111 protein-coding genes and 2 tRNA genes (2 of these 113 only partly in view) are annotated in these 112,825 nt (G+C 71.1%); 34 read left to right on the forward strand and 79 right to left on the reverse strand.

What is annotated here, in order from left to right; all coding sequences use genetic code 11:
• Positions 1-1,363, reverse strand: partial view of a DNA primase gene (gene dnaG, locus ACPPVT_RS14475; RefSeq protein ID WP_426561399.1) — the 5' portion only. It extends 554 nt beyond the left edge of the window; the window shows 1,363 of its 1,917 coding nt (coding positions 1-1,363); it begins with the start codon at positions 1,361-1,363; the stop codon falls past the left edge of the window.
• Between the two features lie 24 nt (positions 1,364-1,387).
• A complete protein-coding gene (locus ACPPVT_RS14480) occupies positions 1,388-2,182 on the reverse strand; it encodes a TetR/AcrR family transcriptional regulator (RefSeq protein WP_426561401.1) in 795 nt (264 codons plus the stop codon).
• 113 nt (positions 2,183-2,295) lie between these two features.
• Between ACPPVT_RS14480 and ACPPVT_RS14485 the strand changes: the two genes are divergently transcribed.
• On the forward strand, positions 2,296-3,279 hold the full coding sequence (locus ACPPVT_RS14485) for an ATP-binding cassette domain-containing protein (protein ID WP_426561403.1): 984 nt from the start codon (positions 2,296-2,298) through the stop codon (positions 3,277-3,279).
• Positions 3,276-4,082, forward strand: a complete 807-nt coding sequence (locus ACPPVT_RS14490; protein ID WP_426561405.1) for an ABC transporter permease — start codon at positions 3,276-3,278, stop codon at positions 4,080-4,082. The genes ACPPVT_RS14485 and ACPPVT_RS14490 overlap by 4 nt, the downstream gene beginning before the upstream one ends.
• A 7-nt stretch (positions 4,083-4,089) precedes the next feature.
• On the opposite strand, the gene ACPPVT_RS14495 is transcribed toward ACPPVT_RS14490, so the two are convergent.
• The gene (locus ACPPVT_RS14495; protein WP_426561407.1) at positions 4,090-4,563 is read right to left on the reverse strand and encodes a GbsR/MarR family transcriptional regulator; all 474 of its coding nucleotides are present in this window, start codon (positions 4,561-4,563) and stop codon (positions 4,090-4,092) included.
• Between the two features lie 57 nt (positions 4,564-4,620).
• On the opposite strand from ACPPVT_RS14495, the gene ACPPVT_RS14500 reads away from it, so the two are divergent.
• The 4 genes from ACPPVT_RS14500 to ACPPVT_RS14515 all read left to right on the forward strand — a co-directional run bounded on the left by ACPPVT_RS14500 (position 4,621) and on the right by ACPPVT_RS14515 (position 8,573).
• Positions 4,621-5,544: an ATP-binding cassette domain-containing protein gene (locus ACPPVT_RS14500; protein ID WP_426561409.1), complete on the forward strand. Its 924-nt coding sequence runs from the start codon at positions 4,621-4,623 to the stop codon at positions 5,542-5,544.
• 95 nt (positions 5,545-5,639) lie between these two features.
• Positions 5,640-7,157, forward strand: a complete 1,518-nt coding sequence (locus tag ACPPVT_RS14505) for an ABC transporter permease (protein ID WP_426561411.1) — start codon at positions 5,640-5,642, stop codon at positions 7,155-7,157.
• 47 nt (positions 7,158-7,204) lie between these two features.
• Positions 7,205-7,780 (forward strand): dihydrofolate reductase family protein, encoded by a 576-nt coding sequence (locus tag ACPPVT_RS14510; RefSeq protein ID WP_426561413.1) that lies wholly within the window; start codon positions 7,205-7,207, stop codon positions 7,778-7,780.
• A gap of 139 nt (positions 7,781-7,919) precedes the next feature.
• Positions 7,920-8,573, forward strand: a complete 654-nt coding sequence (locus tag ACPPVT_RS14515; protein WP_426561414.1) for a hypothetical protein — start codon at positions 7,920-7,922, stop codon at positions 8,571-8,573.
• Between the two features lie 58 nt (positions 8,574-8,631).
• Here ACPPVT_RS14515 and ACPPVT_RS14520 read toward each other — a convergent pair whose 3' ends face one another.
• The 3 genes from ACPPVT_RS14520 to dusB all read right to left on the reverse strand — a co-directional run bounded on the left by ACPPVT_RS14520 (position 8,632) and on the right by dusB (position 11,685).
• Complete coding sequence (locus tag ACPPVT_RS14520) at positions 8,632-9,795, reverse strand: HD domain-containing protein (RefSeq protein ID WP_426561416.1); 1,164 nt, start codon at positions 9,793-9,795, stop codon at positions 8,632-8,634.
• Positions 9,792-10,376: a YdcF family protein gene (locus tag ACPPVT_RS14525; protein WP_426561418.1), complete on the reverse strand. Its 585-nt coding sequence runs from the start codon at positions 10,374-10,376 to the stop codon at positions 9,792-9,794. Before ACPPVT_RS14525 ends, ACPPVT_RS14520 begins: the two co-directional genes overlap by 4 nt.
• 79 nt (positions 10,377-10,455) lie before the next feature.
• Positions 10,456-11,685, reverse strand: a complete 1,230-nt coding sequence (dusB, locus tag ACPPVT_RS14530) for a tRNA dihydrouridine synthase DusB (RefSeq protein ID WP_426561420.1) — start codon at positions 11,683-11,685, stop codon at positions 10,456-10,458.
• A 193-nt stretch (positions 11,686-11,878) separates the two neighbouring features.
• Here dusB and ACPPVT_RS14535 point away from each other — a divergent pair, with 193 nt between their 5' ends.
• Positions 11,879-12,859 (forward strand): hypothetical protein, encoded by a 981-nt coding sequence (locus ACPPVT_RS14535; RefSeq protein WP_426561422.1) that lies wholly within the window; start codon positions 11,879-11,881, stop codon positions 12,857-12,859.
• A gap of 122 nt (positions 12,860-12,981) precedes the next feature.
• Here ACPPVT_RS14535 and ACPPVT_RS14540 read toward each other — a convergent pair whose 3' ends face one another.
• From ACPPVT_RS14540 to ACPPVT_RS14590, 11 genes are all read right to left on the reverse strand, one after another.
• Positions 12,982-13,299 carry a DUF2469 domain-containing protein gene (locus tag ACPPVT_RS14540; protein ID WP_426561423.1) on the reverse strand — a complete coding sequence of 106 codons (318 nt, stop codon included), beginning with the start codon at positions 13,297-13,299 and terminating at the stop codon, positions 12,982-12,984.
• A complete protein-coding gene (locus tag ACPPVT_RS14545; protein ID WP_426561424.1) occupies positions 13,296-14,051 on the reverse strand; it encodes a ribonuclease HII in 756 nt (251 codons plus the stop codon). Before ACPPVT_RS14545 ends, ACPPVT_RS14540 begins: the two co-directional genes overlap by 4 nt.
• A gap of 180 nt (positions 14,052-14,231) precedes the next feature.
• Entirely contained in the window at positions 14,232-15,047 is an 816-nt protein-coding gene (gene lepB / locus ACPPVT_RS14550) for a signal peptidase I (protein WP_426561426.1), read from the reverse strand.
• A complete protein-coding gene (lepB, locus tag ACPPVT_RS14555) occupies positions 15,044-15,823 on the reverse strand; it encodes a signal peptidase I (protein WP_426561428.1) in 780 nt (259 codons plus the stop codon). The genes lepB (ACPPVT_RS14550) and lepB (ACPPVT_RS14555) overlap by 4 nt, the downstream gene beginning before the upstream one ends.
• A gap of 153 nt (positions 15,824-15,976) precedes the next feature.
• A complete protein-coding gene (rplS, locus tag ACPPVT_RS14560; protein WP_426561430.1) occupies positions 15,977-16,336 on the reverse strand; it encodes a 50S ribosomal protein L19 in 360 nt (119 codons plus the stop codon).
• Between the two features lie 120 nt (positions 16,337-16,456).
• Positions 16,457-17,281: a tRNA (guanosine(37)-N1)-methyltransferase TrmD gene (gene trmD / locus ACPPVT_RS14565; RefSeq protein ID WP_426561432.1), complete on the reverse strand. Its 825-nt coding sequence runs from the start codon at positions 17,279-17,281 to the stop codon at positions 16,457-16,459.
• Positions 17,281-17,802 (reverse strand): ribosome maturation factor RimM, encoded by a 522-nt coding sequence (gene rimM, locus ACPPVT_RS14570; RefSeq protein ID WP_426561434.1) that lies wholly within the window; start codon positions 17,800-17,802, stop codon positions 17,281-17,283. The genes trmD and rimM overlap by 1 nt, the downstream gene beginning before the upstream one ends.
• Positions 17,803-17,910: 108 nt before the next feature.
• Positions 17,911-18,153, reverse strand: a complete 243-nt coding sequence (locus ACPPVT_RS14575) for an RNA-binding protein (RefSeq protein ID WP_426561436.1) — start codon at positions 18,151-18,153, stop codon at positions 17,911-17,913.
• 2 nt (positions 18,154-18,155) lie between these two features.
• Positions 18,156-18,680, reverse strand: coding sequence for a 30S ribosomal protein S16 (rpsP, locus tag ACPPVT_RS14580; protein ID WP_426567165.1), 525 nt, complete (start codon positions 18,678-18,680; stop codon positions 18,156-18,158).
• Positions 18,681-18,988: 308 nt separating this feature from the next.
• A complete protein-coding gene (locus tag ACPPVT_RS14585) occupies positions 18,989-20,119 on the reverse strand; it encodes a GNAT family N-acetyltransferase (RefSeq protein WP_426561438.1) in 1,131 nt (376 codons plus the stop codon).
• Positions 20,113-21,201, reverse strand: a complete 1,089-nt coding sequence (locus ACPPVT_RS14590; RefSeq protein ID WP_426561440.1) for an amidohydrolase family protein — start codon at positions 21,199-21,201, stop codon at positions 20,113-20,115. Before ACPPVT_RS14590 ends, ACPPVT_RS14585 begins: the two co-directional genes overlap by 7 nt.
• 68 nt (positions 21,202-21,269) lie before the next feature.
• Here ACPPVT_RS14590 and ACPPVT_RS14595 point away from each other — a divergent pair, with 68 nt between their 5' ends.
• Positions 21,270-22,499 (forward strand): glycoside hydrolase family 3 N-terminal domain-containing protein, encoded by a 1,230-nt coding sequence (locus tag ACPPVT_RS14595; protein ID WP_426561442.1) that lies wholly within the window; start codon positions 21,270-21,272, stop codon positions 22,497-22,499.
• A gap of 115 nt (positions 22,500-22,614) precedes the next feature.
• Here ACPPVT_RS14595 and ffh read toward each other — a convergent pair whose 3' ends face one another.
• From ffh to ACPPVT_RS14635, 8 genes are all read right to left on the reverse strand, one after another.
• Complete coding sequence (gene ffh, locus ACPPVT_RS14600; RefSeq protein WP_426561444.1) at positions 22,615-24,195, reverse strand: signal recognition particle protein; 1,581 nt, start codon at positions 24,193-24,195, stop codon at positions 22,615-22,617.
• A gap of 73 nt (positions 24,196-24,268) precedes the next feature.
• A complete protein-coding gene (locus ACPPVT_RS14605) occupies positions 24,269-26,617 on the reverse strand; it encodes a [protein-PII] uridylyltransferase (protein ID WP_426561446.1) in 2,349 nt (782 codons plus the stop codon).
• Between the two features lie 28 nt (positions 26,618-26,645).
• Positions 26,646-26,984 carry a P-II family nitrogen regulator gene (locus ACPPVT_RS14610; protein ID WP_426561448.1) on the reverse strand — a complete coding sequence of 113 codons (339 nt, stop codon included), beginning with the start codon at positions 26,982-26,984 and terminating at the stop codon, positions 26,646-26,648.
• Positions 26,981-28,333: an ammonium transporter gene (locus ACPPVT_RS14615; protein WP_426561450.1), complete on the reverse strand. Its 1,353-nt coding sequence runs from the start codon at positions 28,331-28,333 to the stop codon at positions 26,981-26,983. The genes ACPPVT_RS14610 and ACPPVT_RS14615 overlap by 4 nt, the downstream gene beginning before the upstream one ends.
• A 226-nt stretch (positions 28,334-28,559) precedes the next feature.
• Entirely contained in the window at positions 28,560-29,759 is a 1,200-nt protein-coding gene (ftsY, locus tag ACPPVT_RS14620; RefSeq protein ID WP_426561452.1) for a signal recognition particle-docking protein FtsY, read from the reverse strand.
• Between the two features lie 48 nt (positions 29,760-29,807).
• Entirely contained in the window at positions 29,808-30,125 is a 318-nt protein-coding gene (locus ACPPVT_RS14625) for a hypothetical protein (protein WP_426561454.1), read from the reverse strand.
• Positions 30,126-30,212: 87 nt separating this feature from the next.
• Complete coding sequence (smc, locus tag ACPPVT_RS14630; protein WP_426561456.1) at positions 30,213-33,791, reverse strand: chromosome segregation protein SMC; 3,579 nt, start codon at positions 33,789-33,791, stop codon at positions 30,213-30,215.
• A 70-nt stretch (positions 33,792-33,861) separates the two neighbouring features.
• Complete coding sequence (locus tag ACPPVT_RS14635; protein ID WP_426561458.1) at positions 33,862-34,158, reverse strand: acylphosphatase; 297 nt, start codon at positions 34,156-34,158, stop codon at positions 33,862-33,864.
• 102 nt (positions 34,159-34,260) lie between these two features.
• Between ACPPVT_RS14635 and ACPPVT_RS14640 the strand changes: the two genes are divergently transcribed.
• Positions 34,261-34,461: a hypothetical protein gene (locus ACPPVT_RS14640; protein WP_426561460.1), complete on the forward strand. Its 201-nt coding sequence runs from the start codon at positions 34,261-34,263 to the stop codon at positions 34,459-34,461.
• Here ACPPVT_RS14640 and ACPPVT_RS14645 read toward each other — a convergent pair.
• The 3 genes from ACPPVT_RS14645 to ACPPVT_RS14655 are packed head-to-tail and all read right to left on the reverse strand — an operon-like array spanning position 34,436 to position 36,412.
• A complete protein-coding gene (locus ACPPVT_RS14645) occupies positions 34,436-34,777 on the reverse strand; it encodes a hypothetical protein (RefSeq protein ID WP_426561462.1) in 342 nt (113 codons plus the stop codon). The two genes, ACPPVT_RS14640 and ACPPVT_RS14645, sit on opposite strands and share 26 nt — an antisense overlap.
• The gene (locus ACPPVT_RS14650; protein ID WP_426561464.1) at positions 34,774-36,141 is read right to left on the reverse strand and encodes a DUF4331 domain-containing protein; all 1,368 of its coding nucleotides are present in this window, start codon (positions 36,139-36,141) and stop codon (positions 34,774-34,776) included. The genes ACPPVT_RS14645 and ACPPVT_RS14650 overlap by 4 nt, the downstream gene beginning before the upstream one ends.
• 1 nt (position 36,142) lies before the next feature.
• Entirely contained in the window at positions 36,143-36,412 is a 270-nt protein-coding gene (locus ACPPVT_RS14655) for a hypothetical protein (RefSeq protein WP_426561466.1), read from the reverse strand.
• Positions 36,413-36,593: 181 nt separating this feature from the next.
• Here ACPPVT_RS14655 and ACPPVT_RS14660 point away from each other — a divergent pair, with 181 nt between their 5' ends.
• Positions 36,594-37,076 carry an META domain-containing protein gene (locus ACPPVT_RS14660; RefSeq protein ID WP_426561468.1) on the forward strand — a complete coding sequence of 161 codons (483 nt, stop codon included), beginning with the start codon at positions 36,594-36,596 and terminating at the stop codon, positions 37,074-37,076.
• A 49-nt stretch (positions 37,077-37,125) separates the two neighbouring features.
• On the forward strand, positions 37,126-37,995 hold the full coding sequence (locus ACPPVT_RS14665; RefSeq protein WP_426561470.1) for a GNAT family N-acetyltransferase: 870 nt from the start codon (positions 37,126-37,128) through the stop codon (positions 37,993-37,995).
• Positions 37,996-38,020: 25 nt separating this feature from the next.
• Here ACPPVT_RS14665 and ACPPVT_RS14670 read toward each other — a convergent pair whose 3' ends face one another.
• The 10 genes from ACPPVT_RS14670 to ACPPVT_RS14715 all read right to left on the reverse strand — a co-directional run bounded on the left by ACPPVT_RS14670 (position 38,021) and on the right by ACPPVT_RS14715 (position 46,294).
• Positions 38,021-38,269 carry a hypothetical protein gene (locus tag ACPPVT_RS14670; protein WP_426561472.1) on the reverse strand — a complete coding sequence of 83 codons (249 nt, stop codon included), beginning with the start codon at positions 38,267-38,269 and terminating at the stop codon, positions 38,021-38,023.
• Positions 38,270-38,351: 82 nt separating this feature from the next.
• The gene (gene mutM / locus ACPPVT_RS14675; protein WP_426561474.1) at positions 38,352-39,242 is read right to left on the reverse strand and encodes a bifunctional DNA-formamidopyrimidine glycosylase/DNA-(apurinic or apyrimidinic site) lyase; all 891 of its coding nucleotides are present in this window, start codon (positions 39,240-39,242) and stop codon (positions 38,352-38,354) included.
• Between the two features lie 18 nt (positions 39,243-39,260).
• Positions 39,261-39,998, reverse strand: coding sequence for a ribonuclease III (gene rnc / locus ACPPVT_RS14680; protein ID WP_426567166.1), 738 nt, complete (start codon positions 39,996-39,998; stop codon positions 39,261-39,263).
• Positions 39,982-40,176, reverse strand: a complete 195-nt coding sequence (gene rpmF / locus ACPPVT_RS14685; protein ID WP_345714635.1) for a 50S ribosomal protein L32 — start codon at positions 40,174-40,176, stop codon at positions 39,982-39,984. The genes rnc and rpmF overlap by 17 nt, the downstream gene beginning before the upstream one ends.
• A 1-nt stretch (position 40,177) precedes the next feature.
• Positions 40,178-40,759: a YceD family protein gene (locus tag ACPPVT_RS14690; RefSeq protein WP_426567167.1), complete on the reverse strand. Its 582-nt coding sequence runs from the start codon at positions 40,757-40,759 to the stop codon at positions 40,178-40,180.
• Between the two features lie 55 nt (positions 40,760-40,814).
• A complete protein-coding gene (locus ACPPVT_RS14695) occupies positions 40,815-41,390 on the reverse strand; it encodes a hypothetical protein (RefSeq protein ID WP_426561477.1) in 576 nt (191 codons plus the stop codon).
• A gap of 25 nt (positions 41,391-41,415) precedes the next feature.
• Positions 41,416-41,919 (reverse strand): pantetheine-phosphate adenylyltransferase, encoded by a 504-nt coding sequence (gene coaD / locus ACPPVT_RS14700; RefSeq protein WP_426561479.1) that lies wholly within the window; start codon positions 41,917-41,919, stop codon positions 41,416-41,418.
• A gap of 21 nt (positions 41,920-41,940) precedes the next feature.
• Positions 41,941-42,498, reverse strand: a complete 558-nt coding sequence (gene rsmD / locus ACPPVT_RS14705) for a 16S rRNA (guanine(966)-N(2))-methyltransferase RsmD (RefSeq protein WP_426561483.1) — start codon at positions 42,496-42,498, stop codon at positions 41,941-41,943.
• Positions 42,498-44,690 (reverse strand): ATP-dependent DNA helicase RecG, encoded by a 2,193-nt coding sequence (gene recG, locus ACPPVT_RS14710; protein WP_426561485.1) that lies wholly within the window; start codon positions 44,688-44,690, stop codon positions 42,498-42,500. The genes rsmD and recG overlap by 1 nt, the downstream gene beginning before the upstream one ends.
• A complete protein-coding gene (locus ACPPVT_RS14715; RefSeq protein ID WP_426561487.1) occupies positions 44,687-46,294 on the reverse strand; it encodes a DAK2 domain-containing protein in 1,608 nt (535 codons plus the stop codon). The genes recG and ACPPVT_RS14715 overlap by 4 nt, the downstream gene beginning before the upstream one ends.
• Positions 46,295-46,472: 178 nt before the next feature.
• On the opposite strand from ACPPVT_RS14715, the gene rpmB reads away from it, so the two are divergent.
• Positions 46,473-46,667, forward strand: a complete 195-nt coding sequence (gene rpmB / locus ACPPVT_RS14720) for a 50S ribosomal protein L28 (protein WP_345714641.1) — start codon at positions 46,473-46,475, stop codon at positions 46,665-46,667.
• A 136-nt stretch (positions 46,668-46,803) separates the two neighbouring features.
• Here the strand turns inward: rpmB and ACPPVT_RS14725 are convergent, their stop codons facing one another.
• The gene (locus tag ACPPVT_RS14725; protein ID WP_426561490.1) at positions 46,804-47,790 is read right to left on the reverse strand and encodes a thiamine-phosphate kinase; all 987 of its coding nucleotides are present in this window, start codon (positions 47,788-47,790) and stop codon (positions 46,804-46,806) included.
• 69 nt (positions 47,791-47,859) lie between these two features.
• Here ACPPVT_RS14725 and ACPPVT_RS14730 point away from each other — a divergent pair, with 69 nt between their 5' ends.
• Both ACPPVT_RS14730 and ACPPVT_RS14735 read left to right on the forward strand, forming a co-directional pair.
• Positions 47,860-48,093: an Lrp/AsnC ligand binding domain-containing protein gene (locus tag ACPPVT_RS14730; RefSeq protein WP_345714643.1), complete on the forward strand. Its 234-nt coding sequence runs from the start codon at positions 47,860-47,862 to the stop codon at positions 48,091-48,093.
• Positions 48,072-48,542: a DUF3515 domain-containing protein gene (locus tag ACPPVT_RS14735; RefSeq protein ID WP_426561492.1), complete on the forward strand. Its 471-nt coding sequence runs from the start codon at positions 48,072-48,074 to the stop codon at positions 48,540-48,542. The genes ACPPVT_RS14730 and ACPPVT_RS14735 overlap by 22 nt, the downstream gene beginning before the upstream one ends.
• Before the next feature lie 3 nt (positions 48,543-48,545).
• Here ACPPVT_RS14735 and ACPPVT_RS14740 read toward each other — a convergent pair whose 3' ends face one another.
• A complete protein-coding gene (locus ACPPVT_RS14740; RefSeq protein WP_426561494.1) occupies positions 48,546-49,700 on the reverse strand; it encodes a D-alanine--D-alanine ligase family protein in 1,155 nt (384 codons plus the stop codon).
• Positions 49,701-49,744: 44 nt separating this feature from the next.
• On the opposite strand from ACPPVT_RS14740, the gene ACPPVT_RS14745 reads away from it, so the two are divergent.
• Entirely contained in the window at positions 49,745-50,884 is a 1,140-nt protein-coding gene (locus tag ACPPVT_RS14745) for a trans-sulfuration enzyme family protein (RefSeq protein WP_426561496.1), read from the forward strand.
• 117 nt (positions 50,885-51,001) lie between these two features.
• On the opposite strand, the gene ACPPVT_RS14750 is transcribed toward ACPPVT_RS14745, so the two are convergent.
• Complete coding sequence (locus ACPPVT_RS14750; protein ID WP_426561498.1) at positions 51,002-52,003, reverse strand: NAD(P)H-dependent glycerol-3-phosphate dehydrogenase; 1,002 nt, start codon at positions 52,001-52,003, stop codon at positions 51,002-51,004.
• Positions 52,000-52,767, reverse strand: a complete 768-nt coding sequence (locus ACPPVT_RS14755) for a lysophospholipid acyltransferase family protein (RefSeq protein ID WP_426561500.1) — start codon at positions 52,765-52,767, stop codon at positions 52,000-52,002. The genes ACPPVT_RS14750 and ACPPVT_RS14755 overlap by 4 nt, the downstream gene beginning before the upstream one ends.
• Positions 52,768-52,873: 106 nt before the next feature.
• Between ACPPVT_RS14755 and cofC the strand changes: the two genes are divergently transcribed.
• Positions 52,874-53,536: a 2-phospho-L-lactate guanylyltransferase gene (gene cofC, locus ACPPVT_RS14760; protein ID WP_426561502.1), complete on the forward strand. Its 663-nt coding sequence runs from the start codon at positions 52,874-52,876 to the stop codon at positions 53,534-53,536.
• A gap of 10 nt (positions 53,537-53,546) precedes the next feature.
• Complete coding sequence (locus tag ACPPVT_RS14765) at positions 53,547-53,750, forward strand: cold-shock protein (protein WP_426561504.1); 204 nt, start codon at positions 53,547-53,549, stop codon at positions 53,748-53,750.
• A gap of 18 nt (positions 53,751-53,768) precedes the next feature.
• On the opposite strand, the gene murA is transcribed toward ACPPVT_RS14765, so the two are convergent.
• The 4 genes from murA to leuC form a co-directional block, all read right to left on the reverse strand.
• A complete protein-coding gene (gene murA, locus ACPPVT_RS14770) occupies positions 53,769-55,085 on the reverse strand; it encodes a UDP-N-acetylglucosamine 1-carboxyvinyltransferase (RefSeq protein ID WP_426561506.1) in 1,317 nt (438 codons plus the stop codon).
• Positions 55,086-55,164: 79 nt separating this feature from the next.
• Positions 55,165-55,929 carry an HU family DNA-binding protein gene (locus tag ACPPVT_RS14775; protein ID WP_426561508.1) on the reverse strand — a complete coding sequence of 255 codons (765 nt, stop codon included), beginning with the start codon at positions 55,927-55,929 and terminating at the stop codon, positions 55,165-55,167.
• Positions 55,930-56,272: 343 nt separating this feature from the next.
• The gene (leuD, locus tag ACPPVT_RS14780) at positions 56,273-56,866 is read right to left on the reverse strand and encodes a 3-isopropylmalate dehydratase small subunit (RefSeq protein WP_426561510.1); all 594 of its coding nucleotides are present in this window, start codon (positions 56,864-56,866) and stop codon (positions 56,273-56,275) included.
• A gap of 13 nt (positions 56,867-56,879) precedes the next feature.
• Positions 56,880-58,274 carry a 3-isopropylmalate dehydratase large subunit gene (gene leuC / locus ACPPVT_RS14785; RefSeq protein ID WP_426561512.1) on the reverse strand — a complete coding sequence of 465 codons (1,395 nt, stop codon included), beginning with the start codon at positions 58,272-58,274 and terminating at the stop codon, positions 56,880-56,882.
• 95 nt (positions 58,275-58,369) lie between these two features.
• Here leuC and ACPPVT_RS14790 point away from each other — a divergent pair, with 95 nt between their 5' ends.
• A complete protein-coding gene (locus tag ACPPVT_RS14790) occupies positions 58,370-59,086 on the forward strand; it encodes an IclR family transcriptional regulator (RefSeq protein ID WP_426561514.1) in 717 nt (238 codons plus the stop codon).
• A 72-nt stretch (positions 59,087-59,158) separates the two neighbouring features.
• On the opposite strand, the gene ACPPVT_RS14795 is transcribed toward ACPPVT_RS14790, so the two are convergent.
• Positions 59,159-59,650: a DUF4188 domain-containing protein gene (locus ACPPVT_RS14795; protein WP_426561516.1), complete on the reverse strand. Its 492-nt coding sequence runs from the start codon at positions 59,648-59,650 to the stop codon at positions 59,159-59,161.
• Between the two features lie 91 nt (positions 59,651-59,741).
• Here ACPPVT_RS14795 and ACPPVT_RS14800 point away from each other — a divergent pair, with 91 nt between their 5' ends.
• The gene (locus ACPPVT_RS14800; protein WP_426561518.1) at positions 59,742-60,407 is read left to right on the forward strand and encodes a MerR family transcriptional regulator; all 666 of its coding nucleotides are present in this window, start codon (positions 59,742-59,744) and stop codon (positions 60,405-60,407) included.
• On the opposite strand, the gene ACPPVT_RS14805 is transcribed toward ACPPVT_RS14800, so the two are convergent.
• From ACPPVT_RS14805 to gltX, 5 genes are all read right to left on the reverse strand, one after another.
• Entirely contained in the window at positions 60,404-61,624 is a 1,221-nt protein-coding gene (locus tag ACPPVT_RS14805) for an MFS transporter (RefSeq protein WP_426561520.1), read from the reverse strand. The two genes, ACPPVT_RS14800 and ACPPVT_RS14805, sit on opposite strands and share 4 nt — an antisense overlap.
• A gap of 109 nt (positions 61,625-61,733) precedes the next feature.
• Positions 61,734-61,806 (reverse strand) — tRNA-Glu (locus tag ACPPVT_RS14810).
• Between the two features lie 54 nt (positions 61,807-61,860).
• Positions 61,861-61,932: transfer RNA gene (locus tag ACPPVT_RS14815), tRNA-Gln, on the reverse strand.
• 60 nt (positions 61,933-61,992) lie between these two features.
• On the reverse strand, positions 61,993-62,787 hold the full coding sequence (locus ACPPVT_RS14820) for an HAD family hydrolase (RefSeq protein ID WP_426561522.1): 795 nt from the start codon (positions 62,785-62,787) through the stop codon (positions 61,993-61,995).
• Positions 62,784-64,256, reverse strand: coding sequence for a glutamate--tRNA ligase (gene gltX, locus ACPPVT_RS14825; protein ID WP_426561525.1), 1,473 nt, complete (start codon positions 64,254-64,256; stop codon positions 62,784-62,786). Before gltX ends, ACPPVT_RS14820 begins: the two co-directional genes overlap by 4 nt.
• A 132-nt stretch (positions 64,257-64,388) precedes the next feature.
• On the opposite strand from gltX, the gene ACPPVT_RS14830 reads away from it, so the two are divergent.
• Entirely contained in the window at positions 64,389-66,929 is a 2,541-nt protein-coding gene (locus ACPPVT_RS14830) for a glycosyl hydrolase (protein ID WP_426561527.1), read from the forward strand.
• Positions 66,930-66,935: 6 nt separating this feature from the next.
• Here ACPPVT_RS14830 and ACPPVT_RS14835 read toward each other — a convergent pair whose 3' ends face one another.
• Positions 66,936-67,715, reverse strand: coding sequence for a fumarylacetoacetate hydrolase family protein (locus tag ACPPVT_RS14835; protein WP_426561529.1), 780 nt, complete (start codon positions 67,713-67,715; stop codon positions 66,936-66,938).
• A gap of 37 nt (positions 67,716-67,752) precedes the next feature.
• On the opposite strand from ACPPVT_RS14835, the gene ACPPVT_RS14840 reads away from it, so the two are divergent.
• On the forward strand, positions 67,753-68,661 hold the full coding sequence (locus ACPPVT_RS14840; RefSeq protein ID WP_426561531.1) for a 3-methyladenine DNA glycosylase: 909 nt from the start codon (positions 67,753-67,755) through the stop codon (positions 68,659-68,661).
• Positions 68,662-68,716: 55 nt separating this feature from the next.
• Here the strand turns inward: ACPPVT_RS14840 and ACPPVT_RS14845 are convergent, their stop codons facing one another.
• Entirely contained in the window at positions 68,717-69,391 is a 675-nt protein-coding gene (locus ACPPVT_RS14845) for a response regulator (RefSeq protein WP_426561533.1), read from the reverse strand.
• Entirely contained in the window at positions 69,388-70,623 is a 1,236-nt protein-coding gene (locus tag ACPPVT_RS14850) for a sensor histidine kinase (protein ID WP_426561535.1), read from the reverse strand. Before ACPPVT_RS14850 ends, ACPPVT_RS14845 begins: the two co-directional genes overlap by 4 nt.
• Positions 70,624-70,795: 172 nt before the next feature.
• Here ACPPVT_RS14850 and ACPPVT_RS14855 point away from each other — a divergent pair, with 172 nt between their 5' ends.
• The gene (locus ACPPVT_RS14855; RefSeq protein ID WP_426561537.1) at positions 70,796-71,482 is read left to right on the forward strand and encodes a hypothetical protein; all 687 of its coding nucleotides are present in this window, start codon (positions 70,796-70,798) and stop codon (positions 71,480-71,482) included.
• Positions 71,483-72,209: 727 nt separating this feature from the next.
• Here the strand turns inward: ACPPVT_RS14855 and ACPPVT_RS14860 are convergent.
• Positions 72,210-72,590 carry a VOC family protein gene (locus tag ACPPVT_RS14860; protein WP_426561539.1) on the reverse strand — a complete coding sequence of 127 codons (381 nt, stop codon included), beginning with the start codon at positions 72,588-72,590 and terminating at the stop codon, positions 72,210-72,212.
• Positions 72,591-72,671: 81 nt separating this feature from the next.
• Between ACPPVT_RS14860 and aroQ the strand changes: the two genes are divergently transcribed.
• Together aroQ and ACPPVT_RS14870 are read left to right on the forward strand one after the other, a co-directional pair.
• Complete coding sequence (gene aroQ, locus ACPPVT_RS14865; protein ID WP_426561541.1) at positions 72,672-73,100, forward strand: type II 3-dehydroquinate dehydratase; 429 nt, start codon at positions 72,672-72,674, stop codon at positions 73,098-73,100.
• A 108-nt stretch (positions 73,101-73,208) separates the two neighbouring features.
• Positions 73,209-75,242, forward strand: coding sequence for a PKD domain-containing protein (locus ACPPVT_RS14870; protein ID WP_426561543.1), 2,034 nt, complete (start codon positions 73,209-73,211; stop codon positions 75,240-75,242).
• A gap of 4 nt (positions 75,243-75,246) precedes the next feature.
• Here ACPPVT_RS14870 and cimA read toward each other — a convergent pair whose 3' ends face one another.
• Positions 75,247-76,836, reverse strand: a complete 1,590-nt coding sequence (gene cimA, locus ACPPVT_RS14875) for a citramalate synthase (RefSeq protein WP_426561544.1) — start codon at positions 76,834-76,836, stop codon at positions 75,247-75,249.
• A 244-nt stretch (positions 76,837-77,080) separates the two neighbouring features.
• Complete coding sequence (locus tag ACPPVT_RS14880; protein ID WP_426561546.1) at positions 77,081-78,136, reverse strand: LuxR C-terminal-related transcriptional regulator; 1,056 nt, start codon at positions 78,134-78,136, stop codon at positions 77,081-77,083.
• A gap of 87 nt (positions 78,137-78,223) precedes the next feature.
• On the opposite strand from ACPPVT_RS14880, the gene ACPPVT_RS14885 reads away from it, so the two are divergent.
• The 4 genes from ACPPVT_RS14885 (at position 78,224) to ACPPVT_RS14900 (ending at position 81,613) form a co-directional block, all read left to right on the forward strand.
• Positions 78,224-78,640, forward strand: coding sequence for an ester cyclase (locus tag ACPPVT_RS14885; RefSeq protein WP_426561548.1), 417 nt, complete (start codon positions 78,224-78,226; stop codon positions 78,638-78,640).
• Positions 78,641-78,749: 109 nt separating this feature from the next.
• Entirely contained in the window at positions 78,750-79,502 is a 753-nt protein-coding gene (locus ACPPVT_RS14890) for a hypothetical protein (protein ID WP_426561550.1), read from the forward strand.
• A gap of 46 nt (positions 79,503-79,548) precedes the next feature.
• A complete protein-coding gene (locus ACPPVT_RS14895; RefSeq protein ID WP_426561552.1) occupies positions 79,549-80,232 on the forward strand; it encodes a response regulator transcription factor in 684 nt (227 codons plus the stop codon).
• Complete coding sequence (locus ACPPVT_RS14900; RefSeq protein WP_426561554.1) at positions 80,213-81,613, forward strand: sensor histidine kinase; 1,401 nt, start codon at positions 80,213-80,215, stop codon at positions 81,611-81,613. Before ACPPVT_RS14895 ends, ACPPVT_RS14900 begins: the two co-directional genes overlap by 20 nt.
• On the opposite strand, the gene ACPPVT_RS14905 is transcribed toward ACPPVT_RS14900, so the two are convergent.
• The 14 genes from ACPPVT_RS14905 to ACPPVT_RS14970 all read right to left on the reverse strand — a co-directional run bounded on the left by ACPPVT_RS14905 (position 81,610) and on the right by ACPPVT_RS14970 (position 101,540).
• Entirely contained in the window at positions 81,610-82,326 is a 717-nt protein-coding gene (locus ACPPVT_RS14905) for a gamma-glutamyl-gamma-aminobutyrate hydrolase family protein (protein ID WP_426561556.1), read from the reverse strand. The genes ACPPVT_RS14900 and ACPPVT_RS14905 overlap by 4 nt on opposite strands.
• Positions 82,327-82,336: 10 nt before the next feature.
• Positions 82,337-83,104 (reverse strand): 3-oxoacyl-ACP reductase, encoded by a 768-nt coding sequence (locus tag ACPPVT_RS14910; RefSeq protein ID WP_426561558.1) that lies wholly within the window; start codon positions 83,102-83,104, stop codon positions 82,337-82,339.
• Between the two features lie 21 nt (positions 83,105-83,125).
• Positions 83,126-84,517 (reverse strand): aldehyde dehydrogenase family protein, encoded by a 1,392-nt coding sequence (locus ACPPVT_RS14915; RefSeq protein WP_426561560.1) that lies wholly within the window; start codon positions 84,515-84,517, stop codon positions 83,126-83,128.
• Positions 84,518-84,519: 2 nt separating this feature from the next.
• The gene (locus ACPPVT_RS14920; RefSeq protein ID WP_426561562.1) at positions 84,520-85,872 is read right to left on the reverse strand and encodes a glutamine synthetase family protein; all 1,353 of its coding nucleotides are present in this window, start codon (positions 85,870-85,872) and stop codon (positions 84,520-84,522) included.
• A gap of 22 nt (positions 85,873-85,894) precedes the next feature.
• The gene (locus ACPPVT_RS14925; protein WP_426561564.1) at positions 85,895-86,623 is read right to left on the reverse strand and encodes a FadR/GntR family transcriptional regulator; all 729 of its coding nucleotides are present in this window, start codon (positions 86,621-86,623) and stop codon (positions 85,895-85,897) included.
• A 32-nt stretch (positions 86,624-86,655) separates the two neighbouring features.
• The gene (locus ACPPVT_RS14930) at positions 86,656-88,176 is read right to left on the reverse strand and encodes an amino acid permease (RefSeq protein WP_426561566.1); all 1,521 of its coding nucleotides are present in this window, start codon (positions 88,174-88,176) and stop codon (positions 86,656-86,658) included.
• Between the two features lie 132 nt (positions 88,177-88,308).
• On the reverse strand, positions 88,309-89,397 hold the full coding sequence (locus ACPPVT_RS14935; RefSeq protein ID WP_426561568.1) for a branched-chain amino acid aminotransferase: 1,089 nt from the start codon (positions 89,395-89,397) through the stop codon (positions 88,309-88,311).
• Between the two features lie 109 nt (positions 89,398-89,506).
• The gene (locus ACPPVT_RS14940) at positions 89,507-90,553 is read right to left on the reverse strand and encodes a 3-isopropylmalate dehydrogenase (protein ID WP_426561570.1); all 1,047 of its coding nucleotides are present in this window, start codon (positions 90,551-90,553) and stop codon (positions 89,507-89,509) included.
• Positions 90,554-90,630: 77 nt separating this feature from the next.
• Positions 90,631-94,674, reverse strand: coding sequence for a S8 family serine peptidase (locus ACPPVT_RS14945; protein ID WP_426561571.1), 4,044 nt, complete (start codon positions 94,672-94,674; stop codon positions 90,631-90,633).
• A gap of 509 nt (positions 94,675-95,183) precedes the next feature.
• Positions 95,184-96,212: a ketol-acid reductoisomerase gene (gene ilvC / locus ACPPVT_RS14950; RefSeq protein WP_426561573.1), complete on the reverse strand. Its 1,029-nt coding sequence runs from the start codon at positions 96,210-96,212 to the stop codon at positions 95,184-95,186.
• A gap of 65 nt (positions 96,213-96,277) precedes the next feature.
• Complete coding sequence (ilvN, locus tag ACPPVT_RS14955) at positions 96,278-96,790, reverse strand: acetolactate synthase small subunit (RefSeq protein ID WP_426561575.1); 513 nt, start codon at positions 96,788-96,790, stop codon at positions 96,278-96,280.
• Between the two features lies 1 nt (position 96,791).
• On the reverse strand, positions 96,792-98,531 hold the full coding sequence (locus ACPPVT_RS14960) for an acetolactate synthase large subunit (protein ID WP_426567168.1): 1,740 nt from the start codon (positions 98,529-98,531) through the stop codon (positions 96,792-96,794).
• 387 nt (positions 98,532-98,918) lie between these two features.
• Positions 98,919-100,613, reverse strand: coding sequence for a dihydroxy-acid dehydratase (gene ilvD / locus ACPPVT_RS14965; RefSeq protein ID WP_426561577.1), 1,695 nt, complete (start codon positions 100,611-100,613; stop codon positions 98,919-98,921).
• Positions 100,614-100,682: 69 nt separating this feature from the next.
• On the reverse strand, positions 100,683-101,540 hold the full coding sequence (locus ACPPVT_RS14970; protein WP_426561579.1) for a MarR family winged helix-turn-helix transcriptional regulator: 858 nt from the start codon (positions 101,538-101,540) through the stop codon (positions 100,683-100,685).
• 182 nt (positions 101,541-101,722) lie between these two features.
• On the opposite strand from ACPPVT_RS14970, the gene ACPPVT_RS14975 reads away from it, so the two are divergent.
• The 4 genes from ACPPVT_RS14975 (at position 101,723) to ACPPVT_RS14990 (ending at position 106,058) form a co-directional block, all read left to right on the forward strand.
• Complete coding sequence (locus ACPPVT_RS14975; RefSeq protein ID WP_426561581.1) at positions 101,723-103,870, forward strand: MMPL family transporter; 2,148 nt, start codon at positions 101,723-101,725, stop codon at positions 103,868-103,870.
• An 89-nt stretch (positions 103,871-103,959) separates the two neighbouring features.
• Positions 103,960-104,145, forward strand: a complete 186-nt coding sequence (locus ACPPVT_RS14980; protein ID WP_426561583.1) for a hypothetical protein — start codon at positions 103,960-103,962, stop codon at positions 104,143-104,145.
• 29 nt (positions 104,146-104,174) lie between these two features.
• Positions 104,175-105,290 (forward strand): DNA glycosylase AlkZ-like family protein, encoded by a 1,116-nt coding sequence (locus tag ACPPVT_RS14985; RefSeq protein WP_426561585.1) that lies wholly within the window; start codon positions 104,175-104,177, stop codon positions 105,288-105,290.
• A 72-nt stretch (positions 105,291-105,362) separates the two neighbouring features.
• Positions 105,363-106,058, forward strand: a complete 696-nt coding sequence (locus tag ACPPVT_RS14990; RefSeq protein ID WP_426561587.1) for a DinB family protein — start codon at positions 105,363-105,365, stop codon at positions 106,056-106,058.
• A gap of 27 nt (positions 106,059-106,085) precedes the next feature.
• Here ACPPVT_RS14990 and ACPPVT_RS14995 read toward each other — a convergent pair whose 3' ends face one another.
• The 4 genes from ACPPVT_RS14995 to ACPPVT_RS15010 form a co-directional block, all read right to left on the reverse strand.
• A complete protein-coding gene (locus ACPPVT_RS14995; protein WP_426561589.1) occupies positions 106,086-106,580 on the reverse strand; it encodes a pyridoxamine 5'-phosphate oxidase family protein in 495 nt (164 codons plus the stop codon).
• Positions 106,577-107,269: a Type 1 glutamine amidotransferase-like domain-containing protein gene (locus tag ACPPVT_RS15000; protein ID WP_426561591.1), complete on the reverse strand. Its 693-nt coding sequence runs from the start codon at positions 107,267-107,269 to the stop codon at positions 106,577-106,579. Before ACPPVT_RS15000 ends, ACPPVT_RS14995 begins: the two co-directional genes overlap by 4 nt.
• A 152-nt stretch (positions 107,270-107,421) precedes the next feature.
• Positions 107,422-107,685, reverse strand: coding sequence for a type II toxin-antitoxin system Phd/YefM family antitoxin (locus tag ACPPVT_RS15005; protein ID WP_426561593.1), 264 nt, complete (start codon positions 107,683-107,685; stop codon positions 107,422-107,424).
• Positions 107,686-107,776: 91 nt separating this feature from the next.
• Positions 107,777-108,631 (reverse strand): phosphotransferase family protein, encoded by an 855-nt coding sequence (locus ACPPVT_RS15010; RefSeq protein ID WP_426561595.1) that lies wholly within the window; start codon positions 108,629-108,631, stop codon positions 107,777-107,779.
• A 175-nt stretch (positions 108,632-108,806) separates the two neighbouring features.
• Between ACPPVT_RS15010 and ACPPVT_RS15015 the strand changes: the two genes are divergently transcribed.
• Complete coding sequence (locus tag ACPPVT_RS15015; protein WP_426561597.1) at positions 108,807-109,199, forward strand: hypothetical protein; 393 nt, start codon at positions 108,807-108,809, stop codon at positions 109,197-109,199.
• A 28-nt stretch (positions 109,200-109,227) separates the two neighbouring features.
• On the opposite strand, the gene ACPPVT_RS15020 is transcribed toward ACPPVT_RS15015, so the two are convergent.
• From ACPPVT_RS15020 to ACPPVT_RS15030, 3 genes are all read right to left on the reverse strand, one after another.
• On the reverse strand, positions 109,228-110,064 hold the full coding sequence (locus tag ACPPVT_RS15020) for a DUF6159 family protein (protein WP_426561599.1): 837 nt from the start codon (positions 110,062-110,064) through the stop codon (positions 109,228-109,230).
• A gap of 104 nt (positions 110,065-110,168) precedes the next feature.
• Positions 110,169-111,113: an SPFH domain-containing protein gene (locus tag ACPPVT_RS15025; protein WP_426561601.1), complete on the reverse strand. Its 945-nt coding sequence runs from the start codon at positions 111,111-111,113 to the stop codon at positions 110,169-110,171.
• Between the two features lie 426 nt (positions 111,114-111,539).
• Positions 111,540-112,121 (reverse strand): DUF1990 family protein, encoded by a 582-nt coding sequence (locus tag ACPPVT_RS15030; RefSeq protein WP_426561603.1) that lies wholly within the window; start codon positions 112,119-112,121, stop codon positions 111,540-111,542.
• Positions 112,122-112,749: 628 nt separating this feature from the next.
• Here ACPPVT_RS15030 and ACPPVT_RS15035 point away from each other — a divergent pair.
• A protein-coding gene (locus ACPPVT_RS15035; protein WP_426561605.1) for a hypothetical protein crosses the window boundary here: on the forward strand, positions 112,750-112,825 show its beginning. 572 nt of this gene lie beyond the right edge of the window; the window shows 76 of its 648 coding nt (coding positions 1-76); its start codon is at positions 112,750-112,752; its stop codon lies beyond the right edge, outside the window.

Genomic DNA, 112,825 nt, shown 5'->3' on the forward strand with positions numbered 1-112,825 from the left:
CGGCACGGTTGCCACTCTGCTCGGCAGCTCGGCCCGCGGCGGCCACGGCCCGGCGCGCCTCCTCGACGTCGATTCCGACGTGGCCGGCCAACCGGCGGGCGTACTCCGGGCGCAGCGACCGGTCCTTGATCTGCGCGACCACCGGCGCCGCCGCGCGTAGCGCCTGCACCCGACCGACCGCGGTGTTCAGGTCGAAGCGCGCGATCGTGGTGGCGATCGCGAACTCGAACAGCGGCACCTTGCTCGCGACGAGCTGACGCACCGCCTCGTCGCCGTGCTGCTGGCGCAGCTCGCACGGGTCAAGCCCGTTCGGCTCCACGGCGACGTAGGTCTGCGAGACGAAGCGCTGGTCCTCGCCGAATGCGCGCAGCGCCGCCTTCTGCCCCGCCGCGTCGCCGTCGAAGGTGAACACGACCTCGGCCGGATAGACGTCGTCGTCGTCGCGCATCAACCGGCGGACCACTTTGATGTGGTCCGTGCCGAAAGCCGTCCCGCAGGTGGCGACCGCAGTGTCGACGCCGGCCAGGTGGCAGGCCATCACGTCGGTGTAGCCCTCCACGACCACGGCCTGGCGCTGGCCGGCCACGGCCCTTTTCGCCAGGTCGAGCCCGTAGAGCACCTGTGACTTCTTGAACAGCGGCGTCTCGGAGGTGTTGAGGTACTTCGCCTCGATCCGGTCGTCGTCGAAGATCCGGCGGGCACCGAAGCCTACGCAGTCCCCGGTCACGTCGTGGATCGGCCACATCAGCCGGCCGCGGAACCGGTCGTACAGCCCGCGCGAGCCGCGCGCGGCCAGCCCGGCAGTGACGATCTCGTCGTCGGTGAAACCCTTGTCTCGCAGGTGCTTGGTCAGCGCCTCGCCCGAGCGCGGCGCGAAGCCGACGGTGAAGCGTGCGGCGGCCTCGCGGTCGAACCCACGCTCGGACAGGAACCGGCGTCCGGGCACCGCCTCGGGGCTGCTGGCTAGCTGCTCGGCGTACCACTGCTCGGCGACCCGCCCGGCCTCGACCAGCCTGGTGCGGCGCCCGACGTCCTCGCGGCGTCGCGGGGCCCCGCCCTCCTCGTACTCGACCGGGATGCCCGCGCGGTCGGCCAGCCGCTCCACGGCCTCGCTGAACGTGAGGTGGTCGACCTTCTGCACGAACGAGATGACGTCGCCGCCCTCGCCGCAGCCGAAGCAGTGCCAGACGCCGAGCTGCGGGCGCACGTTGAACGACGGGGACTTCTCGTCGTGGAACGGGCAGAGCCCCTTCATCGACCCCACACCGCCTTGGCGCAGCGTCACGTGCTCTCGTACGACGTCCTCGATCGGCGTCCGTTCCTTGACGGCTGCGACAACCTCAGCCCTGATCCGACCCGGCACCCGACCTCCTCGACTGCGGGAAGTCTAGGTGGCCGGGGGGACAGCCTGAGCACCCGTCGGCGATCGGGTGGCGACCAGCGCCTCGACCCCGTCCAGGATCCGCTGCACGCCGAAGTCGAAGTCGTTGTCCGGGTCCTGCTCGTCGGACCACGCGCCCGCCGCGATGGTGGCCGCGAGCGCCGGGAAGCGCTCGGGGGCGACGAGGCGGCCGAGCAAGACGTCGTCCGGGGTGCGCGGCACGCCGCGCGCGGCGGCGTCCGTGATGGCCCGGGTGATGTCCGCGCGCAGCAGGGTCTCGTGCCGCACGTTGCCGGCGATGAGCCCGATCACCGCGACCTTCTCGAACTCGCTGAGCCCGATCCCTGCCAGCATCGCCAGGCCCTGGTCGACCCACTCCAGGGTGTGCGGGGTGAGGGGCGCGCCGGTGATCGGCAGCTGCACGATCCACGGGTGGACCGCCAGGCCCTTCATCTGGGCGTCCACCCAGGCGGCCAACCGGTTGCGCCAGCCGACCACCTCGGGACCGATCACCGGCGCCGGTCCGGTCGCTGTGTCGACGAGCAGGGTCAGCAGCTCGTCCTTGCTGCTGACGTAGCGGTAGAGCGACATCGTGGTGAAGCCGAGGTCCTTGGCCAGCCGGCTCATGGACAGTGCGTCCAGACCTTCGGCGTCCGCGATCGCGATGCCGCGCTCCAGGATCCGCTCCAGGCTCAGCCCCGGCTTCGGCCCTGGCCGGGCCCGCTCCCCCAGCCCCCACAGCGTCTGCAGCGCGCGCGGCAGCTGCTCGACGGCCTCGGTGTGGTCGCTGGGCTCGGGCATGGACTGCGTTCCTCTCAGGGGTCGTTGACGGCCAACCCTAGGCTTGTGTATAACGTACACAGTTAAGTATGCGTCATACACAGATCGTGTCGCGAGCGAGAGGCCAGGAGATCATGACCCCCACGACAGCGCGCGCCGCAGCAGCCATCGAGGTGTGCGGGCTGACCGTGCGGTACGGCGAGCAGCCAGTGCTGCAGGACGTCGACCTCATCGTGCAGCCCGGCGTGGTCTACGCCTTGCTCGGACCCAACGGGGCCGGCAAGACCACCCTGATCAACGTCCTGTCCACCCTCGTGCGGCCGGACTCGGGAACGGCCACCGTCGACGGGCACGACGTCGTCCGTGAGGCCGACGCGGTCCGGGCCTCGATCAGCACCACGGGCCAGTTCGCGGCCGTCGACGAGCTGCTCACCGCCCGGGAGAACCTCGTGCTGATGGCTCGGCTGAACCACCTCGACCGGGCCGAGGCACGGCGCCGAGCCGACCAGCTGCTGGGCCACTTCGACCTCACCGACGTGCAGGACCGTCCGGTGCGCACCTTTTCCGGCGGCATGCGGCGACGGCTGGACATCGCGGTCGGACTGGTCCGGGTGCCGCCGGTGGTCTTCCTCGACGAGCCGACCACAGGGCTGGATCCGCGCAGCCGCCAAGCCATGTGGGACGTCGTCCGCTCGCTCGTCGCCCAAGGGGTCACCGTGCTGCTGACCACCCAGTACCTGGAGGAGGCCGAGCAGCTCGCCGACCGGATCGGGGTGCTGGACGGCGGACGCATCGTCGCCGAAGGCACCGGTGCCGAGCTCAAGGCGCGGGTCAGCCCACAACGCCTCGACCTGCACCTGGCAGACGCGGGCTCCTACGTAGTCGCGGCCGACCGGCTGGACGGCCGGGCAATCCACCACGACCCCGCGCTGCTCATCATCGGCTTACCGACCGACTCGGGCGCCGACGATGTGCGGGACCTCCTGAACGACCTGGCCGCCCAGGGCGCCCGGGTCGACCGGCTCAGCATCCACACCGCCACGTTGGACGACGTGTTCTTCCGTCTCACCGGCCGAGCCGGCACCGACCATCTCGAGACCTCCGGAGCGACCCGATGACCTTGAGCACAACCCCCATCTCGTTCTCCCGCAACAACTCTGCGCCGACCAGGCCACGACTGGTCTCGGACTCACTGCAGATGGTCGGCCGCAGCCTGCGGCACACGGTGCGCGGCGTGGAGACGCTGCTCATCTCGGTGATGCTGCCGGTGATCCTGCTGCTGCTGTTCGTCTACGTCTTCGGCGGGGCACTCGGCGGCGAGGACTACGTCGACTACGTGGTGCCCGGGATCATCGTGCTGTGCGCGGGATTCGGCGCCTCGCAGACCGCCGTGAGCGTGGCGACGGATCTGTCCAACGGCATCATCGGGCGGTTCCGGACCATGTCGATCGTCAGCTCCGCCGTGCTGACCGGGCACGTCGTGGCCAGCGTGGCCCGCAACGTGGTGGCCACCCTGCTGGTGTTCGCGGTGGCGTTCCTGGCCGGGTTCCGCCCGGACGCGAGCGCCACCGGCTGGCTGGCCGTGGCCGGGATGCTGCTGCTCTTCGTGGTCGCCATCTCGTGGCTGTCGGCCGCTTTGGGTCTGCTGGCCGGCAACCCCGAGGCCGCGAACGGCGTCACCTTCGCAGTGATGTTCCTGCCGTACCTGAGCAGCGCGTTCGTCCCGATCGAGACGATGCCCGTTGTGCTGCAGGCGATCTCGCGGCACCAGCCGCTGACGCCCGTAATCGACACACTGCGCGCGCTGCTGCTCGGCACGCCGGTTGGTGACAGCGCCTGGCAGGCGGTTGTGTGGATGCTCGTCATCGGCGGCGGCTCGGCCGCGATGTGCGGCTGGTTGTTCCGCCGCCGCACCGCCTGACGGGTGGTCAGTCGTCGTCAGTCATCGCCTGGCGATGGGCGTCCCATCGCACCATGAGAGCGGTCATCTCGCGGTTGACGAACTCCAGGAACTCCTTGGTCAGCAGGAGCCGCAGGTGTGCAGGGGAATCCTGGCCGAGCTCGGCCATGCCGGCCTGCAGGGCCGCGATGATCGGGGCGTAGAGCTGGTCGGTACGCACCATCGCGCGGTGCCAGGTGTCGTCGTCCACCACGAAGACGTCCCGCCGCGACCCCCGGTCGCGCTCTCGGCGGACGACTCCGATCTGGCCGAGGTACCTGACCGCGGCGGACACCGACCCAGCGCTGAGGGCCAGCGCCTCGCCCAGCTCGGCCGCCGTCATCCGGCCGTCGTCGTCGACCATCAGGGCGGAGAGCACTAGAGAGGCCGCCCGGGGCATGCCGGCGCTCGCCAGCGCGCCACCCAGGCGCTCGACCAGTGGTCCCGGATCGGCCCTTGCCATGGCGACATCGTAGTCCAGTTTTCAGAAAATACTGAAACCAGGAGTAGTGTCGCAGACATGACTGGCGCGACAGACGTGGTGATCTCGACGCAGGGACTGGTGAAGAAGTTCGGGGCCCTGCGAGCCTTGGACGGTCTGGACCTGCAGGTGTGCCGCGGTGAGGTGCACGGCTTCCTCGGTCCTAACGGGGCGGGCAAGTCGACGACGATCCGGTCACTGCTCGGTCTGCTGGGCGCGGACGGCGGCACGGCGAGCGTGTTCGGACTCGACCCATGGCGGCAGACGGTGGCGATCCACCGGCGACTGGCCTATGTTCCCGGCGATGTCGCCCTGTGGCCGAACCTGTCCGGCGGGGAGATCATCGACCTGCTGATCCGGATGCGCGGCGCGGACCCGGCCGGACCGAGCTCGCGGCGGGCCGAGCTGCTCGATCGGTTCCAGCTGGACCCGACCAAGAAGGGCCGGGCGTACTCCAAGGGCAACCGGCAGAAGGTCGCGCTGGTCGCAGCCTTCGCCACGCCGACGGAGCTGCTCATCCTCGACGAACCGACCTCCGGCCTGGACCCGTTGATGGAGCAGGTCTTCAACGAGTGCGTCGCCGAGCACACCGCTGTCGGGGCGACCGTGCTGCTGTCCAGCCACATCCTCAGTGAGGTCGAGACGCTGGCCAACCGCGTGACGATCATCCGCGACGGTCGCGCGGTCGAGTCCGGCTCGCTGGAGGAGATGCGACACCTGCACCGGAACAGCGTGCGCGCCACCGTTTCGGGCCCGGTGCCGGACCTGGCGGCCATCGTCGGGGTGCACGACGTCGCGGTGGACGGCCAGGTGGTCAGCGGCCTGGTCGACGCCGAGGCGATGCCGGCCGTGCTCGCGGCTCTGACCGAGGCCGGCGTCCGGAACCTCACCAGCACGCCGCCGAGCCTGGAGGAGCTCTTCCTCGACGTCTACCGCACCGACCCCGCCGGACGGCAGCGATGAATGCCACCGCACCGCTCTCGACGACTGCAGCCACCGACTCCGTTGGCGGGACCTCACGGCTGCTGCTTCGACTGGCATGGCGACGCGACCGAGTCATGATCGCGGTCTGGTACTCCATCCTGCTGCTCGTGCTGCTCGCCTCCGCCGGGTCCGCCAGCACGCTGTACAGCACGCAGGCCGACCAGGTGCAGGCGGCCGAGGCGATCAACGCGAGCCCCGGGCTGGTCGCGCTCTACGGACCGATCCTGGACGTGCACAGCAAGGGCGAGCTGGCGATGACCAAGATGACCGTGGTCTACGCGGTCCTGGTGGCGTTGATGCTGCTCTTCGTCGTGCGCCGGCACACCCGGATGGACGAGGAGAACGGTCAGGCCGAGCTGCTGGGCGGCACGGCGCTCCGGACCACCGGGCCGTTGGCGGCAGCCCTGACCTTCGGCGCCGGCGTGTCCGTGGCGCTCGGCCTGCTGGCCGCTGCAGGGAACATCGCGACCGGGCTGCCGGTCGCCGGCTCGCTGGCGTTCGGGGCGTGCTGGGCGGGCACCGGACTCGTCGCGACCGGGCTGACTGCCCTGGCCTGCCAGATCTCGCCGAGCGCTCGCACCTGTGCGGGTATCGCGGTGTCGGCGATCCTCGGCCTGTTCGTGGTTCGCGCCGTCGGGGACACCACAGAGGCGTCCTGGTTGAGCTGGCTGTCGCCGTTCGGCTGGAACACCCATCTGCGGGCGTTCAGCGAGACCCGCTGGTGGGTCCTGCTCCTGTACATCGCTTCCGCCGCGGCACTGGCGGGCGCTGCCTGGACCCTACGGCTCAGTCGCGACCTCGGTGGCGGTCTGGTCGCTCCGCGTCCTGGGCCTGCCACCGGCTCGCCTCGACTCGCCGACGCGATCGCGCTGAGCCTGCGGGTGCACGCGCCGATGCTGGTCGGCTGGACGGTGGGCATGGCGGTGCTCGGGTTGGTCTTCGGCGCCATCAGTCCCAGCTTCGACGCGTTCGACTCCCCCAGCATCCAGCAGATGCTGCAGCGGCTCGGCGGCGCCGGAGCCTTCCGCGACACCCTCCTGGGCGCGGTTGTGTCCGTCGTCGCGCTGATCGTCACCTGCTTCGCGATCGCCGTCGTCAACCACGGCGGGTCCGACGAGCAGGACGGCCGCACCGAGCAGATCCTGGCGACCGCGACCTCACGCACCCGTGCCTTCGTCGCAACGGCGATCGTCGCGATCGGCGGTGCCACCTGGCTGCTCGCGGTCGTCGGTGTGGGCCTGGCCATCGGCGTCGGCAACGACACCGGCCACTCGTTCGCCCGCCTGGTGGCATCGCCTCTCTCCCAGGCACCGGCCGTCTGGACCGTGATCGCGCTGAGCCTGCTCTGCTACGCGCTCCGAAGCCGGTGGGCCATCCTCGGCTGGGGACTGCTGGTCGTCTTCGCCACCCTGGGTCAGATCGGTGAGCTGCTGAACCTGCCTGACTGGACTCTCCAGCTCTCGCCCTTCACGCACTCTCCGGCGATGCCCCTGCAGCCCTTCGAGCTCGGCCCGGCGCTGGCGCTGACCGGGATCGCCGCGGCCGTCCTCGTCGGCGCCTGGCTGCGCTTTCGCGGCCGGGACATCGGCTGAGCATCAGCGAGAGGCATGCACGGACCAAACGCACTGAGGAGAACGGCATGACCACCACCTACACGTTCGACGTGTTCTCCAGCCTCGACGGCTACGGCGCCGCCAGCGGCGACTGGACCGGCTACTGGGGTAAGCAGGGCCCTGAGCTGCTCGACCACCGCCTTGCCTTGTACGACGCGGAGCAGCGGATGGTCTTCGGGGCCAACACGTACCGGGCCTTCGCGGGCATGCTGGCCGCGAGCCCGGAGGACTCGGAGGTGCGTGACCCCTGGGTCACTCGCATGACGAACCTGCCGGCAACGGTGGTGTCGACGACGCTGGAAGGCCCCCTCGACTGGCTGGACGCGACCCTCGTGAGCGGTGACGCCGTCGACGTGGTCGCCCGGCTCAAGGAGGAGTCCGACGTACCGTTGCGCTCGCACGGCAGCCTGTCGATGAACCGGGCGCTGATGGCCGCCGGCCTGGTCGACCGCGTGCAGGTGACGCTCTTCCCTGTCATCACCGGGCAGACCGGGTTGGGCCGGCTCTTCCAGGGTGCGGCCGACTTCGACCTCGAGCTCCTCGAGAGCCGGACGCTCGACGGCCACATCCAGGAGCTCGTCTACCGGCCCACCCTGCACTGAGTGTCCGGCCGCAGAAGCCGCGCCGTGACTGCTCCACTCCGCCTAGTTTGCTCAGCTCAGACCGCCCTGAGAACGCTCTCAACCGGTCTGAGTGGAGCAACCGCCCGCTCTGTCGTCCCTGGTGGCTACGGTGACCGTCGTGATCAGTGCCGACGAGTCCCGACCTGCCCCGCTGTCCGCCGAAGACGTCGAGTCCGTGGTCGACGCGGCCGTGAGTGCCCTGCGCGGCGCGGCCGACGCCGACTGGCAGGTGCCCGCGCAAGGCCTCGAGTGGACCTGCTGGGAGACAGTCGAGCACGTCAGCGACGACCTGTTCGCCTACGCTGGGCAGCTCGCCCCGCCGGCCCCGCCGCTGGACGGCTACGTGCCGTTCGGCTGCGAAGCCCGCCGTGAGGGCGGTCCGTCGCTGACGGTCTACGTCAAGCCGGAGGACGGGGTCGACGGCCAGCTGATGGTGCTGGCGGCGTCCGGTGGCCTGCTGGCCGCGCAGGTACGGACCCGGTCCCCGCGGGTGCGGGCCGGGCACCCGTACGGCAGCAGTGATCCCGAGGGTTTCGCGGCGATGGGCGTCGTCGAGGTGCTGGTTCATCTGCACGACGTCGCCGGGCCGCTCGGCATCTCGTGGACGCCGGACGACGTCCTGTGCCGTCGAGTGCTGACTCGGCTCTTCCCGGATGCACCGCTGGACACACCGGGCTGGGCGACGCTGCTCTGGGCCACCGGGCGCGGCGAGCTCGACGGCCACGCGCGCCTGGACGACTGGCGCTGGGACTCCACGGTGCGGGCCGGCTAGCTCCGACCGTCAGAGCACCTAGGACGCGACCACAGGGCCGATGCGGTCGCCGACAGGCTCAGGTGGCACGGGGGATGTCGATGCCGACGGGCAGCTCGACCGCCGGCCAGTCAAGCAGCTCGACCGCCGTACGGAACGCGAAGCGGTCTGTCATGCCACCGACGTACGTCACGGCCGCGCCCACGCGTTCGTCGACGTCCAGGGTGGTTGGCAGTCGCGGCGCACCGGGCTGGAAGTCCGCCGGCAGCGCCTGCGGGTTGGCCAGGTAGTGCTCCACCAGCGCACGCAGGATGCGGACGACGGATGCGCTCTGCGCCAACGCTTCTGGGCGGGTGTAGATCCGCTCGTAGTTGAACGTGCGCAGGCCGGCCAGAGCCTGGGCATGGTCCGCGGACATACCGATCACCCCGGTGGCGCTGGTGCACCGGACCAGTTCGCCGACGAAGGCAGCCAGCTGTTCGCGGCGGCTGCGCCCGCACACTGCGGCGACGTCGGCCGGCAGGTCGCCTGGGTCCACGATGCCAGCGTGCACGGCGTCCTCGAGGTCGTGCGCGGTGTAGGCGACCCGGTCGGCCCAGCTGACCACGACGCCCTCCGGGGTCGAGGGGGCGGGGCGCGACCAGGAGTGGTTTCGAACGCCGTCCAGCGTCTGCGCGCAGAGGTTCAGCGGGGCCAGCATCACATCCGCACCCCACACAGCGTGGTCGTACCCGCCTGGCAGGAAAGCGTCGAAGGCGTCCTCGCTGGCGTGCCCGCCGGGGCCGTGACCGCAGTCGTGACCGATCGCGATGGCCTCGGTGAGCGAGACGTTCAGCCCGCAGCCCCGCGCCACCGAGGTGGCGACCTGTGCGACCTCGAGGGCGTGGGTGAGCCTGGTGCGCTGGTGGTCGGCCGGGTAGACGAAGACCTGGGTCTTGCCGGCCAGCCGCCGGAACGCGGCGGAGTGCAGGATGCGGTCGCGATCCCGCTCGAAGCAGGTCCGCTCGACGTCCGGTGCCTCGGCCAGGGCGCGCTCACCAGCGCCGACGGCCCGGGTTGCGCCGGGTTGCAGGAACTGCTCCTCGAGCGCTTCGCGCTCCTCGCGGCCCCTCGGCGCCCGGATTTCCACCGACGGCTCCGCATCGACGTGCGCCTGCACCACCCCGCCCGCCCCGACGTGACCTCCGGACGTCGACGCCCAGGCCCGTGCCCGGTCCGAGGGGCCGTCGACGGGAGTGCTCACGTGAGTGCCCGCTGGACGCGGTAGGCGAGGTAGCCGGCTGCCTCCCGGACCACGTACTTGGCGTCGGCGACCGGACTGGCGACCGACGGGCCCGTGGGCGTCGGCGAGCCGTACGCGGTGATGCCCTGGTCGTCGAGCATCGTCGTGCTGCGCAGCTCGTGCCAGCGGTCGGTGACCACGACCGCCGAACTCCAGCCGTGCTCGGCGAACACGCCGGCCGCGGCCCGCAGGCTCTCGAGGGTGTCGCTGCCCTGCTCGACCGCGATGACGTCGGCGGCTGGGACGCCGTGCTGGATCAGCCACTCTTGACCTGCCTGCGCCTCGGTGAACCGGTCACCGGGCTGCTTCCCGCCGACGGTGACCAGCCGCTTGGCGGTTCCTGACTGGTAGAGGGCCAGCGCGTGCTGGAGGCGGGCGAGCAGGTACGGGCCGGGTCGCCCGTCGAACTGCGCGGCACCGAGCACGACCACGGTGTCCGCAGCGCGGGCGTCGTCCGTGCGGCCGTGCTGGACCACCATCGCCGCGCACGCCATGAACATCAGCACCCCGACGACCAGGAGCACACCGAACAGGCGGAGCACCAGGCGCAGCGGCCAGCGACGTCGGCGGGCGGGCCGGCCGGGCGAGGGCGTGGGTCGCGACGTGGTGGCCGCAGCCCCGCTACCCACCGCTCACCGACAGCTCTGCCTCGCGGATCATCCGGGCCGACTCGCCCTCGAGCTCTCGGCTGGACAACCAGCCCTCGGGCAACGCGACCCGCTTCTGCGGGGTGCCGGCCCGGCCACGCTGGCCCTCAGCGGCCGCGCCGGGCCACGGCTGGCTGAGGTCGAGCTGGGCTATCAGCTCATCGAGCCTGGCCATTGAGTCGACCAGCGCGAGCTGCGCGCGAACCTGTGCACCGACCACGAAGCCCTTGAGGTACCAGGCGATGTGCTTGCGGATGTCGCGGCAGGCCTTGAGTTCGCCATCCTGCCCGGCGGCCTCGTAGTGCTCGGCGAGCAGCTCTGTGTGCCGCCGCATCGCATCCGTGACCTGGGCCAGGTCGGGCGTGACCCGGACCTGGCGGCCGGCGAAGGAGGCCGCGAGATCGGCGAAGAGCCAGGGACGCCCGAGGCAGCCGCGACCGACCACCACGCCGTCGCAGCCGGTCTGCCGCACCATCTCGAGCGCGTCGTCCGCGCTCCAGACGTCGCCGTTGCCCAGCACCGGAATCGAGGTCACGGCGGCCTTGAGCTCGCCGATCGCCGTCCAGTCGGCGTGGCCGGAGTAGAACTGCGCCGCGGTCCGACCGTGCAGGCTGATCGCGGCGACCCCCTCCTGCTCTGCGGCGCGGCCGGCGTCCAGGAAGGTCAGGTGGTCGTCGTCCACGCCCTTGCGCATCTTCACCGTCACCGGGACGCCGGCCGGCGAGGCGGCGCGCACGGCAGCCCGGACGATGTCGCGGAACAGCGTGGCCTTCCATGGCAAGGCGCTGCCGCCGCCCTTGCGGGTGACCTTGGGCACGGGGCAGCCGAAGTTCAGGTCGACGTGGTCGGCGCGGTCCTCGTCCACGAGCATCCGGACGGCGGCACCGACGGTCGTCGGGTCGACGCCGTAGAGCTGGACGCTGCGGGGGCTCTCCCCCGGGCCGTGCTGGATCAGCCGCATCGACTCCGGCGAGCGCTCGACCAGCGCGCGGGAGGTGACCATCTCGCTGACGTACAGCCCGGCCCCGACGCCCGGCAGCCCGGCATCGGCGAGCGCCCTGCCTGCGAGCTCGCGGCAGAGCTGGCGGAACGCCGAGTTGGTGATCCCGGCCATCGGCGCGAGCACCACAGGCGTGCCGATCCGGTGCGGCCCGATCGACAGCTCGGGCACGGCAGGTGCCTCAGGCAGGGCGATCGTGGTCATCCGCCCAGTGTCCCAGGCCCGACGCCCTCCCCCAAACCCACACCAAGCCTGGGCCACCTTTGTGTGTCGCGGCGCAACGCCACAGCGAACCTATTGGAGTTACGGCACGCAGTCCCAACGCGCGAGTGCCCGAGTTGTCCACAGATGCGAGCTCGGCGCTTCCACGGAGGTCCCCGCACGGCAGAGTGATCCGGTGCCACGCCGCCGCGATGTCGACCCAGCAGCCATCGACGACCTGCTCCGATCACGCGAACGAGTTGCCACGCACGCCGAGCTGGTGTCAGTGGGGGTGCCACTGAGCACGGTCTGCTCTCGAATCCAACGGGCGGGGGCCTGGCAACGGCTGCTCCCGGGTGTCGTTCTCACCCACAGCGGCGTCCCGTCGCGGCGCGAGCGGATGCTCGGCGCGCTGGCCTACGCCGGGCCTGGATCGGTGCTCACTGGCAGCGCCGCTCTCGGTATCTACGGTCTCGGAGCAGCCCGGGGCGAGAGAGACGTCCACGTCCTTATTCACGAGCCGACCCGGCGGCAGTCACGCCCTGGCGTGCTCATAGAGCGCACCAGGCGGCTTCCCGAACCGGTGTTGCGTGCCAGGCTCCCGCTCGCCCCGCCGCCTCGCGCCTTGATCGACGCCTGCAGGCAGATTGAGCGTCTTGACGACGTCCGAGCGATGGTCGCGGACGCCGTCCAGTCACGCCTGTGCTCGGTCAGCGAGGTTCAGGACGCCCTCGACGCGTCAGCCCGCCAGCGCACCGCGCTCGCCCGAGAGGTGGTCGCCGAGGTCGCTGCGGGTGTGCGATCCGCGGCCGAAGCCAGGGTGCGGGCCGTGTTCACCAAGCACCACGTCCTGCAACCCAACTGGAACTGGGGCCTGTACACGGCCGACGGAGCGCATCTGCTGACGCCCGACGGCTGGTGGGATGGCATTGGCTGCGCGTTGCAGATCGACTCGATGACGTGGCACCTCCTGCCGGCGCTGTACAAGCGCACGCAGCAGGTGCAGCGGTTGATGAGCGTGCACGACATTCCGTTCTTGCCGGTGGCGCCTGCGGACGTCTTCGCGGACGAGGTGGGTTTCGTCCGGCAGGTCCGAGCGTTTCTGGCGACGCACGCCGACCACGTCCGCAACCCCGGCCTCGAGGCCCGCCCGCCCCTGAGCGCCCGAGCTCGATAGAGCGACGAGGCGCGAGCTGAGGCGCCCGATATCGCTGCGCTCTCTTGGGACGGCGTGCCGTTGCTCCAATAGGTTCGTAGTGGCGTTGCGCCGCGACGAACCCTGCCACGCCGAAGCTGGGGTTAGAAGCCGGAGTCCTTGGGGAGCTCGATGTCGGGCTTGGCCAGCTCTTCGACGTTGACGTCCTTGAAGGTGATCACCTTGACGTTCTTGACGAACCGCGCCGGGCGGTAGACATCCCACACCCAGGCGTCGTTCATGGTGACCTCGAAGTACACCTCGCCGCCGTCGCTGCGGGCCTGGACGTCGACCGAGTTGGCCAGGTAGAAGCGCCGCTCCGTCTCTACCACGTGCGAGAAAAGCCCGACCACATCGCGGTACTCGCGGTAGAGCGAGAGCTCCATCTCGGTCTCGTAGTTCTCGAGATCCTCTGCGCTCACCAGGCCACCTCCGTCATCAGCCCATCATCGACCACGACGGCGCCGGCCGCTGTCTCGGGCGCGCCGAACCGCCCCTCGAGTGAGTCGTAGGGCGGCAGCCGCCACGATCGGCGGTGGTGCTCGCACGCCCCGAGCTCGGTCAGCGCGGCGAGGTGCTCCGGGGTGGCGTAACCCTTGTTCACGTCCCAGCCGTAGTCGGGGAACGAGGGTGCGAGCGCCGTCATCATCGCGTCCCGCTCGACCTTGGCCAGCACGCTGGCCGCGGCCACCGACGAGCACTTCAGGTCCGCCTTGACCATCGTGCGCACCGGCGGGGTGAACACGGCGTCCTCGGCGAAGGCCAGCAGCCCGTCGGACGTTGGGTCGGTCAGCCAGTCGTGGCTGCCGTCGAGTAGGACCAGGTCCGGGACGGCGGGCAGTGCGGCGAGCGCACGGCGAGCGGCCGCCCGCAGCGCCCCCAGAATGCCGACGGCGTCCACCTCGTCCGGGCCGGCATGACCCACTGCGCTGGCCAGCGCCCAGCGGTGGATCCGCGGGACCAGCGCCTGCCGCGCCGCGGGCGTGAGCAGCTTGGAGTCCCGGACGCCGGACGGTGCCGTCCGCACCGTGGCGTCCACCAGGACGATCCCCACGCTTGCCGGGCCGGCCAGCGCGCCGCGCCCGACCTCGTCGACAGCAGCCAGCAGCAGGCAGCCGTCGCGCAGCAGCGACCGCTCCGTGCGCAGGGACGGCGCGCGCCCGGCGGGGCTCATGAGAGCACCCAGCGGGCGAGGTGGCGCGAGAAGAACGTCATGTCACCTGGAGGTCGCGGTCTGGAGTCGTGAACGACCCCACACTACGTCCTGCGGGCGGCCCAACAGCCCTGGGTCGGGCCGGCCTGGCGGAGGTTTCAACTGCGCCGGCTCACCGCGGGACCACTGGCGAGACCGAGGTCACTGGCCGGCGTCCTCGACCTTCGCGAAGGTCTGCGCGTAGCGGGACAGCCAGGTCGCCCGGTCGAATGGCCAGACCAGCGCCATCGCCCGCCCGGTGACCTTGTCCATCGGGACGAAGCCCTTGTACCGCGAGTCCTCGCTGTGCTGGCGGTTGTCCCCCATGACCCAGAGCTTGTCCGCGGGCACGGTCACGTCGAACGGGTCCTGGGATGGCTGCGAGCCCGGCTTGAGGTAGGGCTCGTCCAGCGGCACGCCGTTGATGCTGAGCCGACCCTTGCTGTCGCAGCACTTGACGTGGTCACCCGGCAGGCCGATCACCCGCTTGATCAGGTGGTTACCCGAGTCGTTGGGCAGCAGCCCCACGAAGGTGAGGGCCTTGCGCACCGGACCGCTGGGCTCTGGCGGCGCCTGCTCCAGCAGCCAGTCGTTCGGGTCGACGAACACCACCACGTCGCCGTGTTTGAGGTCGAACGGGCCTGGAGTCAGCTTGCTCACGATGACCCGATCACCCTGCTTGAGGGTGTCCTCCATCGACTCCGACGGGATGTAGAAGGCCTGCACCAAGAACGTCTTGATGAGCAGCGAAAGGCCGAGCGCGATCACCACCACGATGACCGTCTCGCGCAGCAGCACCATCGGACCGCTGAGCTGGGCGCGCGGCTTGTGTCGCGGCTCGCCCAACGCCTCGCGCCGGGTCTGTGGCTCGCCGTCGTCGTCGGTCAGGCTGCCGGAAGGGCCGTCGGTCACCGCGTCGGTGGGACCCTCACCCGCGCCGTCCGCCGCCCTGTGCGGGGCGCTGTCGCTCTCGCTCACGGCGAGTCCGCCCCGTCGTTCCCGACCCCGCCGAGGTGGTCCAGCGGCCAGAACCGCAGCACGACCTTGCCGATCACCCGGTCGACGGGCACGGTGCCGCCACCTGGATCCCCGAGGTGCGAGCGCGAGTCGGCCGAGTCGCTGCGGTGGTCGCCCATCACCCAGAGCCGGCCGGGCGGCACGACGACGTCGAACGGGCTGTCGCTGGGCGCGTCGCCGGGCATCACGTACGGCTCGTCGATCGCGACCCCGTTCACCGAGACCCGTCCCGCCGCGTCGCAGCAGACCACGCGGTCGCCGGGCAGGCCGATGACGCGCTTGGTGAAGTCCTTCTCCGAGGCCGAGACGCCGAAGAAGGCACCCACCCCGCGGACCGTCTTGGCCACCACGCCGCGCGCCGGCTCGACCTCGCCGGCACCGGCGAACGAGTCGCGCCCGTCGAAGACGATGACGTCCCCCCGCTGTACGTCGCCCAGGCGGTAGGACAGCTTGGACACCAGCACGCGGTCGCCGATGTTCAGCGTGGGCTCCATCGAGCCGGACGGGATGTAGAAGGCCTGCACCAGGAACGTGCGCACCAGGAGCGTGAGGACCAGCGCAGTGGCCGCCAGGACCGGCAGCTCCTGCCACCAGGCACGGTTGCCGCTGTGCAGACGGCCGCCCAGCGGCGTCCTGCGGGACGTCGTACCCGCGATCGCGTCGGCGACGGCAGGCGGCTCAGCGGGGTCGGCAGCGGGGGCGGCCGCTGCGGCCGCGTCGCCTCGGGCAACGTCCATCAGCACGAGCCTATCTCGCCGTTCGGCTCATCGAGCCGGCGGACGGGTAGCGAGCTGGGCAGGGGCCCGGCAGTGTGCCGTCCGGGCTGGGTACGGCGACGCCCGGGCCGCTTGCTGCGAGCCCGGGCGAAGCCGGAGAGGGTTCCCCTCGGATCAACGCGCGACCGGGGTCTCGCGCTTCTCCTTGATCTTGGCGGCCTTGCCGCGCAGGTCGCGCAGGTAGTACAGCTTCGCGCGGCGCACGTCACCGCGGGTGACGACCTCGATCTTCTCGATCACCGGGGAGTGCAGCGGGAACGTGCGCTCGACCCCCACGCCGAAGCTGACCTTGCGGACCGTGAACGTCTCACGCACACCGTCGCCCTGCCGGCGGATGACGGCTCCCTGGAAGACCTGGACGCGCGAGCGGCTGCCCTCGACGACCTTCACGTGCACCTTGAGGGCGTCACCGGGACGGAAGGCGGGGACGTCGTCGCGCAGGCTGGCGGCGTCGAGTGAATCGAGGATGTGCATGGCGTGTCACTTTCTCGCAGGTGCCACGGGTCACCCACGACATCGGTTGTCATTGGTCGCCACCCGATCGGCTTGCGTCACCCCCGTGGCGGGAACGCGGCCGGTACGTGGCGCGAGTGCCTAGTCTGCCACAGCGGGGGGCTCGGGCAGAAATCGAGCCGAGCCCGGATCCGCCTGCTGATCTGCGAGAACGCGCCGGTCCGCGTCGTCCAGGGCGGCGTCGTCGAGGGCGGCGGCCAGGTCCGGGCGGCGGCGAGCCGTCCGCCGTACCCGCTCGTCGCGCCGCCACCGTGCGATCGCGCCGTGGTGGCCGGAAAGCAGGACAGCAGGCACGTCCAGTCCGCGCCAGGACGCCGGCTTGGTGTACACCGGATACTCCAGGAGGCCGTCCTCGTGGCTCTCCTCGACCAGGCTCTGCGCGTTGCCGATCACCCCGGGCAGCAGTCGCGCGACGGCCTCCACTACGGCCAGCACCGCGACCTCGCCGCCGTTGAGCACGTAGTCCCCCAGGCTGACCGGGGTCACCCGCCAGCGCTGCGCCGCATCGTCCAGCACCCGCTCGTCGATTCCCTCGTAGCGGCCGCAGGCAAAGGCCAGCCACGGCTCGGCCGCCAGCTCGCGGGCCAGCTGTTGGGTGAACGGGACGCCGGACGGGCTCGGCACCAGCAGATGCGGGGTCGCGTCCTCGCCGGAGACACCGGCCAGCGCGGTGCGACCGGCGGCCTGCACGTGGTCGAGCGCCTCGCCCCAGGGCTCGGGGCGCATCACCATGCCCGGCCCGCCGCCGTACGGGGTGTCGTCCACGGTGCGGTGCCGGTCGTGAGTGAAGTCACGCAGGTCGTGCACCTGCAGGTCGAGCAGCTCCTGCTCGCGGGCCCTGCCAATCAGGGACAGCCGCAGCGCGTCCAGGTACTCGGGGAAGATCGTGACGACGTCGATGCGCATCAGCGGTCCTCGAGCGCGTTCTCCGGGTCGAACAGGCCGCCCGGCGGGTCCACGACGACGAAACCGCCGGGAACGTCCACCTCCGGGACGAGCGCGCGCACGAACGGGACCAGCACGTGCGGGCCGGCTGGCCGCCGGACGACCAGCAGGTCCTGCGCGCCGCCGGTGTCCAGTCTGGCCACCTCGCCCAGGTCCTCCCCTTGCGGGCTGCGCACCCGAAGCCCGACCAGTTCGTCCTCGTACCAGGCGTCGTCCTCTTCCGCGGCGTCGGTGGAAACCAGCAGCAGGCAGCCGCGCAGCGCCTCAGCGCCGATCCGGTCGTCCACTCCGGCGAAGTACAGCAGCAGCGTGCCGCTGTGCTCGCGGACCTCCGCCAGCTCCAGCGGACCGAGCTCGGCGGGGTCGGTGGCGAACCGCGCACCTGGCCTGAACCGTTGCTCGGGTACGTCGGTGCGCACGTCGACGGTGACCTCGCCGCGCAGGCCGTGGGCCCGGCCGATACGGCCGACGACGCGCTCCATGCTCACACTCCCTGATGTTGCGCGCGCTTGTCGCGCGCAAACGACGACGTCCGAGGAACCTAGCCGTCAGGCCAGGATCCTCGGACGGACGCCGTGCGGTCTAGCGGTCTAGCGCACTCGGTCGGTGTCGACGATGTCGACCCGGATCGAGCGGCCGTTCGCAAGCGCGCTGACCACGGTGCGCAGGGCGCTGGCCGTCCGGCCGGAGCGACCGATCACCCGACCGAGGTCGTCGGGGTGTACGCGGACCTCGAGCATCTCGCCGCGGCGACCGTCGTGGCGACGGACGACGACGTCGTCCGGGTGCTCGACGATGCCGCGGACCAGGTGGTCGAGGGCGTTCTCGAGCACGCTCAGGCCTCGGTGGTGTCGCCGGTCGCGGCCTCGTCGGCCTTGGGCTCCTCGGCCTTGGGCTCCTCGGCCTTGGGCTCCTCGGCCTTGGGCTCCTCGACCTTGGGCTCCTCGACCTTGGGCTCCTCGGCCTTCTTGGCGGCCTTCCTCGCCTTCGGCGTGGTGGCGCCTTCCTTCGGCTCGTCCGCGGTGGCCTTGGTGGCCGCGTTGAACAGGTCCTCGCGCGAGGTCTTGGGCTCGGCGACGCGCAGGGTGCCCTCGGCGCCCGGCAGGCCCTTGAACTTCTGCCAGTCACCGGTGATCTTCAGCAGCACGAGCACCTGCTCGGTCGGCTGCGCGCCGACGCCGAGCCAGTACTGCGCACGCTCGGAGTCGATCTCGATGACCGACGGGTCGTGCGTGGGGTGGTACTTGCCGATCTCCTCGATCGAACGACCATCGCGCTTTGTGCGCGAGTCGGCGACGACGACGCGGTAGTACGGGGCCCGGATCTTGCCCAGGCGCTTGAGACGGATCTTGACGGCCACGGGTGTGGTCAACTCCTGAATCTGCAGTGGGTGGCGCGGCAGGCTCCCGGGTGGGGACTCGGGTGCCGTGGCGCTCGGGACACGATGCGAGACGGAGAGAGGGGCCGTCACCACCGGGTACGGCGAACCATTCTGCCAGATGCGGGCCCCGCTCTCGACCACGCGCCGTCCGCCCGCACCGGACCCCGACCCCTTGCTCCGCTCAGACCGGTCCCGAGTGCTCGCGGAGCGGGTTGGGGTGAGCAAAGCGGGCGGGGTGGAGCAAAGGCGGGGGGTCGGGGGGGTTGGGGGGTTGGGGGGTCAGGGGGTCAGGGGGTCAGGGCGCGGACGTCGAGCGCCAGCTTGGCGACGGCGCGCGGGCCGAGCGGTTCGGCGGTGTCCACCCGGAGCACCTGGCCGAGCGACAGCGGCGCCGCGGACAGCCGCCACTCGTCCCAGGACGCCAGCCCCCGCTGCGGCCCGTGCCCAGGTTGCCGCTCACCGGCCGCCCGCGCCTCGAACCGTGCCCGGGCCAGCTCGCCGGCCAGCTCGCACCAGACCTCGACCACGGACGACGGGTCCACCCCGGCCCTGGCCAGGCCGGCCTCGACCAGGTCCCGGTCCTGCGGCGTCCACCGGCTCTGCACCACCGCACCGGTCGGGCACGTCGCGAGCAGCGACCACAGCACCACGCTGGCTCCCGCACCCAGCGCCGAGCGACCTGCACCATAGGCCGCCACCACGTCGGGCGGCAGCCCGTCGGCCACGGCCCCCTTGACCAAGTCCTCGGAGAGCAGCGGCAGCACGAGCTCGGCTGCCAGGTCGGTGGCCAGCGTCGTCTTGCCCGAGCCCGGCAGGCCGTTGACCAGCACGACCCGGCGAGCCCGCCGGTGCGCGGCGTACGGCTCGGCCGGCCAGTCCTCGACCGTCATGGCATACCGCTCGTGGTCCCGCCAGGCGTGCCCGCCCGGACCGTTCAGCCACAGCATCCGCGGCGTCTCCCCCTCGTGCCGGAAGCCCAGCGAGCGCAGCACCCCTGCCGACGGTCCGTTCGCCGGCTGCACGTTCGCCTCGACGCGATGCAGCCCCAGACCCCCGTCGTCCGCCGAGCGGAACGCGATGTCGACGACCAGCGCGAGCCCCTCGCGGAACAGCCCGCGCCCGGCGTACGGGTCGTAGGCGTCGTACCCCATGGACGCCGACTGGAACGTGCCGCGGACCAGGTTGGACACGTTCACCCGGCCGACCAGGCCGTGCGACCCGGCCGGGTCGTTGGCCACGATCATCATGGTGCGCCGGCTCGGCGACTGGTCCGCCAGGTCGAGCTGGACGCGTTCGGGGTCGACCGGGTTCCACCGGCTGATCCGTTGCTGGGAGGCGGCGACGGCGGCCCGGAACGGCTCGACGTCCTGTCGCGCGACGGGGCGCACGTGCACCCGGCGGCCACGGGCGCTCAGCACGTGCGGCCACGCAGGACGACGGCCCTCGGGTGGGCCAGCACGGCCAGGTCGTCGCGGGGGTCGGCCGGGTAGACGATGAGGTCGGCGCTGGCACCTTCGTCCAGGCCGTCACGCCCCAGCCAGGGCCGCGCCGACCAGGTCGCCGCCGACAGCGCGTCCAGCCTGGGCAGCCCGGCCGCGTGCAGCTCGGCGACCTCCTGCGCGGCCAGCCCGTGCGGCAACGAGCCGCCGGCATCGGTGCCGCAGAAGACCGGCACGCCCTCCTCGAAAGCGGACCGCACGGTGTCGTAGCGGCGCGCGTGCAGGTCGCGCATGTGCTTGGCGTACAACGGGAACTTGGCCTCGCCGCCGTCCGCGATCGAGGGGAAGGTCGCGATGTTCACCAGGGTCGGCACGATCGCGATGCCGCCTTCGACGGCCTGCGCGACAGTCTGCGCGGTCAGCCCGCAGGCGTGCTCGATGCAGTCGATGCCCGCCGCGATCAGGTCCGGCAGGCAGTCCTCGCCGAAGCAGTGCGCGGTCACCCGGGCACCCTCCTCGTGCGCTGCGGCCATCGCCTCGACCAGCACGTCGGCCGGCCAGCACGGCGTCAGGTCGCCGGCGTCCCGGTCGATCCAGTCGCCGACCAGCTTGACCCAGCCGTCCCCGGCCTTGGCCTCGTCGCGCACCTGCGCGACCAGCTGGTCCGGCTCGACCTCGTGCGCGTAGTTGCGGATGTAGCGGCGGGTGCGGGCGATGTGCCGGCCGGCCCGGACGATCCGCGGCAGGTCCGGCTCGTCGTCGATCCAGCGGGTGTCGGCCGGGCTGCCGGCGTCCCGGATCAGCAGCGTGCCGGCGTCCCGGTCGGCCAGCGCCTGGGCCCGCGAGGTGGTGTCGTCGACCGCGCCGTGGGCGTCCAGACCGACGTGGCAGTGCGCGTCCACCAGGCCGGGCAGGACCCAGCCGTTGACCCGCACCACGTCCGCGCCGACTGCTGCGGGTGGGTCGAAGGTCAGCTGCCCACCCACCACCCAGGCCTGCGCGCGTTCATCCAGGGGCCCCACCAGGACGGGGCCGGTCAGGTGCAGGACGTCGTCGGCCATGACGGCAACCCTAGTTCGAAGCTGCCATTCGGTATGGCGGCACCTCCCGGCTCGTCTAGCGTGGCGGCGTGCGCAGTCCGCTGTACGCCGTGCTTGTCGCCGCGACCCTCGCGTCGCTGGTCGGGTGCGCCGGCGCGGACTCCGCTCGGCCGCCTGGCGGGCGGCCGACGGCTGGCACGACGTCCAGCCCCGCGACGCCGCCGAGCCCGACGACCTCGGGCGGTGCGTCCCCGACGGCGACGGCGACCCCCGACCCCGCCGAGGCGCTGCTGGCCCGGCTGTCCTTGGCCCAGCGCGCCGGACAGCTGGTCATGGTCGGCACCCCGGCCACCGCGACCAGCAGCGCCGCCCGCAGCGCGATCGGCCGGTACCACGTCGGCAACGTGATGCTCACCGGCCGCAGCTCGCGCGGCGTCACAGCCACGGCGGCGCTGACCCACGCTCTGCAACGGCGGACGACGGACTCCGCCACCGCGGGCGTGCGCCTGTTCGTGGCGACCGACCAGGAGGGCGGCAAGGTCCAGGTGCTGTCCGGGCCGGGGTTCTCCCCGATCCCCAGCGGGACGACCCAGGGCAGCTGGTCCGCCACCACGCTGCGCAGCCGCGCCGAGCAGTGGGGCGGCCAGCTGCGCCGGGCCGGGGTGAACCTGACTCTCGGTCCGGTGGCCGACACGGTGCCCACCTCACTGGGCACCGCGAACCCGCCGATCGGCTTCTTCCACCGGCAGTTCGCCAGCACCCCCACCGCCGTGTCGCGTTCTTTGGCCGGCTACGACGCCGGCATGAAGGCGGCCGGGGTGGACGTCGCGCCCAAGCACTTCCCCGGACTGGGCTGGGTGCGGGCGAACACCGACACCACCTCGGTGGTGCGCGACTCGACCACCACTACCTCGAGCCCGGACCTGGCCCCGTTCCAGGCCGCGGTGGCGGCCGGCGCACCGTTCGTGATGGTGTCCAGCGCGATCTACACGCGGATCGACCCGGCGCACCCGGCCTGCTTCTCGAGCGCGGTCATCACCGACCTGCTGCGCGGTCGGCTCGGCTTCGACGGGGTGGTGATCAGCGACGACCTCGGGGACGCCGACGCGGTCCGGCGCTGGAGCCCCGGGTCACGAGCCGTCCAGTTCGTCGGCGCCGGCGGGGACGTCGCGCTGACCGTCGACCCGGCGCTGGCTGCGCCGATGGCGGTGGCGCTGGTCGCGCGAGCAAAGCAGAGCGCGGCGTTCCGGGCCCAGCTGGACGCAGCCGTCCTGCGGGTGCTGCACGCCAAGGCGGCCGCCGGCCTGCTGCCGTCCTAAGCACCGCGCGCCTGACATTGCAGCCGTGGTTGCAGCCGACCGGGGGTGATCACCCCCAGCTGGCTGCAGCCACGGATGCGACAACGTGGACCGGTCGATCCGGGGACGACACCGGCTAGTTGCCGAGGAACTTCTCGAAGCCGGCGGGCAGCTGGTTCAGGGCCGGCTGCTCCGCCTCGGCCGGCGGACCGCCGAACGACGAGCCGATCGCGCTCTCGCGCGCCTCGACCGCCTTCTGGGTGGCCGCGCGCTCCTGCTCGGCTCGCTTGGCGGGGTTGCCGCTCTTGCCCTTCTTGCGCTGCGGCGGCTTGGACCGGCCCTTGCCCCCGCCCATGCCCGGCATGTTGCCCATGCCCGGGATGCCACCCATTCCGCGGCGCATCTGCTTCATCATCTTCTGCGCCTCGGTCAGCCGGGTCAGCAGCTCGTTGACGTCCGAGACCGAGCGCCCCGAGCCGCGTGCGATGCGGGCGCGCCGCGAGCCGTTGATCACCTTGGGATGCTGACGCTCGTACGGTGTCATCGACTGCACCATCGCCTCGACGCGGTCGAACTCGCGCTCGTCGATGTTGTCGAGCTGCTCCTTCATCTGCGCCATGCCCGGCATCATGCCGAGCATCTTCTTGAGCGAGCCCATCTGCTTGACGGCCTGCATCTGGGCCAGGAAGTCGTCGAAGGTGAACTCCTCCTCCTCGACGAACTTGCGCGCCATCTTCTGCGCCTGGTCGGCGTCGAACGCCTTCTCGGCCTGCTCGATGAGCGTCATGACGTCGCCCATGTCGAGGATCCGGCTGGCCATCCGGTCGGGGTGGAAGACCTCGAAGTCCTCGAGCTTCTCGCCGGTGCTGGCGAACATGATCGGGCGGCCCGTCACGGTCGCCACCGAGAGCGCGGCGCCACCACGCGCGTCGCCGTCCAGCTTGGTCAGCACGACGCCGGTGAAGTCGACGCCCTCCAGGAAGGCGTGCGCGGTGTTGACCGCGTCCTGGCCGATCATCGCGTCGATGACGAACAGCACCTCGTCGGGCTGCACGGCCTCGCGGATGTCACCGGCCTGGCGCATCAGCACCTCGTCGATGCCCAGCCGGCCGGCGGTGTCGATGATCACCACGTCGTGCTGGCGGGCGGTGGCCTCGGCGACGCCGTCACGCGCCACCCGCACCGGGTCCCCAGACGTCGAGGCGTCCGGGTCGCTGCCCTGGTTGCCCTTCTCCGGGGCGAAGACGGGCGCACCCGCCCGCTCGCCGACCACCTGGAGCTGGGTCACCGCGTTCGGGCGCTGCAGGTCGGCGGCCACCAGCAGCGGCGTGTGGCCGTCGCCGCGCAGGCTCAGCGCGAGCTTGCCGGCGAGCGTCGTCTTACCGGCACCCTGCAGACCGGCGAGCATGATCACGGTCGGCGGGTTCTTCGCGAACCGGATCCGCCGGGTCTGGCCGCCGAGGACCGAGACCAGCTCCTCGTTGACGATCTTGACGATCTGCTGGGCCGGGTTCAGCGCGCCGCTGACCTCCGCGCCGAGCGCCCGCTCGCGAACCGCGGCGGTGAACTCCTTGACGACGGGCAGCGCGACGTCCGCCTCGAGCAGTGCGGTGCGGATCTCGCGCACCGTGGCGGCGACGTCCGACTCGGAGAGCCGGCCCTTGCCACGCAGGTTCTTGAACGTGGCGGTCAGGCGGTCGGAGAGGGTGGCGAACACGTCGGTGAGGTCCTCGGAATCGGTCGGGCGGGATCGGCTGGCGCACCCACGAGGCTACCCTGGCCGGCTGGGCTCAGCGCACCTCGCTGGCGTCCACCAGGGCAGCGACCACCCGTGCGACACGCGGCGGATCGAGCTGGCCGCCGGACGGTTCGGCGAGATAGAGGGTGTCCACAGCCTGCCCGGCGTGGGTGGCCACGTGCGCCGACCGGACGTCGACCCCGGCCGCCGCGAGGGTGCAGCCGAGGGCGTGCAGCAGACCAGGGCGGTCCGCGGCGCGCACCTCGACGACCGTCGCGTGCTCGGAGGCACCGGGCACCAGGACGGCGCGCGGCTGGGCCGGCACGTGCCGGGCCGGCTGGTACGCCGAATCCCGGCGGCGCAGCCGGTCCAGCACGCTCGGGTCGCCCTCGGCCATCCGGCGCAGCGCCAGGGTCAGCGTCGTCACCGGGGGCAGGTCGCCGTACGGGGCGGTGACCCACCAGCTGTCCACCGCGACGCCGTCCACCGTGCGGACCAGCGCCGAACGCACCGACAGCCCGTGCGAGGCCAGCAGCCCGGCGACGTCCCCGAACAGACCGAGCCGGTCCGGCGCGACCACCGTCACCACGTGCATGCCGTCCACCCGGGCCACGTCCACGTGCGGTCCGCCGTCGCCGCGCACCTTGTCCAGCAGCTCGCCCTCGCGCTCGGTCAGCGGCGCGGGCTGCGGCACGCCGGCCCCGGTGAGCACCGAGCGGGCCCGTGAGACCAGGTCGTCCACCAGCCGCGCGCGCCAGGCGCTCCAGGCGGCCGGTCCGGCCGCGACGGCGTCCGCCTCGGTCAGCGTGCGCAGCAGGTCCAGCACGTCGCCGCGCCCGTCGACCGCGGCGACCACGGCCTCGACCGTGCGCGGGTCGTCCGGGTCGCGCCGGGTGGCCAGGTCGACCAGGGTCAGGTGCTCGCGGACCAACCGCTCGATGACGTCGACGTCCCCCGGCGCGAACCCCAGGTGCCGAGCCGCCCGACGCGCCAGCGGGCCACCGATCGCGCTGTGGTCGGCCGCGCCCGGCAGCTTGCCGAGGTCGTGCAGCAGGCAGGCGACCAGCAACAGGTCCGGCCGGTCCACCGCACGCATCAGCCGGCTGGCCTCGACGACCGTCTGCACCAGGTGCCGGTCGACGGTGTGTCGGTGCACCGCGTTGCGCTGCGGCCGCGAGCGCACCGCCGTCCATCCGGGCACCCACTGCTCGACCACCCCGGACAGGTCCAACGCCTCCCAGACCGGCACCAGCGCCGGGCCGGAGCCGAGCAGCTCCAGGAACGCCTCGCGCGCGGCGGGCGGCCACGGGTCCGGCAGCGGCGAGGAGTCTGCCGCGAGGTGGGAGACGGTCACCGGAGACAGCGGCAGCGAGTGCTGTGCCGCGGTGGCGGCCGCTCGAAGCGCGAGCACCGGGTCCTGGCGGGGGCGGACGCCGGCGCCGAGCACCAGCTCGCCGTCGTGCTCCACCAGACCATGCCCGAGCGGACGCAGCTGCGGGCGGCGCGGGCCTCGGCGCAGCCGCCGGGTGGGTACCGCCTGGCGGGCGCGCCGGGTCGTGGTGTCCACCGCGTAGGAGATGGTCCGGGCGGCGGCGGACACCCGGGTGAGCAGGTCGTCGGCGTCGTCCGCACCGACCAGCCCGGCCACGGTGTCCTGCTCGGCCAGCGCGAGCTTGTCGGTGGCCCGCCCGGTCACCACCTGCAGGGCATCCCGGACGTCGAGCAGCACCCGCTGCGCCTCGTCGACCGGGGCGTGCGGACGGTCCGCCAGCCAGGACGCCGACAGCGCCCGCAACAGCGTGACGTCGCGCAGGCCGCCGCGACTCTCCTTGAGATCGGGCTCCAGCAGGAACATCGCCTCGCCGAAGCGTTCGGCCCGCTCCTCGATCGCGCGCAACAGCTCGGGCAGCCGGCGCCTGGCCGCCCCGCGCCAGTCGTCCAGCAGGCGGCTGCGGGTCATCGCCACCAGCTCGCCGTCGCCGGCCACCACCCGCAGGTCCAGCAGCCCGACCCCGGCCGGCAGGTCGTGCGCGCCGACGTCGCGGCACTGGGCCGGCGTGCGCACCGAGTGGTCGAGCTTCACCCCGCCGTCCCAGACCGGGTACCAGATGCGTTCGGCGAGCTCGGCGACCTCTCCTGTGGACAGGGTGTGGCCGTCGTGCAGCAGCACGAGGTCCAGGTCACTGGCCGGGCCGGCGTCGCCGCGGGCCAGCGAACCGACCGCGGTGAGCGCAACGCCGGACTCGGCCGCGGCGCTGCCCTGCACGGCTGTCGACCAGAGCTCGCAGAGCCAGCCGTCCACCAGCTCGGTGAGCGCCTGCCGGCGACCCGGGCCGTCCTGGGTGTGCCAGGACGGCGACCGGGCCGCCGACGTCAGACGCTCGGCGCGCAGGTCACGCACCAGTCCCCCCCTCGGCATGGCACCGGCCTCAGATCGCGTCGAGGCCGCGCTCGCCGGTGCGAACCCGGGCGACGTCGTCCACCGGCGTCGTCCAGACCTTGCCGTCACCGATCCGGCCCGTCTGCGCGCTCTTGACGAGCACCTCGACCACGTCCGCGGCCTCCGCGTCGTCGACGAGCACCTCCAGACGCACCTTCGGCACGAGGTCGACCGTGTACTCCGCACCGCGGTAGACCTCGGTGTGCCCACGCTGGCGGCCGTAGCCGCTGGCCTCGCTGACCGTCATGCCCTGCACCCCGAAGGACTCCAGAGCGCTCTTCACGTCGTCCAGCTTGTGGGGCTTGATGATCGCCGTCACGAGCTTCATGCGGGCACCTCCGAGTCGGAACGGGGCTTCGCGGCAGTGCCGACGGACGGGCGGAAGCCGCTGGCGCCGACCGGCGTCAGGTCGTACGCAGTCTCAGCGTGCACCACGTAGTCGATACCAGAGGCCTCGGACTCCTCGTCCAGACGGAAGCCGATGGTCCTGTTGATGATCGTGCCGATGATGTAGGCCAGCACGAACGAGTACACCAGGACCGCACCCGCACCGATCGCCTGGCGCCACAGCTGGTCGAAACCGCCGCCGTAGAACAGGCCGTTCACGCCGGCCGGGGCCACGTCGGTGGCCAGGAAGCCCACCAGCAGGGTGCCGGCGAGGCCGCCGACCAGGTGCACGCCCACGACGTCCAGGCTGTCGTCGAAGCCGAACCGGTACTTCAGTCCGCACGCGAGCGCACACAGGACGGCGGTGACGAAGCCGAGGATGATGGCACCGACCGGGTTGACCGAGGAGCAGGACGGCGTGATGCCGACCAGACCCGCGACCACACCGGACGCCGCACCCAGGCTGGTCGAGTGACCGTCCCGGATCTTCTCCACGAGCAACCAGCCGAGCATCGCGGCAGCGGTGGCCACGAACGTGTTGATCCACGCGACGCCGGCGGTGCCGTTGGCGGCGACCGCCGAGCCGGCGTTGAAGCCGAACCAGCCGAACCACAGCAGACCGGCGCCGATCATCACCAGCGTCAGGTTGTGCGGGCGCATCTGCTCCTTGGGCCAGCCGATCCGCTTGCCCAGCACCAGCGCCAGGGCCAGGCCCGCGGCACCGGCGTTGATGTGCACCGCGGTGCCGCCGGCGAAGTCGATCGCCTTGAGCTGGTTCGCGATCCAGCCCCCCTTGGGAGCAGTGACGCCGTCGAACGCGAAGACCCAGTGCGCGACGGGGAAGTACACGAGGGTTCCCCACACGCCGGCGAACAGCATCCAGACGCCGAACTTCGCCCGGTCCGCGATGGCGCCGGAGATCAGCGCCACAGTGATGACCGCGAAGACCGCCTGGAAGCCGACGAAGACCGGGGCCGGGATCGTGCCGACCAGCTGGGTCGCCACGCCCAGGTTGTCACCGGTGCCGGTCCCGATCAGGCCCTTGAGACCGGCGAACTCGGTCGGCGAGCCGACCAGACCGTGGAAGACGTCGTTGCCGAAAGCCATCGAATAGCCGTAGAGCACCCACAGCACGCTGATCAGGCCGAGGGCGCCGTAGCTCATCATCATCATGTTCAGGACGCTCTTCGTGCGGACCATGCCGCCGTAGAAGAGCGCCAGTCCTGGCGCGGTCATGGCCAGCACCAGAGCGGCGCTGGTCATCATCCACGCGGTGTCACCGGTGTCCATGGGACCTCCGTGCAGATCGGGCCGGCAGCAGGATGCCGGTCGAGGTGGCGTCGGTGGCACGTCGAGCGCGCCTGACCTGCGTCAGCCTGCTGAATCCCTGTTTCACCCAGACCTGCGCTGCGTTACGGGGATGTGACGAAGTGCGCCCTCGTGTGAATCCCCTGTTGCGGGCGGTGACGTCCGTGTGACCGGCCCCGTTCGCCCGGCTCGGAGCGGGCCGAGTGGCTCAGGCGAGCAGCGCGTCCACGAACTCCTCGGCGTCGAACGGCGCCAGGTCGTCCGGACCCTCGCCGAGGCCGACCAGCTTGACCGGCACCCCGAGCTCGCGCTGCACCGCGACGACGATGCCGCCCTTGGCCGTCCCGTCGAGCTTGGTCAGCACGATGCCGGTCACGTTGACGACCTCGCTGAACACCTTCGCCTGGCGCATGCCGTTCTGACCGGTGGTGGCGTCCAGCACCAGGAGCACCTCGTCGACCGGCGACCGCTTCTCGATGACCCGCTTGACCTTGCCGAGCTCGTCCATCAGGCCAGCTTTGTTCTGCAGGCGGCCGGCGGTGTCGATCAGCACGACGTCCACCTCGGCCTCGATCCCCGCCGCGACGGCGTCGAAGGCGACGGCGGCGGGGTCGCCACCGTCCCGCTCGGCCCGGACGGTCGGCACGCCCACCCGCGCGCCCCAGGTCTCGAGCTGGTCGGCGGCGGCCGCACGGAACGTGTCGGCCGCCCCGAGAATGACGTCCTTGTCGTCGGCGACGAGCACCCGGGCCAGCTTGCCGACCGTGGTCGTCTTGCCGGTGCCGTTCACCCCGACGACCAGCACGACAGCCGGACGGCCGAGGCCCCCGCCGACGGCGAGCTCACGATCCATCGAGGGGTCGACCAGCGCGATCAGCTCGGTGCGCAGGGCTGCGCGCAGCTCGTCGTGGTCGACGACGCCGTCCACCTTGACGTGGGTGCGCAGCTTGTCGATCAGCTCGGTGGTCGGCCCGACGCCCAGGTCGGCCGAGAGCAGCGTCTCCTCGACCTGCTCCCAGACCTCCTCGTCGATCGTGTCGCGGGACAGCAGCGCCAGCAGCCCGTGGCCGAGCGTGCTGTTGGACCGGGCCAGCCGGGCACGCAACCGGTGTAGGCGACCCCGGGCGGACTCCGGGTGCTCGATCGCGGGCGGCGCCTCGAGCTCGTCGACGTCCGGCTCCGCGCCGGGCTCGCGGTCCAGGACGTCGACGTCCTGGACGCTGCGCTTGGGGGCGTCCCGCGGTGGAGTGGCGTCGTCACCGACCCCGGGCGGGTAGTCGGTGCCGGGCCGTAGCGCGGACGGCGCCCTGCGCTCCCGGTTGCGCAGCAGGGCCATGCCGCCGACTGCCAGCAGGGACAGCGCCGCGATCGCGACGATGACGACGATGGTGAGAGTCAACGGGTCCACGAGAAGCGATCCTCGCAGAAGCCCCGACCAGCCCGCCCGCGGGTGGGGTCAGGAGGCGCGGTGCTGCGCTGCGCTGCTCGAGCGGTCGTCGCGCTGCTCACGAAGGTCGATCGTCCGCGGAGCCTCGACCTGGGCCGCCTGGTCGTCGGACCGGCTGGGCACCGGCAGCCTGTCGGCCAGGTCGCCCACCTTGTCGCGGGCGACGCCGACCGCGTCGGCGGTCCGCTCGAGAGCGTTCTGCACCAACAGCTCGCCCTGCGGGGACAGCACCTCACGGCCCTCGCGACGGGCTGGCACGGCGACGAGCGCCACCACGATCCCGGCGATGAGCAGGGCGGTCAGCATGCCGACGATCACCACAGTCATACCCCTACCGTGCCGCACACGGGGCGGATCGGCCAAATCGCCACGCGCAGGCACGCACGCGACATCGGTCACACACAGTGAGTCCGGTCAGGCGGTGCTGGCCTCGCGCAGGCGCTGGCTCACCACAGTGGTCACACCGTCACCACGCATTGTGACGCCGTAGAGCGCGTCCGCGACCTCCATCGTGCGCTTCTGGTGGGTGATCACGATGAGCTGGCTGGACTCGCGCAGCTCTTCCATGATCACGATCAGGCGCCCGAGGTTGGTGTCGTCCAGGGCGGCCTCGACCTCGTCCATCACGTAGAACGGGCTGGGGCGGGCCTTGAAGATCGCCACCAGCAGCGCGACCGCGGTCAGCGACCGCTCGCCACCGGAGAGCAGCGAGAGCCGTTTGATCTTCTTGCCCGGCGGACGCGCCTCGACCTCGATGCCGGTGGTCAGCATGTCGTCCGGGTCGGTCAGCACCAGCCGGCCCTCGCCACCGGGGAACAGCCGGGCAAACACGCGCTCGAACTGGGCCGCCGTGTCGTGGTAGGCCGCGGTGAAGACCTCCTGGACGCGCTGGTCGACCTCCTTGACGATGTCCAGCAGGTCGGTGCGGCTGCGTCCCAGGTCGGCCAGCTGCTCGGTGAGGAACTTGTGCCGCTCCTCCAGCGCCGAGTACTCCTCCAGGGCCAACGGGTTGACCCGGCCCAGCAGGGCCAGCGCCCGCTCGGCCTTGCGCAGCCGCTTCTCCTGCTCCTCGCGCACGTACGGCACGGGCTGCGGCTCGATCTCCGGAGCCGGCTCGCCGGGCACCTGGACTGACGGCGGCACCAGCTGGTGCGGACCGAACTCCTCGACCAGCACCTCCGGGTCGATGCCGAGCTCCTCGACGGCCTTGGCCTGCAGGGTCTCGATCCGCAGGCGCTGCTGGGTGCGGGCGACCTCGTCGCGGTGCACCGAGTCAGTGAGCTCGCGCAGCTGGTCCTCGTGCTGGCGCAGTGTGGCCCGGACGTCGACCAGCTCGGCCTCGCGCTGGGTACGGGCGGCCTGCGCGGCGTCGCGCTGCTCGGTGGCGACCTCGAGCGAGCGGCTGAGCAGGTCGTGGGTGTAGGTCGCGGCGATCTGGACGGCGTTCGCCACCTCGGCCTCGCGCCGACGGCGGGCGACCCGCGCCGCAGCGCGCTCGCGGGCCTGGTGCTCCTCGCGGACCGCCTGCTCCAGCGCCTCGGCGCGGGCCGTGACGGCCCGGCCGCGCTCCTCCGCCGTGCGCAACGCCAGCCGGGCCTCGGTCTCGGCGGCCCGAGCCGCGGTCGCGGCCGCGTCCAGCCGGTCCCGCTCCTGGCTGGACGGCTCGCCGTCCAGCTCCGGTGCCTCCTGGGCCGCCGCGAGGCGCTGCTCGAGCTCGCCCAGCGCCGCCCGGTCGGCCTCCAGCGCGGCGCCCGCGGTCTCGGCCGCCCGCCGCAGCCGGTCCGCCTCGGCGTGCGCGGACCGGACGGCGGAGCCGAGCTGCCCGAGCCGTTCGGCGACCGCAGCGTGCTGGGCGTCGGAGTCATGCAGCCGCTCCAGCGCGGCCTCGACCCGCTCGAGCGCCTGCTCGGCGTCCTGCTGGGCAGCAGCCAGCGCGAACCTGGACTGCTCGGCGCGGTGCGTCGCGGCGGCCGCGTTGTCACCGGCCTCGTCGGCGGCGGCCTGCACCTCGAGCAGGCTCGGCGCACCGGCCGAGCCACCACGGACCAGTCCCGGCGCGAGCACGTCGCCGTCGGCCGTGACCGCGGTGCAGTCCGGCAGCGCCCGCACCAGCGCGGTGGCGGCGTCCAAGTCGCGGACCACGGCGACCCGGTGCAGCAGGCGTTCCAGGGCCGGGCGGACGGCGTCCGGAGCCTGGACCAGCTCGCGGGCCCAGCGCGCACCCGCGGGAAGGATCGGCCAGCGGCCGGGGTCGTCCTGCATCGCGTCGACCGAGGCCCCGACCACGAGACCTGCCTGACCGGCGTCCTGGCTGCGCAGCATCCGCAGCGCGGACACCGCCGCGTCCAGCGAGTCGACGGCGACCGCGTCGGCCGCCGCACCCAGCGCGGCGGCGACGGCCTGCTCGTGCCCGGCCTCGACCGTCAGCAGAGTGGCCACCGAGCCGAGCACCCCGGACAGTTGGTCGCTGGCGGCCAGCAGTGCGCCGCCGCCGTCCTTGCGGGCCAGACCCAGCTCGAGCGCCTCACGTCGCGCCGTCCAGGTAGCGCGCTCGCGCTCGGCCACCCGCTCGGCGTCCCGCAGCCGCTCCACCTCGGCCTCGGCCCGCTCCAGCACCTCGCTGGCCGTTTCGTGCTCGGCGTCCAGGCCCTGCTCGCCGCGCTCCACGCCGGCGACCTGCGCCTCCAGGCCGGTGAACTCCTGCTCGGCCTCGGTGCCCCGCTGCTCGGCCTGCACCGCGGCATCGGTCAACCGTCCGGCCTCGGCCTCGGCGGCCTCGATCCTGGTGCGCCGGGCGGCGACCTGCCCGGACAACCGGGCCAGCCCCTCGCGACGGTCGGCCGCGGCCCGCTGCCGGACCGCCAGCTCCTGCTGCGCCTCGGCGAGCGCGCCCTCGGTGGACTGGCGCTCGCCGACGGCGCCGGTCAGCACCTCGCGGTGACCGGTGATCTCGACGCCGAGCGTGCGCTCCTGCTCACGCAGCTCGGTGGCCTGCGCGGCCAGCTGCTCGGGGTCGCGTCCGCTCGGTTGGCCGGTCTCGGTGTCGCTGGCCAGCAGCCGCAGCCGCTCGCGCGCCACGCCCTCGGTCGAGCGCAGCCGCTCGCGCAGGCTGGACAGCCGGTACCAGGTCTCCTGGGCTCGGGCCAGCGTCGGCGCCTCGGCCTGGGTGATCTGCTCGAGGTGGCTGACCCGCTCGCGGGCCTGGCCCAGCGCCTGCTCGACCTCGGCCCGCCGGGCGCGCAGCGCGGTCTCGTCCGCGACCTCGGCCTCCAGCGTGCTGGTCAGCTGCACCAGGGCGTCGGCCAGCAGCCGGGACCGCGCGTCGCGCAGGTCGGTCTGGACCACGACGGCCTTGCGGGCGACCTCGGCCTGGCGACCCAGCGGCCCGAGCTGGCGGCGGATCTCGGCCGTCAGGTCGCTGACCCGGGTGAGGTTGGCCTGCATAGCCTCGAGCTTGCGCAGCGCCTTCTCCTTGCGCTTGCGGTGCTTCAGGACGCCAGCGGCCTCCTCGATGAAGCCACGGCGCTCCTCCGGCGTCGCCCGCAGCACTGCGTCCAGCTGGCCCTGCCCGACGATCACGTGCATCTCGCGCCCGATGCCGGAGTCGGACAGCAGCTCCTGGACGTCGAGCAGGCGGCACGGGGTGCCGTTGATCGTGTACTCCGAGCCGCCGCCGCGGAACATGGTCCGCGAGATCGTGACCTCGCTGTACTCGATCGGCAGTGCGCCGTCGGTGTTGTCAATGGTGAGGCTGACCTCGGCGCGACCCAGCGGCGGGCGGCCCGCGGTGCCGGCGAAGATGACGTCCTCCATCTTGCCGCCGCGCAGGCTCTTGGCGCCCTGCTCGCCCATCACCCAGGACAGCGCGTCGACGACGTTCGACTTGCCGGACCCGTTCGGCCCGACGACGCAGGTGATCCCCGGCTCGAGGTTCAGGGTGGTGGCTGACGCGAAGGACTTGAATCCCCGCAGGGTGAGGCTCTTGAGGTACACCGGGCGCTCGCTCCTGGCCGACTGTCGTGCTGGTGATGGGTGCGGGGAAGTGCCCGTCAGCCTAACGCGCTCAGCGCTCGGCGAAGCCCGTCAGGCCCCCGCGTGCCGCGGACCACTGCTCGGTGACACCACGGACCTCACCCGGACGGCCGAGGGACGACGGGTGCTCGGCCAGCAGGCGCAGCAGCTCCTCGCAGACACTGCGCTCTCCCTCGGCGACGACCTGGACCCGACCGTCCGGCAGGTTGGCGGCCGCGCCGGCCAGGCCGAGCTCGAGCGCCCGGGCGCGCGTCCACCAGCGAAAACCCACGCCTTGGACGGCGCCGCGCACGAACGCGGTGAGCCGGATGTCGCTCTGCTCGACCACCGGGCCACGGTAGCCGCACAGGTCGGCAGGTACGCGTCGCCCGTGACGCGTACCTGCCGAGATGTCGTGCCGGGTGCGGCGAGCCCTGGGACGATGGTGGCGATGAGCGAAGCGACCACCGACCTGGAGCAGCATCCGTGCCAGGACCTGTGCCGCTGGCTGCCCGAGCCGGCGCCGCACACGCCGAGGCGGCTGACCTGCCAGGGCTGCGGTTCGCAGTGGGACCGCACCCAGGCCTGGACGCCGGTCGACCGCGACGGCACCGTGCCCGAGGGGATCAGCCGTGCCAGTGGGCCTCGGTGATCTCACCGTCGGCCACGTCCACCTCCAGGTGCGGCACACCGTGCTGGTCCCACACCTGGTAGCGACCCGGCGTCAGCAGCGGGTAGACCGCCGCGTGCACCGTGCGGTCCGGCAGGTGCCGCGGCAGGACGGCGACGTGTCGGCGCCGCGCCTCGTGCCCGACGGGCGTGATGTCCAGCTCGGCGCCGTCCATCTCCGGTCCGGTCCACAGCAGCAGCGCGCCCACTCCTGAGCCCACCTCGACGGCGACCGGCCCCTGCCCCGCGCCGGCGGTGTGCGACTCGTGGGAGTGGGCGCGCTGGTCGGCGGCCATCATGACGCCGCCGCGGTGTGCGCGCTGTAGCCGTCGTGCGGGGTCGACAGGTACGGGAACGCCGCCAGGAAGGCCGGCGGGTCCACCTGGTCGCTGACCAGCCCGGCCGCGTCGTCCGGGGTGAACGTCGGGTCCACCAGCGCGATGGTCAGCCCGGCCAGGGCTCGCAGCTCGATGGTGAACACGTCGTCGATCGGACGGCGCCCGTTGGGGAAGCCCGCGAGGTCGCCGCCCAGCACGCCGAGCGGTGAGGGGTGGGCGGCTGGTTTGACCGCGACGTTCAGCCGCAGCAGGTCGGCCTGGGTGGCGCCGGTGAAGTTCTGCAGCCCGGCGACCACGCCCGAGGGCAGGCCGGTCAGCAGGATGGCCGCGAGGTCGGCTCGCGGCTTGGTGTACCCGGCCAGTCGCGGGAAGACCCCCGGGTAGAGCGCCGGCAGCAGCGCCGACACCTCGGGCTGCAGCACGCCCGGCGCGAAGTCCTTGTCATCCTGTGGCTCCGAGCGGTTCCAGGCGTCCTTGCGGACCATCGGCACCAGCACCTCGTTGAACAGCGGGTTCCCGAGCCGGGAGACCTGCTGCCAGGCGCCGTGCGAGCTGTCGTTGGCCGGGTCGTCGTCCAGCACCCGGGCCCGACGACGGCTGGCCGTGGTGTACACCCCGATCACCGAGCGCGGGTCCTCGACGTCCTTGGGAGTGCTGCCGTCGCCCGTCAACGCCGAGATCGGCAGCCGCAGCGCGATGGTGTGCACGTTCAGGCCGGCGAGGGTGTTCACCGACGGCTTCGCCGGCGAGGCGAACCGGTGCAGGTTCTGGAACGGACGCAGGGTCAGCAGGTCGAACACCGATCCCAGGTCGACGTAGAAGCCGTCCGCACGCGGGCCGGCGAAAACTGCGCCGCCGCCGGGCAACGCGTGGATCGCGTCCTTGGCCAGCTGCGCGTAGCCCGGCGTGCTGCGCGGCCCGATGTTGGCCGGCGCGACCCGGACGTCGTTCGCCACGACGGTGCGCTTGCCGTTCGCCACCCGGGTGACCTTGTAGGTCTGGTACCGGTTCAGGTTCGTGCTGGTCAGCGAGTCCACCGGCCCGGTGTTGTAGAGGAACGTGTTCTTGTTGCGGACGTGGGTGGTGAACTCGAGCTGGTAGGTGATCTCGGTCTTGACGTTCTTGCCGTTGGTGACGTGCACCTCGTAGAGGACGTCGTCGCCGAACTCGAAGAAGTTCGGACCGCCGGCCGGGTCCTGCAGCGGCACGTAGTTGGCCAGGATCGTGACCATCGACGGCCGGTTCGGGTCGACGAAGGCGTACAGGTCGGCGGAGTCCGCGACCGGGTCCTTGCTGATCTCGGGAGCTTCGCGGTGCGAGGACATGTCAGCGCACCTCCCCGGTCAGCCGCCGGGCCAGGTCGTGGTCGGTCAGCACCACCTCGTCCTCGCCGCGCATGACCGTGACCTGCCCGGACGCGACGTCCGAGACGTAGGCGACGACCGGCGCGCCGGGCTCGATCTGCTGGCCAGCACTCGCCTTCTGCGCCTGCGTCGCGGACGACGCCGCCGCCCCAGGCGCGGAGACGGCTACCGCGCCGACTGCAGCGGTGGCGCCGGTGGTGATGAGAAAGGTCCTGCGGCTGTGCTCGTTCATCTGGTTCACCCCGATGTCGTGCGATCTCTTCGCGGCGCCGAGCGGTGCCGCATCACCCGTTCGGAGCAACGGCCGCAGCGGATGGGTCCGACTGTGAGCCGGGTCACGCGGGGGCGGAACCGGCGTGCGCCCGGCTGCGTCCCATCCGTGGGTATTCCGAGCATCCAGGTCAGGAGGGGCCATGCGCCGTCAACGCACGACCGTCATCGGCATCGCCCTGGCTCTGGCCCCGCTGGTCGCCGGCTGCGGCACCGGCACCCAGGCCGCCGGCCGGCCGGCTCCGGCCCCGCTGCCCGACGGATTGCACCAGGTCGCGACGAGCGCCATGGTCGGTCGATGGACCCCTTCCGGGTCGACGCCGTCCGGCGGGCCGGCCTTCCTGCAGCTGGCCGCGAACGGCGCCTGGCAGTCCTCGGACGGCTGCAACACCACCACTGGGCGGTGGACCATCGACCAGGACTCTCGGGTGCAGGTTACCGCCGGGCCGAGCACGGAGATCGGCTGTGCCAACGTCGACATCGGCGGGTGGTGGGCGCGGACGGCTCGCGTCGGAACGGACGGCGCCGACCTCGTCCTGCTGGACCGGGCGGGCGTCGTGCTGGCCACCCTGAGCCGGACGCCGGACCGGATGCTGATGACGCACGGCCCGGCAGCACCGCGCTGAGCGCCGCAGCTGAAGGCCCGGCGGTTCCGCCATGCCCTACTGTCGCCGGATGCGCGCCCGACCGGCCACCCTGGACGACGTCCCGGCGATCCTGGCGCTACAGCGCCGCTGGGACACCCACTGGTTCGGCGCACCGGAGAACGACGAGTCGGAGGTCCGGCAGTCGCTCAACCGGGTGGAGCCACTGGCCGGCCACAGCCTCCTGCTGCTGGACGATGCCGGCGAGCTGGTCGGCGCGAGCTGGTGGTGGAGCGGGGACACCCGCCTGATCGTCGATCCCGCGCACGCCGGCGACCCGGCGTCCCTCGACGTTCTGCTGCCCTGGCTACGGGCCGGCGGCGTCCGCGCGCTGGAGTCGCTCGCCACGGACCAGGTGCAGGAGTCAGCGCTGGTCAGGCACGGCTGGCGGTACGAGATGTCGGCGTACGAGCTGATCCGCCAGGTGACGCCGGACTGGGTGCTCGCCGCGCCGGACTGGCCGGACGGCGTGCGGACCAGCGACCTGCGCCCGGACGACGCCCCGGACGTGCACGACCTGATCTACCGGCGCGCCGGGTGGGCGAGCGTGCCCGGGCACAGCGAGCGCGACCTCGCCGAGTGGCAGGGACTCTTCCTGGACGACGAGGCGCCCCTCGACCAGCAGGTGCTGGCCTGGGACGGCGAGACGCTGGTCGGTGCCGCGCTCGGCCACACGTTCTCGGACGGCGCGGGCTGGGTCTCCCAGCTGGCCGTGGCGCAGGACCAGCGCGGCCGCGGCCTGGGCCGGGCACTGCTGCTGGAGTCGCTGCACCGTCGGGTCTCGACCGGGGCGACCGCGCTCGGACTGTCGGTGTCGGCGCTCAACCCGGACGCCCTGCGGCTCTACCTGGAGGTCGGGCTGGTCGTCGACCGGGAGTGGCGCACCTACCTGCCGACCTAGCCGGCGGCCCGGCCGCTCGGGTTGTTCAGTGGCTGCGGACGGCGCTGACCGGATGCACGACCAAGTGCGCAAACCGGCTCACCAGGCTGGGCCGCGCGGCCGGCGCGACGGTGCGGGACACGGCCGGCACGGCGGTGCTGGCAGCGCCGGAGCCGCCGGCGCCACCAGCCGGCTGGCGGGTGGTCACGGCCGGACGCCGGTGCTGGACCGGCGGGTCGTTGAACAGGTGCCGTGCGATGACAGCCATCGGAAGCAGGGAGGCCACGTCACTCATCTCCATCAGCTGGAACGGCCCGCCGCACCGTTGCGGTGAACCCTGCTGACAAGAGCGGCGCTGGCCGCGTGCTGATACGTGGCTACCAGTGCGGGTTGCGCGGACGCGGCTGGCAGTGCGGGCAGGAGTAGCTGGACCGGTTCATGAACGCGTCACGGCGGATCGGCGTCCCGCACCGCGGGCACGGCTCCCCCGCCTGCCCGTAGGCCGCCAGCGACCGGTCGAAGTAGCCACTCTCGCCGTTGACGTCGACGTAGAGCGCGTCGAACGAGGTGCCGCCCTGTCCCAGCGCCTCGCGCATCACCTCGGCAGCGGCGTCCAGCACCCGCCGGGCCTCGGTGCGCCGCAGCGTGCGGGTCGAGCGGGCGCCGTGCAGCCGCGCACGCCACAGCGCCTCGTCGGCGTAGATGTTGCCGATGCCGGACACCAGAGTCTGGTCCAGCAGGGCGCGCTTGAGCCCGGTGTCCTTGCGGCGCAATGCCTCCACCACCGATCCCACGTCGTATGCGGGGTCGAGCGGGTCCCGCGCGATGTGCGCGACGGACGCCGGGACTGTCTCGTCCGCGCCCGGCGCGACCGGCAGCAGCGGCTCGAGCGCGAGACCACCGAACGTGCGCTGGTCGACGAACCACAGGTCGGGCCCGCCGTCGTCGAAGAGCAGCTCGACCCGCAGGTGCGGGTGGGTGGACGAGTGCCCGGCCGGCTGCACCAGCACCTGTCCGCTCATCCCCAGGTGCAGGACCAGGGACTCGTCCGGCACGGGGTCGCCGTCCAGGTCGAACCACAGGTACTTGCCGCGGCGCCGCGCAGCCATCAGCCGACGTCCGGCAAGACGCGACTCCAGGTCGGCCGCCCCGGGCAGGTGGCGACGGACCGCCCGTGGGTGGTGGACGACGGCCCGCTCGAGCGTGCGGCCGACGGCATGCAGCTCGACGCCGCGGCGCACCACCTCGACCTCGGGCAGCTCAGGCACCGGTGACCGGCCGGTCGCTCAGGAGCCGGCGTCGGGGTAGCGCTCGCGCAGCGTGCGCCAGGCGGTGGCGGCGGCCTGCTGCTCGGCCTCCTTCTTGCTTCGGCCGGTGCCGGTGCCGAGCACCTCACCGGCCACCCGGGACCGCGCCGTGAACATCTTGGCGTGGTCCGGGCCGGCCTCGTCGATGACGTACTCCGGGACGCCGAGGCCGGTGCTGGACGTCATCTCCTGCAGGCTCGTCTTCCAGTCCAGGCCGGCACCGAGCTGGGCAGCCTGCTCCAGCAGCGGGTCGATCAGCCGGTGCACGAGCCCGGCCGCGGCAGCCATACCCCCGTCCAGGTAGACGGCACCGAGCACCGCCTCGACGGTGTCGGCCAGGATCGAGGCCTTGTCACGGCCACCGGTGCTCTCCTCGCCGCGTCCGAGATAGACGTAGCTGCCCAGCCCCAGGCCACGACCGACCTCGGCCAGCGCGCGCATGTTGACCACGGACGCGCGCAGCTTGGCCAGCTGTCCCTCGGGCAGGTCGGGGTGGGTGCGGTACAGCGTGTCGGTGACCACCAGGCCGAGCACCGAGTCGCCGAGGAACTCCAGGCGCTCGTTGGTGGGCAGGCCGCCGTTCTCGTAGGCGTAGCTGCGGTGGGTCAGCGCTCTTTCCAGCAAACCGGCATCGACCTGCAGACCAAGAGCGGTCTGCAGGTCGGCGGCGTCGGCGGGACGGGCCACCCGTGGGTGAGCGTCAGCCCTGGTGCTCAGTGCGCTCGGCCGCGGCGTAGTGCCGGCCGGCGTAGGTGCCGCAGCTCGGGCAGGCCACGTGCGGCTGCTTCGGCTCACGGCACTGCGGGCACGCCGACAGCGTCACCGCGGACGTCTTCCAGTTCGCCCGGCGGGACCGGGTGTTGGATCGCGACGTCTTCCGCTTCGGGACAGCCACGTCAGTTCTCTTCCTCGTCGTCGGTCTGCTCGCCCTCGGTCTGGGCCAGCCCTTGCAACGCGGCCCACCGGGGGTCGACCACGTCGTGGTGGTGCTCCGGGTCGTCCGCCAGGCGCGCTCCACACTCGGAGCACAGTCCCGGACAGTCGTCCTGGCACACCGGTTGGAACGGGAGTGCTGGCACCACCGCGTCCCTGAGCGAGGGCTCGAGATCGATCAGATCTCCTTCGAGCTCACGCACGTCGTCCTCGTCGACATCCTCCTCGGGTCGCTTTCCCGGGTAGGCGAACAGCTCCGTCAGGCCGACCTCGACGTCCTTCTCGAGGTCGGTCAGGCACCGAATGCACTCCCCGGTCGCGCTACCGCGAACCGTGCCGGTCACGAGGACCCCCTCCATCACCGACTCCAGACGAAGGTCGAGCCCCAAGGGGGCGCCTTCGGTGAAACCGATGATGTCGGTGCCCATCTCTGCCGGAGCAGGCACCTGCCGGGAGATCGTGATCATCGACCCCGGGCGTCTGCCGAGCTCATGCACATCGAGCACGAGTGGCGCACGGGGATCGAGGGAAATCGCGAGCTCCAGGAAGATGTCAGTTCCGGCCGTTCAGGGCCGACGCAACAGGCTACCGGACTTGTGCTCAGCGGCCCAACTCGTCGAGGTCCGCGATGCGCTCGGCGGCGTCCGGGATGCTCGGTACGACGTCCGCGGCGTCCTCCTGCACGGTCGCCAGGTCGGCGTCCGCGGTCAGTCCGTGCGCCCGGTCGGCCGCGGCCCGTTGGGACAGGTGCTCGCGCCCGCGCTGCACCTGCTGCAGCAGCTTGTCCAGCGTGACCTCGAACTCCCCCAGCTTGCGGTCCACGTAGTCGTCCGCCTCGGACAGCAGCCTGGTCGCCTCCGCCTGCGCCTGGGCCTGCACCTGCGCGGCGCGGGTGCGGGCGCTGACCACGACCTCGCTCTGCTCGACCAGCCGGTCGTGCTCGGCCTGGGCCTGCGCCAGCAGCCGCTCGGCCTCCTCGCGGCCCTGCGCCACCACGGCGTCGCGGTCCGAGAGCAGGATGTCGGCGTGGTGCAGCTCCTCGGGGAGCAGCTCGCGCAGGTCGTCCAGCATCGCCAGCAGCTCGGCCCGGTTGACCAGCGCGGAGGCCGACATCGGCATGGCCCGCGCGTCCTCGACGTAGTGGGTCACCTCGTCGAGCTTGCCGTGAACGTCCACTGCCACTCCTCTCGCGATACTGGGATCAGCCCCGCCGCTTCGCCAGGGCCTCGAGGACGACCTCGGGCACCAGACCGGACACGTCGCCACCGTAGGCGCTGACCTGCCGGACCAGCGTGCTCGACACGTGCTGCCACTGCGGGTCGGCGACCACGAAGATCGTCTCGAGCCCGGTCAGGTGGCGGTTCATCAGGGCCATCGGACGCTCGTACTCCAGGTCGGCGCCACTGCGCAGCCCCTTCACCACGTGGCCGGCGCCGAGCTCGTCGCAGACGTCCACCAGCAGCCTGGCGGCGAACTGCTCCACCCGGACCCCCGGCCGGTCGCCCAGGCTGGCCCGCAGCAGCTCGACCCGCTCGTCGGCGCTGAACGTGCCGGACTTGTCCGGGTTGTAGAGCACCGCTACGACCACCTCGTCGAACAGCTCACCCGCTCGCGCGACGATGTCCAGGTGGCCCAGCGTCACCGGGTCGTAGGACCCCGGGCAGACGCACCGCCGCAACCGCGGCCCGCTCAGGTCAGCATCCACGCGCCGAACCTACAGCCTGGGTCAGTCGGCGTCGGCGAACCACAGCCGCGTCTCGCCGTAGGTCCGCTCGTCCACCCGGGTCAGGCCGTCCGGCCAGGTCGGTTCAGGGCTGCGGGTGGACCGCTCGACGACGACCACGGCTCCCTGCGCCAGCCAGCCGTTGTCGACCAGCAGGGCGAGCACTTCGGCCAGCGCCGGTTCCTCCAGCGGGTACGGCGGGTCGGCCAGCACCAGGTCCACCGCCTGACCGCTCGGTCGGGCGAGCGCCCGGGCGACGGGTACGGCGAGCACGCTCGCGCCGTCCAGGCCGGTGGCGCCCAGGTTGCGTCGCACCAGCGCCGCGGTCCCCCGGTCCGACTCGACCAGCAGCGCACTGCGCGCACCGCGGCTGAGCGCCTCCAGCCCGAGCGCACCGGAACCCGCGTACAGGTCGAGCACGTGCGCGTCGTCCAGCACGCCCTCGTGCTCGAGCCGGCTGAACAGCGCCTCGCGCACCCGGTCGCTGGTCGGGCGGGTGTCCCGGCCGGGGGGCACCTGCAGCCGCCGGCCGCGGGCCGACCCGGCGATGATCCGGGTCATCAGCCGCGCTCCAGGTAGTCCTCGCGGTCGCCCCCGACGAGCTCGTCGATCGCCGCTGCCAGCGCGGCGTGGTCGCTCAGGTGCGGGTCGGCGTCGACCACGGCGGCCGCCTCCTGGCGAGCCTGGACGATCAGCTCCTCGTCGCGCAGCACCCGCAGCAGCCGCAGCGAGGAGCGGAAGCCGGACTGCGCGGCACCGAGCACGTCGCCCTCGCGCCGCTGCTCCAGGTCAATCCGAGACAGCGCGAACCCGTCCGTGGTCGAGGCCACCGCGTCCAGCCGCTCGCGGGCCGGTGAGTCCGGTGACGCCTCGGTGACCAGCAGTGCGAGTCCGGCGGCCTGGCCGCGCCCGATCCGGCCGCGCAGCTGGTGCAGCTGGGAGATGCCGAACCGGTCGGCGTCCAGCACCACCATCGTCGTCGCGTTCGGGACGTCGACCCCGACCTCGACGACGGTGGTGGCCACCAGCACGTCCACCTCACCCGCCGTGAAGGCGGCCATGGTGGCCTCGCGCTCCTCCACCGGCAGGCGTCCGTGCAGGAGCTCGACGCGCAGCCCGATCAGGGCCGGCTCGGCGCGCAGCCCGTCGATCACGTCCAGCACTGCCAGCGGCGGACGGCGCAGGCCGTCCTCGTCCGGCACTGTCGGCTCCAGGCCGTCGTCCGCGGACGCGTCGTCGCCGCCGATCCGCGGACACACCACGAAGGCCTGGCGCCCGGCGTCCACCTCCTCGCGCACCCGTTGCCAGGTGCGCGACATCCAAGCCGGGTTGTCGCCCGGAACGACGTGCGTGACGACCGGTGAGCGGCCGGGCGGCAGCTCTTCCAGGGTCGAGGTCTCCAGGTCACCGAACACCGTCATGGCGACCGTGCGCGGGATCGGGGTGGCGGTCATCACCAGCAGGTGCGGCGGCACGGAACCCTTGGCCCGCAACGCATCCCGCTGCTCGACGCCGAACCGGTGCTGCTCGTCGACGACCACCAGACCGAGGTCGGCGAACTGCACGTGCTCCTGCAGCAGAGCGTGCGTCCCGATCACGATGGCGGCCTCGCCGCTGGCCGCCTGCAGCAACATCCGGCGACGGACCGCGGCCGGCTGCGAGCCAGTCAGCAGGGCCACCCGGGTCGCGACGTCGCCGCCACCGAGCATGCCGGCCTCGGCGAGGTCACCGAGCATCGTGGTGATCGAGCGGTTGTGCTGCACGGCCAGCACCTCGGTCGGTGCCAGCAGAGCCGCCTGGCCACCCGCGTCGACCACGGTGAGCATGGCGCGCAACGCCACCAGCGTCTTGCCGGAGCCGACCTCGCCCTGCAGCAGCCGGTGCATCGGCGAGGCGCCCGCCAGGTCGGTGGTCAGCTGTTCGCCGACCGCACGTTGGCCGCGGGTCAGCTCGAACGGCAGCCGCTCGTCGAACCTGGCCAGCAGCCCGTCCGGACGCGCGAGGCGGGGCGTCGCGGCGAGCTCGGCGAGCGCCGCCCGGCGGCGCAGCAGCGCCGACTGCAGGACGAAGGCCTCCTCGAACGTCAGCCGGGCGCGGGCGGCCATGGCGTCCTCGATGGTCGCCGGGTCGTGCACTGCGCGGATCGCCTCGTCGATGCCGAGCAGGCCGCGGCGGGCGCGCAGCTCGTCGGGCAGCGGGTCCGGCAGCGGCGGCAGGGTCGTCACGATCGGCGAGATCGCGTTGCGTACCTGCCAGGACTGGATACCAGCGCCGGCCGGGTAGATCGGGATCGGCTTCTCGGCCAACGCCTGCGCGGCGTCCTCGTCGGCGTCCGGCAGCACGTCGAACACGGGGTGCGCCAGCTGGCGCCGGCTCTGGTAGAGCCCGACCCGACCGCTGAACAGCCCGACGGTGCCCACCGCCAGCTCGCGCTCGAACTTCTGCGCCGACCACTTCTTGGCCGCGAAGAAGACCAGGTCGAGGGTGCCCCGCCCATCGCCTATGCGCACCTGGACCCGGGCCCCGGGGCGGCTCTTCATCGAGTGCACCCGGACCTCGAGCACCTCGGCCAGGACGGTGACGTGCTCGTCGAGGCGCAGGCTGGACAGGTCCGTCCGCTCGCCGCGCTCGACGTAGCGGCGCGGGTAGTGCCGCAGCAGCTGGCCCACCGTGCGGATGCCGAACTGCTTCTCCAGCGCCGTCGCCGCCTTGGCGCCGACCCGTCGCCCGACCGGCACGTCCAGCTCGTTCACTCGAGTCCCAGCAGCAGCGGGTAGCCCTCCTGGCCACCGTCCACGACGCTCACCTCGACGTCCCGGCGGGTGTCACGCACCTCGTCCAGCACAGCCTCGGCCAGGGCCTGCGAGACCGGGTCGGCCCCGGTCACCACGGTGAGCAGCTCGCCGCCGGCGGCCAGCATCCGGGCCACCACGGTGCGCGAGACCTGGCGCAGGTCGTCACCGACCACCACGACGTCGCCCTCGACCATGCCGAGCGCGTCGCCGACCCGGCACCAGCCCGAGGACGTCAGGGCGTCGCGCGAGGCCAGGGTGACCGCGCCGTGCCGGGTGGCCGCGGCAGCGGCGGCCATTCGCACGAGGTCCTCGGACGCCGACCCGGCGGCGTCGTGCACCGCGATCGCGGCCAGGCCCTGGACGGCGGCCCGGCTCGGCAGGACCGCGACCTGCAGCCCCTCGTCGCGGGCTGCGGTCGCGGCGGCCCGGGCCGAGACCAGCGTGTCCGGGTCGTTCGGCAGCAGCACGACGGAGGCGGCGCCGGTGGCGCGGACCGCGTCGAGCAGCTCACCGGTGGAAGCGCGCCGGCCCGATGCGCTACGCACCACGACGGCGCCACAGGCGGCGAACAGCCGCTCCAGCCCCGGCCCGGCCGCGGCAGCCACCACGGCCACGCCCGACCCGGCCGCACCGTTGGCCCGTGCCCACCGTTCGCGCTGGTCGGCGAAGTGGGTCACCCGGATCCGGTAGGGACGGCCGGCGACGATGCCGGCCTCGACGGCGGCACCGACGTCGTCGGTGTGCACGTGCACGTTCCACAGTCCGCCACCGCCGACCACCACGAGGGAGTCGCCCAGCCCGTCAAGCGCGGTTCGCAGCCCGGGCACCTGCCCGTCAACGGCGTCCAGCAGGTACATCACCTCGTACGACGGGCCGCCCGGCGCGAGGTCGCCGCAGCTCTGCGCCGCGCTGGGTCCGCCGGCCGGCCGGGCGCGGCGGCGCACCGAGCGACGTCCGGACACGGTGTTCGCGAGCGCCTCGAGCAGGATCACGACACCCTTCCCCCCGGCGTCGACCACGCCTGCGCGGGCCAGCGCCTCCAGCTGTTCGGGCGTCCGGGCAAGGGCCTCGCGGGCCGCCGTCACGGCGTGCTCGAGGGTGCGGCCCAGCGGTGCGTCGACGCACTCCCCGGCGGCTGACGAGGCGGCCCGGGCGACGCTGAGCATCGTGCCCTCGACCGGTCGCCCGACGGCGGCGTACGCCTGTTCGGTGGCCCGGCCGAGCGCGGCTCGCACTGCCGCGCCGCCGCCGTCCGGCTGCTCGCCCAGCACGTCCGCCCAGCCGCGCAGCAGCTGGCTCAGGATCACCCCGGAGTTGCCGTGGGCGCCGAGCAGGGCGCCACGGGCGAACCCGTCGGCCACGGCGGCCAGGTCGGCGCCATCCGGCAGCTGCTCGACAGCGGCCACCGCGGCCTCGACGGTCAGGTACAGGTTGGTCCCGGTGTCGCCGTCCGGGACGGGGTAGACGTTGAGCCCGTCGATCTCGTCGCGCTGGTCACCGAGGTGCTCGAGCGCGGCGATCCCCCATCGTCTGGCCGCGCGGGCGTCGAGGTGATCGAGCACGGTGGAAGGCTAGCCTGCCGGTACGTCAAGACCGTCGGTTTGGGCTCACGGGCCGCCGTCGGCTACGCTGTATCGGCTGCCCGAAGGCTCGGGCACTCTCGCGCGTCCCGCCCACACAATCGTGCTGGATGGCTGGCGCGCGGGACACCGACAGAACCAGTGGATCAGGAGAACACCCGTGGCTGCCAACTGCGACGTCTGCGGCAAGGGGCCGGGTTTCGGTCATTCCATCTCGCACTCGCACCGTCGGACCAAGCGTCGCTGGAACCCGAACATCCAGCGCGTGCGCGCCAAGGTCGGCGCCGCTGGCGTGACCCCGAAGCGTCTGAACGTCTGCACGTCCTGCCTCAAGGCGGGCAAGGTCACTCGCTGACCCGCTGAACAGCTCGTTCCGAAGGCCGGTCCCCCAACGTGGGCCGGCCTTCGCGCTGTTTGCTGCGCCCGTCGCGATCGCTGACCTGACGCAGATCGGGCACTCCGCCGAGCTCAGGTGCCCCCTTTGCGTCAGGTCAGGGGCGGAAGTGGTCCCAGCCGAGCGTGTCGAGCGGCTCGCCGTCCAGCAGCACGGGTGCGGGCCCGGTCGCGGGGATGACCTCGCCGATCCGGTCGAAGCCGTCCGGCAAGGTCGCGTCAGCCGGGAAGGTCGCTACCAGGCAGTGGTCCTCGCCACCGCCGAGCACCCAGCTCAGCACGAGCGAAGGGTCGGAGAGCACCTGCGCTGCAGCCAACAGCTCCGGGAACGCGGACGCATCAGCGAGCCAGCCATCGAGGTTGATGCCGACCCCGCTGGCACGGGCGATCCGGCCGAGGTCGCGCCCGAGTCCGTCGCTGACGTCGAGCATGGACGTCGCGCCCGCCACCGCGGCCACGACCCCGGACGCGTAGGGCGGGGTCGGACGACGGTGCGCGGCCACCAGCTCGGCCGCGACATCGCCGCGGCCGAGCCGCAGCAGCTCCCACCCGGCCGCGGACCGACCCAGCGGGCCGGCCACCGCCACCACCTCGCCTGGGCGTGCCTGCGATCGCAGCACCGGGTCGCGTCCCTGGAGGTCGCCCAGCGCGGTGACGGACACCACGATCAAAGGGCCGGAGGACAGGTCCCCGCCGACCACCCCGGCGCCCGTCCCGGAGCAGGCCGCCGCCAGACCGTCCGCGAGGCCCACGGCCCAGGACACCTCCAGCTCCGGCGGCGCGACCAACCCGACCAGCAGCGCGGTGGGCACGGCGCCCATCGCCGCGACGTCCGCGAGGTTCTGCGCGGCGGCCTTCCAGCCGACGTCCTGCGCGCTGGACCAGTCCCGCCGGAAGTCCCGTCCTTCGACCAGGACGTCGGTCGTCGCGACCACCCGACCGTCCGGCGCATTCACCACCGCGGTGTCGTCACCGGGCCCGACCAAGGTGCCGGCGGCGTGCGGCAGGCGAGGGAAGATCGCGGCGAGCAGGCCGTCCTCACCGACGTCGGCAAGAGTGGGCTGCCCCGAACGGTCATCTGACACGTCCGGCACGGTAGCGTTCGCTTCGACGCGGAGCAGCGGGCACCGCACGAACCCCTGGAGGACGCGGTGGTGGTGCAGGCCTACATCCTCATCCAGACCGAGGTCGGCAAGGCGGCCACGGTCGCCGAGACGATCGCCGGCATCTCCGGCGTCACCCTCGCAGAGGACGTCACCGGCCCCTACGACGTCATCGCGCGGGTCGAGGCTCGCAACGTCGACGAGTTGGGCAAGCTCGTCATAGCGAAGATCCAGGACGTCGCCGGAATCACCCGCACGTTGACGTGCACCGTCGTCCACGTCTGATCCTCGTCCTCTCGCTGGCCGTCGCGGCGCTGCTCGCGCTCGGTGCGGTCTCCTGGTGGCACTGGCGTCCCCTGCGCGTGTCCGCGCCCGCCGACGCAGCGAACCCGCGATGCGCGGCGATGGCCGACGACCTGCCCGCGAAGGTGCACGGCCAGGGACGGGTGCGGACGACGTCCGGCTCCCCCGCGGTCGCGGCCTGGGGTGACCCTGCGGTGATCTGGCGCTGCGGCGTCACGCCGCCCGGCGCGACCACCGACGAGTGCCTGGACGTCGACGGGGTGGACTGGGTGGTGCACGTGCTGGACGACGGCGCCGCGTTCACCACCTTCGGACGCGACCCCGCAGTGCAGGTGCTGGTGCCGCACGACTACGCACCGGAGCCGCTGCTGCTGTCGGCCTTCTCTTCGGTGGCCGGCGCTGTGCCGCAGGGCGCGAACCACTGCAGCTGAGGGTCAGCGCAAACCGGTGGGACGACGCAGCGCGAGCTGGACCAGCCGGTCCACCAGGGCCGGGTAGTCCACGCCGGACGCAGCCCACATCCGCGGGTACATCGAGTGCGGGGTGAAGCCCGGCATCGTGTTGATCTCGTTGACCACGACGTCGCCGGCCGTCGTCCAGAACACGTCGACCCGGGCCAGCCCCTCGCAGCCCATCACCTCGAAGGCCTGGACGGCGAGCTCGCGCACCCGGTCGCGCACGTCGGCCGGGACGTCGGCCGGGGTCGTGAGCCGGACGTCAGCCTCGTCGACGTACTTGGCCTCGAAGTCGTAGAACGCGTGCCCCGAGACGACCTCGATCTCACCGAGCTCGCTGGCCCGCGGCGTGCCGTCGAGGTCCTGCAGGACCCCGCACTCCAGCTCGCGTCCGATGATGGCCGCCTCGACCACGACCTTTGGGTCGTGGCCTCGGGCCACCTCGAACGCCGCCGGCAGCCCGGCCGCGTCGTCCACCTTCGTGATGCCGATGCTGGACCCCGCCCGGGCCGGCTTGACGAACATCGGGAAGCCGAGCGTCTGCAGCCGCTGCAGCACGCCCTCGCTGTCCTGCTGCCAGTCCCGCGCGGTGACCACCTGGTAGGGCCCGACCGGCAACCCGTGCCCGGCCAGCAGCACCTTCATGTAGTGCTTGTCCATGCCGGCGGCGGAGGCCAGCACGCCCGAGCCGACGTACGGCACGTCGCCGAGCTCGAGCAGCCCCTGCAAAGTGCCGTCCTCGCCGAAGGGCCCGTGCAGCAGGGGAAAGACCACGTCGACGTCACCCAACGTGGCGGGCACCTCGCCGGGCCGCAGCGCCACCAGCGCGCGGTCCGAGGTGCTCATCGGGACCACGACACCCGGCCCGCTCGTGTCCACCTCGGGCAGCTCGCGCCCGTGGGCCTCCAGGGCCGCCGGATCGTCCGCGGCGAGCACCCAGCGCCCGTCCTGGGCGATCCCGACCGGGACCACGTCGTAACGATCGCGGTCCAACGCGCGCAGCACACCGGCCGCGGTCATGCAGCTGATCGCATGCTCGCTGGACCGCCCGCCGAACACCACGGCCACCCGCGGCCGGGACGCTGCGGGCGGTCGGGGCTGCTGGCTCGACTCGGAGCTCGACTGGTCGCTCATCGCCGACCGACCCTACCCCGCAGCGGGCGGCTAGCCTTCACCCCGTGACCGACGAGCGCAACGACAAGTACTCGCCCGCCACGCTGGCCGTCGCCGCCGGGCGACCGACGGCCGGGCCGGGTGCCGCGATGAACGAGCCGATCTGGCTCACCTCGACGTACGGTGCGGACGGCCAGTACGACTACGGCCGCACCGGGAACCCGACCTGGGACGCGTTCGAGAGTGCGCTCGGCGCGCTCGAGGGCGGGCAGGCGCTGGTCTACTCGGCCGGCATGGCCGCGGTCTCGGCGGTCGCCGGCCTGGTGCCCGAGGGCGGCCTCGTGGTGGCGCCGACCAGCGCCTACACCGGCACGACCGCGTTGCTGCGCGAGTCGGCGCAGCAGGGCCGGCTGCAGCTGCGCGAGGTCGACCTGACCGACGTCCCCGCCGTGCAGGGAGCCCTGGACGGCGCGGCCATGCTGGTGGTGGAGACGCCGACCAACCCGCTGCTGGACGTGGCGGACCTGTCCGCGCTCGTCGCGGCCGCCGAGGCCGCGGGCGCGCTGGTCGTCGTGGACAACACCTTCGCCACGCCGCTCGGCCAGCGCCCGCTGGCCCACGGCGCGGACGTCGTCGTGCACTCGGTGACCAAGTACCTGTCCGGCCACTCCGACGTGATCCTCGGCGCGACGGTGACCCGGGACGACGACCCCGGCCGGGCGCTGCACGAGCGGCTGCGCGCCCACCGCCGGCTGAACGGGTCGATCGCCGGACCCTCCGAGGTGTGGCTGGCGCTGCGCGGCCTGCGCACGCTGGCCGTGCGTTACGAGCGGGCCCAGGCAAACGCGGCCGAGCTGGCTCGCCGGCTCAGCGAGCACCCTGCGGTGTCCCGGGTGCGCCACCCCTCGCTGCCGGACGACCCGGGTCACCAGCGGGCAGCCCGGCAGATGCTCGGGTTCGGGGCGATCGTGGCGGTCGAGGTGGGCGGCGACGCCGAGCTGGCCGAGCGGGTGGCCTGCTCGACCCGGCTGTGGGTGCACACGACGAGCTTGGGCGGGGTCGAGTCCACGCTCGAGCGTCGTCGTCGCCACCCGCTGGAGCCGGACGACGTGCCCGTGGACCTGCTGCGGCTCTCGGTCGGGATCGAGGACGTCGAAGACCTGTGGGCCGACTTGGACCAGGCCCTGCGGACCGCCACTCGGTGACCACCGGGGTGACCACCGGGGTGACCACCGGGGTGACCACCGGGGTGACCACCGGGGTGATCACCGCGGAATGGCTGTGATCACGACCAGCTCTCGGTGACCATCGCGGTGGCGACGTCAGTCCGCCTCGGCCTTGCGCGCGCGGGACAGCAGCCGTCGTCCCATCTCGTCCGGCGCCAGCCCGTGGTGCACCACTGCCACCACGCCCTCGGTGATCGGCATGTCCACACCGTTCGCCCGGGCCAGGTCCAGGATGGACTGGCAGGACTTCACGCCCTCGGCGGTCTGCCTGGTGGCTGCGATCACCTCGGCGACGCTGCGTCCCTGACCGAGCTGCACGCCGAACGTGCGGTTGCGGGACAACGGCGACATGCAGGTGGCGATCAGGTCGCCGACCCCCGCGAGGCCGGCGAACGTCGCGGGGTCGGCGCCGAGCGCCTCGCCGAGCCGGGCGGTCTCCGCCAGCCCGCGGGTGACGATGGTGGCCTTGGTGTTGTCCCCCAGGCCCATGCCCTCGGCCATCCCGACGGCAAGGCCGATGACGTTCTTGACCGCCCCGCCGAGCTCGGTCCCGACCACGTCGGTGCCGGTGTAGGGGCGGAACGCGGGGGTGGCACAGGCGTGCGCGACCCGATCGGCCATCTCGTGGTCGACGCAGGCCACCACGCTCGCCGCGGGCTGACGCTGCGCGATCTCGGGCGCCAGGTTGGGACCGGACACGACGACGACCCGCTCCGGCGCCACCCTGCCCGCCTCGGCGATCACCTCGCTCATCCGTCGGGTAGTGCCGAGCTCGACGCCCTTCATCAGCGAGACCACCGCCGCCTGCGCGGGAATCCGGTCGGCCCACTGCATCAGGTGCTCGCGGATCGTCTGGGAGGGCAGCGCGAGGACCACGACGTCGGCATCCCGCATCGCTTGCGCCGCATCGGTGGTGGCCACGATCGAGGCGGGCAGCTCGATGTCCGGCAGGTAGTCACCGTTGCGGTGGGTCCTGGTGATCTGGTCGGTCAGCTCGGCCCGACGGCCCCACATCGTCACCTGGCAGCCGGCGTCGGCGAGCACCAGCGCGAACGCTGTGCCCCAGCTTCCGGTGCCCAGCACCGCACACCGAGTCATCGCTTCCCCCGCGCCGGTGGGCGCTTGGCGCCCTTCGCCGGGTTCCCGATCCTCGGAACGTCGTGCTCGCGCGGGTCGTACACCTCGTCGGGTGCCTTCTCGCCACGCAGCTGCTCGAGCAGGCCGGTGACGTCAGCCATCACTCGCCGCGTCGCCTCGACGAGCACCTCGCTGGTGATCGGCTCGCCGCGCAGGTCGTCCAGGTCGACCGGCGGTCCGGCCAGCACGTGGATGGTCTTGCGCGGCAGCAGTCGCAGCCGCTTCGCGTAGGGCATCAGGATGTCCTGCGCACCCCACTGCGCGATCGGGACCAGGGGCGACCCGGTGGTCAGCGCCAGCCGGGCAGCGCCGGTCTTGCCCGTCATCGGCCACAGCTGCGGCTGCCGGGTCAGCGTCGCCTCCGGGAAGACCGCCAGGCACTTGCCGGCCTCGACCGCGGCGACGGCGGAGGCGAACGCGGCGGCCGCATCGCCGCTCTCGCGGTGCACCGGGATCTGCTCGGCCTCGCGCAGGATCCACCCGACGAACGGAACGCGGAAGACCTCCTCCTTGCCGAGGAAGTACGGCGGGCAGCCGTTGTCGAACAGGAAGTGCGCGAAGGTGACCGGGTCCACGTAGGACATGTGGTTGGAGCAGGCGACGAAACCCCCGGTCTCGGGCAGGTGCTCGGCGCCACGCCAGTCCCGATTGGTCACCAGCATGAAGACCGGGCGGAGCACACCTACGGCGAACCGGTAGGCCCAGCTCAGCTCCCGCTGCGACACCCGTGCTCCTTCGTCGGTTCCGGCCGACCAGTCTGCCGGGGCTCGCATCCTCGCGGTCGCTGGGGGTGTTGTCGAGCGTACGCGCGATGACTGCGACCATCGTGTGGTGCGCGGCGACCTGTCATCGACGAGCAGGTCCTGGACCGTGGTCCTGCCGGTGCAGCACGCCGACCGCGGCAAGACCCGGCTCGTCGGTCCGGACCACCTGCCAAGGGCCGAGCTGGCCCGCGCCATCGCGCTGGACTCGATCGCTGCCGTGCTGGACAGCGTGGCGGTACGACGGGTGGTCGTGGTGACTGCGGACCCGGTGGTCTCGGACGCCGTACGGGCGCGCCGCGTCGACAACCCGGACATCGAGCTGCTGGCCGATCCCGGGCTCGGCCTCACCGCGGCCGTCCAGGCCGGCGCGGACCGGGCCCTCGAGCTGCAGGACGACGCGCCGGTCGGGGTGCTGCTCGCCGACGTCCCCGCCCTGCACGGGGCGGACCTGACCGCTGCGCTGACCGCGGCCGGCCAGCACACTGCGGCGGTGGTGCCGGACTGCGACGGCACCGGCACCGTGCTGCTCACGGCCGGGCCGCACACCCCGCTGCGGCACGCTTTCGGGCCGGGGTCGGCCGGACGGCACCACGATCTTGGTGCGGTGCGGCTGGACCTGGACCTGCCGCGGCTGCGCCGCGACGTCGACACCGCCTCAGACCTGCGCGAGGCGCGGAGCCTGGGCGTCGGGCCCGCGACGTCCGAAGTGCTCGCGGCGCACTGGCGGTAGCCTGAGCCGCATGCAGGGTTCGGTGCACGAGTTCGACACCGCGACCGGGGCGGGCTCGGTGCTGCTGGACGACGGACGCCGAGTCCCGTTCGACGCCGATGCCTTCCACGACAGCGGTCTGCGGATGCTGCGCGTCGGTCAGCGGCTGACCCTCGAGCTCGACGCAGCCGACGGAACACAGCGCGTCGTCGGGATGCGGATCCACGGCATCTGAGACGCCCCGCCCGGCGGCTCAGCCACGCTCGTATCGCGCCCCCACGGCGTCCAGCTTGTCCAGGAACTGCTCGTACCCGCGGTAGATCAGGTCGATGCCCCGCACGGTGGACGTGCCCTCGGCGGCGAGGGCCGCGATCAGATAGCTGAAGCCGCCGCGCAGGTCCGGCACCTCGATGTCTGCGCCGCGCAGTGGGGTCGGGCCGGACACGACTGCGGAGTGCTTGAAGTTGCGCTGCCCGAACCGGCACGGAAGCCCGCCCAGGCACTCGCGGTACAGCTGGATGGTCGCGCCCATGTCGACGAGCGCCTGGGTGAAACCGAGACGGTTCTCGTAGACCGTCTCGTGCACGATGGACAGCCCTCGGGTCTGGGTCAGCGCGACCACGAGCGGCTGCTGCCAGTCGGTCATGAAACCCGGGTGGACGTCGGTCTCCAGGACCACCGAGCGCTGCGCGTCTCCCCCGCGCCAGAACCGGATCCCGGCGTCATCGACCTCGAACGCCCCGCCGATCTTCCGGAACACGTTCAGGAACGTCATCATGTCGGGTTGGCGGGCACCCTCGACATAGATCTCGCCGTGGGTGGCCAGCGCCGCGCACGCCCAGGAGGCGGCCTCGATCCGGTCCGGCATGGCGGTGTGCGTAAAGCCCTGCAGCGAGTCGACCCCCTCGATCCGGATGACTCGGTCGGTGTCCACGCTGATGATGGCGCCCATCTTCTGCAGGACCGCGATGAGGTCGAGGATCTCCGGTTCGATCGCCGCGTTGCTCAGCTCGGTCAGGCCGGCTGCGCGGACGGCGGTGAGCAGCACCTGCTCGGTGCTGCCGACGCTCGGGTAGGGCAGGGTCAGCTTGGTGCCCTGCAGCCGTTGCGGCGCAGCCAGGCGCAGGCCCTCGGGCCGCTTCTCGACGAGCGCGCCGAACTGACGCAGCACCTCAAGGTGGTAGTCGATCGGGCGTTCGCCGATCCGGCAGCCGCCGAGGTCCGGGATGAACGCCTCACCGAGCCGGTGCAGCAACGGGCCACAGAACAGGATCGGGATGCGGCTGGAGCCGGCGTGCGCGTCGATGTCGGCCACGTGCGCGGTCTCGACGTTGGTCGGGTCGAAATGCAGCTCGCCCAGAGCGTCCCCACCGGTGACGTGCACGCCGTGCAGCTCGAGCAGCCCGGACACGATCCGCACGTCGGCGATCTGCGGGATGGCCCGAAGGGTGCTGGGACTCTCGCCGAGCAGGGTCGCCACCATGGCCTTGGACACCAGGTTCTTGGCGCCGCGGACGCTGATGTCGCCTTTGAGGGGGTGGCCGCCGTGCACCGTGAGGACATCGGTCATCCCCCCAGCATGGCAAACGGCGAGGCCGGCACCCCCTGAGAGAGTGCCGGCCCCGTCTGCCGGTGTGCTGGGCCTGCGCTCAGGCCTTCTTGGCGGCGCGCTTGGCGGTCGTCTTCTTCGCCGCGGCCTTCTTGGCCGGTGCGGCCTTCTTCGCGGCCGCCTTCTTGGCCGGTGCGGCCTTCTTCGCCGCCGCCTTCTTCGCCGGTGCAGCCTTCTTGGTCACGGCCTTCTTGGCGGTGACCTTCTTCGCCGGTGCGGCCTTCTTCGTGACCGCCTTCTTGGCGGGAGCGGCCTTCTTCGTGACGGCCTTCTTGGCGGGAGCGGCCTTCTTGGCCGGAGCCGCCTTCTTGGCTGCTGCCTTCTTGGCAGGAGCGGCCTTCTTTGCCGGAGCCGCCTTCTTGGCTGCTGCCTTCTTGGCAGGAGCGGCCTTCTTCGCCGGAGCCGCCTTCTTCGCTGCTGCCTTCGCCGGAGCCGCGGCCTTCTTGGCCGTGGTCGCGACGCTGGAGGCGACGCGGGTCGTCGCGGAGGCGGCCCGGCCGGCGGCGGCGGTGGTGAACGCGCGCAGCGCCTTCGTGTCGGAGGTGACCTCCTTGAACGCGGTGCCGGCGCGGAAGCGTGGCACCGAGGTCTTCTTGATGCGCACGGCCTGGCCGGTGCGCGGGTTACGGCCGGTCCGGGCCGCGCGAGCAGCCTTCTCGAACGTTCCGAAGCCCGTGATGGCGACCTTCTCGCCCTTGGCAACGGTCACGGTGATCACGTCAACGACGGCCTCAAGAGCCTCTGCTGCGGCCTTCTTGCTGCCGAGCCGCGACTCGAGTGCGTCGACCAGCTGTCCCTTGTTCACTGCGGTTCCCCTCTTGGAGATCGTCTGCCGGGCCCCTCAGCCCAGCTGGTGCTGTTACCGCCGAGCCGACGCCCGGTTCGAGGACGACGGTAGGACCACTTCGGGCGCGCGTCCAACACCTGCACCCCTCCAACGCTTGTGTCGCAAGCACTCCGAGCCGCCCGCGGCACGATTCGAGGGAGTTCGGGCAGGGTGTCGTGGCGCCGTCCCCGGCGTGACCACCGGGCCGTCTCGGCATCCAGAGTTTCGGTGAGACCACCTGTGCCGCAACGTGTTTCGGGTTGAGTCGCGGGGCGCTCGGCCCGCCCCGGAGGTTGCTAGGACCGGTCCGGGGCTCACCCGTTCAGCCGACCACCGTGGTGGGCAGGTACCCGGGACGGGTGCTCTCGAAATTCTTGATCGCTTCCTCGTGTCCGAGCGTCAACGAGATGTCGTCCAGACCCTCGAGGAGCCGCCAGCGGGTGTAGTCGTCGACCTGGAACGGGCACTGGATGTCACCCGCCCGAACCGTCTTGGAGACCAGGTCGACCGTCACCTCGGTGCCGGGCTCGTTCTCCAGCAGCTTCCAGAGCAGCTCGACGTCGTCCTGTCCGACCTGAGCCGTGAGCAGACCTTGCTTTCCGGAGTTTCCGCGGAAGATGTCGGCAAAGCGTGAGCTGATGACGACGCGGAACCCGTAGTCCATCAAGGCCCACACGGCATGCTCGCGCGAGGAGCCGGTGCCGAAGTCCTGACCCGCGACGAGCACGCTGCCGCTGCGGAACGCCGGCGCGTTCAGCACGAACGTCTCGTCGCCGCGCCAAGCCGCGAAGAGGCCGTCCTCGAACCCGGTCCGGCTGACCCGCTTGAGATAGACGGCCGGGATGATCTGGTCGGTGTCGACGTTGCTGCGGCGCAACGGGACGCCGATGCCGGTGTGCGTGGTGAAGGCTTCCATGTGCGGTGTCCGTTCAGTCCAGGTCGGCGGGCGAGGAGAGAGTGCCGCGCACGGCGGTGGCGGCTGCGACGACGGGCGAGACCAGGTGCGTGCGTCCACCCTTGCCCTGCCGACCCTCGAAGTTGCGGTTGGAGGTCGAGGCGCTGCGCTCACCGGGTGCCAGCTGGTCCGGGTTCATTCCCAGGCACATCGAGCATCCGGCCAGCCGCCAGTCAGCGCCGGCGGCCTCGAACACCGCGTCCAGCCCCTCGCTCTCGGCCTGCAACCGGACCCGCGCCGAGCCGGGGACCACCAGCATCCGCACGCCCTCCTTCACGCGCCGACCCTTGATGACCGCGGCAGCCGCGCGAAGGTCCTCGATCCTCCCGTTGGTGCAGGAGCCGACGAACACCGTGTCCACCGCGATGTCGCGCAACGGCGTTCCGGGGGTGAGGCCCATGTACTCCAGGGCCCGCTCGGCTCCGACCCGCTCGTGCTCGTCGACGATCAGCGCCGGCTCGGGGACGCTCGCGCCGAGCGGCAGTCCCTGCCCCGGGTTGGTCCCCCAGGTGACGAACGGGGCCAACGTCGTGGCGTCGATGACCACCTCGTGGTCGAACGTCGCGTCGTCGTCGGTGCGCAGCGTCCGCCAGGCCTCGACGGCGTCGTCCCAGTCCCGCCCGGACGGTGCGTGCGGGCGTCCCCTCAGGTACTCGAAGGTGGTCTCGTCGGGGGCGATCATCCCGGCCCGCGCGCCCGCTTCGATGGACATGTTGCACACCGTCATCCGCGCCTCCATGGACAGGGCGCGAACCGCCTCGCCGCGGTACTCGATGACGTAGCCCTGACCGCCACCGGTGCCGATCTTGGCGATCACAGCGAGGATCAGGTCCTTGGCCGTGACCCCGCCCGGCAGGGCGCCCTCGACCGTGACGGCCATCGTCTGGAACGGCTTGAGCGACAACGTCTGGGTGGCCATCACGTGCTCGACCTCGCTGGTGCCGATGCCGAAGGCGAGGGCACCGAACGCGCCGTGGGTGGAGGTGTGCGAGTCGCCGCAGACGATGGTCATGCCGGGCTGGGTCAGGCCGAGCTGTGGCCCGATCACGTGCACGATGCCCTGGTCGAGGTCGCCCATCGGATGCAGCCGGACTCCGAACTCGGCGCAGTTTCGGCGCAGCGTCTCTACCTGGGTGCGCGAGACGGGGTCCGTGATCGGCCCTGGCTCGGTGGGCACGTTGTGGTCCTCGGTGGCGATCGTGAGGTCCGGACGCCGGACGCCGCGGTCGGTGAGCCGCAGCCCGTCGAACGCCTGCGGGCTGGTCACCTCGTGCAACAGGTGCAGGTCGATGTAGAGCAGGTCCGGCTCACCCTCGACGCGACGTACGACGTGCGCGTCCCAGACCTTCTCCGCCAGCGTGCGGCCCATCGTGGCCTTCCTTCCCCATCAGCGCCCCGGCCGGTTGGCCCCGGCGTGTCGAGCCGGTACTTGCATCTCATGACGTGAGACGGCAATATCGAGGCATGGACAACTCTAGCGGAGTCGGCGTGCTGGACAAGGCCGCCATCGTGTTGGGCGCTCTCGAGGCCGGCCCGTCGACGCTCGCCCAGCTGGTCGCAGCCACCGGCCTGGCCCGCCCCACGGCGCACCGACTGGCCGTCGCGCTGGAGTACCACCGCCTGGTGGCGCGGGACATGCAGGGCCGGTTCGTGCTCGGTCCGCGGATGGCCGAGCTCGCCGCCGCGGCCGGGGAGGATCGGCTGCTCGCCGCCGCCGGCCCGGTGCTGGCCGCACTGCGCGACCACACCGGCGAGAGCGCCCAGCTGTTCCGCCGCCAGGGCGACCAGCGGATCTGTGTCGCCGCGGCCGAGCGCCCGGTCGGCCTGCGCGACTCCATCCCGGTCGGCAGCTCGCTGTCCATGCACGCCGGTTCGGCGGCCCAGGTTCTGCTGGCCTGGGAGGAGCCGGACCGTCTGCACCGCGGCCTGCAAGGAGCCAAGTTCTCGGCGACCGCGCTGTCCGGCGTCCGTCGTCGCGGCTGGGCGCAGAGCGTCGGCGAGCGCGAGACCGGGGTGGCGTCCGTCTCCGCACCGGTGCGCGGACCGTCCGGTCGCGTCGTCGCCGCGGTCTCCATCAGCGGTCCGATCGAGCGACTGTCCCGCCAGCCCGGGCGGCTGCACGCGCCGTCGGTCATCGCGGGCGCCCACAAGCTCACCGAGGTGCTGCGCCGCGCCAGCTGAGCTCCTGCAGGCGGCCGTGCACTGATCGGTGCGGTGATTGGTGCGCCCGCACAGCTCGCGAAGGCGACCAGCTCAGTGCGGCGCCGACATCCGCTGGCTGGCGGTCTCGGTGCGCCCGGCGACCGGCGCGGCGGACGTCGCAGCGAGCAGACCCATGGCCGGGGTGTTGCTGTAGATCGTCTCGTGTCCGCCGGCCGGTACCGCGTAGGTCTCGTGCCAGATCCCGACCGCACCGGCCGCCGTCCGCGACCGCTGGTTGAATGCCCGCCAAGCCTTGCGGTGCTCGAGATCGGTGTCGTGCGCGTAGGCCAGCAGCGACTCGGTGTCGCTCCAGTACTGGACGACGGTCGGCCCCCGCGACCCGAGCAGCAACCGGAACCCGAGCAGGCCGCTGGCCGGGTCTTTGCTCAGCTCGGCCAGCATGCGGGGCATCGCCGTGAACACTGGCCACCACTTGTCCAGCCGCCACCACTGGTTCACGGTCATCCCGATGAGGAACACGACAACCGCGTCGTCGTGGCTGTCCGTCCATCGCCCCGGTCGAATCTTCGAACCTGCCCCCATGGCCGGCCTCCGTTGGATAGTTACACTCTCCGTTAATGGATAGTGATACTCTCCGTTCGTCCTAGCGTCAAGGGCTTTGAGGGAGCGTGAGGTGCGGATCTCCGGACTGGCGGCGGCGACGGGCGTGCCGGTCGCGACGATCAAGTTCTACCTGCGCGAGGGACTGCTCCCCCAGGGCGAGGCGACCGCGCCCACCCAGGCGACCTACGACGACAGGCACGTGCAGCGGCTTCGGCTGGTGCGTTCGCTGGTCGAGGTGGCGGGCCTGTCGCTGGCCCAGGTCCGCCGGGTGGTGGCCAGCATCGACAACCCGCCGAGCACCTGGCACCAGCTGCTCGGGGTGGCGCACTGGGCCGCGGTGGGCCTGGGCGACGGGCTGGACGACGACGTCGACGTGAGCGCCGCCCGCAGCCTCGTCGACGAGCTCGGCTGGCACATCGACCCGAGGTCCCCGGCGCTGGCCCAGCTGCAGCGGGCGATCTCGGGACTGGCGGACTCGGGGCTGACCATGACACCCGAGCACGTGCGCGCCTACGCCGAGGCGGCGCACGACGTTGCCGAGCTCGACGTCGACTCGGTGCCCACCACGTCCCCCGCGGCCGCGGCTCGGCACGTCGTGCTCGGCACCCTGCTGCGCGAGCCGTTGCTGCTCTCGTTGCGCCGGCTCGCGCACGAGGACGTCAGCGCGAGCCGGTTCGCAGACCTTCGTCCGCCGGCTCCTCCCGGTGACCTGCACGACGACTGGGCAAGCGCTTAGGCCGGTACCTGCGCGGGCTCGGCGGCGCGCACCCGGTCCGCGTCCGGGCGCGCCCGAGCGCGCCGCTGAGCGAGCACGCTGACCACCGAGAGCACCAGACCGACAGCGGCCATCGCGGCGCCCACCAGGGCAGGTGAGGTCCAGCCGTGGCCGGCCTCGATCACCAGCCCGCCGGCGAAGGCACCGGCGGCGTTGGCCAGGTTCAACGACGAGTGGTTCAGCGACGCCCCGAGCGAGGCCGCGCCCGGCCCGGCCATGTCCATCAGCCGCAGCTGCAGCCCGCTGACGGTTATCGAGCTGACCACTCCCAGCAGCGGCACGACGATCGCGATACCCCAGCCGGACGCCGCCGCGAGCGGGAAGACGAGCAGGGTGAGCAGGGTGGCCGTGAATCCGATCAGCAGCGCCCCCGGCACCGACCAATCCCCGACCCGGCCGCCCAGCAGCGTGCCGATCGTCATGCCGACGCCGAACAACGCGAGCGCCAGCGGCACGCTGCGCTGCGACCAGTGCGCCGCCTCGGTCAGGATCGGCGCGATGTAGCTGTACACGGCGAACATGCCGCCGAAGCCGATGGCCCCGATGGCCGCGGTCAGCCAGACCTGCTTGCTGGCCAGCGCCCGCAGCTCCGAGCGCGGCGCGGCACCGGCCGTCGCCTCGACCTGCGGCACCCGGCGCCAGACGAGCAGCACGGTGACCAGTCCGACCACCGCGACGAACCAGTAGGCGGCACGCCAGCCGAGCTCCTGGCCGACGAACGAGGACGCCGGGACCCCGATCACGTTCGCGGCGGTCAGGCCGAGCAGCGGCATCATCACGGCCCGGCCGCGACGGGACGGGTCCACCATCGACGCGGCGACCAGTGATGCGATGCCGAAGTAGGCGCCGTGCGGCAGGCCCGCGGCGAACCGGGCCACCAGCAAGGTCTCGTAGGTCGGCGCGAGCGCGGAGGCGATGTTGCCCAGGCTGAAGGCCGCCATCAGCACCAGTAGCAGCCGGGTGCGCGAGACCCGCGCGGTCAGCACGGCCAGCAGCGGCGCACCGACGACCACCCCGAGTGCGTACGTCGAGATGACCCGTCCGGCCTGCGGGATGGACACCCCGACGCCCTCGGCGATCTGAGGCAGCAGCCCCATCGTGACGAACTCGGTCGTCCCGATCGCGAAGCCCCCGACGGCAAGGGAGGCCAGGGCGGTGGAGGTGCGGGTGCGGGTCACGACTGCTCGAACCTTCGGTCGGGTGCGGTTTCATCCCGGGACGGAGCGGTGTCCGGATGCTGGAAACGACGAAGACCCCCGCCCGAATGGACGAGGGTCTTCGCTGACGTAGCCCCGACGGGATTCGAACCCGCGCTACCGCCTTGAGAGGGCGGCGTGCTAGGCCGCTACACAACGGGGCCCTAGCTGGTGACGCTGAGAGAGATCGTACCCGGCCTGCCGGGCTGATCATCTCGCTGGGGTACCAGGACTCGAACCTAGACTAACTGAACCAGAATCAGTCGTGCTGCCAATTACACCATACCCCAAGGGGGTATCACCCCTGCTGGTGAGTGACCCACCGGCCGGTCGTGACCCGACCGCCGATACTAGCGTCCGGTGGTCCCCTCTCCCAAATCGGCGACCCCGGCCAGACCCAGCCACCGCGCCACTTCGGCCAACGACCGGGCCGTTCGCACGCCTGCCGCGAAGGCCCGCGACGTCGCAGGCGTCACACCGGCACGGCCCCGGTGATCGAGGCCGCGGTCCAACCACACCGCGTGCAGGCCGGCGTCCCGCGCACCGATCGCGTCGACCTGCAGGTCGTTGCCGACGTAGACGGTGCGCCCCGGAGCGAGCCCGGCCAGCTCGCAGGCGTGCTGGAACACCCGCGCGTCCGGCTTGGCCAGGTGCAGTGTGTCGACCCCGACGAGCACCGGCAGCCCGCCCAACCCGCAGCGGATCAGCTTTTCGCGTTGGTAGGCGCTCTCGTGGTTGGTCACGGCACCCAGCGGCACGTTCGCCGCGTTCAGCGCGTCCACCAGCTCGACCGCACCCGGCATCGCCACCCAGGACGCCGTGAAGGCTCGCTCGTAGACGGCGTTCCACTCCAGGAACGACTCGTCGTCCAGGCTCGTGCCGCCGAGGTCCGACAGCAGCGCGTCGGCTCGCAGCCGGCGCTGCTGCAGGAAGCCCAGCTCGCCGGCGGCGTAGCGGTCGTAGTAGCCACCGCGGTCCTCGAACCAGTGGTCCAAGGCCCTGCGCGGACCGTGCTCGTGCAGGTGCGGGAGGTAGTGCTCGGCGACCGCGCCCATGCCGGCCGCGAAGCTGGCGTGGGTGTCGACCAGCGTGTCGTCGATGTCCAGCAGGACGCCGTCGACGAGGTCGCCGAGCACTGCGCTCATCCGACCCGCGAGCGAAGGGCCCGGATCCGGGCGAGGCTGGACTCTCGGCCCAGGATCTCCATCGACTCGAACAACGGCGGCGAGACGCGACGTCCGGTGACGGCCACCCGCAGCGGCCCGAACGCGAACTTCGGCTTGATGCCGAGCTGCTCGACCAACACGGCGCGCAGGGCGGCCTCGATCCCTGCTGTCTCCCACTGCGGCAACGCCTCCAGTGCGGTCACCGAGGCGTCCAGCACGGCCGGGGCGTCCTCCTTGAGCGAGGCCAGCGCGTCGTCCTCGACGACGAGGTCGTCGTCCGCGACGAGCAGGAAGCCGATCATGCCCGGTGCCTCGTTGAGCCGGACCATGCGCGTCTGGACGAGCGGGGTGGCGGCCGCGACCACCGCCCGCTCGCGCTCGGTCGGCTCGCCGGTGACCACGCCGTCCAGGCGCAGTCGGTCCAGCAGCCGCCCGGCGAGGTCGGCCTCGTCGATCGAGCGGATGTAGTGGCCGTTCAGCCAGTCCAGCTTGTCGACGTCGAAGAACGGGCCGACGGTGTTCACCCGCTGCCAGTCGAAGTGCTCGACCATGTCGTCGAACGAGAACACCTCCTCGCCGTCCGGCATGGAGTAGCCGAGCAGGGCCAGGAAGTTGCGCAGCGCCTCCGGCAGGTAGCCCTGCTCGATGAACCAGGTCAGCCTTGCCGCCGGGTTCTTGCGCTTGCTGATCTTCGAGCGGTTCGCGTTGCGCAGCAAGGGCATGTGCAGGAAGTTCGGCATCGGCAGGCCGAGCCAGCTGTACAGCAGCACGTGCTTGGGGGTCGAGCTGATCCACTCCTCGCCGCGCACCACGTGGGTGATCCCCATCAGGTGGTCGTCGATCACTACGGCCAGGTGGTAGGTCGGGAAGCCGTCCGCCTTCAGGATCACCTGGTCGTCGGGCCGCGGGGCGTTGACCTCGCCGCGGATCAGGTCGGTGAACGTCAGCGGCGCGTCGTCCGGTATGAGCATGCGCACCACCGGAACGTCGCTGAAGCCGGGCAGCTCGGCCCGCTCTTCGCGGCTCTTGCCATAGCAGAGCCGGTCGTAGCCGGTCGGCAGCTTGGCGGCTTGCTGCGCCTCGCGCATCTGGGCCAGCCGCTCGGGCGAACACCAGCAGTAGTAGGCGTGCCCGTCGGCCAGCAGCTGCTCGACGTAGGGGCGGTAGGTGTCCAGCCGCTCGGACTGCCGGTACGGCGCGAACGGGCCGCCCTTGTCCGGACCCTCGTCCCAGGGCAAGCCCAACCAGGACAGGGTGGCGTACAGCTGCTGCTCGCTGTCCGCCCGGTAGCGGGCACGGTCGGTGTCCTCGATCCGGACCACGAACTGGCCGCCCTGCTGGCGGACGAACGCGAGGTTGAACAGCGCCATGTAGGCGGTGCCGACATGCGGGTCCCCGGTAGGGGACGGCGCGACACGCAGGCGGACTGGGCCGAGGGATTCGCTCATGGTCCGACCAGCCTATCGACGCCTGACAATCGTCACTGGCCGCGGACCGGGCACGGGCGTAGCCTCTCGGTCGTCCACGCGCGTCGCGCGATTGCCTCGAGGCGCGCACCCTGCTGCCCTGTGAGGATCCACATGGCACGGTCCCGCCTGCGGTCGATCACCATCGCGACCCTTGTTCTACCCGCTTCCCTGCTCGTGGCGTCCCCTGGCAACGCCGCCACTCCCCATCCGGGCCCCACCGGGCTCCTCCCCCACTCCCTGTCGGCACACAACCCGGCCGCCCGCGACGCCGACGGCGGCGGTGAAGAGGCGCAGGAGCTGCTCCAGCGCGACCTCGACTACGGCGCGGTCCGCACCGCACCGGGCGCCACCGTGAGCTCTGCAGCCTTCACCCAGGCCAGGGCCAGCGCGGCCGCCCTCCCGTCGGCCTCGGCCCGCTGGGCCGAGCTGACCACCAAGCCCTACCAGTCGGACGCCTCCGGCTACCGCGACCCGTTCTGGTCGAACTCCGGTGGCGGCTCCGGCCTGGTCAGCGGCCGGATGAGCGCCCTGGCCGTGGACGGCTCGCGGATCTACGCCGGCGCCGCTGACGGCGGAGTGTGGCGCAGCACCGACCGCGGCGCGCACTGGACCCCGCTGTTCGACGACCAACCGAACCTTGCAGTCGGTGCCATCACGGTGAACCCGGCCGACCACTCCGTCTGGGTCGGCACCGGCGAGGCCAACACCGCGTTCGAGAACTACGCCGGAGACGGCATCTTCCGCTCCACCGACCACGGCAACCACTGGCAGCGCGTCGGGCAGCAGCTGGACAACAGCCTGGTGTCCGCGATCGCCTTCGACGGCAACGGGCACGTGCTCGCCTCGACGAGCTCGGGGATGCTGCGCCGGTCGACCGGCGGTGGCAGCGCACCGTGGAACACGGTGCTCAAGCCCGACCCCAACCCCACCGGCTCGCCGTACCGCACGTCGTTCTTCACCGACGTCGACGTGCGTCCCGGCACGGCGGGCAAGGACGTGCTGGCCGTGCTCGGCTGGCGCGGCGGCACCCTGCCGGACGACACCTCGTTCAACGGCTTCTACGTCTCGCACAACAGCGGCGCGGCCGGTTCGTGGACCAAGGTGACGCCTCAGGGCATCCCGGCCGAGATCCTCGGGCGGGCGACGATGTCGTGGGGGGCCGGCGGCGGCAACCTGTTCGCCGTCGTCGAGGACCCACAGACGGTCACCTTCGGCGGGGTCTTCCGCTCCGCGTCCGGCAACCCGGCCGGCCCGTGGACCCAGGTCGCGGACGACGAGACGCTCGTGAACGCCGGCTCGACGCTGGCGCTGTCGGGCGGCGACCCGGGTGGCCAGGCCTGGTACGACCAGTACGTGCAGGTGGACCCGAAGGATTCGCGGCACGTGTACCTCGGTCTCGAGGAGATCTACGAGACCAGCGACGCCGGCGCGACCTGGAAGGTCATCGGTCCGTACTGGAACTTCCCGCTGGCCTGCTGGAACGTCGACCCGGCCCTGGACACCTGCCCGGGGACCACGCACCCGGACCAGCACGCGGTGGCCATCGCCGCTGACGGAACCGCCTACTTCGGCAACGACGGTGGCCTGTACCGGCACCAGGTAGCCGACCGCGGCACGGTGTCGTGGAAGTCGCTGAACTCCACCCTGCGAACGTTGCAGTACTACTACGCAGGCATCGGCAAGGCTCCCAGCGGAAGCGGCGACTATGTCTGGGGTGGCCTGCAGGACAACGGCGTCTCGTTGCTGCGGCCCGGCCTGGCGCAGATGGTCTCGCCGTTCGGGGGCGACGGCGGCGACGTCATCGTGGACCCGGCCAACGGCGACAACGCAGTGAACGAGTACGTCGACCTGAACATGGCGTTGACGACGAACGGCGGACGGACGGACGGGACGACGCGCTCGTACCGGACCATCTCGCCGTCCTGCGGCAACGTCGAGTTCACCCCCGACCCGTGCGACCCGGCTCCCCGGTTCATCGCACCGTTCTCCGCCGACCCGACGAACAGCAAGCACTGGGTCGCCGGTGGACAGCTGGTCTGGGACAACCACTCTCTCGGCTGGTCCACCACGTGCGGCACCCGGCTGTGCGACTGGAAGTCGGTGCGCGACCTCGGCGACGGCGCCCAGTCGACGTCCGTGGCCACGGTCGGCTCGACGACGTACGCAGGCTGGTGCGGCAACGGGTGCAACCCCGGCGGGGCGGCTCCGTTCGTGTCCGGCATCGACACCAACGCCGGCGGTAGCTGGCACCGGGTGAGCGCACCCAACCTGCCCAACCGCATCCCCACCGCGATCACCATCGACCCGGCGAACGCGCAGCACGTGTACGCGACGTTCGGGGCGTTCTCGCGGCGCTGGATCCCCGGGGCCGGCGTGGGTCACGTGTTCGAGTCCCACAACGGCGGCACCACCTGGGCCGACCGCAGCGGGAACCTGCCCGACGCACCGGTCAACGACCTGGTGATCTGGAAGGGCAAGCTCGTCGTCGGCACCGACGTCGGCGTGTTCTCCACCTCGTTGTCGGCACCCGGTTCGTGGTCGCTGACCGGCCGCGGCCTGCCGAACGCCTCCACCAATGACCTGACCATCTCCCCCGATGGCAGCTACCTGGTGGCGGCGACCCACGGAAGGGGGCTGTGGAAGATCAGCTGATGCTGGTCAGTCCCGTGTGACCACGGGGTTGGACAGGGTGCCGATGCCCTCGATCTCGACCTCGACGCGCTGCCCGGCGACGATCTGGCCAACCCCCGCAGGGGTTCCGGTCAGGATCACGTCGCCGGGCAGCAGCGTGAACGCGGCCGACGCGTGCACCACCAGAGCGGCGACGTCGTGCACCATCTGGCTGGTCCGTCCGTCCTGGACGGTCTCGCCGTCCCGCCGGGTGGTCAGGGCCAGGTCCCTGGCGTCCAGGTCGGTGACGATCCACGGGCCGAGCGGGCAGAAGGTGTCGAAGCCCTTGGCCCGGCTCCACTGCCCGTCACTGCGTTGCAGGTCGCGGGCGGTGACGTCGTTGGCGACGGTGTAGCCGTAGATGACGTCGGCCACCCGCTCGAGAGGCACGTCCTTGCAGATCCGCCGGATCACCACCGCTAGCTCGCCCTCGTAGTGCACGTTCTGCGACTGGCGAGGCAGCACGATCGGGTCGCCGGGGCCGATCACCGAGGTGTTGGGCTTGAGGAACATCAACGGCTCGGCCGGCGCCTGCCCACCCATCTCGGCGGCGTGGTCGGCGTAGTTCTTGCCGATGCCGATGACCTTGCTGCGCGGGATCACCGGGGCGAGCAGCCGCGCGTCGTCCAGCGGCGTGCGGACGCCGGTGAACACGATGGGTTGGTAGAGCGGATCGCCCTGCACCTCGGCCAGCACCAGCCGGCCTCCGTCGTTCTCGACGACGCCGTACGTGGGGTCCTCACCGGTGGTGTATCTCGCGATGCGCACGTCAGCGAGGCTACCCGGACCGCCCTACCCTGGACTCATGGCACCGGTGGCGGGCGTCGCGCAGCGCGCACTGCCCGAGAGCGTCTGGTTGGCCGAGCAGTCGGCGCACCACACGCAGGTCGACGCGTGGACGGCACCCCGCCTGGAGCGCGCCGGACGCGGCGAGAAGCACCCGGTCGAGGACTTCCTGTTCACCTACTACGCCTTCCGCCCGGCCAAGCTGCGGCGCTGGCACCCGGGGGGCACGACCGTCCTGCTCGGCGAGGCGGCCCGGGAGCGGCTGGACTGGCGCTGGTACGTCGAGCGCGAGGTGAGGTTGCCGGACGGGACGACGGCGCACGGCGTCGGCGTGGATGTGTCGGCGTTCCTGACCGATCGTGGGGCGACGGTCGACTTCGTCACCGCGCTGCTCGGTGCGACGATCTCGCGGCCGGCCCAGCTCGGCTGCTTCGGGATGCACGAGTGGGCGATGGTCTACGGACTGGCCGAGGGTGAGCAGCGGCACGAGGACTGGCCGTTGCGCCTTGGCCCTGCGGGGACGGACGCGGTGGTGCAGGCACAACCGGTGCGCTGCAGCCACTTCGACGCGTTCCGCTTCTTCACTCCGTCGGCTCGGCCGCTGAACTCGTTGCAGCCCAGTCGGTCCGAGCAGGTCACGCTCGAGCAGCCGGGCTGCCTGCACGCCACGATGGACCTCTACAAGTGGTCCTTCCAGCTGCTGCCCCTGGTGCCGTCGTCCGTTGTGGCGGCCTGCTTTTCCCTGGCACGGGACGCCAGGACAGTGGACATGCGAGCATCGCCCTATGACTTGCGTGGTCTTGGCCTGACATCAATACCCATCGAGACCACCGCCGGCCGAGCTGAGTACGTTCGCGCTCAACGAGAGCTCACATCCCGCGGGCAAGTCCTACGCTCCGAGGTCCTTGACGCCTGTCGATCGCTCTGAGGCCGACAGTCGCTCGGCTCCCCCGGGGACACGTAGGGATCGGCCATCCTCGTCGTCAGCTTTGGCGGGGGGTTGGGCCGCCGGGCCTGACCACGCCGGTCTCGTAGGCGCAGACCACAAGCTGGACGCGGTCGCGTTGACCGAGCTTGGCGAGCAGCCGGCTCACGTGTGTCTTCACAGTGGCCTCGCCGATCCCGAGCCTGTCGGCAATCTCGAGGTTGGATTGCCCCGTCGCGAGGTGCGTGAGCACCTCCCGCTCGCGATCGGTCAGCCCTTGAAGAGCCCCCGGCGGGGCAACGTCGAGATCACCGGCGGTCGAGTAGAGCTCGATGAGGCGACGGGTGACCTCCGGCGCCAGCAAGACGTCTCCGGCGACGACGGACCGTACGGCGGCGATGATCGAGGCTCGCGGCGAGTCCTTGAGGAGAAAGCCGCTGGCGCCGGCGCGTAGGGCGGCGTAGACGTATTCGTCGAGGTCGAACATGGTCAGCACCAACACGCGGGTGTTGAGCTTGTCCGCCACGATCCGGCGGGTGGCGTCTACTCCGGTCAGGCGTGGCATCCGGATATCCATGATGAGCACGTCTGGGCGGTACTCGCGGGCGATGGCGATCGCTTCGACGCCGTCACTCGCGTGGGCCACGACCTCCATGTCCGGCTGGGCGTCCAGGATGAGCGCCAGACCCTCGCGGAGCAGCTCCTGGTCGTCGGCGATGCAGATCCGGATCATCGGGGCAGCTCGGTCGAGGTCGGCGACCGGCGTTGGCGGGAGTGGGCGAGCGCGTCCGCGTCCGGCTCGTCCAGTGGGACGGTGGCGCGCACGGCGAAGCCGCCTTCTGGACGCGAGGCCACCTGCAACGTGCCGCCTAGCCTCTCCACCCGCTCACGCATTCCGGGCAGGCCGTTCCCGCCGCCATCAACGGACGGCTGAGTCCCCGCCGGACCGTCGTCCTCGATGCCGATCGTGATCGCCTGGGCCTCGACGTCCAGGTGGACGTGGGTCTCGACGAGCCCCGCGTGCCTAACGGTGTTGGACAGCGACTCCTGCAACACCCGGTAGATCGCCTCGCCCACCTGGGGCGGGACGCCGCGACGTTCTCGGCGGCTAACCTCCAGGGGCAGACCCGCGTCCCGCATCCTGTCCACCAGGGTGTCGATGTCCAGCAGACCGGCCCGGGGTTCCGGCCGTGGATGCTCGGGTGTCGTGACCTGGGTTGGCGCATCGGCGGTCGAGTCGCCTTCACCCGCAGCCCGCAATGGAGCGAGCAACGAGCGGACCTCGCGCAGCGCGTCCCTACCCGCGGTTTGGATGCGATGCAGCGCCTTGGCGGCTCGGGCCGGGTCGGCGGTGAGAACCTCCTCGGCCGCCTCGGCGTGGACGACCATGACGGCAAGGCTGTTCGCCAGCACGTCATGCAGGTCCCGGGCAATGCCCAGTCGCTGCTCGGCCAGCTCTGCCCGGCTCAGGTTCGCCCGCTCGCCGTCGCGTCGGTTCTGCAGCTCGGCGTTCTGCCGCACCCACGCCCCGGCTACCCAGGAGATGACCGCATACAGCACCCAACCCCATCCGGCGGACGCGCCCGCCTGCAACGGGTCGCGCACGATCTGCAGCAGCGCCCAGGCCGCGGCGATCGGGATCCCCAGGTAGGCGGGCGGACGTCGCCCCCAGCGCCCGACAGCGTAGGTCGAGATCACCCCGATGAAGAACGACGAGCCGGCCTGTGAGGATCCCCAGACAAGCCACGGCACGCTGGTGATCGCGGCAGCAGCGAGCTGGGTCGTCAACGGGGCGCGGCGGCGACCTGCGAGAACGATCGACGCCGCTCCCAGCGTCGCTGAGGCGGCCCACCGTGGACCCACCAGATTCGTGGGTCCGGAGATCCAGACCTCCCACTGGGAAAACGCGACCAGCAGGCCCGGCACCGTCCAGCGCGACCTGGCTAGGGTGCGCAGCCATTCCATGCCTGCACCGTAGCGACAGCAGGCCTCACCTGCGCCCCTCGTAAGGCGGACCCGGGTCCAGCGCCGGGTGGATACACCCAGACCGTAGGCGGACGCGCGGCTGGCCACCGGTGCCTAGGTTTCTCATCCCCGGCCAAACGGCCATGGGTGCAGCACATCGGAAGGGATCACCATGAGCACCGAACCCATCAGCAGGGCCGAGTCGGCGCCTTGCCCGACTACGGATGCACCGTCACGTCGCTGGATCGGCGCTGCCGCCCTGACGGCCATGTCTGCCTATGTGGGCGCGATCCTCGTAGCCCCCCAGCAGGACGCGGCCAACGACATCCAGCTGCAGGACTTCCTGGGAAACCGAGGTCCGTTGCTCGCCGCCTCCTGGTTGCTGATGTTGGTGTGTGGACTGGCCTGGCTTCTGCTCGTCACTGGCCTCAGAGGTCGTGTTGAGCCGGGGTTCGCTCGCGACCTCATGGTGGCTGCCGCGGTTGCCGGCCAGGCAGTCGCCTGGGCCGGCGCATCACTGGACGCCGCGTTCGCCGCCCCAACCTCGCGGGCTGTACCGCTGCCTGTCTACGAGGCTTTCGGCGAGGCCGGGCACCTCGCCATGGCAGCAGGAACAGCCGCCACCGGGCTCGCTCTCATCGGGCTCTCCCGCTGTGCGACTCCCCAGCTCTGGGGCACAACGATGTCGCGAGCGACGGCCGTCGCCGGGGCTATCCTGGTGCTGGCCGCAGTGATCGGACCGGTCAGCGCACCGGTCTACGCACTGTGGCTGCTCCTCGCCGCTATCCAGCTCCTGCGCTCCGCGCCGAGCGCTTCGGTGACAACGGCACCCGGAGTCGCAGCGCCGTCATCGTCCTGAGGCCATGGCATCGAGGAAGCTCACCGACGAAATGGCACCCTCTGCCGCTTCAGTGCCGGTGGGAAACTGCGTCACGCCGGCTCCCTTGTACCGCTACCTACTAACTCAAAGCACAGATCGACCGGCGGCGGCACTCCGACAGGCGCAGTTGCGCGTTCTCGGCCGCCCCGCGGGATTGAGCGCGCATGGGCCAGTGCTAGACACTCCACCAGCCGCGACCATCTCCGATTCTCGCCCCAGCGAGCTCGACTGGAGTTGGGCGGCGTTCACACTGACAGGGGTGTAGGTCAGCTGGGCGGCCGAGTCATTTCGCCGCTTGCCGAGCGGGCGCAAGAACCCGCCTCATGCGATGAGTGTTCGTGGCCGTCGCGTCGCGCCACCATTAGACCTCCGCCGGTACCGTTCCTTCTCGTGAGCTCCCAGATCACCCGTCCGCAGACGCAGCAGGGCTTCAGCCGGCTGGCGGTCCGTCCGTGACGGCTTGTGCCTACGCGTTGCGTCGGCGCGCAGCACGGGCAGGTCTGCATCGGACATCGCCATCACAAACTTGGCATGCATCGAGAAAAGCAACATCTGGTGCCACCTTCTCCGATGTATCACCGGATGACACATGGTGGTGAGAGCCTCGATCCAAGCCAGGGACGTGCGTGAGCTCGACATGCGCTCCTCGTCGTACGACCTGCACGAGCTTGGGGTACAGGAGACGCCCTGAACCCGTCGCTCGCGGTCAGCTCGCCTGGTTGAAGAACCAGCGGTGGCCGAACGGGTCCCGGATCACTGCGACCCGGCCGACGCCGCCGTCCTCGGGCCCGCGGTCCAGCCGGGCTCCCCCTGCGGTGGCCCGCTCGACCAGGCCGTCCACGTCGTCCACGGTCAGGTGCAGGGTCACCGCGTTGCCGCGGTCGCGCTGCGGCGCTTCGACGTCGATCTCGGGGTGGGCGTCGCTCATCATCCAGCCGGCCCCGTCGATGGCCAGCTCGACATGGCCGATCCGGCCGTCCGGCATGACGATCGGCTCGTAGGTCACGACCGCACCAAGGTGCGCGACGTACCAGTCGATGGCCCCGCGCGCGTCGTCCACGGCGATGTACGGCGTCAGCACTGACATGCCATCACCATGACCGGCGACGCCACCCCGCGCAATCGCGGTGACCGCGTGCGCGGATCGCCAGCCGCTAGGCTCGCCGTCGTGCAGATCCTGGTGCTCAACGGCCCCAACCTCGGGCGGCTCGGCACGCGCGAGCCGTCCGTCTACGGGACGACGACCTACGACCAGCTGGTCGAGCTGTGCCAGCAGGCCGGCGAGTCCGTGCGGGCCGACGTGGACGTCCGCCAGACCGATGCCGAGCACGAGATGCTCAGCTGGCTGCACGAGGCGGCCGACTCCGGCGCAGCCGTGGTCCTGAACCCCGGCGGCTGGACGCACACATCCGTGGCGCTGCGCGACGCCTGCGCCGCACTCACCGGCCCGTTGGTCGAGGTGCACATCAGCAACGTGCACGCCCGCGAGGATTTCCGTCGGCACTCCTACGTCTCGCCCGTCGCGACCGCGGTCATCGCCGGGCTCGGCGTCGACGGCTACCCGGCTGCGATCCGCTGGCTGGCCGGTCGCTCCTGACGTCCAGGAATGGCTGCGCTCGCTGACTCCTGGGGAGTACGTTGACGCTGGATCGAGCCCCGCGCCCCTTCCCATGAGCGCGCCGCCGCGACCCACCTTGGAGTCGTCATGGTCGCCTACGTCCGTCGCGGTGCCATAGTCGTCGCACTTGCTCTGGTGGGAACGGTAGTCAGTGCCCCTGTCGCCGTTTGGGCGCAGAGCCCGGTCGTCCCACTATCGGTCGGCGACAACGCCCTCGGCCAGCAGGGCGACGGAACGACCGCGAACCGGACGGTACCGGGCCCAGTGGCGATCTCCGGGATCGTGGAAATAGCGAGCGGACGTGACGGAGGCTACGCACTGGACGCGCAGGCCCAGGTCTGGGCGTGGGGTGCGAACCAGTTCGGCAAGGTTGGGGACGGGACGACGACGAACCGACGGCTACCGGTGAAGGTGCTCACCGGGGTGGAGTCGATCGAGGCCGGACACGACCACGCCATCGCGCTGCGTCAGGACGGCACAGTGTGGACCTGGGGGTACGGAGCCTTGGGGCAGCTCGGCCTCGGCACCACAGCCAACCACAGCACGCCGACGCGGGTCCCAGGTCTGACCGACATCCGGGCTGTGGCAGCGGGTCGCGACATGTCCTTCGCCCTCAAGCCGGACGGCACCGTGCTCGGTTGGGGCAACAACGCCTTCGGTGAGGTCGGCGACGGGACGACCACCCGTCGCACCTCACCGGTCCCCGTCGTCGGCCTACACGACGTCGTGCAGCTCGCGGGCGGACGCGACCATGGCTTGGCTGTCACGTCCGACGGATCGTTGTGGACCTGGGGCGCGAACACCTATGGCCAGATCGGCGACGGCACGAAGACCGACCGACACACCCCGGTCAAGGTGCTGTCCAACGTCGAGCAAGTCGACGCCGGAGCACACCACTCGATCGCCCTTCTCACCGACGGTCGGGTCATGACGTGGGGCCGGGGGTACCGAGGCGCACTCGGGTCGGGCACCACCGCCAACCGCCTGGTTCCCACGGCGGTGGCTGGCCTACCCCCTGTGGTCGACGTCGGCGACGCGCGAGATGCAACCTTCGCGGTCACCCCCGCCGGGAAGGTCTGGGCCTGGGGTGCGAACGGCTCGGGGCAGCTGGGCGACGGGACCACCTTCCAGCGACTGTCGCCCGTCCTGCTGGCCGTCTCCGGGATCGCCCATGTGGAGGGCGGCGCACTGCACGCGATCTTCCTCCCGGCGGGCGCCGGCGGGAACCAGCCGCCCCAGGCCGGTTTCGAACCGACCTGCCACTTGCTGGACTGCACCTTCGACGCCAGCAGCTCGGCCGATCCCGACGGGTCGATCGCCTCCTACGCTTGGTCGTTCGGTGACGGTGACTCCAGTGACCTACCGGCCCCCGCGCACTCCTACCTCGCTGCGGGCAGCTACGACGTCGCCCTGACCGTGACCGACGCCCAAGGCGCGGTCTCGGCACCCGCCATCCACCGCGTCGTCGTCACTGATACGTCGTCCGGTGGGCCTGTCGCGTTCCGCGCGGCCGCGACGGCCAGCGTCAACAGCGCATCGGTGCGAGTGACGGTGCCCGCGGCTGTCCAACCGGGCGACCTGCTGCTGCTCCTGATCTCGACCAGCACCCAGGCCGCAGCCTCAGGCCCCTCAGGTTGGACGCTTGCTCGTCAACAGCTGGACGGCACGGACATGCGCGCGCAACTCTACGTCCGCGTCGCTCAGGCCGGTGATTCAGGGACGGCGGTGACCACCGCCTTCGCCAGCCGCACCAAGGCGATCGCCACAATGCTCGCCTACTCCGGAGCAGACGGCACCGCACCGTTGGTCATCGCGACGGCAGACCAGCCTGGCGCGGCCACGACCACCCATGCAAGCCCGCCGCTGACCGTCGCCTCGGCCGGCAGCTGGGTGCTGTCCTACTGGTCGGCCAAGGACAGCGCCACCACCGCCTGGACCGCGCCCGCCGGCCAGACGACCCGAGCGTCGGTCATCGGCGCCGGAAGCGGTCGGGTGACCTCAATCGCGACCGACACCGCGTCACCTGTCCCGACAGGTCCATGGCCCGGTTTGAGCGCGACAGCGTCTGCGGCATCGGCGAAGGTGACCAGCTGGTCGATCGTGCTCACGCCCGTATCCTGACCGGTCAGCGGGGGGTGATGCCCTGACGCATCAGGCCATACGAGATGGAGTCGACCAGCGCCTCCCATGAGGCCTCGACGATGTTCGCTGCCACCCCGACCGTCTCCCATGACGTCGAGCCGTCGCTGGTCTCGATCAGCACCCGGGTGACCGCGTCCGAACCGTGCGCCGCGTCGAGGATGCGGACCCGGAAGTCGATCAGCTGCAGCTTGCGCAGCTCCGGGTAGGCCGGTGACAGGGCCTCGCGCAGCGCGTGGTCCAGGGCGTTGACCGGACCGTTTCCCTCGCCGGTCGCGACCACCCGGTGTCCAGCTGCGGTCACCTTCACAGTCGCCTCGGACGTCGCCGTGCTGTCGCCGCGCGCGTCGGTGATCACCCGCCAGCTCTCCACCTCGAAGAACCGCGCTCGCGCGCCGTCCACCTCCTCGCGCAGCAGCAGCTCGAACGAGGCGTCCGCTGCGTCGAACGTGTAGCCCTGCGCCTCCAGCACCTTGACCTTCTCGGTCACCCTGGCCAACAGCTCGTCCTGGCCGGACAGGTCATAGCCCAGCTCGCGCCCCTTGAGCTCGATCGATGCCCGACCGGCCATCTCCGAGACCAGCGTGCGCATGTCGTTGCCCACCTGGGTCGGGTCGGTGTGCTGGTAGAGAGCCGGGTCGATCCGCAGCGCGCTGGCGTGCAGCCCGGCCTTGTGCGCGAAGGCACTCGCGCCGACGTAGGGCTGACGCGAGTAGGGCACCACGTTGGTGATCTCGCTGATCGCGTGCGCGATCCGGGTGGCCTCACGCAGCTTCAACGGGTCCAGCACCGGCCGCCCCTGCTTGATCACCAGGTTCGCCACGACGGTGACCAGGTCGGCGTTACCCGTGCGCTCGCCGTAGCCGTTCAGCGTGCCCTGCACGTGCGTGGCGCCCGCGTCGACGGCGGCCAGCGAGTTGGCCACCGCGCACCCGGTGTCGTTGTGGCAGTGGATCCCCAGCCGGGCGGACGACGCCGCCAGCACCTCGTGCACCGTGTCGGCGACCTGCGGCGGCAGCATCCCGCCGTTGGTGTCGCAGAGCGTGATCACCTCGGCGCCGGACTCGGCAGCCGCCCGGACGACCTCGAGGGCGTACTTCGGGTCGTGGTCGAAGCCGTCGAAGAAGTGCTCGGCGTCCAACACGACCCGGCGCCCCTCGCCGACCAGGAACGAGACGGTGTCCCGGATCATCTCCAGGTTCTCGGCCGCGGTGGTGCGCAGCGCCGTCTCGACGTGCCGGGTATGGCTCTTCGCCACCAGGGTGACGACCGGCGCCTGCGCGTCGAGCAGCGCCCTGACCTGGGGGTCCGTTGCTGCCGTACCGCCCGGACGGCGGGTCGCACCGAAGGCGGCGAGCACGGCGTGGCGCAGGGTCAGCTGCTTGGCCGCGAGGGCGAAGAACTCGGTGTCCTTGGGGATCGCCCCGGGCCACCCTCCCTCGATGAAACCGACCCCCAGGTCATCCAGATGCGCAGCGATCGCCAGCTTGTCGTGCACGGACAGCGCGAGCCCCTCCTGCTGGGCCCCATCGCGCAGCGTCGTGTCGTAGACGTGAAAGTCGCTGGTGAGCGTCACGGTCGTCCTGCTCTCTCAAGGTGCGATGGCCTGCCTGAACCAGTCTGACAACGAAAAAGACCCCCCGGGCACGGGAGGTCTGGCGCGTTGTCGGACCCTGTTGGCCCGGCAGCGCGCCTCACGTAATGATCCACCTGGTTGGCATAGCAGCCTCATCGTCGCACCCGTCCCACGCCTTGACTACCCCGTCTCGCCATCCGGACGGAGCCGGTGAGCGGCTGAGCCCCAGGTCAGCTGTGCCAAGTCAGCTGAGCATCGCGGCGACGAGCTCGCGACGGCTCCGGACGCCGACCTTGTCGAAGACTGCCTTGAGGTGGTCCTGAACCGTGTTCTCGGTAATGTGCAGCGTCACAGAGATGGCCTTCGTCGCGGCTCCGCGTAGCACCAAGGTGGCCACCTCGCCCTCGCGAGGAGTCAGACCGTGGGTCGCCAGCCGCAGCGGCAGGGTGGTGCTCGCGTCGGCTTCCTCAATGACGATGGTGATGCCCTGCTCTCCGAACCGACCGTTGAGGCGGGAAGCATGGACAGACAGCCATTGTCCGCTGTGCGTGTGGACGTGGGTCGTCGGCAGCGCTCCCGGCGCGGCCTTCCCGACCTCGATCGCACGCAGCGCCGAGGCGGCGGCGTAGATGCTGACCGGCAGCAGCAGGCCGTTCGCCGGGTGCATCTGCGTGAGGTAGGCCGACGCCTGAGCGGTCACTGCGATGAGGCTCAAGTCGTCGGCGAGCACGACGACGCCGGGCTCGTGGACGCGTCCGGCCGGCGCCGGCTGTCTCAGGAGCAGCGCCTGGCGAAGGGCATGACCGAGATGCGGAGCGGCCGTGGCGACCAGCGTCAGCTCCGACTCGGTGAACCCGCTGGACTGATCCGTCCGGTGCAGGCAGAGATAGCCCCAGCACTTGGAGCCGGCGAGCAGCGCGACGCGGAGCTCGTCGCCGAACCCGAGCGGGCGCATGATGTCGCGGTAGCGCGGGCTGGCGAAGCGGTCTCCGGAGGTGACCGAATCCAACGAGGCGACATGACTCGAGGAGGTGGCCAGCGCGGCGAACTTGTTGACGTCCTCGGCGCCGAACTCGTTGTCCAGGAACAGCGGCATCGCAGTGGCGAGAGGGTCCTCGGCGAACCCTCCGGTGAACAACAGGCTCTGCGGGTCGGCGGTGGCAAAGAACGCAGCGTCGGCGGGTACAAGCCGACGCAAGGAGCGGAGCAACCTGCGCTGCAGGTCGGGCGCGTCCAGCCCGCTATGGCAATGCCGGACGAGATCCTGCAGTGCTGTCCGAGCTGGCGGGTGCCGCGCCACGTTGCAAGTATCGACAGACCGAGGTGATTCGCCTAATCCCAGCTTCCTGGGATGGTCTGACCGTCGAGCTGCGCCGACGCTCATGGCATGACCAACAACAAGCAACTCGTCGACACGTTCATCCAGGAGCTCTTCAGCAAAGGAGACCTCGGTGCCGTCGACCGCTATCTCGATCCGCACTTCGTCAACCACGACCCGCCATTTCCCGGCGCTCCTGATGGGCCAGAAGGGATGCGGCTGGCTGCGGCGTCGTTCCGCCAGGCACTGCCAGACTGGCACAGCGACCTCGAGCAGCTGGTCGAGGAGGACGACATCGTCGTCGAACGCTTCACCGCCAGCGGCACGCACACGGCGGCACCGCTGATGGGTGTCTCCGCGACAGGAACGACCATCACCGTGGCCGGGATCAACATCTTCAGGGTGGACGGCGACCGGATCGTCGAACGCTGGGGACGCCTGGACGAGGCCGGACTGCTCCGACAGCTCGGGCTGGTCCCCAGCTGAGCTTCAGACCACGCCCTGCACGCCTCTTCATCCCCCTCTTATCTTGCGGCTGCTCCGCTGGTGGCCAGACCAGTGCCCCCACTGGCGACCCACGGCAGGAGGTTCGACGATGTTCGCGAAGATCAGCAAGGGCATCCTGGCGGGCGCGGTGCTCGCTGCTGCGTCCACCATCCTCACGCCTGGCGTCGCGGCGGCGAGCAGCTGCCAGCTCCCGGTGTTCGGCCCCGGCGCTTCCTACCGCCCGCAGATCCGCCCGAGCGATTTCAGCCCGGACGTCACCAACCCCTTCTTCCCGCTCCCGGTCGGCCGCACGTACGTCTACACCGGGGTGAAGGACGGCAAGCGGGCGGTGGACCTGGTCCTCGCAAGCGCGCGGACCCGCATGGTGGACGGGGTCCGGACCCGGATCGTGCAGGACCGGCTCTACCTGGCCGGCGTCCTGGAGGAACGCACCGCTGACTACTACGCGCAGGACCGGTGCGGCAACGTCTGGTACTTCGGCGAGGACACCGCCGAGCTCGACGCCCACGGCCAGGTGACCAGCACCGAGGGAAGCTTCCACGCCGGGGTCGACGGGGCGCAGCCGGGCGTATTCATGCAGCGTCGTCCGCAGCTCGGCCGCTGGTTCCGGCAGGAGTGGTACGCCGGACAGGCCGAGGACACGTTCCGTGCAGTCGCACGGCACGTCGAGGTCACCGTTCCGTTCGGGTCGTTCCACGACGCGCTCCGAACCGAGGAGCGGACCGCCCTGGAGCCGCGGGTGCTGGACAACAAGTTCTACGTGCAGGGCATCGGCGTGGTGTCCGAGGCCTCCGTGACCGGGCCACGGGAAGTGCTGCGTCTGGTCGAGATCCTCTCCTGAGGACAAGATCTGCCTACGCTGGTCCCCCGAGAGGCCGGTGCTGCCGATGCGCTTGCTGGTGGTCGACGACGAACCCGCCATGGCCTCGGTGCTGTCCCGCGGTCTCGCCGAGAACGGGTATGCGGTCGATGTCGCAGCCGACGGCACCCAAGCCCTGTGGCTGGCCACGGAGAACGACTACGACGTCGTCGTCCTGGACATCGGGCTGCCCGACCTCGACGGGCTCGAAGTTCTGGCCCGGCTGCGCGCGAGCGGACGACGCGTGCCGATCCTGCTGCTCACCGCCCACGACCGCATCCAGGACCGGGTGGACGGTCTGGACGCCGGCGCCGACGACTACCTGGTCAAGCCGTTCGCGTTCCCCGAGCTGCTGGCTCGGATCCGGGCGATGGCGCGTCGGGGGCCGGTCGCGCGGCCGAGCAGACTCGTCGTCGACGATCTCGAGCTCGACCCGGCCACCCGGCAGGTGCATCGTGCCGGCCGGCAGATCGTGTTGACGCACAAGGAGTTCGCACTTTTGGAGTGCCTGATGAGGGCTCCCGGTCAGGTGCTCTCGCGCTCGTACCTCATCGAGCATGTCTGGGACGTCGCCTTCGACCGCGACTCGAACGTCGTGGACGTCTACGTCGGCTACCTGCGCGCGAAGGTGGACAAGCCGTTCGCGAGGCAGTCGCTGCGCACGGTGCGCGGCGCCGGGTACGTCATCGGCGGTGACGGTGTCCAGCCCTGAGCGTGGCGGCCGACCGCGAGCCTCGTTGCGACTGCGGCTGACCGCGGCTTTCACGCTGTCGATGGCTGTGGTCCTCGCGACCCTGGGGGTGCTGCTCTACCTCAGTCTCAGCCACGAGCTGCTCGCCGGCATCGACCGCGACCTCGGCGCCCGCGCCGACGCGCTGACCAGCGCGCTGGCGGCCGACCCCGGCATCCCGTTGGAGGGCGGACACCGCTTCGTCGACCCGGACGAGGCGTTCGCCCAGGTGCTGGACGTCCGTGGCCGCCTGCTCGACGCCACCGCAGGGGTGAGCGGCGCGGCGCTGCTCACGCCGGCGCAAGCGACGGCCGCCACGCGGGCTCGGTTCAGCACGATGCCGGCCTCGGCGCGCGACGACCCGCGGCGACTGCTCGCGGTGCCGTCGACCGTCGGCGGGCAACCCAGGATCGTGGTCGTCGGCCAGACTCTCGGTGACCGTGAGGACGCGCTGCATCGCCTGCTGGTCGCCGAGATCCTGGTCGGCGGGGCGGCCCTGGTCCTGACGTCGGCGGCCGGATGGATGCTGGCCGGTGCAGCCCTGCGCCCGGTCGAGCGGATGCGCGCTCGTGCCGCCCGGCTCGCCGAGGTCGGCGGCCGCGACCTGCTGCCGGTACCCGGGACCGGTGACGAGCTGAGCCGGTTGGCCGAGACGCTCAACTCCCTTCTGGCGCACCAGCAGGCGGCGCTGGACCGCGAGCACCGCTTCGTCGACGACGCCAGCCACGAGCTGCGCACCCCGCTCGCCGTGCTGAAGGCGGAGCTGGACCTGGCCCTGTCTCGGCCGCGCACGGCGAACGAGCTGCTCGAGACGGTGCGCACGTCGGCCGGTGAGACCGACCGGCTGGTGCGGCTCGCCGAGGATCTGCTGGTGCTCGCCCGCGTGCGGGAACGTGGGCTGCCCCTGCGGTACCAACCGGTCGACCTGCCCGAGCTGCTGGCCTCAGCCGTGGCCCCGCTGGTGGCGCAGGCAGCGGACGACGGTCGCGAGCTGCGGATCGAGGCGCCGCAACAGCCCGTCGAGGTGGACCCCGACCGGGTCCGCCAGGCGGTGCTGAACCTTGTCGAGAACGCCCTGCACCATGGCCTGGGCGACATCACGCTGAGCGCCGCCGTCGTCCGCGAGGGCGTGCTGATCGAGGTCCACGACCAGGGCCCGGGTTTCGCCGACTCGATCGGTGCATCAGCCTTCGAACCGTTCCGCCGGGGCAGGCCGGGTTCCCGCCCCGAGGGCGGTGCAGGACTCGGGCTGACCATCGTGAAGGCGGTCGCGGACGCGCACGGCGGCAGCGTGAGCACCTACGCCGACGCGGACGGCACCGGCGTCCGGCTGCTGGTGCCGCCTGCCGCGCCGACGGACTAGCCACGCCGCAGGCGCGCCGCTTCGATCAGCGCCACGAAGACCCGCGGGTCGGCACCGACCTCCGGGTGCCACTGCACGCCGACCCGCCAGGTCGCGTCCGGCGCCTCGATCGCCTCCAGAACACCGTCGTCCGCCCAGCCGACCTGGTCGTAGCCGGGACAGGTCAGGACTCCCTGGTGGTGGTAGGTCGGGACGTCGACCCGTTCACCGAGCGCGTTTCCCAGCCGGGAGCCCGGCGTCAGCCGGACGCCGTGCTCGCCGTACTGCCCCGGTCCGGGCGAGTGCCGGTCGTGGCCGACCCGGTCGGGCAGGTGCTGCTCCAGCGCACCGCCCGCCGCGACGGCCATCACCTGCATCCCGCGGCACACGCCGAGCAGGGGCAGGTCCGCCCGCACCGCGGCATCGACCAGCGCGACCTCGGCATCGTCCCGGTCCGGCCGGGGCGCCTGCAGCACCGGGTGCGGCTGTTCGCCGTAGCGGGCCGGGTCGACGTCCGCGCCGCCGGCCAGCACGAGCCCGTCGAGCGCCGCCACCACCCGGTCGGCGTCCGCTGCGTCGAGACAGTGCTCAGGTGGCACCAGCAGCACCCGGGCGCCGGCCGCCCGCAAGGCGTCGACGTACGCGGCCGGTACCAGCACCGCGGGGACGTCCCGCCAGACGCCCCACGAGGCGGGCTCGGCGTAGCAGGTGAGCCCGATCAGCGGCGCGCTCACGGCCGAGCCCTCACAGCGGGGTGACGTAGGCGCCGCTGATCCCGCCGTCGACCAGGAACTGCGAGGCGGTGATGAAGCTGGAGTCGTCACTGGCCAGGAAGGCCACGGCGGCCGCGATCTCGTCGGGCTCTGCGAAGCGGCCGAGCGGTACGTGCACCAGACGTCGGGCGGCCCGCTCGGGATCGGCGGCGAACAGCTCCTGCAGCAGCGGGGTGTTCACCGGGCCGGGACACAGCGCGTTCACCCGCACCCCCTGGCGGGCGAACTGCACACCGAGCTCGCGCGACATCGACAGCACGCCACCCTTGCTGGCCGTGTACGAGATCTGGGAGGTCGCCGCGCCCATCACGGCCACGAAGGAGGCGGTGTTGATGATCGACCCCCTTTCCTGCTCGAGCATGTAGGGCAGCACGGCCTTGCAGCACAGGTACACACTGGTCAGGTTCACCTCCTGCACGCGTCGCCAGGCATCGATGCCGGTCTCCAGGATCGAGTCGTCGTCCGGCGGGGAGATGCCCGCGTTGTTGAACGCGACGTCCACGGTGCCGAACGCCTGCTTCGCGGCGGCGAACAGCGCGTCGACCTGGTCGGCGTCCGTGACGTCGCAGTGCACGTACCGCCCGCCGACCTCGTCGGCCGCCTGCGGGCCTCGCTGGTCGTCCACGTCGCCGATCACCACGTGCCCGCCCTCGGCGGCGAACCGCCGCACGGTGGCCAGCCCGATGCCGCTGCACCCGCCGGTCACCACGCAGACCCTGCCATCCAGCCGTCCTGGCATGCCCCGCCCCTTCCCCTCGGCTCACTCGCTCGTCGCGATGAAGACGTTCTTGACCTCGGTGAACGAGTCCAGCGCGTCCGGTCCGAGCTCGCGTCCGAGGCCGGACTGCTTGAACCCGCCGAACGGCGTGCTGTACCGCACGGACGAGTGCGAGTTCACGGACAGGTTTCCCGCCTGCACCCCGCGGGACACCCGAAGCGCCCGACCGACGTCCCGAGTCCAGATCGACCCGGACAGCCCGTACGCCGTGTCGTTGGCCATCGCCACGGCGTCGGCCTCGTCCTCGAACGGCAGCACCGCGACGACCGGACCGAACACCTCCTCGCGCCACACGGCGTCCTGCACCGACCGGGGTCGGACGACGGTCGGCGGGTACCAGTAGCCCGCCCCCTGCGGTGCCGACCCGCGGAACAGGACGTCGACCGGCTCGGCCGCGCCCTCCACGAACGACCGCACCCGCTCACGCTGACCGGCGCTGATCAGCGGACCCATCTCGGCGTCCGGCGAGGACGGGTCCATCACCCGCACCCCCTGCACGGCGACCTCGAACCGCTCCATGAACCGGTCGAAGACGCTGCGCTGCACCAGGATCCGGCTGCGCGCGCAGCAGTCCTGGCCGGCGTTGTCGAACACCGCGTACGGCGCCGCGGCCGCCGCCAGCTCCAGGTCGGCGTCCTCGAACACGATGTTCGCGCTCTTGCCGCCGAGCTCCAGCGTGATGCGCTTGACCTGGTCCGCGGCCCCGCGCATGATCCGCTGACCGACCGCGGTCGAGCCGGTGAAGCAGATCTTGCGCACCAGCGGGTGGGTGACGAACCGCTCCCCCACCACCGAACCCTGGCCCGGCAGCACCGACAGCAGGTGCTCGGGCAGGCCGGCGTCGAGGGCGAGCTCGCCCAGCCGCACCGCGGTCAGCGGGGTCAGCTCGGCCGGCTTCAGGACGACGGCGTTCCCGGCGGCCAGGGCCGGGGCGAAACCCCAGCCGGCGATCGGCATCGGGAAGTTCCACGGCACGATGACGGCGACCACGCCGAGCGGCTCCTTGAAGGTGATGTCGACGCCTTCGGCAACCGGGATCTGCCGGCCGAAGAGCCGTTCCGGCGCAGCGGAGTAGTAGGCCAGCACGTCGCGGACGTTGCCCGCCTCCCAGCGGGCGTTGCTGAGCGTGTGGCCGGCGCCGCGCACCTCGAGTAGGGCCAGCTCCTCGAGATGGGCGTCCACGACCTCGGCGAACCGGCGCAGGGCTCGGGCGCGGTCGGCCGGCGCCAGCGCGGCCCAGCCTCGCTGCGCTACGGACGCCTGCTCGATCGCCTGGTCGGTCCGGTCGACGTCGGCCAGCTGGACGGTCTCGATCAGCTGCTCGGTGGCCGGGTCCAGCACATCGTGACTGCGGTGCACGGTCCGCTCGGACATCGTCACAGCCTCTCGAACCCGCGCACGCGCTCCCAGTCCGTGACGGCCGACTCGAAGGCCGCCAGCTCGACGTCGGCCGCGTTGACGTAGTGGTCCACCACGCCGTCGCCGAACACCTGATGGGCGAGCTCGGACGCGGCGAACAGGTCGCGCGCGTCGCGCAGCGTGTGCGGGACGGTGGGCTTGTCCGACACGTAGGCGTTGCCCTCGAAGGCGGGTTCGAGCTCGAGCGACTGCTCGATGCCGTGCAGGCCGCCGGCCAGCATGGCGGACAGCGCCAGGTAGGGGTTCACGTCGCCGCCCGGCAGCCGGTTCTCCAGCCGCAGCCCGGCGCCATGCCCGACGACGCGCAGCGAGCAGGTGCGGTTGTCCCGACCCCAGGCGACCGCGGTCGGCGCGAACGAGCCTGGCGCGAAACGCTTGTAGGAGTTGACGTTCGGCGCGTAGAGCAGGGTGAACTCACGCATCGTGTCCTGCACGCCGGCCACGAACTGCTCGAACAGCTCGGTCGGCCCGGAGCCCTCGTCGAAGACGATCGAGCCGTCCGTGCCGCGCAGGCTCATGTGGATGTGGCAGGAGTTCCCCTCGCGCTGGTCGTACTTGGCCATGAAGGTGATCGACTTGCCGTGCAGTGCGGCGATCTCCTTGGCGCCGGTCTTGTAGACGCTGTGGTTGTCCGCGGTCTTGAGCACCTCGTCGTACAGGAACGCGATCTCGTGCTGGCCGAGGTTGCACTCGCCCTTGGCCGACTCGACGGTCAGCCCGGCGCTGTACATGTGCTGCCGGATGTCACGCAGCAGCGGCTCGACCCGGGTGCCACCCAGGATCGAGTAGTCCACGTTGTAGCGGTTGGCCGGCGTGAGCTCGCGGTAGCCGCTGTCCCAGGCCTGCTCGTAGCTGGTGTCGAAGACCATGAACTCGAGCTCGGTGCCGGCGAAGGCCGAGTAGCCGAGCTGCCGGGCCCGCTCGACCTGCGCCGCCAGGATCTGCCGTGGTGCCTGCTCGACCGGACCACCGCCGATCCAGGCCAGGTCGCACTGCACCATGGCCGTCCCAGGCACCCAGGGGGTCAGCCGCAGGGTCGACAGGTCGAGCACGAACTCCATGTCGCCGTAGCCGGTACCCCAGGAGCTGATCGTGTAGCCGTCGACCGTGTTCATGTCGACGTCGACGGCCAGCAGGTAGTTGCAGCCCTCGGTCCCGTGCTCGAGCACCGTCTCCAGGAAGAACGGCGCGTGGATCCTCTTGCCCTGCAGCCTGCCCTGCATGTCGGTGAAGGCCACGACGACCGTGTCGACGTCGCCGTTGCTCACCCGACGGCGCAGCTCGCCGATGGTCAGCGGTCCAATGGACATGGACAGTCCCCTCCAACCGTTCTCAGGCCAACAGCCCGCGCAGCAGCGCGGAGGTCGCGTCGCAATGCTCCTCCATGGCCAGCCGGGCCGCAGCCGGGTCGCCGGCCAGCACGGCGTCGACGACCGCCCGGTGCTGGGCGTTGGAGTGCCCGATGTTGGTGGCCAGCACCGGGATCGCCGTGAGCATCTCGTGCACCAGCCCCTGCACCTGGGTCACCGCGGCGATGGTCAGGTCCGAGCCGGACACGGTGGCGATCGCCAGGTGCAGCCGGGAGTCCGCCAGCCGGTGCTCGGCCACGTCGGCGGCCTGCTCGACCGCGACCCGGCTGGCCACCAGCCACTGCCGCTGGTCCGCACTGAGCTCGCGGGACGCGGCGAGTGCGGCCGCCCCCGGCTCGACCACCCGCCTGAAGTCCAGCGCGTCCCGGATCTGGCCGGCGTCCATGCCGCGCAACGCCTCCGGCGTGGACGCCGGGTCGGGCCCCCGGTACACGACTACCGTGCCGCCGCCTCGTCCCCGGCGGGTCTGCACCATCCCGGCGTCCCGCAACGCCGCGATGGCCTCCCGCAGGGTCGAGCGACTGACCCCGAGCCTCTCGGCGAGCTCCCGTTCGGGCGGCAGCTGCTGCCCGAACGAGAACACACCGAGCCGCACGCTCGTGGCCAGCTGCTCGACGGTGGCCTCGAACGCGTTGCCGTCGCGCACCGGTCGCAGCACGGCCTGCGGCAACCGCTGCGCGGACGGCTCCATGTCGACACCCCGCGTCCCCTGCTCGCCGGGTGTCACGACCCGAAGATCTCCGAAGCAGCCTTGGTGTCGTGCCCGCCCGGGACGTCCTTCATGAAGTGGTTGCGACCACCGGCGAACCAGGTCACGGTCGCGAACACCAGGACGACCAGGACAGCGACGGGTGCGTAGTTGAACGTGTTGATGTTCACCGGCGAGGCCGGCGGCAGCATGAACAGGATCACGATGAACGCTACCCAGACGATCGCGATCCAGCCGATCGGCGCGCTCCACTTTCCGAGGTTCCACGGACCTGGCTCGAACTCGTCGTTGCGGCGGCGCAGGAACACCGGCACGACGTAGGCGATGTACAGGCCGATGACCGCGATCGACGTCACCGCCAGGTACGCGACGATGCTGTGCAGCGCCGGTAGCGCCAGCACGATCGAGCACGCGACGCACAACCAGATCGAGTTCGTCGGCGTGCCCGTGCGCGGGTTGACCTTCGACCACAAGCGAGAGCCCGGCAGCGCGTTGTCCCTGCTGAAGGCGAAGGACATCCGGGAGTTCGCGGTGACCGAGGCCATCCCGCAGAAGAACTGCGCCACCGCGCAGATCGCCAGCAGGAACTCGCCCGTGTGCCGGCCCGCGGCGTCGATGAAGATCTGAGCCGGAGGTAGTCCGGTGGCGCTGGTGCGGGCACCCTCGTAGCTCTGGATCGCCGCGGTGACCGCGATGAGCAGCACCCACCCGGCCAGGATCGAGACCCAGACGCTGGAGACCAGGCCCTTGGGCGCCGAGACCGAGGCACCCCTTGTCTCCTCGGCGACGTGGGCCGACGCGTCGAACCCGGTGTAGGTGTACTGCGCCATCAGCAGCCCGAGCAGGAACACGTAGACCGGCGCGGTCCACCCGGTGTGGTTCTCGAAGTGGGTGAACGTCCAGGACAGCGACTGGTGCTGGTCGGGCACGAAAAGGAGCACCAGGACGATGATCCCCACGCCGGCCAGGTGCCACCACGCGCTGATGTTGCAGAGCACCTTGACCAGGTTCACCCCGAAGGTGTTGAGCAACCCGTGCAGCAGGATGATCACCACGAAGGCGACGAACGTGCTGTTCAGTGAGACGGTCACACCAAACGTCAGGTTGAGCAGCGCCATCCAGGTCACTGCTGCGCCGTAGTCGATGGCCGCAGTCACTGCGACCTCACCCATGAAGTTGAACCAGCCGACGTACCAGGCCCAGACGGCCTTGTTGCGCTTGGCGAGCCGACCAGCCCAGTAGTAGAGGCCGCCCGCGGTCGGATAGACCGAGCAGACCTCGCCCATGGCCAGGGCAACGCACAGTACGAAGAGACCGACCAGGGGCCAGCCGATGGTGATCGCGATCGGTCCCCCGGCGTTCATCGCGATCAGGTACGAGGTGATGCAGCCGGCGAGCACCGAGATGATCGAGAACGACACGGCGAAGTTCGAGAAGCCCGACAGCCCCCGGTGCAGCTCCTGCTTGTACCCGAGCTCGGCGAGCGCGCGTGAGTCGTCGTCGAGCCCGTCGTGGTCCAACACGCTGTCAGCCATGTGCCCATCCAAAAGAACGGGGACCAGACCAGGAAGAGTCCGGTCACTAGAGCACCGGATCATGCTCCTCGCATGATCACCACGTCAATGGTTTGCTGCCGGACCATTTAGGCCCGGAAAGGCAGGTCCGGATCAGACCAGCCGGTGCAGCCACCCGCGTGGGTCCGGCGTCCGCCCGTACTGAAGGTCGAGCAGTGAGGCACGCACCGCGGCGGTGACCGGGCCGGTCTCGCCCCCGCCGACCACCGTCTCCTGCTCGTGCTCGACCAACCGGCCGACCGGGGTGACCACGGCGGCGGTGCCGCAGGCGAAGACCTCGCGGATCCGTCCGGACGACGCCCCGTCCCGCCACTCGTCGATGGAGATCCGGCGCTCGTCGACCTTGTGCCCGCTGGCGTCCAGCATGGTCAGGATCGAGTCGCGCGTGACACCTTCGAGGATCGTCCCGGTCAGCTCCGGCGTGACGACACTGCCGTCGTCCAGCACGAAGTAGAGGTTCATCCCGCCGAGCTCCTCGATCCAGCGGTGCTCGACGGCGTCCAGGAAGCAGACCTGGTCGCAGCCGTGCTCGACGGCCTCGACCTGCGGGGCCAGACCGGCCGCGTAGTTTCCGCCGCACTTCGCCGCACCGGTACCGCCCGGAGCCGCGCGGGTGTAGTCGCTGGACAGCCAGATCGACACCGGCTTGACCCCACCGGCGAAGTACGGACCGGCGGGAGAGGCGATCACGCAGAACGTCACCGCGGCGGCCGGGCGGACGCCCAGGAACGCCTCCGAGGCGAACATGAACGGGCGCAGGTACAGGCTGGCCTCGCCGCCGGCCGGGTCCGGCACCCACTCGACGTCGGCGGCCACGAGGGCGCGAACCGCTTCGACGAAGTCCTCGGCCGGCAGCTCGGGCAGCGCGAGCCGGCGAGCCGAGCGCTGGAAACGAGCCGCGTTCTGGTCCGGCCTGAAGGCCCACACCGAGCCGTCGGCGTGCCGGTAGGCCTTCATCCCCTCGAAGATCTCCTGCGCGTAGTGCAGGACGGCCGCCGACGGATCCAGCTGGAGCGGGCCGTAGGGGCGCACCATGGCGTCGTGCCAGCCGTGCTCGCGGGTCCAGGTCACCGTCGCCATGTGGTCGGTGAAGAACCGTCCGAATCCGGGAGCCGCCAGGATGTCTGCGCGCTCTGCGGCCGGTCGCGGCGCAGTGGACTGGGTGAGTGCGAACTCAAGCATGTTCCGGACGCTACCGCACGCCCTATTCGTGCGCGAAACGCTAAGATCGCCGCCCGTTCCACGGATAGGACGGCGTGGCGAACTCGAGGCTCCCGGGCTGCGCCGTCGATCAGCCGGCGGCGAGCTCAGCCAGCGCCTCGCCGACCTGCCGGGTGCTGCGTGCCGGCGCACCGACCCGGGCCGCGATGTCGGTAGCCACCGCCTCCTCGACCCGGGCGGCCTCCTTGGCCAGCCCCAGGTGGTCGAGCAGCAACCCCACCGAGAGCACCGTGGCCGTGGGGTCCGCCACACCGCGCCCGGCGATGTCCGGCGCGGACCCGTGCACCGGCTCGAACATGCTCGGCGCGGTGCGGTCCGGGTTCACGTTCCCGCTGGCCGCCAGACCGATGCCTCCGGTGACCGCGGCCGCGAGGTCGGTGATGATGTCGCCGAACAGGTTGTCGGTGACGACCACGTCGAACCGGGCCGGGTCGGTGACCAGGAAGATCGTGGCGGCGTCCACGTGCAGGTAGTCGGTGCTGACTTCGGGGAACTCCAGGCCGACCCGCTCCACGGTCCGCCGCCACAGGTGCCCGGCGTAGGTCAGCACGTTGTGCTTGTGCACGAGCGTGAGCCGCCTGCGCGGGCGGGCCTGCGCGCGGGCGAAGGCGTCGCGCACGACGCGCTCGACCCCGAAGGCGGTGTTCACGCTGACCTCGGTGGCCACCTCGTGCGGCGTGCCCACCCGCAGCGCTCCCCCGTTGCCCGTGTACGGCCCCTCCGTGCCCTCCCGGACGACGACGAAGTCGATCTCGCCCGGGTCGGCCAGCGGCGTGGCCACCCCCGGGAACAGCCGGCTGGGGCGAAGGTTCACGTACTGGTCGAGCTCGAAGCGCAACCGCAGCAGCAGCCCACGCTCGAGCACGCCGCTCGGCACCTGCGGGTCGCCGATCGCGCCCAGCAGGATGGCGTCGTGACCGCGGACCTCTTCGAGCACCGAGTCGGGCAGCGTCTCGCCGGTGGCGTGCCAGCGACGCGCGCCCAGGTCGTACTCGGTCCGCTCGAAGGACGGACCGCCGCCGTCGGTCACGGCGTCCAGTACGCGTAGGCCTTCGGCCACCACCTCCGGGCCGATTCCGTCGCCCCCGATGACTGCCAGCGAGTACGTCGTCGTCATGCGGCCCAGGGTAGCCAACGTCCCACGATGCGAGTCCCGCGTCTCAACATCCAGACTGCCGGATGGCCCGCGTTCGCTCAGCGCACTCGGATCGACATCGCCGAGGACGTCGAGGGGTTGTAGACGCTTGAACCGTTGTACGTGGCCTTGATGGAGCGCGTGCCGCGAGCGAGGACCGGTGCCTTCAGGACCGCCTTGCCCTTGCTGACGGTCGCAGTACCGAGCACCTTGCTGCCGTCGCGGAACGTCACCGTCCCGGTCGCCGCAGACGTGACGGTGGCCGTCAGGGTCGGGCGGTAGCCGTACCCGAAGTCCCTGTCGTTGGCTGCGACCTTCGTGGTGCTGGTCAGTCCGTTGACGGTCACCTTGACCGCCGCCGACGTGCTCGACAGGTAGTCGCCGGTGCCGCTGAAGACGGCCGTCATGGAGTGCGTCCCACGGGCCTGACCGCTGGCGGTGTAGGTGGCCTTGCCGCCACTGACCGCGAGGGTCTTCAGGACCTTCGTGCCGTCCTTGAACGAGACCGAGCCGGTCGCCTTGGACGAGGTCACGGTCGCTGTGTAGACCGGATGGCCGCCGTACGTGTAGCTCGTCGAGTTCGACGTGAGCTTGACCGTAGTGCCGGTCCTGATGGGCACCACCTGCGCCCGCGAGCCGTTCGCGTTCAGGTGGTGCAGCAGCAGCAGGCCAGCCGGCTTGTCGGTGGACAGCGACCCCTCGTCCCGGCGGACATCGAGCACCACGTCGGACGAGTCCGTGATCCCGATCGCCGAGTAGCCGTCGCCGGTGGCACTCAGCGCCGGGGAGTACCAGTTGACCGACAGCGGGGCGGCGGCGCTGCCGACCACGTCGACGGCGTCGTTTTCTGCGTACGAGGAGACCCAGTACCTCAGGTTGTGGTTAGCGTTGTTGATCAGCCCGGCGGCGCTGAGGTTGGCCAGCGAGACGGACATGGTCAGCGAGTCGCTGTTGAACAGGCCGGTCTCGAACGAGCCGTCGGTCAGGTTGATCAGCTCGAGGTCCAGCAGCTGGCCCTGGTGACCCGGGCGCAGGTCGACGGTCTGCGCCACGAAGTAGTCGAAGTCGCCCGTCGGGTCGGCGAGCCTGGTGTTGTAGGTCGCCGCGTCAGGGGTGCCGTCGGCGTTGGCGTCCAGGAACACCACGAACTCGGTGTACGAGGCCGGCGTACGCCAGGGTCCGTACGTGTTCAGTCCGAAGCTGAGCTGGGCCAGTGGAAGCGACGGGTCATCGACAAGGGGATTTGCTCCCGCCGAGCGGAAGACCGGGCCATCCGACGCTGAGCCGACGTACCTGAGGTCGGCCGACCGGTCGTCCGCCTTCGCGATGCAGCCCATGACCAGCGTGGTCGAGCAGGCGGGGAGCTGGGCGCTGCTGCCCTGCAGCTGGAAGGCGCTGACCGTCGACACGTAGGCCTCGTTGCCGGAACCCTGGTCGACCGAGGCGCCGGACAGGGTCAGGGCGCCGCCCTGGATCGCGCCCGAACCCGTGACCGTCAGCGCGGCGGCCGCCTTCATGGTGGACGCCGGTCGCGGCGCCGACCACACCGGGACCCGCAGCGCAGACCCGGAGGTGGCGCCCACCGGGCTGAGCACTACCCGCCCGCTGGCGTCGGTGCGGTAGCTGCGCTGCCCAGCCGACCCGTCCGCGTACTGCAGGCCGTAGGGGTTGGGGTCCGTGGTCGGGTCGGCGGTGTGCTGCAACTGCGAGCGCACGACCTTGAGCGTGACCGTGACGTCGACCGAACCGCCTGCCGGCAGCGCGATCTGCGAGGGGCTGACCGAGTAGGTGACACCCGGCGTGGGGTGGGCCGGCTGGTAGACGATCGAGTAGCTGGCCACCGACACCGGACGCTTGTTCACCACGTGGATGGTCTTGGTCAGCGTGCTGTCCGCGGTCACGGCGAGCGGGCCGAAGGACACACCTACCGCACCCGGAGTGTCCTTGACGTAGGCCAGCGTGTTCGTGTCGACGGCGGCGTCGGCCTTGACCCGGCCGGCCCCGACGCGCTCGGGCCCGTAGACCTGGCCGCTGTGGTCCGGGCCGACGGTCACGTCCTGGGTGGCCGTGTTCATGATCGCGGCCTTGACCTCTTCGGTCGTCCACGTCTTGTGCGCCGAACGGACCAGGGCCGCCTCACCGGCGACGTGCGGGGACGCCATCGAGGTGCCGCTGTCGGAGACGCCGTCGTTGCCCGTGCCGACCGCCGCCGAGAACGTCGTGACGCCCGGCGCCGAGACGTCCGGCTTGACCACGGTGGAGGTTCCGATGCCCCGCGAGGAGAACGACGCGAGCTGGTCGACCGCTCCGGATGACTTGATCGCGTTCGTGTTGTGCAGCGCGTCGGTCATGGTCACGTGGACCGGGACGGCTGCCTCGAGCCGCGCGTTGATCGCGTCGGTCGCCTGCTTGATCGTCAGCATGACCGGGATGTCGGAGACGCCGGTGATCCCGGCGGAGAACGAGTCGACCTGGCCGCCGTACACCGCGCCCAGAGCGCCCGCCGCGGCGGCGTACTCACCCCGCTGGCCCGAACCGCAGCGACGGTCCCCGTCAGGTCCCCAGGACAGCAGCACGACCTTGCCGACGACCTTGGCCGCGTCGGCTGCGTTGAACGGCGCGCAGCCGTCCGTGTTGTTGCCGTTGGACGGGTCCGTCGTCCAGTCACCGATCCGCACGACGTCGGCGTCGGTGACCCCGGGCTTGGTCGCCCACGCGTAGGCGTCCGAACGGAGGGCGGCGAAGGTGTCGTCCTGCGACCCGTCGACGGTGTCGGCGGGTTCGATGCCGGAGGGGGTGGTCACCCGCAGCCCGTCCGCGACAGTGCTGCCGTCGTCGCTGGCCGCGACCGCGATCACCCGGGTGGCGTTGGCCGGCGAGCCGCCGATCTCGTAGACGTCGCCGCTGTTGCCCATCGACGCCACGACCACGGTGCCGAGCTCGGCAAGTTTGTTGGCGGCGACCGCGTCCGGGTCGTCCGGCGAGCCGTAGTCCGAGCCCAGCGACAGGTTGACCACGTCCAGGCGGTCGCTCAGGTCGCCGTTGCCGTCCGGGTCGGCGGCCCAGTCCAGGGCCTGGCTGACCAGGTCGGTGGCCCCTTCGCAGCCGAAGACCTTCAGCGCGTACAGCGCAGCGCCCGGGGCGACTCCCGGGCCGATCCGAAAGCCGGCCGGGTCGAGGTCGTGGGAGTAGGAGCCGGAGTACGTCGAGCCGTCCGCGCTCACGCCGAGGCCGGCCGTCGTGCCGGCCACGTGCGAGCCGTGACCGTTGCAGTCCAGCGGGTTGTGGTCCGGGACCGCGGTGGCGTGGGCGGGGTCCGCGGGGTCGTACAGATCACCCGCGAAGTCGTAGCCGCCAGCGACCTTGGCGGTGGGGGTGAACGTCGAGGACGCCCCGGCGTCGGCGAAGGCCTGCACCGTGCCTGGTCCACCGAAGTCGGCGTGCGTGTAGTCGATCCCGGTGTCGATGATGCCGACCCGGACGTCCTGGCCGGTGTCGTCGCGCCCGGCCCAGGCGGCCGGTGCGCCGATCAGCGGCACCGACGCCGAGTTGTCGATGCTCTTTGGGGTCAGCTTGTGGATGGCCTTGACGCCCGGCAGCTTCGCGAGCGCGTCCAGCCGCGAGGCGTCGGTGGTGACTGCGAGGCCGGAGTACAGCGCGTGCGTGCGGTAGATGACCCGCGCCTTGGTCGCCGTCGAGCCGAAGTGGCTCTCCACCGACTTCTGCTGGGTACGCACCTCGCCGGTCTGGGACCGGGCGGCCGAGGCGGCGGCGAGCGAGCCACGGGGGCGGCTGGCGGCGAAGGCGCTGGCGGCCGGGGCCGCGTCGAGCTCGACCATCACCGCGACGGAACCCTTGACGCCGGTGAGTGCGCCGTCGACCTTCGGGCGGCCCCCGGTCGTCGTGCCGAGCGCGACCGAGCCGGCGGTCTTGGCCGAGGCCGGCAGCTCGGTCGAGCCACGGTGGTCGAGAAGGCGCTTGTGCCGGGTCGTCGGCCCCGCGGTCGCAGCCGCAGCCGGCGACGCAGCCAGGCCGGCAGCGACGACGCTGGCAGCGACGATGGCGGCCAGCGGTGCGCCGATCGCGCCGGGACGACGATTCACAGTTGCTCCTTCGGGTGCCGACTCGGCGGGGCTCCGCTGAACGTGAGCCTTGAACACGGAGAGTACTTGAGCCATAGCACCCCGTGAACACGGTTTCCGCCATTTGACCCATCGGCAGCCACGCAGCGCTGCTTGAGCACGACAAAGGGCCGCCCACACGCGTGCGGACGGCCCTTCGTCGGCGATCAGGTGTCAGTCGTCGCTGTGCCCCTGGTCACGCAGGTCCATGGACTCCTGCAGGGCACGACGGGCGAACTCCTCGGCCTCGCTCATGATGCGTTCCTTCGTTCTGAAGTCGTGGGTGACGCGCGTAAGCGCATCGGTCAGGCGCTCGACCGGGCCACGGGGTCACCGTCGGCCAGGTCCGAAGTGCGGGCGGCGAAGGATGGTCCGCCACGCAGTCCTGACTGCTCCGATTACTCGGACGTCCTCGTAGATTACTCGGACGTCCATGTATCGACCATGCCTTCCCAGAACTTGAGACGCGGGTCTCGCCGTCCGGGCCGCCGTCAGCGAGCGGCGGTCCCTTCGGTGTAGTCGTCGTCGCTGGACTTCACCCAGGCCATCAGGCCGCGCAGCTGGCGACCGGTGGCCTCGATCGGGTGCTGCTCGCCCTGGGCCCGCAGGGCCGCGAACTCGGGCGCACCGGCGTCCTGGTCGGCGATGAAGCGCGCGGCGAACGTGCCGTCGGTGATGTCCGACAGCACCTCCACCATCCGCTGCTTGACCGAGTCGTCGATCACCCGCGGCCCGGACACGTAGTCGCCGTACTCGGCGGTGTCGGAGACGCTCCAGCGCTGCTTGGCGATGCCGCCCTCGTACATCAGGTCGACGATGAGCTTGAGCTCGTGCAGGCACTCGAAGTACGCGACCTCGGGCTGGTAGCCCGCCTCGGTGAGCACCTCGAAGCCCTGCTGCACCAGGCGCGAGACCCCGCCGCACAGCACGGCCTGCTCGCCGAACAGGTCGGTCTCGGTCTCCTCGGTGAACGTGGTCTTGATCCCGCCGGCTCGCAGCCCGCCGATCGCCCGGGCGTAGGCGAGGGTGAGCGGCCACGCTCCCCCGCTGGCGTCGCGCTCGACCGCCACCAGCACCGGCACCCCCCGGCCGTCGGTGTACTCGCGGCGCACCAGGTGGCCGGGGCCCTTCGGCGCCACCATCACGACGTCGACCCCGAGCGGCGGCTTGACGTAGCCGAAGCGGATGTTGAAGCCGTGCCCGAACAGCAGCGCCTTGCCGTCGCGCAGGTGCGGCTCGATGGACTCGGTGTAGACGTGCCGCTGCACGTGGTCCGGGGTCAGCACGACGATCACGTCGGCCTCGCTCGCGGCGGTCGCCGGGTCGACCACGCGCAGGCCCTCGGCCTCGGCCCGGGGCCGGCTGCGGCTGCCCTCGGGCAGGCCCACCCGGACGTCGATCCCGCTGTCGCGCAGGTTCAGTGCGTGCGCGTGGCCCTGGCTGCCGTACCCGATCACCGCGACCTTGCGGTCGGACAGTGCGGACAGGTCGGCGTCGGCGTCGTAGTACATGTCGGCCACGATGGGCGCTCCTTCGAGAGTTGCGATCAGTTGCAGGACAACGGGTTCGGGTCGAGCTCGATGGGTCAGGCGGTGCGGAGCGCGCGGTCGCTCATGCTGCGCGGACCGCGGCCCACCGCGACCATCCCGGACTGCACGAGCTCGCGGATGCCGAACGGCTCGAGCACCCGCAGCAGCGCGGCGAGCTTCTCGGCGTTGCCGGTGGCCTCGATGGTCACCGCGTCCGTCGAGACGTCGACCACCTTGGCGCGGAACAGCTGGACCGTCTCGAGCACATGCGATCTGGTCTGCAGGTCCGCCCGGACCTTGACCAGCAGCAGCTCGCGCTGCACCGAGGCTGGCGCCTCCAGCTCGACGACCTTGATCACCTCGACCAGCTTGTTGAGCTGCTTGGTCACCTGCTCGAGCGGGAGGTCCTCGACGTCCACCACCACGGTCATCCGGGAGATGTCCGGGTGCTCGGTCGGCCCGACGGCGAGCGAGTCGATGTTGAAACCCCTGCGGGAGAACAGACCTGCGATCCGGGCCAGGACGCCGGGGCGGTCCTCCACCAGCACCGACAGCGTGTGCTTCGACATCTCAGTCCTCCCGGTCCCAGACGGGGCTCATACCCCGAGCGAACTGGATCTGGTCGTTGCTGACACCGGACGGCACCATCGGCCACACCATGGCGTCGCGGTGCACCACGAAGTCCACCACGACCGGACGGTCGTTGATCGCCATGGCCTGCTCGATCGTTGCGTCGACGTCCTCGGGGCGATCGCAGCGAAGGCCGGCGCAGCCGTACGCGTCCGCCAGCTTCACGAAGTCCGGGATGCGGGTTGCCGCACCGGTGTGCAGGTCGGTGTTGCTGTACCGGGAGCCGTAGAAAAGGGTCTGCCACTGCCGGACCATGCCGAGGCTGGAGTTGTTGATCACCGCCACCTTGATCGGGATGTCGTTGATCGCGCAGGTTGCCAGCTCCTGGTTGGTCATCTGGAAGCAGCCGTCACCGTCGATGGCCCAGACCGTGCGGTCCGGCTTGCCGACCTTGGCACCCATGGCGGCCGGGACGGCGTACCCCATCGTGCCCAGCCCACCGGAGTTCAGCCAGGTGCCGGGGCGCTCGTAGGAGATGAACTGTGCGGCCCACATCTGGTGCTGGCCGACACCCGCGGTGAAGATCGTGTCCGGCCCGCTGATCGCGCCGATCCGGCTGATCACGTGCTGGGGCGCAAGGGATCCGTCGTCCGGTTCGGTGTACCCCAGTGGGTAGGTCTGGCGCCACGCGTCGACCTCCTTCCACCAGCCGGTGTAGTCGCCGACGCGCCCCTCGCTGCGGTCCGCGGCAAGCGCCACCAGCAGGTCGCGGATCACCTCGCGGGCGTCCCCGACGATCGGCACGTCGGCCGCGCGGTTCTTGCCGATCTCGGCCGGGTCGATGTCGGCGTGCACGATCTTGGCCTGCGGCGCGAACGTGGACAGCTGACCGGTGACCCGGTCGTCGAAACGGGCGCCCAGGCTGATGATCAGGTCGGATCGCTGCAGCGCGGTGACCGCGGCGACGGTGCCGTGCATGCCGGGCATGCCCAGGTGCGCGGGGTGGCTGTCCGGCAGCGCGCCACGCGCCATCAGCGTGGTCACCACCGGGATGTTGGTCTGGTCGACCAGCTCGCGCAGCTCCGGGCTCGCGCCGGCCCGCACCACGCCGCCACCCACGTAGAGCACGGGACGGCTCGCCTCGGCGATCAGCCGCGCCGCCTCGCGCACCTGCTTGCCGTGCGGACGGGTCACCGGACGGTAGCCGGGCAGGTCGACGCGCTCGGGCCAGGCGAAGTGCGTCATGGCCTGCAACGCGTCCTTGCTGATGTCCACCAGCACCGGCCCCGGACGACCGGTACCGGCGATGTGGAACGCCTCGGCGATCGCCTGCGGGATCTGGTCCGCGTCGGTCACCAGGTAGTTGTGCTTGGTGATGGGCATCGTGATGCCCCGGATGTCGGCCTCCTGGAAGGCATCCGTGCCGATCGCGGACGACGCGACCTGCCCGGTGATCGCCACGATCGGCACCGAGTCCATGTACGCATCGGCGATCGGGGTGACCAGGTTCGTCGCGCCCGGGCCCGAGGTGGCCATGCAGACGCCGACCCGGCCGGTCGCTGACGCGTAGCCCTGGGCGGCGTGCCCGGCGCCCTGCTCGTGCCGGACCAGGATGTGCCGGACGCTCTCGGAGTCCAGCAGCGGGTCGTACGCCGGCAGGATCGCGCCGCCGGGGATGCCGAAGACCACCTCGACTCCGGCCTTCTCCAGCGACCGGACCAGGCTCTGCGCCCCGGTCATCGGCTGGCGCCCACGCGAGAGTGCACCCGCGACGTCCGCAGGGCTAGCCGGCCGGCCGGCCTCACCCGAGGCGGCATCACCGCTTGCGTTCACGACCTCACCTTGTTCCGTTCGAAGGGACGAAAAAACCCCTCGGCCCGAGATGGGCACAACGAGGGGTCGCGCGCGGTCCGCAGGGCCTGGTCACCCTTGGACGGCGCGCCGCCTGAGTACGAGCGACGACAGCACGCGACCACCCTCGTCCGCACCTGCCGTGACGTCAACTACGACCCCTATTCGTCTCGACCACTGAGACAGCCGTCCACGTTTCGGACCCACCGCCCAACTCGTGACGAGCTTTCGGGGTCTCCCAGGCCCTTGAGACCCCCACAACTCATCACGAGTGGGTCAGTCGCAGACGGCGCCGCGGGCTGCGGAGCCGACGAGCTTGGCGTACTTGGCCAGGACGCCGCGCTCGTGCTTGGGCGCCGGGGGCGTCCAACCCTGCCGCCGGGCCGCCAGCTGGGCATCGTCGACCAGCAGGTCGAGGCGTCCGCTGGCGACGTCCAGCCGGATCCGGTCGCCGTCCCGGACGAACGCGATCGGCCCGCCGTCCACGGCCTCGGGCGCGACGTGCCCGACGCACAGACCGGTCGTCCCGCCGCTGAAGCGCCCGTCGGTGAGCAGCAGCACGTCCTTGCCGAGCCCGGCACCCTTGATCGCCCCGGTCACCGCGAGCATCTCGCGCATCCCCGGGCCGCCCTTCGGGCCCTCGTACCGGATCACGCAGACGTCGCCCGCAGCGAGCGTGCCATCGGAGACCGCGTCCATCGCGGCCCGTTCGCCGTCGAAGACCCGGGCGGTGCCCTCGAACACGTCCTCGTCGAAGCCCGCGGACTTCACCACGGCACCCTCGGGGGCCAGCGAACCGGCCAGGATCGTGATCCCGCCGGTGGGGTGGATCGGCTCGGACATCGCCCGCAGCACCTTGCCGTCGACGTCCGGCGGGGCGATCTCGGCCAGGTTCTCGGCCATGGTGCGGCCGGTGACGGTGAGCGCATCACCGTGCAGCAGCCCGGCATCGAGCAGCGCGCGCATCACGACGGGTACACCGCCGACGTGGTCCACGTCCTTCATCACGTACTGCCCGAACGGCTTGACGTTCGCCAGGTGCGGCACGCGAGCACCGACCCGGCGGAAGTCGTCCAGCGACAGCTCGACGTGCGCCTCGTGCGCGATCGCCAGCAGGTGCAACACCGCGTTCGTCGAGCCACCGAACGCCATCACCACCGCGATCGCGTTCTCGAAGGCCTCCTTGGTCAGGATCTGGCGGGCCGTGATGCCCTGGCGCAGCATCTCCACCGCCGCCATCCCCGAGCGCCGGGCAAAGCCGTCGCGGCGCCGGTCGACGGCCGGCGGCGCTGCACTGCCGGGCAGCGACATCCCGAGCGCCTCGGCCGCGCTGGCCATCGTGTTCGCGGTGTACATGCCACCGCAGGCGCCCTCCCCCGGGCAGATCGCGCGCTCGATCGCGTCCACGTCCTCGCGCGGGATCAGCCCGCGGGCGCAGGCGCCGACCGCCTCGAACGCGTCGATGATGGTGACCTCGCGCTCGGTGCCGTCGGACAGCTTCGCGATGCCCGGCAGGATCGACCCCGCGTACAGGAACACACTGGACAGGTCCAGCCGCGCGGCGGCCATCAGCATGCCCGGCAACGACTTGTCGCAGCCGGCCAGCAGCACTGAGCCGTCCAGGCGTTCGGCCTGCATGACCGTCTCGACGCTGTCCGCGATCACCTCACGGGACACCAGCGAGTAGTGCATGCCCTCGTGGCCCATCGAGATGCCGTCGGAGACCGAGATGGTGCCGAACTCCAGCGGGTACCCGCCGGCCGCGTGCACCCCCTCCTTGACCGCGACAGCCAACCGCTGCAGCGACAAGTTGCACGGGGTGATCTCGTTCCAGCTGCTGGCCACCCCGATCTGCGGCTTGGCGAAGTCCTCGTCGCCCATGCCTACCGCTCGCAGCATGCCGCGGGCGGCGGCCTTCTCCAGACCGTCGGTCACGTCGCGGCTGCGGGGCTTGATGTCTGGGCTGGTCATGTGCCGGAGTCTAGGACTGGGCATCAACCGGCTGTCGGGGACGTCCAGCCGCTGGTCGTGGGCGCTGCGTCAGTCGCCGATGATCCGGGCCAGCAGGGCGCACAGGTCGTCGTTCGCCGGCTTGCCGAGCCTGCCCACGATGTCGGCCTGGACCTCGTCGGCCTGCGCCTGCGAGGCGAGCAACAGGGAATGGCCCTGCTCGGTGAGCCGGACGTCGCTGAGCCGGCGATCGGTCAGGTTGCGTTCTCGGGTCAGCAATCCGCGAGCCTCCAGGGAGTCCAGCATCGGCAGGATCGCCGGGTCACTGACCCCGAGCGCCGCGGCCAGGTGGCTCTGCGAGCAGGGCTCGTCGCGACCGATGACCGACAGCAGACCGAACTCACGCGGGTGCAGGTCGAGCTCGCGCAGCGCGCGCTGGGCCCGCTCCCGGGTGCGCCCGTGCGCGTGCCCGATGAGGTAGCCCACCCGATCAGCCAGCGCGGTGACTCGAAGCGCCGCGTCGCCGTCGAGCAGCACGCGCAAGTGCGCCCGGAGCCGGGCGGCCTCCGCCTCGCTCAGTCGCGACGTGAGCTGCAGCTCGCTGCGGTCCAGGTCGCGATCGAGCCGTGGCAGCTCCTTGCGGCCGGTCTCCGTCAGCCGCAGCGCGTAGGACCGACGGTCGGCGGCGTTGCGTTCGCGGACGACCCAGCCGCGCGATGCCAGAGAGTCGACCAACCCGACGATCACCGTGGGCGAGATGTGGGTCAGCTCCGCGAGCTCGCGCTGGGAGACCGCGCCGAGCTCGTCGAGGATGGACAGCACCGAGATCTCTCGCGTGCGGGTGTCGTCACCGATGCAGCTCGCCTCGACGCCGACCGTGACCACGAAGGCACGGCGTAGGAGGAAACCCGTGTACGACCGCAGGTCGGGACGCGATGGCCGGACCACACCGCCTCCTGGGGTCTGGGTCGGGAGCTCTCGGGGTAGTTTCAGGGTTGACCCTGAATCGTTATCAGGGGTTCACCTGATAAATGGTTAACCTGGTTGACGATCCGCTCCGTTCATCATACGTTGCAGTATCCGCCGAGGTCGGCAATCGGCCCAGGCACAACACATCGATGGAGCCCATCGTGGAACGTCTGGCCCGCCTCGTCATCAGACACCGTCGCATCGTCTTCGGCATCTGGATCGCGCTCTTCCTGGCCGGCGGCTTCGCGGCGGGGAAGGTGCCGGACCGGTTGGGGATCGACTTCTCGCTGCCCGGCCAGCCCGGCGACACCGCCGAGAAGCACCTGGTCGAGGCGTACGGCACCAGCTCGTACGACACCTTCGTCGCGGTCGTCACCGTGCCCGTGGGCCAGACCGTCGAGGCCAACAAGGACCAGATCGCCAAGGTCTTCAGCGCAGGTGGTTCGGTGTTCCCCAAAGTCCGGCTGGTCGACCTGGCCAGCACCGGCGATCCGGCCTTCGTCTCCGACGACCACCGCACCACGTTCGCCCTGATGCAGGGACCGCAGCCGACCTCGTTCGCACCCGGACCGGAGACCCAGCTGGACGCGACGCTGCAGAAGGCCGCGGAAGGCACGGGGCTGACGACCGGCGTGACCTCCTACGGACTGCTGTCGGCGGGCAACAGCAGCAACGAAGGTCCCAGCGTGCTGGCCGAGACCATGTTCGGCGCACTGGGTGCCCTGGTCGTCCTCGTCTTCGTCTTCGCGTCCTTCCTGGCCCTGCTCCCCCTGCTGATCGCCGCGGTGTCCATCCTCACCACCTTCCTGCTCGTCCTGGGGCTGACGACGTTCAGCGACGTCAGCTTCGTCGTCCAGTTCCTCATCGCGCTGATCGGCCTCGGGGTCGCGATCGACTACTCGTTGCTAGTGGTCTCCCGCTGGCGCGAGGAACGGGCCCACGGGTTCGACAACGAGACCGCCGTCATCACCGCAATGAAGACCGCAGGCCACGCCGTCCTCGCCTCCGGCGTCACCGTCGCCATCAGCCTGGTCGCCCTGGTCGTCGTGCCCGTGCCGTTCCTGCGCAGCATGGGAATCGGCGGGATGCTCATCCCGCTGGTCAGCGTCGCCGTGGTTCTGACGCTGCTGCCGGCGATGCTGACCAGCATCGGCCCGCGGGTCGACTGGCCGCGCATCCGCCACGAGGGCACGGCGTCCAAGGCCTGGACCGCCTGGGCGAAGCTCATCGTGCGCCGCCGCTGGATCGCTGCCGGGGTCGCCATGCTGGTGCTGGGGCTGCTCATCGCGCCGGTCTTCTCACTCAAGATCGGTCAGGCCGGGATCGAGTCCCTGGCCCGCAACGGCCCGGCGTACGACGCGTTGGCGACCCTGCGCGCGGGTGGCATCGAGTCCGGTGTGACCACGCCGATCGAGGTGCTGGTGCCGTCGAGCCAGGCGCAGGCCGCCGCCGACGCGGCGGGCAAGGTCGACGGCGTCCAGTTCGCCGTCATCGGCGGGAACGACCCGACGCTGGCCGTCGTGGACGTCGTCCCGACCAAGGAGACTGTCGACAGCTCGAGCAACAAGGTGGTCGACGAAGTCCGCTCGGCCGTCGAGAGTGCCGTGGACGGGGACGTCGGGATCACCGGCGCGGGTGCCACCGTCGGCGACTACTTCAGCGCGGTCTACGACAAGTTCCCGTACGTCATGGCGCTCATCGCGCTGATCACCTTCGTGCTGCTGATGCGCACCTTCCGGTCGGTGCTGCTGCCGATCAAGGCCGTCCTGCTCAACCTGCTGTCGCTCGCCGCCGTGTTCGGTGCCATCACCTGGTTCTGGCAGATGGGCCACGGCTCGGAGGCCGTGTTCAACATCTCCGCCACCGGAGCGCTGACGTTCTGGCTCCCGGTGATCATCTTCGCCTTCCTGTTCGGGCTGTCCATGGACTACGAGGTCTTCATCCTGGCCAGGATGCGCGAGGAGTACGACGCCTGCGGCAACACGAACGAAGCGGTCGTCATCGGCCTGGCCCGGACCGGTCGCCTGGTGACCTCGGCCGCCCTGATCCTGTTCTTCGCCTTCGCCGCGCTCGCCTCGTCGCCGGGCACCGACATCAAGGTGATGGGCACCGCGCTGGGGGTCGGCATCCTGATCGACGCCACCATCGTGCGAGCCCTGCTGGTGCCGGCACTGGTCAGCCTGTTCGGCCCGTACAACTGGTGGCTGCCACCGGTTCTGGCCAAGGTGCTCCGGGTCGAGCCGTCGCCCCTACGCCGGGAGCGGGCCGTCGCCGAGCCGGACGAGGAGCCGACCCGCGTCTCGGTCTGACGGGCGTGGAATGCTTCACGGCGACAACCGCGAACGCGGCTGCTGACCGCCGCGCTCGTCGCGTTGTCGGTCACCAAGCTGGCCACGGCGTGCAGCGACGCCGGATCACCTGGGGCCGGGTCACGTCCTCCGATTCCAGCGACACCGACGCTCTGGCTGCGCCCATCCTGAGCGACCCTTCCGACACCCCTCCTGTCCTGGTCCTCGACTCGACTCCGTCGAGCTCGGTCAGCATGGTCTGGAGGCTGGTCGGCTGGCGCGCACTGGACGCCTGACAGTCGAACAGGGGTGCAAGTCTGAGGACATGAACACTCCCGGAGAGCTCTCGGTCACGTGGGAGCAGGCGCTGGCCTGGCGGTTCGAACGTCACCTGCTCGATCCGATCGGATCGGTGTCGGTGGCGGACGTCGTACGCCGCCTCGGTGCGGTGCCGTCGATGGACGAGTCGCTGGCTGAGCTCGCCGTGCGGACCCGGCGTAGGACGTCGCGCTCCGGCGAGCTTGCGGCGGCGTTGGCGGACGGGACCGTCATCAAGGCGTTCGCGTTCCGCGGGTCGATGAACTACCTCTCACCCGAGGACGGTGGCGTCTACCTGGCGCTCCGATCGGCCGGCCGGCAGTGGGAGCTGCCGAGCTGGGTGGACTACTACCGGCTCACCCCCTCGGACTGGCCGGACTTCCGGGCTGCGGTGCGCGAAGCGCTCGATGCCGGACCGTTGACGATCGCCGAGCTCGGCGAAGCGGTGGCGAGGAATCGTGCCTACCGACACCTGAGGCCAGTGTTCGACGAGGGTGCGGGCACGCTGATCAAGCCACTGACCTGGCAAGGAGACATCAGCTTCGCACCACCACGCGACGGTCAGCACACCTTTCAACGCCTCGACCTCAACCCGAGGTGGACAGGTCTGCCTGACCTCGACGACGCAGGTCCGCGCGCCATCACCGCGTACCTGCGGACGTACGGCCCGGCGACGGTCGACCACATCCACTACTGGCTCGGTGACGGCCTGAGCGCGGGCCGCAAACGGATCAACACCTGGCTGTCCGAGCTGCGCGAGCAACTGGTCCCCGTTGACGTCGACGGCACCACGGCATACGTCGTGAAGGTGGACGTCGACTCCCTCCTCGCCGCCCATGCCTCGAACGCGGTGCGATTCCTTCCCGGGCACGACCAGTGGGTGATGGGACCCGGCACCAAGGATGTCCACGTCACCCCGCAGTCCCGGCGAGGTCTCATGACCCGCAAGGCCAACCCGGTGATCTTCAGCGGTGCCGTCTGCGGAACATGGGCACGCACGGGTGACGACCTCACCGTCGTCTGGCTCGACGGGCGACGACCAGCCGATCACGCCATCGAGCAGGAGGCCGCAAGACTCGGCAGGATCCTCGGCCGCGAGCTGAACCTGACACTTACCTCCTAGCCGACCCATCAACGACCCGCGCACCCGGAGCCGACCCACTCTGCCGTCGGTGAGGTTCCATAGACTGGGCGCGTGGCTGAGGGCGAGCAGTTTGTCGAGCGGGACTTGCGCGGCGCGCGGTTCATCGAGTGCGACCTGTCGGACGTGGTGATGCGCGGCGTCGAGATCGCTGGAATGGACATCGATGCCCCCTGGTTGAGCGTGGGCCCGGGATTGCGGGTGAACGGGGTCGACGTGACGCCGTTGGTCGAACAGGAGCTTGATCGCCGCTTTCCTGGCCGCAGCGAGCGGCGGGCGGAGAGCCCGGCTGGTCTGCGAGAGGCATGGACGACCGTGGACCAGGCGTGGGACGCGGCGATCGAGCGGGCAGCGGCGCTGCCCGCCGGGTCCGTCGACGTCAGGATCGATGACGAGTGGTCATTCGCGGAGACTCTGCGCCATCTGGTGCACGGCATCGACATCTGGCTGGGCAAAAGCGTGCTGGGGCGGGAGGAGGCTGACTTCCATCCCCTCGGTCTCGGGTACGGCAGCAGGGCCTCGGAGGCCGGGTCCTATGACGACGTCCTGGCCGCACGCGCGGACCGGGCCGCGATGGTGCGCGAGTTCCTGGCCACCGTCACCGACCAGGTGCTCGACGAGGAACGCCGCAACCCGCACAACCCCGCGAACGCCGAGACAGTGCGCCATTGCCTGCACGTGATCCTCGTAGAGGGTTGGGAACACCTGCGATTCGCGCTGCGTGACCTCGACGTGATCGCACACGCATAAGCCCGACCGCCGTCTCCGTGGAACGTCTTACGGGCGATAGGTCGTCTGCGAGTGCGGGGCCTTGCCGAAGGCGATCACCTTCGCAGGCGGTACGACGTAAACCCACGGCCGGTTGTCGCCGGCCGTAAAGCCCTCGTCGTCGGCGTCCCACGCCCAATCATCGCCGTACTTGCGCAGCCACGCCTCAGCCAGCGGCCGAAGCCGCTCGCGTCCTTTGACTCGCTGCGCGGTCCCCTCAACCACGACATCGGTGCCAGACTTCCAGCCGTTGCTGCCGGTCGTCACGGCTACGAGCGAGGAGTGTTGAAGGTTGACGTGCTTCTGCTCACCTACTCCGGTGCAGAACGCGAAGTACCCGTCGCTCCAGACACCCACCAAGGGTGTCACGTGCGGGCGTCCGTCGGACCGCACGGTGGTCAGCCAGTAGAGCTCGGCCTGCTCGAGCAGCGCCTCCACGGACTCCCACGAGGGAGCCGCCGCCGCGGGGTCGCCGAAGCGGTCGTCGATCTGTCCTGTGGTCATGCCGGTAACGAGGCAATGCCGGTCGGCTGTGACCCGAACGCCTTCCATTGCCCTTCGGAGACGACATCGACGGAGCCGTCGGTGACTTTGATGGCCGTCTGTTCGTCGATGGCGTAGGCCGGGACGCCGATATCGGCGGCCCAGCGCTCTGCGTTGGCCAGCGTGTTCATCGGGAAAGCGTCCAGGTGCGGGAAGATCGCGAAGTCCACGACCCCGAGGGTGCGGTCGTCCGGCGCGGACGGCCACTCGACGAAGCTGCTGCCGATCCGGGGCGTCATTACCATGCTTCCGGCACTGACTCCCACCCAGACCATGTCGGGCAGCGACGGCAGCAAGTCGGCAAGCCCGGACTCCCGCATCCAGTGGCACAGGTACGTCGCGTCGCCGCCGTCGACGAGGAGCACGTCGGCGTCCCGGACCCAGGGCACCCACCGCTCCGCGCCGATGGTGGGCAGTGCGGTGAGCTCGAGGACGCCGAGCGATGCCCAGCCCAGGCCGGAGAGGTGTCGGAAGTCGGGCTCGGCGGCCACTAGGCCGCGAACCGATCCCGGCCCGCACATCGGGTGGCCCCACTGCGCCGTCGGGACGACCAGGGCGTTGCACTCGGCGACCGGCTTGCCGAGAAGCCCCACGAGTGCCGAGTGGATGCTGGGGTTCGTGACGCCGCCTGACGTCAGCAAGAGCTTCAAGAGTGCCTCCAAGGTTGCGCGTGGATGTGCCTGTAGACCCTGGACCGTGCCGGGACTCATCGCTGTTCGGCACGTAGCCGCCGTCAAACGCGGCAGACATCCGGGCGAGGGCAGACCCGGCGTTGCACCCTCGCCGTCGACGCGCCGACTACTCAGTAGTGGTGCCGCACCTGGATAATGATCAGCTGGTCGCCGTCGACCGTAGCGCGCACATCAGCGAGGCTCTCGCGCAGACGCTTAGCATTGCGTGGGGAGCTAAGCAGGTACACCGTCTCAATCAGCCCGCGGTACTCGTCGGCCGGCACCAGGTAGGCGGTGCCACCCTTGGCCACGATCTCGACGGCCTGCTGGTCGTCGTCGACCTCAGCGATGAGCGGGAACAGGCGCTTGCGCGCGTCGCTCGCGGTCACGGACATGGCACACACCTCCAGTGGTACGAGATACTGCACCACTCCAGGTACGGCTGGCGTGACGCAACGCCTCACGCTGATGAGAGACCGTTGCCTGCTAGTCCGTTGCCAGTGGTCCCAGCGCGGGCCAGGGTGGCCCCTGGCCGAGCACGTCGAGCAGGTTCAATCCGTGTCGACGCCCTTGCGGAAACTCGTCATGCACGTCCCAGCGCCAGGCCGCCACCATCGCTATCACGAGCCGACGGCATTCCTGGACCAGCACCAGATCGGCATCTGGGTACAACCGGGTGACCTCTTCCGGCGCATGGGCAAGATCGAACTCGATTGGGCCCCGGCAACAAGTCTCGAGATCGATGAACAGCAGGCCATCCGGCGTGTTCAGCAGGTTTCCCGGATGCGGCTCGCCGTGCAGCAGTTGCTCCGATCTACGTCGGCCGCGAACTGCCTGACGTGCGTCTTGAATCGTGTCGAGCAGCAGACGCCTGTCGGCGTCACGAAGCTCCGGGGTCTCGTCTCGGCTTGTCAGCAGATCCTCGGCCGCGGCCACTCGTTCCGTGAAGTGCGGTGCGTCGACCTCGATGCTCCGCATCGCCGCATGGAGGTGATGCATGGCACGGGCGTACATCGGGGGTGCGGCCATGGCAGAGGTTGAGGCGTAGTGGGTCCAGAAAGTGACCGCGAAGCCATCACGCTCGTACACACCTGGTTCGACGCGCCGATCCAGCGACACGACAGGAGCCGAGACTGCGGCCAACGCCTCTGCGACCAGGACCTCGAAAGCTGCGACTTCTTGCCCGACCTGCGCAGTTCGGGCGAACACATCACACGGCAGCAAGCGCAAGGCGAGCTTGTTCGAGTTCTGGATCACGACCGCTTCGCTGACGTGCAGGTCGAGTTCGCGTCCGAGGGAAGACACCGCGGAGGCGGCACGAGCCACGAGCGCCGCCTTCACGAAGTGCATCCTCGCACGTGTCCGCCCTCGGCTCGCGCGGTCAGCCAGCAAGATCCGGGCGGGCGTAGCCGCCCTCACCGGGCATGACTTCGCTATCCGCTGGGCGCGGCCAGGCGGACATCGGCTTGACTGATGCCACGGCCGCCAAGAGCGCGGCGACTGGCCGGGAGGTGTCATGTCCACCACTACGATCGCAATCCTCGTGCCCGGCGCGGTGTCGCTGATTGTGGCCCTCGCGAGTATCGGTAGCACCGTATGGCTGACCCGGCATAGCGACGATAGAGCGCAGAGTCAGTGGGACCGTGATCAGCGGGCGTCGCGGGTTGTGTGGCTGCGGGACAAGCGCGCTGAGGCGTACGAAGCGTTCCTGACCTGGAACAGCAACCCGTCCGAGGAGGACCGGGTCACCAACCAGGCAGCGACCGCGGGCAAGCTCGCGACATGGGGGAGCGAGCGTGTGAACAGACTCTTCCAACGTTGCTGGCAGTTGCCCGCGTCTACAGAGCGGGACGAGGCGTGGACTCAGCTCACGCAGGCGATCCATGGCGAGCTTGGGTTCGACGACTGACCCGGTCCCCCGACGGCAGCGTGAAGGCTCAGAACGCGCGAGCGGCCAGGGAGGGCTCGATACCCGGGATGGGCGCTCCGGTGGCGTGCCGGTAGAGCACGACGCGCACGTACGTGCCGACGGCGGACACGACCATTCCCGCGGCCACGAGCCCCAGAGCACCCAGGGATGCGACGAGCACCCCGATGGCGGCGCCCGGTCCGGGCGCGACGGCGAGGAGCCCGAGTCCCGCGGTCAGCAAGAAGAATCCGGGCACCCACAAGAGCAGACCGAGGCCCCAGAACGGGACGGACGTCTTGGCCACCTTGCCCCAGGTCGCCTTCATCAGTCGACCGGACGAGCGCAGCGCATCGACCGGGCCGACCTCGTCGACGGCGAGAATCGGAACCACGAAGTAGGTCGCGACCCCCCAGGCCGCCTCTCCGATCAGGCGGGTGAGGAACCCGGCCAGCCCACCGAGGCGCTCCTGGATCAGGCGCAGCAGCAGGCCAACCGTCGCCAGCACCACGGCCCACTTGAGGATCACCATGCGCCGCGCCCATGCCGCGGCAAGCGCACTGCGCAGATCCGGGTCGCCGCCGTCGGCCCGTTCGACCGCCGCCGCAGCGAGCGCGACCTGGAAGAACACGGCCACGACGGTGGTCACCACGGCTACCACGACGACCACGGCGATCGCGCTGACCCGCGGGGAGTCGAAGTCGGTGTCCGGGTCGACCAGACCCAACCCGAAGCCGGCACCGAAGATGGCCAGCGCGGCCAGGGTGGTGAACGCGGCGGAGAGGACGGGTAGCCACAGCAGCTCGGTGTCCTTGCGGAGCAGCTGCCAGGAGGCGTTGAGCAGAGCGCGGCCGTTGGCCTTGTTCACGGGGTTTCTCTTCCTCGGTGTGGTGGCACGCCGGGCTCAGCCTGAGCCAGTCGTGATGATGCGCAGAAGTGGGTCAAGCTCGGTCACCTGTGGCGGCGGTTGGCCTACTTCGACGTGATCGCGAACCCGGAGCCCGGGGCGAACGTCGTCACGTTCGGCGGGATCGCCTTGAGGGTGTCGATGCTCGCGCAGGCGGGGCAGTCGGCGTATCCGCGCTGGCGCTGCCGGTTGGCCTCTGCGTCGGCGGTGGCGGAGGCGACTCGCGCCTGGGCCTGGGAGACCAGTGCGAACGCGGACTGGACGTCCGTGATGGCCTTCTGCAGGTCGTCTGGCAGCGTGGTCTTGACGAGGTTGAACCGGACGTCCTGGATGGCCGGCCCGCCGAGGGTGGCGGTGAGGTTGGCTGTCAGGGCGGTGTTGACGGCGTCTTGCACCTTGGCGATCGTCTCGTTGTTCTTCGCGCCGCCGTTGAGGTCGACCACGCTCTTCACCTTCGTCGGATCCGCAGCTGCAGCAGCCGCGCTGCCGTTCTGCACGAGGATGCACGCGGCCTGCAGGTCGACGCAGCGCACGCTGCCGATCTGCTCCCGCAAGGAGTTGGAGATCTCCGGACGGACGACGTTGTCCAGGAAGGCCGACCAGCCGGCGTCCCCCTGCCAGGGGAAGTACTGCTGGCCGTCCACCGCGCGGTAGGTGCGAGTGCCGAAGCGGTTGTCGAAGTCGTTGAGCGCCTTGGCATCGGTGTTCAGGGTGAAGTAGACGATGCCTTCGACGCCGACCTCGACGCCGTCGCTCGTCGGCAGGTTCTCCACGTCGACGCCTGACCGGTCGCCGCGCTTGTTGTCGCCGGTGATCGAGTAGTAGCGCTGGGTCGAGGGGTAGGTGTGCCCGGTGGAGAAGAACCCGGTCCAGGTGCGCGCCGAACCGGGCGACAGCGGGGCTTGGCGGATGTTCCTGTTGTCAAAGGGGCCACCGTTGCGGATGACGGCCACCTCGCCACCTTCGGTGCGAGTGAAGCCGTCCAGGAGCACCGAACCTGCGACGGCCACCAACAGGAGGCCAGCCAGGACAACGAGGATGCGCCGTGGACGCCAGAACCGCGACGGCTGCCGGCTGCGCAGGCTGCGATACCTGGACGAGACGGCGGAAGCCGGAGCTGTGGCGTCGCTGCCACTGGAGTCAGACGAGGCGGGCTCGGGCGTGGAGTTGGAGCTGGTCAACGGGGTCTCTCCGGAATTCGTGTTCAGGGCTGGTCGGCTTGCGGAGGTCCGACGCACGGAGCGTCGCTACCGTTCCGCGTCTCCTTGAGTCAGCCCGCCGACCCTCGGGCTGTCCGGGCCGGCTCTGTCGCGGCATTGGTGCCGCCACTTCAACGCCTCAATATCGTCCTGACGCCGGGGCTCCTTGAATGTGGCGCCGGTCACTCGCTGGTCCACCGGAGCATGCGCGCTGGAGAGGCCTTGTTCGGCAACGCGTCAGATAGAGCGTAGGTAGCGGTTAGTTACCCAGTCCTGGATGGTCGAACTGACCGGAGGCGCGAGCCTGGCCAACTTTGAGGCTGGGCGGGAGAAGGCGGTGACGGCGAACGTGACGGTGTCGTCCTCGGCCAAGCTCACCGTGAACGCTTCTTCACCGCTCTCGGGATGTCCGGCCAGGGTGCCGTATGCGAATCCTTGGCGTCTTGCCTCGTCGATCAGGTAGATCACTCGCACGGGTGCGGCGATGGCAACAGGTCGCCGACCGAGGAGCAACAGGGCGGGCTCGTCAGCCGTCACGACCGAGGCGGGGCTGCGAACCTGGAGGCCGGCTCGCCGGTGCACCTGCCACGACAGCAGGGCAGTGGCTGCGGATTCGAACCTGGTGTGACCGTGCCCGATGTCCCGGGACCGCTGAAAGTGTCGATAGCCGGCTGGCAGTTTCTCCGCTGTCGCCCCGACTTCGTCATAGTTGAACTCAGCCAGCCGAAGTTCGCTCAAGTCCGTCGACCATCCCACAGACACATGCTGTCCGACGATCCGACCGAACTGGCAGGCACCGGCGACCGTGATCGCGCTCAACGCGGCTAGATCCGGAAGTCTACGGCCGGCTTCCCTCCCTTTGAGCCAGTCGGCGGTAGCAGCGGCGCTGGTCGAGCTCGACTCCTGATCGTGGCGACTCAGATGGCAAACCGCTGGACCGCTGGGTGTGTGTCGATCTCTTGGAATCGCACCTCGAACGAGCCCCGCGCGAAACCAGCCGCCGATCCAGGCACCTCCGATGCGCAGCAAACCGGCGGCCTCCTGCGAGGCTGCATTTCCATCCGATCATCGGCTACTTGTTCACTTGCGGTATGGCCTGACTCTGGCGAGGTCCAGGCGTTCGGTCCGTGGCTCTCACATCGGCGGCCCGCCTTGTGGGCTGGAGCCCTCATCTGGCCCAGCGCGGGCCGGGCGTCGCTCCACAGGAGTCGCGAGGGGCTCAAGAGGTTGCTCAGCTCGAAGCGGCGGTTCCCTCCTGGCACGGCAACCAAGTTCAGGGTCGAGGCGAGGAGGTCAATCTTGCGGAACGGCTGAGCGGCCGCCCGCTCGACAAGCTCAGATGCTCTGCTTCGGTGTTTCTGCTCTGAAATCGGCCATCTGCGCCCGATGATGCAGATACATATCAGCGGCCCGGTCACCGGACTCGCCTTCGAACGGGAGACACCCGATGCGCCGCACCGCTCATAAGCCGACCCTGACCGTCCTGGCGGCCGTGGCAGTGACCCTGCTGTCCGGGTGCGGTG

Origin of the sequence: Angustibacter sp. McL0619 (assembly GCF_049994355.1) — a bacterium.
GTDB lineage: Bacteria > Actinomycetota > Actinomycetes > Actinomycetales > Angustibacteraceae > Angustibacter.

What these genes read in the sequence shown, in the direction of transcription:
- ACPPVT_RS14915 (WP_426561560.1), bottom strand. Translation starts at nt 84,517, where the DNA reads ATGTCCGAGCGGACCGTGCACCGCAGTCACGATGTGCTGGACCCGGCC.
- ACPPVT_RS14830 (WP_426561527.1), top strand. Translation starts at nt 64,389, where the DNA reads ATGGCACGGTCCCGCCTGCGGTCGATCACCATCGCGACCCTTGTTCTA.
- ACPPVT_RS14615 (WP_426561450.1), bottom strand. Translation starts at nt 28,333, where the DNA reads ATGGACACCGGTGACACCGCGTGGATGATGACCAGCGCCGCTCTGGTG.
- ACPPVT_RS14795 (WP_426561516.1), bottom strand. Translation starts at nt 59,650, where the DNA reads ATGGGGGCAGGTTCGAAGATTCGACCGGGGCGATGGACGGACAGCCAC.
- ACPPVT_RS14995 (WP_426561589.1), bottom strand. Translation starts at nt 106,580, where the DNA reads ATGACCACAGGACAGATCGACGACCGCTTCGGCGACCCCGCGGCGGCG.
- murA (WP_426561506.1), bottom strand. Translation starts at nt 55,085, where the DNA reads ATGACCGATGTCCTCACGGTGCACGGCGGCCACCCCCTCAAAGGCGAC.
- ACPPVT_RS14625 (WP_426561454.1), bottom strand. Translation starts at nt 30,125, where the DNA reads ATGACTGTGGTGATCGTCGGCATGCTGACCGCCCTGCTCATCGCCGGG.
- rsmD (WP_426561483.1), bottom strand. Translation starts at nt 42,498, where the DNA reads ATGACCCGGATCATCGCCGGGTCGGCCCGCGGCCGGCGGCTGCAGGTG.
- ACPPVT_RS14480 (WP_426561401.1), bottom strand. Translation starts at nt 2,182, where the DNA reads ATGCCCGAGCCCAGCGACCACACCGAGGCCGTCGAGCAGCTGCCGCGC.
- ACPPVT_RS14930 (WP_426561566.1), bottom strand. Translation starts at nt 88,176, where the DNA reads ATGGCTGACAGCGTGTTGGACCACGACGGGCTCGACGACGACTCACGC.
- ACPPVT_RS14910 (WP_426561558.1), bottom strand. Translation starts at nt 83,104, where the DNA reads ATGCCAGGACGGCTGGATGGCAGGGTCTGCGTGGTGACCGGCGGGTGC.
- ACPPVT_RS14895 (WP_426561552.1), top strand. Translation starts at nt 79,549, where the DNA reads ATGCGCTTGCTGGTGGTCGACGACGAACCCGCCATGGCCTCGGTGCTG.
- ACPPVT_RS14985 (WP_426561585.1), top strand. Translation starts at nt 104,175, where the DNA reads ATGAACACTCCCGGAGAGCTCTCGGTCACGTGGGAGCAGGCGCTGGCC.
- ACPPVT_RS14500 (WP_426561409.1), top strand. Translation starts at nt 4,621, where the DNA reads ATGACTGGCGCGACAGACGTGGTGATCTCGACGCAGGGACTGGTGAAG.
- ACPPVT_RS14490 (WP_426561405.1), top strand. Translation starts at nt 3,276, where the DNA reads ATGACCTTGAGCACAACCCCCATCTCGTTCTCCCGCAACAACTCTGCG.
- ACPPVT_RS14870 (WP_426561543.1), top strand. Translation starts at nt 73,209, where the DNA reads ATGGTCGCCTACGTCCGTCGCGGTGCCATAGTCGTCGCACTTGCTCTG.
- ACPPVT_RS14670 (WP_426561472.1), bottom strand. Translation starts at nt 38,269, where the DNA reads ATGAGTGACGTGGCCTCCCTGCTTCCGATGGCTGTCATCGCACGGCAC.
- gltX (WP_426561525.1), bottom strand. Translation starts at nt 64,256, where the DNA reads ATGAGCGAATCCCTCGGCCCAGTCCGCCTGCGTGTCGCGCCGTCCCCT.
- ACPPVT_RS14655 (WP_426561466.1), bottom strand. Translation starts at nt 36,412, where the DNA reads ATGAACGAGCACAGCCGCAGGACCTTTCTCATCACCACCGGCGCCACC.
- trmD (WP_426561432.1), bottom strand. Translation starts at nt 17,281, where the DNA reads ATGCGCATCGACGTCGTCACGATCTTCCCCGAGTACCTGGACGCGCTG.
- ACPPVT_RS14495 (WP_426561407.1), bottom strand. Translation starts at nt 4,563, where the DNA reads ATGGCAAGGGCCGATCCGGGACCACTGGTCGAGCGCCTGGGTGGCGCG.
- ACPPVT_RS14935 (WP_426561568.1), bottom strand. Translation starts at nt 89,397, where the DNA reads ATGCTTGAGTTCGCACTCACCCAGTCCACTGCGCCGCGACCGGCCGCA.
- ACPPVT_RS15015 (WP_426561597.1), top strand. Translation starts at nt 108,807, where the DNA reads ATGTCCACCACTACGATCGCAATCCTCGTGCCCGGCGCGGTGTCGCTG.
- ACPPVT_RS14650 (WP_426561464.1), bottom strand. Translation starts at nt 36,141, where the DNA reads ATGTCCTCGCACCGCGAAGCTCCCGAGATCAGCAAGGACCCGGTCGCG.
- ACPPVT_RS14765 (WP_426561504.1), top strand. Translation starts at nt 53,547, where the DNA reads ATGCAGGGTTCGGTGCACGAGTTCGACACCGCGACCGGGGCGGGCTCG.
- ACPPVT_RS14610 (WP_426561448.1), bottom strand. Translation starts at nt 26,984, where the DNA reads ATGAAGCTCGTGACGGCGATCATCAAGCCCCACAAGCTGGACGACGTG.
- ACPPVT_RS14840 (WP_426561531.1), top strand. Translation starts at nt 67,753, where the DNA reads ATGGCACCGGTGGCGGGCGTCGCGCAGCGCGCACTGCCCGAGAGCGTC.
- ACPPVT_RS14590 (WP_426561440.1), bottom strand. Translation starts at nt 21,201, where the DNA reads ATGGCCGACGACGTCCTGCACCTGACCGGCCCCGTCCTGGTGGGGCCC.
- ACPPVT_RS14660 (WP_426561468.1), top strand. Translation starts at nt 36,594, where the DNA reads ATGCGCCGTCAACGCACGACCGTCATCGGCATCGCCCTGGCTCTGGCC.
- ACPPVT_RS14960 (WP_426567168.1), bottom strand. Translation starts at nt 98,531, where the DNA reads ATGACCGGGGCGCAGAGCCTGGTCCGGTCGCTGGAGAAGGCCGGAGTC.
- ACPPVT_RS14790 (WP_426561514.1), top strand. Translation starts at nt 58,370, where the DNA reads ATGGACAACTCTAGCGGAGTCGGCGTGCTGGACAAGGCCGCCATCGTG.
- rimM (WP_426561434.1), bottom strand. Translation starts at nt 17,802, where the DNA reads ATGGAGCGCGTCGTCGGCCGTATCGGCCGGGCCCACGGCCTGCGCGGC.
- ACPPVT_RS14665 (WP_426561470.1), top strand. Translation starts at nt 37,126, where the DNA reads ATGCGCGCCCGACCGGCCACCCTGGACGACGTCCCGGCGATCCTGGCG.
- rplS (WP_426561430.1), bottom strand. Translation starts at nt 16,336, where the DNA reads ATGCACATCCTCGATTCACTCGACGCCGCCAGCCTGCGCGACGACGTC.
- leuC (WP_426561512.1), bottom strand. Translation starts at nt 58,274, where the DNA reads ATGGGCCGCACGCTGGCGGAGAAGGTCTGGGACGCGCACGTCGTACGT.
- ilvN (WP_426561575.1), bottom strand. Translation starts at nt 96,790, where the DNA reads ATGTCGAAGCACACGCTGTCGGTGCTGGTGGAGGACCGCCCCGGCGTC.
- lepB (WP_426561428.1), bottom strand. Translation starts at nt 15,823, where the DNA reads ATGGACGTTGCCCGAGGCGACGCGGCCGCAGCGGCCGCCCCCGCTGCC.
- ACPPVT_RS14645 (WP_426561462.1), bottom strand. Translation starts at nt 34,777, where the DNA reads ATGATGGCCGCCGACCAGCGCGCCCACTCCCACGAGTCGCACACCGCC.
- ACPPVT_RS14890 (WP_426561550.1), top strand. Translation starts at nt 78,750, where the DNA reads ATGTTCGCGAAGATCAGCAAGGGCATCCTGGCGGGCGCGGTGCTCGCT.
- ACPPVT_RS14855 (WP_426561537.1), top strand. Translation starts at nt 70,796, where the DNA reads ATGAGCACCGAACCCATCAGCAGGGCCGAGTCGGCGCCTTGCCCGACT.
- ACPPVT_RS14740 (WP_426561494.1), bottom strand. Translation starts at nt 49,700, where the DNA reads ATGAGCGACCAGTCGAGCTCCGAGTCGAGCCAGCAGCCCCGACCGCCC.
- ACPPVT_RS14845 (WP_426561533.1), bottom strand. Translation starts at nt 69,391, where the DNA reads ATGATCCGGATCTGCATCGCCGACGACCAGGAGCTGCTCCGCGAGGGT.
- ACPPVT_RS14860 (WP_426561539.1), bottom strand. Translation starts at nt 72,590, where the DNA reads ATGTCAGTGCTGACGCCGTACATCGCCGTGGACGACGCGCGCGGGGCC.
- ACPPVT_RS14885 (WP_426561548.1), top strand. Translation starts at nt 78,224, where the DNA reads ATGACCAACAACAAGCAACTCGTCGACACGTTCATCCAGGAGCTCTTC.
- leuD (WP_426561510.1), bottom strand. Translation starts at nt 56,866, where the DNA reads ATGGAAGCCTTCACCACGCACACCGGCATCGGCGTCCCGTTGCGCCGC.
- ACPPVT_RS14925 (WP_426561564.1), bottom strand. Translation starts at nt 86,623, where the DNA reads ATGGAGCCGTCCGCGCAGCGGTTGCCGCAGGCCGTGCTGCGACCGGTG.
- ACPPVT_RS14505 (WP_426561411.1), top strand. Translation starts at nt 5,640, where the DNA reads ATGATCGCGGTCTGGTACTCCATCCTGCTGCTCGTGCTGCTCGCCTCC.
- dusB (WP_426561420.1), bottom strand. Translation starts at nt 11,685, where the DNA reads ATGACCACGATCGCCCTGCCTGAGGCACCTGCCGTGCCCGAGCTGTCG.
- ACPPVT_RS14920 (WP_426561562.1), bottom strand. Translation starts at nt 85,872, where the DNA reads ATGTCCATTGGACCGCTGACCATCGGCGAGCTGCGCCGTCGGGTGAGC.
- ACPPVT_RS14640 (WP_426561460.1), top strand. Translation starts at nt 34,261, where the DNA reads ATGAGCGAAGCGACCACCGACCTGGAGCAGCATCCGTGCCAGGACCTG.
- ACPPVT_RS14750 (WP_426561498.1), bottom strand. Translation starts at nt 52,003, where the DNA reads ATGACTCGGTGTGCGGTGCTGGGCACCGGAAGCTGGGGCACAGCGTTC.
- ACPPVT_RS14850 (WP_426561535.1), bottom strand. Translation starts at nt 70,623, where the DNA reads ATGGAATGGCTGCGCACCCTAGCCAGGTCGCGCTGGACGGTGCCGGGC.
- ilvD (WP_426561577.1), bottom strand. Translation starts at nt 100,613, where the DNA reads ATGACCAGCCCAGACATCAAGCCCCGCAGCCGCGACGTGACCGACGGT.
- ACPPVT_RS14940 (WP_426561570.1), bottom strand. Translation starts at nt 90,553, where the DNA reads ATGACGACGACGTACTCGCTGGCAGTCATCGGGGGCGACGGAATCGGC.
- ACPPVT_RS15005 (WP_426561593.1), bottom strand. Translation starts at nt 107,685, where the DNA reads ATGTCCGTGACCGCGAGCGACGCGCGCAAGCGCCTGTTCCCGCTCATC.
- ACPPVT_RS14820 (WP_426561522.1), bottom strand. Translation starts at nt 62,787, where the DNA reads ATGAGCGCAGTGCTCGGCGACCTCGTCGACGGCGTCCTGCTGGACATC.
- ACPPVT_RS14545 (WP_426561424.1), bottom strand. Translation starts at nt 14,051, where the DNA reads ATGAGCCCCGCCGGGCGCGCGCCGTCCCTGCGCACGGAGCGGTCGCTG.
- ACPPVT_RS14485 (WP_426561403.1), top strand. Translation starts at nt 2,296, where the DNA reads ATGACCCCCACGACAGCGCGCGCCGCAGCAGCCATCGAGGTGTGCGGG.
- ACPPVT_RS14510 (WP_426561413.1), top strand. Translation starts at nt 7,205, where the DNA reads ATGACCACCACCTACACGTTCGACGTGTTCTCCAGCCTCGACGGCTAC.